This window comes from Variovorax sp. PBL-E5, assembly GCF_901827185.1.
In the GTDB taxonomy this organism is placed as follows: Bacteria; Pseudomonadota; Gammaproteobacteria; order Burkholderiales; family Burkholderiaceae_C; genus Variovorax.
In genome coordinates this window covers 165534-278520 of sequence record NZ_LR594671.1, presented here as the reverse complement: position 1 = coordinate 278520, position 112987 = coordinate 165534, and the positions used below count along the sequence as shown (strand labels likewise).

At 67.5% G+C, this 112987-nt stretch carries 106 protein-coding genes and 1 riboswitch (2 of these 107 only partly in view); of the genes, 52 read left to right on the top strand and 54 right to left on the bottom strand.

What is annotated here, in order from left to right:
* The 7 genes from WDLP6_RS01350 to WDLP6_RS01320 form a co-directional block, all read left to right on the top strand.
* On the top strand, nt 1–233 hold the 3' portion of the coding sequence (locus tag WDLP6_RS01350; RefSeq protein ID WP_162590896.1) for a FitA-like ribbon-helix-helix domain-containing protein. The gene continues 88 nt to the left of window position 1, outside the view; 233 of the gene's 321 nt are visible here — the last part of the coding sequence; its start codon lies beyond the left edge, outside the window; the stop codon is at nt 231–233.
* Nucleotides 234–294: 61 nt separating this feature from the next.
* Nucleotides 295–738, top strand: a complete 444-nt coding sequence (locus tag WDLP6_RS01345) for a type II toxin-antitoxin system VapC family toxin (protein WP_162565389.1) — start codon at nt 295–297, stop codon at nt 736–738.
* A 135-nt stretch (nt 739–873) separates the two neighbouring features.
* Nucleotides 874–2067, top strand: a complete 1194-nt coding sequence (locus WDLP6_RS01340; RefSeq protein ID WP_232076932.1) for a beta-ketoacyl-[acyl-carrier-protein] synthase family protein — start codon at nt 874–876, stop codon at nt 2065–2067.
* Nucleotides 2064–2870 carry a beta-ketoacyl synthase chain length factor gene (locus WDLP6_RS01335; protein WP_162590895.1) on the top strand — a complete coding sequence of 269 codons (807 nt, stop codon included), beginning with the start codon at nt 2064–2066 and terminating at the stop codon, nt 2868–2870. The genes WDLP6_RS01340 and WDLP6_RS01335 overlap by 4 nt, the downstream gene beginning before the upstream one ends.
* 10 nt (nt 2871–2880) lie before the next feature.
* Nucleotides 2881–4512: an NAD(P)/FAD-dependent oxidoreductase gene (locus tag WDLP6_RS01330; RefSeq protein ID WP_162590894.1), complete on the top strand. Its 1632-nt coding sequence runs from the start codon at nt 2881–2883 to the stop codon at nt 4510–4512.
* 79 nt (nt 4513–4591) lie between these two features.
* A complete protein-coding gene (locus WDLP6_RS01325; protein ID WP_162565386.1) occupies nt 4592–5305 on the top strand; it encodes a response regulator in 714 nt (237 codons plus the stop codon).
* Entirely contained in the window at nt 5305–6492 is a 1188-nt protein-coding gene (locus WDLP6_RS01320) for a sensor histidine kinase (RefSeq protein WP_162590893.1), read from the top strand. The genes WDLP6_RS01325 and WDLP6_RS01320 overlap by 1 nt, the downstream gene beginning before the upstream one ends.
* Here WDLP6_RS01320 and WDLP6_RS34960 read toward each other — a convergent pair.
* On the bottom strand, nt 6476–7207 hold the full coding sequence (locus tag WDLP6_RS34960) for a hypothetical protein (RefSeq protein ID WP_232076931.1): 732 nt from the start codon (nt 7205–7207) through the stop codon (nt 6476–6478). The genes WDLP6_RS01320 and WDLP6_RS34960 overlap by 17 nt on opposite strands.
* Nucleotides 7208–7342: 135 nt before the next feature.
* Between WDLP6_RS34960 and WDLP6_RS01310 the strand changes: the two genes are divergently transcribed.
* Nucleotides 7343–8614: an O-antigen ligase family protein gene (locus WDLP6_RS01310; protein WP_162590892.1), complete on the top strand. Its 1272-nt coding sequence runs from the start codon at nt 7343–7345 to the stop codon at nt 8612–8614.
* Here WDLP6_RS01310 and WDLP6_RS01305 read toward each other — a convergent pair.
* Both WDLP6_RS01305 and WDLP6_RS01300 read right to left on the bottom strand, forming a co-directional pair.
* Nucleotides 8577–8789: a zinc-finger domain-containing protein gene (locus WDLP6_RS01305; RefSeq protein ID WP_162565383.1), complete on the bottom strand. Its 213-nt coding sequence runs from the start codon at nt 8787–8789 to the stop codon at nt 8577–8579. The two genes, WDLP6_RS01310 and WDLP6_RS01305, sit on opposite strands and share 38 nt — an antisense overlap.
* 5 nt (nt 8790–8794) lie before the next feature.
* On the bottom strand, nt 8795–9733 hold the full coding sequence (locus WDLP6_RS01300; RefSeq protein WP_162590891.1) for a branched-chain amino acid transaminase: 939 nt from the start codon (nt 9731–9733) through the stop codon (nt 8795–8797).
* A 124-nt stretch (nt 9734–9857) separates the two neighbouring features.
* On the opposite strand from WDLP6_RS01300, the gene WDLP6_RS01295 reads away from it, so the two are divergent.
* Complete coding sequence (locus tag WDLP6_RS01295) at nt 9858–10823, top strand: recombination-associated protein RdgC (RefSeq protein WP_162590890.1); 966 nt, start codon at nt 9858–9860, stop codon at nt 10821–10823.
* Between the two features lie 36 nt (nt 10824–10859).
* Here the strand turns inward: WDLP6_RS01295 and WDLP6_RS01290 are convergent, their stop codons facing one another.
* The 4 genes from WDLP6_RS01290 to WDLP6_RS01275 form a co-directional block, all read right to left on the bottom strand.
* Nucleotides 10860–11234 (bottom strand): hypothetical protein, encoded by a 375-nt coding sequence (locus WDLP6_RS01290; protein WP_162590889.1) that lies wholly within the window; start codon nt 11232–11234, stop codon nt 10860–10862.
* Nucleotides 11235–11776: 542 nt separating this feature from the next.
* Nucleotides 11777–12256, bottom strand: a complete 480-nt coding sequence (locus WDLP6_RS01285) for a glycerate kinase (protein WP_162590888.1) — start codon at nt 12254–12256, stop codon at nt 11777–11779.
* Nucleotides 12257–12302: 46 nt separating this feature from the next.
* On the bottom strand, nt 12303–13691 hold the full coding sequence (gene radA, locus WDLP6_RS01280) for a DNA repair protein RadA (RefSeq protein ID WP_162590887.1): 1389 nt from the start codon (nt 13689–13691) through the stop codon (nt 12303–12305).
* Nucleotides 13692–13716: 25 nt separating this feature from the next.
* The gene (locus tag WDLP6_RS01275; protein ID WP_174259834.1) at nt 13717–14958 is read right to left on the bottom strand and encodes an MFS transporter; all 1242 of its coding nucleotides are present in this window, start codon (nt 14956–14958) and stop codon (nt 13717–13719) included.
* Between the two features lie 184 nt (nt 14959–15142).
* Between WDLP6_RS01275 and hpaR the strand changes: the two genes are divergently transcribed.
* The 13 genes from hpaR to WDLP6_RS01210 all read left to right on the top strand — a co-directional run bounded on the left by hpaR (nt 15143) and on the right by WDLP6_RS01210 (nt 26285).
* The gene (gene hpaR, locus WDLP6_RS01270) at nt 15143–15574 is read left to right on the top strand and encodes a homoprotocatechuate degradation operon regulator HpaR (protein WP_162565374.1); all 432 of its coding nucleotides are present in this window, start codon (nt 15143–15145) and stop codon (nt 15572–15574) included.
* Nucleotides 15571–16194 carry a fumarylacetoacetate hydrolase family protein gene (locus tag WDLP6_RS01265; protein WP_162565373.1) on the top strand — a complete coding sequence of 208 codons (624 nt, stop codon included), beginning with the start codon at nt 15571–15573 and terminating at the stop codon, nt 16192–16194. The genes hpaR and WDLP6_RS01265 overlap by 4 nt, the downstream gene beginning before the upstream one ends.
* Nucleotides 16191–16946, top strand: coding sequence for a fumarylacetoacetate hydrolase family protein (locus tag WDLP6_RS01260; RefSeq protein WP_162590885.1), 756 nt, complete (start codon nt 16191–16193; stop codon nt 16944–16946). The genes WDLP6_RS01265 and WDLP6_RS01260 overlap by 4 nt, the downstream gene beginning before the upstream one ends.
* A 61-nt stretch (nt 16947–17007) precedes the next feature.
* On the top strand, nt 17008–18468 hold the full coding sequence (gene hpaE, locus WDLP6_RS01255; RefSeq protein WP_162590884.1) for a 5-carboxymethyl-2-hydroxymuconate semialdehyde dehydrogenase: 1461 nt from the start codon (nt 17008–17010) through the stop codon (nt 18466–18468).
* A complete protein-coding gene (locus WDLP6_RS01250; protein WP_162590883.1) occupies nt 18465–19439 on the top strand; it encodes a tripartite tricarboxylate transporter substrate binding protein in 975 nt (324 codons plus the stop codon). Before hpaE ends, WDLP6_RS01250 begins: the two co-directional genes overlap by 4 nt.
* 16 nt (nt 19440–19455) lie before the next feature.
* Nucleotides 19456–19791 carry an aromatic ring-opening dioxygenase subunit LigA gene (locus WDLP6_RS01245; RefSeq protein ID WP_162590882.1) on the top strand — a complete coding sequence of 112 codons (336 nt, stop codon included), beginning with the start codon at nt 19456–19458 and terminating at the stop codon, nt 19789–19791.
* A 67-nt stretch (nt 19792–19858) separates the two neighbouring features.
* Entirely contained in the window at nt 19859–20686 is an 828-nt protein-coding gene (locus WDLP6_RS01240; RefSeq protein ID WP_162565368.1) for an extradiol ring-cleavage dioxygenase, read from the top strand.
* Between the two features lie 19 nt (nt 20687–20705).
* Nucleotides 20706–21110: a 5-carboxymethyl-2-hydroxymuconate Delta-isomerase gene (locus WDLP6_RS01235; protein ID WP_162565367.1), complete on the top strand. Its 405-nt coding sequence runs from the start codon at nt 20706–20708 to the stop codon at nt 21108–21110.
* A gap of 1 nt (nt 21111) precedes the next feature.
* Nucleotides 21112–21912: a 2-oxo-hept-4-ene-1,7-dioate hydratase gene (hpaH, locus tag WDLP6_RS01230; RefSeq protein WP_162590881.1), complete on the top strand. Its 801-nt coding sequence runs from the start codon at nt 21112–21114 to the stop codon at nt 21910–21912.
* A gap of 8 nt (nt 21913–21920) precedes the next feature.
* On the top strand, nt 21921–22736 hold the full coding sequence (gene hpaI / locus WDLP6_RS01225; RefSeq protein ID WP_162590880.1) for a 4-hydroxy-2-oxoheptanedioate aldolase: 816 nt from the start codon (nt 21921–21923) through the stop codon (nt 22734–22736).
* Nucleotides 22737–22743: 7 nt separating this feature from the next.
* Nucleotides 22744–24477, top strand: a complete 1734-nt coding sequence (gene ilvD, locus WDLP6_RS01220) for a dihydroxy-acid dehydratase (protein ID WP_162590879.1) — start codon at nt 22744–22746, stop codon at nt 24475–24477.
* A 42-nt stretch (nt 24478–24519) separates the two neighbouring features.
* The gene (locus tag WDLP6_RS01215) at nt 24520–25311 is read left to right on the top strand and encodes a class II aldolase/adducin family protein (RefSeq protein WP_162590878.1); all 792 of its coding nucleotides are present in this window, start codon (nt 24520–24522) and stop codon (nt 25309–25311) included.
* Nucleotides 25308–26285 (top strand): 2-dehydropantoate 2-reductase, encoded by a 978-nt coding sequence (locus WDLP6_RS01210; protein ID WP_162590877.1) that lies wholly within the window; start codon nt 25308–25310, stop codon nt 26283–26285. The genes WDLP6_RS01215 and WDLP6_RS01210 overlap by 4 nt, the downstream gene beginning before the upstream one ends.
* Here the strand turns inward: WDLP6_RS01210 and alr are convergent.
* Entirely contained in the window at nt 26279–27388 is a 1110-nt protein-coding gene (gene alr, locus WDLP6_RS01205; protein WP_162590876.1) for an alanine racemase, read from the bottom strand. The two genes, WDLP6_RS01210 and alr, sit on opposite strands and share 7 nt — an antisense overlap.
* A gap of 170 nt (nt 27389–27558) precedes the next feature.
* Between alr and lplT the strand changes: the two genes are divergently transcribed.
* The 3 genes from lplT to WDLP6_RS01190 are packed head-to-tail and all read left to right on the top strand — an operon-like array spanning nt 27559 to nt 30261.
* Nucleotides 27559–28863 (top strand): lysophospholipid transporter LplT, encoded by a 1305-nt coding sequence (gene lplT / locus WDLP6_RS01200; RefSeq protein WP_162590875.1) that lies wholly within the window; start codon nt 27559–27561, stop codon nt 28861–28863.
* A 13-nt stretch (nt 28864–28876) separates the two neighbouring features.
* Entirely contained in the window at nt 28877–29779 is a 903-nt protein-coding gene (locus WDLP6_RS01195; RefSeq protein ID WP_162590874.1) for a DMT family transporter, read from the top strand.
* The gene (locus tag WDLP6_RS01190) at nt 29776–30261 is read left to right on the top strand and encodes a glutathione peroxidase (RefSeq protein ID WP_162590873.1); all 486 of its coding nucleotides are present in this window, start codon (nt 29776–29778) and stop codon (nt 30259–30261) included. The genes WDLP6_RS01195 and WDLP6_RS01190 overlap by 4 nt, the downstream gene beginning before the upstream one ends.
* A 13-nt stretch (nt 30262–30274) precedes the next feature.
* Here the strand turns inward: WDLP6_RS01190 and WDLP6_RS01185 are convergent, their stop codons facing one another.
* The 7 genes from WDLP6_RS01185 to WDLP6_RS01155 form a co-directional block, all read right to left on the bottom strand.
* Nucleotides 30275–30694 carry a carboxypeptidase-like regulatory domain-containing protein gene (locus WDLP6_RS01185; RefSeq protein WP_162590872.1) on the bottom strand — a complete coding sequence of 140 codons (420 nt, stop codon included), beginning with the start codon at nt 30692–30694 and terminating at the stop codon, nt 30275–30277.
* 86 nt (nt 30695–30780) lie between these two features.
* Nucleotides 30781–32019, bottom strand: a complete 1239-nt coding sequence (gene glcF / locus WDLP6_RS01180; protein ID WP_162590871.1) for a glycolate oxidase subunit GlcF — start codon at nt 32017–32019, stop codon at nt 30781–30783.
* Between the two features lie 17 nt (nt 32020–32036).
* Entirely contained in the window at nt 32037–33155 is a 1119-nt protein-coding gene (glcE, locus tag WDLP6_RS01175; RefSeq protein ID WP_162594929.1) for a glycolate oxidase subunit GlcE, read from the bottom strand.
* A 20-nt stretch (nt 33156–33175) separates the two neighbouring features.
* Entirely contained in the window at nt 33176–34096 is a 921-nt protein-coding gene (locus WDLP6_RS01170) for an SMP-30/gluconolactonase/LRE family protein (protein WP_162590870.1), read from the bottom strand.
* A 162-nt stretch (nt 34097–34258) separates the two neighbouring features.
* Nucleotides 34259–35791: an ammonium transporter gene (locus tag WDLP6_RS01165; RefSeq protein WP_174259833.1), complete on the bottom strand. Its 1533-nt coding sequence runs from the start codon at nt 35789–35791 to the stop codon at nt 34259–34261.
* Between the two features lie 26 nt (nt 35792–35817).
* The gene (gene glnK / locus WDLP6_RS01160; protein ID WP_162565354.1) at nt 35818–36156 is read right to left on the bottom strand and encodes a P-II family nitrogen regulator; all 339 of its coding nucleotides are present in this window, start codon (nt 36154–36156) and stop codon (nt 35818–35820) included.
* A gap of 60 nt (nt 36157–36216) precedes the next feature.
* Nucleotides 36217–37038, bottom strand: a complete 822-nt coding sequence (locus tag WDLP6_RS01155; protein WP_162594928.1) for a TorF family putative porin — start codon at nt 37036–37038, stop codon at nt 36217–36219.
* A gap of 158 nt (nt 37039–37196) precedes the next feature.
* On the opposite strand from WDLP6_RS01155, the gene WDLP6_RS01150 reads away from it, so the two are divergent.
* The 3 genes from WDLP6_RS01150 to WDLP6_RS01140 all read left to right on the top strand — a co-directional run bounded on the left by WDLP6_RS01150 (nt 37197) and on the right by WDLP6_RS01140 (nt 40783).
* A complete protein-coding gene (locus WDLP6_RS01150) occupies nt 37197–38738 on the top strand; it encodes a YifB family Mg chelatase-like AAA ATPase (RefSeq protein ID WP_162590869.1) in 1542 nt (513 codons plus the stop codon).
* 365 nt (nt 38739–39103) lie between these two features.
* Complete coding sequence (locus WDLP6_RS01145) at nt 39104–39853, top strand: TIGR04255 family protein (protein ID WP_162590868.1); 750 nt, start codon at nt 39104–39106, stop codon at nt 39851–39853.
* A gap of 516 nt (nt 39854–40369) precedes the next feature.
* Nucleotides 40370–40783, top strand: a complete 414-nt coding sequence (locus tag WDLP6_RS01140) for a hypothetical protein (RefSeq protein WP_232076930.1) — start codon at nt 40370–40372, stop codon at nt 40781–40783.
* A 127-nt stretch (nt 40784–40910) separates the two neighbouring features.
* Here the strand turns inward: WDLP6_RS01140 and WDLP6_RS01135 are convergent, their stop codons facing one another.
* The 5 genes from WDLP6_RS01135 to WDLP6_RS01115 all read right to left on the bottom strand — a co-directional run bounded on the left by WDLP6_RS01135 (nt 40911) and on the right by WDLP6_RS01115 (nt 45343).
* Complete coding sequence (locus tag WDLP6_RS01135; RefSeq protein WP_162590866.1) at nt 40911–42020, bottom strand: ABC transporter substrate-binding protein; 1110 nt, start codon at nt 42018–42020, stop codon at nt 40911–40913.
* Between the two features lie 192 nt (nt 42021–42212).
* Nucleotides 42213–42875, bottom strand: a complete 663-nt coding sequence (locus WDLP6_RS01130) for an amino acid ABC transporter permease (RefSeq protein WP_162590865.1) — start codon at nt 42873–42875, stop codon at nt 42213–42215.
* Nucleotides 42868–43563: an amino acid ABC transporter permease gene (locus WDLP6_RS01125; protein WP_162565349.1), complete on the bottom strand. Its 696-nt coding sequence runs from the start codon at nt 43561–43563 to the stop codon at nt 42868–42870. Before WDLP6_RS01125 ends, WDLP6_RS01130 begins: the two co-directional genes overlap by 8 nt.
* A 21-nt stretch (nt 43564–43584) precedes the next feature.
* Complete coding sequence (locus tag WDLP6_RS01120; protein ID WP_162590864.1) at nt 43585–44481, bottom strand: ABC transporter substrate-binding protein; 897 nt, start codon at nt 44479–44481, stop codon at nt 43585–43587.
* An 85-nt stretch (nt 44482–44566) separates the two neighbouring features.
* Nucleotides 44567–45343 carry an amino acid ABC transporter ATP-binding protein gene (locus WDLP6_RS01115; protein WP_162570296.1) on the bottom strand — a complete coding sequence of 259 codons (777 nt, stop codon included), beginning with the start codon at nt 45341–45343 and terminating at the stop codon, nt 44567–44569.
* A 305-nt stretch (nt 45344–45648) separates the two neighbouring features.
* Here WDLP6_RS01115 and WDLP6_RS01110 point away from each other — a divergent pair, with 305 nt between their 5' ends.
* The 9 genes from WDLP6_RS01110 to WDLP6_RS01070 are packed head-to-tail and all read left to right on the top strand — an operon-like array spanning nt 45649 to nt 57337.
* A complete protein-coding gene (locus WDLP6_RS01110) occupies nt 45649–47715 on the top strand; it encodes a hydantoinase/oxoprolinase family protein (RefSeq protein WP_162590863.1) in 2067 nt (688 codons plus the stop codon).
* 27 nt (nt 47716–47742) lie between these two features.
* Nucleotides 47743–49179: an aldehyde dehydrogenase family protein gene (locus tag WDLP6_RS01105; RefSeq protein ID WP_162590862.1), complete on the top strand. Its 1437-nt coding sequence runs from the start codon at nt 47743–47745 to the stop codon at nt 49177–49179.
* Between the two features lie 29 nt (nt 49180–49208).
* Nucleotides 49209–49919, top strand: a complete 711-nt coding sequence (locus tag WDLP6_RS01100; RefSeq protein WP_162565345.1) for an FCD domain-containing protein — start codon at nt 49209–49211, stop codon at nt 49917–49919.
* Nucleotides 49920–49961: 42 nt separating this feature from the next.
* Nucleotides 49962–51257, top strand: coding sequence for an aspartate aminotransferase family protein (locus WDLP6_RS01095; protein WP_162590861.1), 1296 nt, complete (start codon nt 49962–49964; stop codon nt 51255–51257).
* On the top strand, nt 51254–52462 hold the full coding sequence (locus tag WDLP6_RS01090; protein WP_162590860.1) for a mandelate racemase/muconate lactonizing enzyme family protein: 1209 nt from the start codon (nt 51254–51256) through the stop codon (nt 52460–52462). Before WDLP6_RS01095 ends, WDLP6_RS01090 begins: the two co-directional genes overlap by 4 nt.
* A 16-nt stretch (nt 52463–52478) precedes the next feature.
* Nucleotides 52479–54488: a hydantoinase B/oxoprolinase family protein gene (locus WDLP6_RS01085; protein ID WP_162590859.1), complete on the top strand. Its 2010-nt coding sequence runs from the start codon at nt 52479–52481 to the stop codon at nt 54486–54488.
* 5 nt (nt 54489–54493) lie between these two features.
* Nucleotides 54494–55927, top strand: coding sequence for an MmgE/PrpD family protein (locus WDLP6_RS01080; RefSeq protein WP_162590858.1), 1434 nt, complete (start codon nt 54494–54496; stop codon nt 55925–55927).
* Nucleotides 55896–56186, top strand: coding sequence for a UxaA family hydrolase (locus tag WDLP6_RS01075; protein ID WP_197910126.1), 291 nt, complete (start codon nt 55896–55898; stop codon nt 56184–56186). Before WDLP6_RS01080 ends, WDLP6_RS01075 begins: the two co-directional genes overlap by 32 nt.
* Nucleotides 56183–57337, top strand: coding sequence for a UxaA family hydrolase (locus tag WDLP6_RS01070; protein ID WP_162565339.1), 1155 nt, complete (start codon nt 56183–56185; stop codon nt 57335–57337). Before WDLP6_RS01075 ends, WDLP6_RS01070 begins: the two co-directional genes overlap by 4 nt.
* Before the next feature lie 28 nt (nt 57338–57365).
* On the opposite strand, the gene WDLP6_RS01065 is transcribed toward WDLP6_RS01070, so the two are convergent.
* The 12 genes from WDLP6_RS01065 to WDLP6_RS01010 form a co-directional block, all read right to left on the bottom strand.
* Nucleotides 57366–58361, bottom strand: coding sequence for a fumarylacetoacetate hydrolase family protein (locus tag WDLP6_RS01065; RefSeq protein ID WP_232076929.1), 996 nt, complete (start codon nt 58359–58361; stop codon nt 57366–57368).
* Nucleotides 58276–62328, bottom strand: coding sequence for a molybdopterin cofactor-binding domain-containing protein (locus WDLP6_RS01060; RefSeq protein WP_232076928.1), 4053 nt, complete (start codon nt 62326–62328; stop codon nt 58276–58278). The genes WDLP6_RS01065 and WDLP6_RS01060 overlap by 86 nt, the downstream gene beginning before the upstream one ends.
* Complete coding sequence (locus WDLP6_RS01055) at nt 62325–62807, bottom strand: (2Fe-2S)-binding protein (RefSeq protein WP_162590855.1); 483 nt, start codon at nt 62805–62807, stop codon at nt 62325–62327. The genes WDLP6_RS01060 and WDLP6_RS01055 overlap by 4 nt, the downstream gene beginning before the upstream one ends.
* A gap of 13 nt (nt 62808–62820) precedes the next feature.
* Nucleotides 62821–63552, bottom strand: a complete 732-nt coding sequence (pncA, locus tag WDLP6_RS01050; protein WP_162590854.1) for a bifunctional nicotinamidase/pyrazinamidase — start codon at nt 63550–63552, stop codon at nt 62821–62823.
* A gap of 33 nt (nt 63553–63585) precedes the next feature.
* The gene (locus WDLP6_RS01045) at nt 63586–64317 is read right to left on the bottom strand and encodes an ABC transporter ATP-binding protein (protein ID WP_162590853.1); all 732 of its coding nucleotides are present in this window, start codon (nt 64315–64317) and stop codon (nt 63586–63588) included.
* Nucleotides 64314–65174 (bottom strand): ABC transporter ATP-binding protein, encoded by an 861-nt coding sequence (locus WDLP6_RS01040; protein ID WP_232076927.1) that lies wholly within the window; start codon nt 65172–65174, stop codon nt 64314–64316. The genes WDLP6_RS01045 and WDLP6_RS01040 overlap by 4 nt, the downstream gene beginning before the upstream one ends.
* Nucleotides 65175–65316: 142 nt before the next feature.
* The gene (locus WDLP6_RS01035; RefSeq protein WP_162590852.1) at nt 65317–67233 is read right to left on the bottom strand and encodes an ABC transporter permease; all 1917 of its coding nucleotides are present in this window, start codon (nt 67231–67233) and stop codon (nt 65317–65319) included.
* A 132-nt stretch (nt 67234–67365) separates the two neighbouring features.
* Nucleotides 67366–68571, bottom strand: a complete 1206-nt coding sequence (locus tag WDLP6_RS01030; RefSeq protein ID WP_162590851.1) for an ABC transporter substrate-binding protein — start codon at nt 68569–68571, stop codon at nt 67366–67368.
* 55 nt (nt 68572–68626) lie between these two features.
* A complete protein-coding gene (locus WDLP6_RS01025; protein WP_162590850.1) occupies nt 68627–69211 on the bottom strand; it encodes an amino acid synthesis family protein in 585 nt (194 codons plus the stop codon).
* Between the two features lie 41 nt (nt 69212–69252).
* A complete protein-coding gene (locus WDLP6_RS01020) occupies nt 69253–69894 on the bottom strand; it encodes an amino acid synthesis family protein (protein WP_162565330.1) in 642 nt (213 codons plus the stop codon).
* 21 nt (nt 69895–69915) lie between these two features.
* A complete protein-coding gene (locus WDLP6_RS01015; protein ID WP_162590849.1) occupies nt 69916–70839 on the bottom strand; it encodes a UPF0280 family protein in 924 nt (307 codons plus the stop codon).
* Nucleotides 70840–71414: 575 nt separating this feature from the next.
* Entirely contained in the window at nt 71415–73022 is a 1608-nt protein-coding gene (locus tag WDLP6_RS01010) for a 6-hydroxynicotinate reductase (RefSeq protein ID WP_162590848.1), read from the bottom strand.
* 219 nt (nt 73023–73241) lie between these two features.
* On the opposite strand from WDLP6_RS01010, the gene WDLP6_RS01005 reads away from it, so the two are divergent.
* The 3 genes from WDLP6_RS01005 (at nt 73242) to WDLP6_RS00995 (ending at nt 76033) form a co-directional block, all read left to right on the top strand.
* Entirely contained in the window at nt 73242–74015 is a 774-nt protein-coding gene (locus WDLP6_RS01005) for a ferredoxin--NADP reductase (RefSeq protein WP_162565327.1), read from the top strand.
* Between the two features lie 114 nt (nt 74016–74129).
* Nucleotides 74130–74888 carry a TetR/AcrR family transcriptional regulator gene (locus WDLP6_RS01000; protein WP_162565326.1) on the top strand — a complete coding sequence of 253 codons (759 nt, stop codon included), beginning with the start codon at nt 74130–74132 and terminating at the stop codon, nt 74886–74888.
* Entirely contained in the window at nt 74834–76033 is a 1200-nt protein-coding gene (locus WDLP6_RS00995; RefSeq protein ID WP_162590847.1) for an amidohydrolase family protein, read from the top strand. The genes WDLP6_RS01000 and WDLP6_RS00995 overlap by 55 nt, the downstream gene beginning before the upstream one ends.
* Nucleotides 76034–76042: 9 nt before the next feature.
* Here WDLP6_RS00995 and WDLP6_RS00990 read toward each other — a convergent pair whose 3' ends face one another.
* The 5 genes from WDLP6_RS00990 to WDLP6_RS00970 all read right to left on the bottom strand — a co-directional run bounded on the left by WDLP6_RS00990 (nt 76043) and on the right by WDLP6_RS00970 (nt 83759).
* Nucleotides 76043–76441: a GtrA family protein gene (locus WDLP6_RS00990; RefSeq protein ID WP_162590846.1), complete on the bottom strand. Its 399-nt coding sequence runs from the start codon at nt 76439–76441 to the stop codon at nt 76043–76045.
* Nucleotides 76438–77403, bottom strand: a complete 966-nt coding sequence (locus tag WDLP6_RS00985; protein WP_162590845.1) for a glycosyltransferase family 2 protein — start codon at nt 77401–77403, stop codon at nt 76438–76440. Before WDLP6_RS00985 ends, WDLP6_RS00990 begins: the two co-directional genes overlap by 4 nt.
* Entirely contained in the window at nt 77400–79157 is a 1758-nt protein-coding gene (locus WDLP6_RS00980; protein ID WP_162590844.1) for an ArnT family glycosyltransferase, read from the bottom strand. The genes WDLP6_RS00985 and WDLP6_RS00980 overlap by 4 nt, the downstream gene beginning before the upstream one ends.
* Before the next feature lie 55 nt (nt 79158–79212).
* Nucleotides 79213–81927 carry a methionine synthase gene (gene metH, locus WDLP6_RS00975; protein ID WP_162590843.1) on the bottom strand — a complete coding sequence of 905 codons (2715 nt, stop codon included), beginning with the start codon at nt 81925–81927 and terminating at the stop codon, nt 79213–79215.
* A 53-nt stretch (nt 81928–81980) separates the two neighbouring features.
* Nucleotides 81981–82076: riboswitch (S-adenosyl-L-homocysteine riboswitch) on the bottom strand.
* A 156-nt stretch (nt 82077–82232) separates the two neighbouring features.
* The gene (locus WDLP6_RS00970; protein WP_162590842.1) at nt 82233–83759 is read right to left on the bottom strand and encodes a CoA-acylating methylmalonate-semialdehyde dehydrogenase; all 1527 of its coding nucleotides are present in this window, start codon (nt 83757–83759) and stop codon (nt 82233–82235) included.
* A gap of 105 nt (nt 83760–83864) precedes the next feature.
* Between WDLP6_RS00970 and WDLP6_RS00965 the strand changes: the two genes are divergently transcribed.
* A complete protein-coding gene (locus WDLP6_RS00965) occupies nt 83865–84806 on the top strand; it encodes a LysR family transcriptional regulator (protein ID WP_162590841.1) in 942 nt (313 codons plus the stop codon).
* 25 nt (nt 84807–84831) lie between these two features.
* Here the strand turns inward: WDLP6_RS00965 and WDLP6_RS00960 are convergent, their stop codons facing one another.
* The gene (locus WDLP6_RS00960; RefSeq protein ID WP_162565318.1) at nt 84832–85269 is read right to left on the bottom strand and encodes a PACE efflux transporter; all 438 of its coding nucleotides are present in this window, start codon (nt 85267–85269) and stop codon (nt 84832–84834) included.
* A 98-nt stretch (nt 85270–85367) separates the two neighbouring features.
* Here WDLP6_RS00960 and WDLP6_RS00955 point away from each other — a divergent pair, with 98 nt between their 5' ends.
* Nucleotides 85368–86267, top strand: coding sequence for a LysR family transcriptional regulator (locus WDLP6_RS00955; protein WP_162590840.1), 900 nt, complete (start codon nt 85368–85370; stop codon nt 86265–86267).
* On the opposite strand, the gene WDLP6_RS00950 is transcribed toward WDLP6_RS00955, so the two are convergent.
* Nucleotides 86264–86731 carry a nuclear transport factor 2 family protein gene (locus WDLP6_RS00950; RefSeq protein WP_162565316.1) on the bottom strand — a complete coding sequence of 156 codons (468 nt, stop codon included), beginning with the start codon at nt 86729–86731 and terminating at the stop codon, nt 86264–86266. The genes WDLP6_RS00955 and WDLP6_RS00950 overlap by 4 nt on opposite strands.
* 97 nt (nt 86732–86828) lie before the next feature.
* Between WDLP6_RS00950 and WDLP6_RS00945 the strand changes: the two genes are divergently transcribed.
* From WDLP6_RS00945 to WDLP6_RS00935, 3 genes are all read left to right on the top strand, one after another.
* Complete coding sequence (locus WDLP6_RS00945) at nt 86829–87416, top strand: TetR/AcrR family transcriptional regulator (protein WP_162590839.1); 588 nt, start codon at nt 86829–86831, stop codon at nt 87414–87416.
* 383 nt (nt 87417–87799) lie between these two features.
* The gene (locus tag WDLP6_RS00940) at nt 87800–88147 is read left to right on the top strand and encodes a winged helix-turn-helix domain-containing protein (RefSeq protein ID WP_162590838.1); all 348 of its coding nucleotides are present in this window, start codon (nt 87800–87802) and stop codon (nt 88145–88147) included.
* Nucleotides 88144–88353 (top strand): hypothetical protein, encoded by a 210-nt coding sequence (locus WDLP6_RS00935; protein ID WP_162590837.1) that lies wholly within the window; start codon nt 88144–88146, stop codon nt 88351–88353. Before WDLP6_RS00940 ends, WDLP6_RS00935 begins: the two co-directional genes overlap by 4 nt.
* Nucleotides 88354–88360: 7 nt before the next feature.
* Here the strand turns inward: WDLP6_RS00935 and WDLP6_RS00930 are convergent, their stop codons facing one another.
* A complete protein-coding gene (locus WDLP6_RS00930) occupies nt 88361–88600 on the bottom strand; it encodes a hypothetical protein (RefSeq protein WP_162590836.1) in 240 nt (79 codons plus the stop codon).
* Between the two features lie 147 nt (nt 88601–88747).
* Here WDLP6_RS00930 and modB point away from each other — a divergent pair, with 147 nt between their 5' ends.
* The 3 genes from modB to WDLP6_RS00915 are packed head-to-tail and all read left to right on the top strand — an operon-like array spanning nt 88748 to nt 90989.
* Nucleotides 88748–89431: a molybdate ABC transporter permease subunit gene (gene modB / locus WDLP6_RS00925; RefSeq protein WP_162565312.1), complete on the top strand. Its 684-nt coding sequence runs from the start codon at nt 88748–88750 to the stop codon at nt 89429–89431.
* 17 nt (nt 89432–89448) lie between these two features.
* Nucleotides 89449–90201, top strand: a complete 753-nt coding sequence (gene modA, locus WDLP6_RS00920; RefSeq protein ID WP_162590835.1) for a molybdate ABC transporter substrate-binding protein — start codon at nt 89449–89451, stop codon at nt 90199–90201.
* Nucleotides 90198–90989, top strand: a complete 792-nt coding sequence (locus tag WDLP6_RS00915; RefSeq protein ID WP_162590834.1) for a sulfate/molybdate ABC transporter ATP-binding protein — start codon at nt 90198–90200, stop codon at nt 90987–90989. Before modA ends, WDLP6_RS00915 begins: the two co-directional genes overlap by 4 nt.
* A gap of 46 nt (nt 90990–91035) precedes the next feature.
* Here the strand turns inward: WDLP6_RS00915 and WDLP6_RS00910 are convergent, their stop codons facing one another.
* The gene (locus tag WDLP6_RS00910; RefSeq protein WP_162590833.1) at nt 91036–91836 is read right to left on the bottom strand and encodes an SH3 domain-containing protein; all 801 of its coding nucleotides are present in this window, start codon (nt 91834–91836) and stop codon (nt 91036–91038) included.
* Between the two features lie 156 nt (nt 91837–91992).
* On the bottom strand, nt 91993–93042 hold the full coding sequence (locus tag WDLP6_RS00905) for a homocysteine S-methyltransferase family protein (protein WP_162590832.1): 1050 nt from the start codon (nt 93040–93042) through the stop codon (nt 91993–91995).
* A gap of 150 nt (nt 93043–93192) precedes the next feature.
* Here WDLP6_RS00905 and WDLP6_RS00900 point away from each other — a divergent pair, with 150 nt between their 5' ends.
* The 3 genes from WDLP6_RS00900 to WDLP6_RS00890 all read left to right on the top strand — a co-directional run bounded on the left by WDLP6_RS00900 (nt 93193) and on the right by WDLP6_RS00890 (nt 97505).
* The gene (locus WDLP6_RS00900) at nt 93193–94902 is read left to right on the top strand and encodes a hypothetical protein (RefSeq protein ID WP_162590831.1); all 1710 of its coding nucleotides are present in this window, start codon (nt 93193–93195) and stop codon (nt 94900–94902) included.
* A 173-nt stretch (nt 94903–95075) separates the two neighbouring features.
* Entirely contained in the window at nt 95076–95537 is a 462-nt protein-coding gene (locus WDLP6_RS00895) for a CesT family type III secretion system chaperone (protein ID WP_162590830.1), read from the top strand.
* 273 nt (nt 95538–95810) lie between these two features.
* Nucleotides 95811–97505 carry a hypothetical protein gene (locus WDLP6_RS00890; protein ID WP_162590829.1) on the top strand — a complete coding sequence of 565 codons (1695 nt, stop codon included), beginning with the start codon at nt 95811–95813 and terminating at the stop codon, nt 97503–97505.
* Between the two features lie 75 nt (nt 97506–97580).
* Here the strand turns inward: WDLP6_RS00890 and hutG are convergent, their stop codons facing one another.
* The 12 genes from hutG to WDLP6_RS00830 form a co-directional block, all read right to left on the bottom strand.
* The gene (gene hutG / locus WDLP6_RS00885) at nt 97581–98393 is read right to left on the bottom strand and encodes an N-formylglutamate deformylase (protein WP_162590828.1); all 813 of its coding nucleotides are present in this window, start codon (nt 98391–98393) and stop codon (nt 97581–97583) included.
* Nucleotides 98390–99805 (bottom strand): formimidoylglutamate deiminase, encoded by a 1416-nt coding sequence (locus tag WDLP6_RS00880; RefSeq protein WP_232076926.1) that lies wholly within the window; start codon nt 99803–99805, stop codon nt 98390–98392. The genes hutG and WDLP6_RS00880 overlap by 4 nt, the downstream gene beginning before the upstream one ends.
* Nucleotides 99798–101066 (bottom strand): imidazolonepropionase, encoded by a 1269-nt coding sequence (gene hutI, locus WDLP6_RS00875; RefSeq protein ID WP_162590827.1) that lies wholly within the window; start codon nt 101064–101066, stop codon nt 99798–99800. Before hutI ends, WDLP6_RS00880 begins: the two co-directional genes overlap by 8 nt.
* Entirely contained in the window at nt 101063–101671 is a 609-nt protein-coding gene (locus WDLP6_RS00870) for a HutD/Ves family protein (protein WP_162590826.1), read from the bottom strand. Before WDLP6_RS00870 ends, hutI begins: the two co-directional genes overlap by 4 nt.
* Nucleotides 101672–101685: 14 nt before the next feature.
* Nucleotides 101686–102645 (bottom strand): Bug family tripartite tricarboxylate transporter substrate binding protein, encoded by a 960-nt coding sequence (locus tag WDLP6_RS00865; protein WP_162590825.1) that lies wholly within the window; start codon nt 102643–102645, stop codon nt 101686–101688.
* Nucleotides 102645–103475: a phosphate/phosphite/phosphonate ABC transporter substrate-binding protein gene (locus WDLP6_RS00860; RefSeq protein ID WP_162590824.1), complete on the bottom strand. Its 831-nt coding sequence runs from the start codon at nt 103473–103475 to the stop codon at nt 102645–102647. The genes WDLP6_RS00865 and WDLP6_RS00860 overlap by 1 nt, the downstream gene beginning before the upstream one ends.
* 20 nt (nt 103476–103495) lie before the next feature.
* Nucleotides 103496–104497: an ornithine cyclodeaminase family protein gene (locus tag WDLP6_RS00855; RefSeq protein ID WP_162590823.1), complete on the bottom strand. Its 1002-nt coding sequence runs from the start codon at nt 104495–104497 to the stop codon at nt 103496–103498.
* A 5-nt stretch (nt 104498–104502) separates the two neighbouring features.
* Nucleotides 104503–106227 carry a urocanate hydratase gene (hutU, locus tag WDLP6_RS00850; RefSeq protein ID WP_162590822.1) on the bottom strand — a complete coding sequence of 575 codons (1725 nt, stop codon included), beginning with the start codon at nt 106225–106227 and terminating at the stop codon, nt 104503–104505.
* 88 nt (nt 106228–106315) lie between these two features.
* Nucleotides 106316–107134 carry a histidine utilization repressor gene (gene hutC, locus WDLP6_RS00845; protein ID WP_162590821.1) on the bottom strand — a complete coding sequence of 273 codons (819 nt, stop codon included), beginning with the start codon at nt 107132–107134 and terminating at the stop codon, nt 106316–106318.
* 213 nt (nt 107135–107347) lie between these two features.
* Complete coding sequence (locus tag WDLP6_RS00840; RefSeq protein ID WP_232076925.1) at nt 107348–111130, bottom strand: hypothetical protein; 3783 nt, start codon at nt 111128–111130, stop codon at nt 107348–107350.
* 11 nt (nt 111131–111141) lie between these two features.
* Nucleotides 111142–111600 (bottom strand): CesT family type III secretion system chaperone, encoded by a 459-nt coding sequence (locus tag WDLP6_RS00835; RefSeq protein WP_162590819.1) that lies wholly within the window; start codon nt 111598–111600, stop codon nt 111142–111144.
* A complete protein-coding gene (locus tag WDLP6_RS00830) occupies nt 111601–111768 on the bottom strand; it encodes a hypothetical protein (RefSeq protein ID WP_162590818.1) in 168 nt (55 codons plus the stop codon).
* 12 nt (nt 111769–111780) lie between these two features.
* Between WDLP6_RS00830 and recQ the strand changes: the two genes are divergently transcribed.
* Nucleotides 111781–112987, top strand: the 5' portion of a protein-coding gene (gene recQ / locus WDLP6_RS00825) for a DNA helicase RecQ (RefSeq protein ID WP_232076924.1). It continues 674 nt past the right edge of the window; 1207 of the gene's 1881 nt are visible here — the first part of the coding sequence; the start codon lies at nt 111781–111783; the stop codon falls past the right edge of the window.

Sequence of the window (112987 nt, the reverse complement as noted above, 5' to 3'; positions counted from 1 at the left end):
GCGAGCTGATGGCCATCATCGAACAGGCGGTTCGCGGCGCAGATAGCACCGTGGCTGGCGCCGTCCCGTCGCCGGCCACTGCAACGACGCGCGGCCATGGCCAGCAAATCATCCGCCGCGGTTCAAAGACGACCGAGCAGATCGCCGCCGAGCACCGCGTGCGCTTTCCGCAGCCGATCACCGCCGGCCCGCTCGCGGTCGATATCCTGCGCGCTGAACGGGACGCTCGTTGAGCGCCGCGCCGGGCCGCCCCAAGCAAGCTCGCACCGCAGTGCGAAGCACGGAGGTTGCCTTATGAGCCCGGCGCCGCGCCCCGTCTTCGTCGCGGAGCCGCCGGCCGCGTACCTGCCGCGCCCGCCGATGGTGGTGGACTGCAGCGCGCTCAGTGCCGTCCTGTTCGACGAGCCAGCGCGCGACGAGGCGCTGGCGCGTCTGGCGGGCCGGAGCCTCATGGCGCCCGGCCTGCTCGACCACGAGATCGTCAGCGTCGCCCTGAAGAAGCGCCGGCAGGGCTGGCCGGAGCACTCGCTCGCCCAGGCACTGGCCGACTACGAGGCCCATGACATCGAACTCCATCCGATCGACCTCGCCGGGCAGTACGCGCTGGCCGCGCGCTACGAGCTCTCGGCTCATGACGCGGCCTACCTTTGGCTGGCCGCGGAACTCAGGGCGCCGCTGGCCACCTTCGACCAGCGGCTTGCGGCCGCCGCGCAGGCACACCTCAGCACGCTGCCTTGAATGCGGGCCCGCGACGCAATGTCCCTGCGCCGCGACCGCAGGGTTTCGACCGACGCCGCGACAGGGCCATCAGCTGGTAGGCTGTGACGTTTTTCACAATTCACCCCCTTCCTCTTCCCCTGCCGCCTTTTCATCGTGCCGCCCTCTCGCATCCAACCCCTCCAGATCAGTGCCTACACCGCGACTTGCGCGGTCGGTGTCGGCAAGGCCCCCTTGGTCGCCGCGCTCGAAGCGTCGCGCAGCGGACTGCGCGCCAATGATTTCGGACCGCAGCCGCTGCCGACCTGGATCGGCCGTGTCGACGGCCTCGAAGACCTTCGCCTGCCCGCGACGCTGGCGAAATGGGACTGCCGCAACAACCGCCTCGCGTGGCTGGGCCTGCAGGCCGATGGCTTCCTCGACGCCGTGGCGGCGGCGCGCAAGCGCTACGGCCCGGCGCGCATCGCGCTGGTGCTCGGCACCTCGACCTCCAGCATCGGTGAGACCGAGCTGTCCTATACCCAGCTGGTGGACGGCCGCTTTCCGCCCGACCAGCAGCGCCCGGCGGTCCACACGCCGCACTCGCTCGCGCTGTTCGTGCAGGAAGCGCTGGGCCTCGAAGGGCCGGCCGAGACGATCTCGACCGCCTGTTCGTCGAGCGCCAAGGCCTTCGCCTCGGCCGAGCGCCTGATCCGCCTCGGGCTGGTCGACGCGGCCGTGGTCGGCGGCGTGGACACGCTGTGCGGCAGCGTGCTGTTCGGCTTCAACTCGCTCGAGCTGGTGTCGCCCGAACGCTGCCGGCCTTTCGATGCCGACCGCAACGGCATCAGCCTCGGCGAGGCCGCGGGCTTCGCGCTGATCGAACGCGGCGCGGGCCGGCTCGAACTGCTGGGCTATGGCGAAGCGAGCGATGCCCACCATATGTCGACGCCGCATCCCGAAGGCCTGGGCGCCGAGCGCGCGCTCGACGACGCGCTGGCGCGCGCCGGGCTGGCCACCGATGCGATCGACTACATCAACATGCACGGCACGGCCAGCGCGAAGAACGACGAGGTCGAAGGCGCACTCGTCGCGCGCCGCTTTCCGGCCGGCACGCATGCCAGCTCGACCAAGGGCTTCACCGGCCACACGCTGGGCGCGGCCGGCATCGTCGAGGCCGTGATCAGCCTGCTCGCGATCGAGACCGGGCTGAAGCCCGGCACCGTCAACACCACCACGGTCGACGCCGACTGCGGGCCGCAGATCCGGCTCAAACCCGCGCGCTGCGAGGTGCGCTACGCCCTCAGCAATTCCTTCGGCTTCGGCGGCAACAACTGCTCGCTGGTGTTCGGCAAGGGAGCCGGGGCATGAGCAGCACGCCCACGCTCTACATCGAAGGCCCCGCGTTCTGGGCGCCGACGCTGCCCGGCTGGGAAAGCGCACGCGCGGTGTTCCGCGGCGAGGCCGCGCCGGCCGATCCGCCGGCCAAGCGGCCTTCGCCGCAGCTATTGGCACCGGCCGAGCGGCGGCGCGCGCCCGACACGGTGGCGCTCGCGCTCGAAGTTGCGGCGGCGGCCGTCGAATCCTCCGGACGCAAGGCGGCCGACCTGCCCTGCGTGTTCGCCTCCGCGCACGGCGACCTCGGCATCAACGACTACATGTGCAGCACGCTGGCCAGCGACCCGAAGCTGCTGTCGCCGATCAAGTTCCACAACTCGGTGCACAACGCCGCGGTCGGCTACTGGACCATCGGCACCGGCTGCATGGCGGCCAGCAACTCGCTCTCGGCCTACGAAAGCAGCTTCGCGGCCGGCCTGCTCGAAGCCGCGGCCCAGTGCGCCGCCGACCGGCAGGCGGTGCTGCTGGCCGGCTACGACATGCCGGCGGTGGGGCCGTTGTCCTCCGTGACGACCAGCCGCGAGCTGCTGGCCGTGGCACTCGTGGTGGCACCGGAGCGCACCGAACGCACGGTCGCGGCCTTCGAGTGGTCGCTGGTTTCCGGCGCACCGCTGCCCGCGGCCGCGCAGTCCGATGCGGCACGCGCGCTCAACGCCAATGCGATGGCCGACGCGCTGCCGCTGTTCGAGGCGCTGGCGCGCGGCGGCGCCGAATCCGTGAGCATGCCGATGTCGGCCGTGCTGTCCCTGCAACTGCGGCTCATGCCGCAACCCTGAGCCCCTATCGATGAACACCCTCCTCCGCCGGCACGATGTCGTGATCATGGGCGGAGGCCTCGCGGGCCTGACGCTCGCATTGCAGCTCAAGCGCCGCTTCGACGACATCGACGTGGTGGTGCTGGAGCGGCGCACGCACCCGGTGCCTCATGCGACGCACAAGGTCGGCGAATCGTCGGTCGAGATCGGCGCTCACTATTTCGATACCGTGCTCGGCCTCAAGCCGCACATGCATGGCGCGCAGCTGCGCAAGTTCGGCTTTCGTTTCTTCTTCAGCGAGGGCCGGCGCGACATCGACCAGGTGACCGAGATCGGCGCCAGCCGCTATCTGTCGGTGCCGAGCTACCAGATCGACCGCGGCATCTTCGAGAACTACCTGGCCGAAGAGGCCGCACGCCATGGCGTGAACTTCATCGACAGCGCACTGGTGGGCCAGATCGAGCTGGCAACCGACGCGCGCGCGCTGCACCGGCTGCGCTGGTCGCAGGACGGCGTGACGCACGTGATCGAGTCGCGCTGGCTGATCGACGCCTGCGGCCGCGCCGGCATGCTCAAGCGCAAGCTCGGACTCGCGCAGCCCAACGCGCACGACTGCAACGCGGTGTGGTTCCGCATCGGCGACCGCATCACCATCGACGACTGGTCCGACGATCCCGCATGGCGCGCGCGCTGCAATCCGCAGGCGCGCTGGCTGTCGACCAACCACCTCGTCGGCGCGGGCTACTGGGTCTGGCTGATCCCGCTGGCCTCGGGCTCGCATTCGGTCGGCATCGTGGCCGATCCGCGGCTGCATCCGCTGGACACCATCGACACCTTCGACAAGGCGATGCAATGGTTCCAGACCTACCAGCCGCGCCTTTACGACGAACTCGACGGCAAGCGCCACCTGCTGCAGGACTTCGCGTTCTTCCGCAATTTCTCGTATGGCTGCAAGCAGGTGTTCTCGGGCCAGCGCTGGGCGCTGACCGGCGAGGCCGGGCTGTTTCTCGACCCGTTCTATTCGCCCGGCAGCGATTTCATCGCGATGAGCAACACCTACATCACCGACCTGGTCGCGCACGACCGGGCCGGCCATGCGCTGGAAGCCCGCGCGCAGCTCTATGACCAGATCTACCACTCGTTCTACGAGAGCACCCTCGCGCTCTACACCGACCAGTACCCGCTGTTCGGCGACCCCGTGGTGCTGCCGGTGAAAGTGCTCTGGGACTACACCTATTACTGGGGCGTGCTCTCGCAGATCTTCTTCCATCGGCGGCTGACCGACCTGGCGCTGCTGGGCAGCGTGCGCGACGAGCTGCAGCACTGCCAGCACCTGAACTTCGCGGTGCAGGATTTCCTGCGCGCATGGTCCGGCGTGAGCGACAAGCGCAACGCGGCCGTGATGCACGACCAGGCCGCGCTGCCCTGGTTCGCCGAACTCAACCGCAGCCTCAACGACGACCTCGACGACGACGCCTTCAAGGCCCGCGTGCGGGCCTCCACCGCACAGCTCGGCGCGCTGGCGCGCGAGATCCTCGAGCGCGCCACCGGCGACCATCCCGACCTCGAAGGCACGGCCTTGCGCGCGCTGCTGGCCGAAGAGCCGGCCGCCCCCCGCGCCGCCGGCGCGGCGGCCGAAGACATGCTCTTCGCGGCCGTCTGACACGCCGCACGACGGCGAGGTTTACCCAACTTTACGCAGCCTTCAACCCCGCTTGGTGCGACAGGACCACGCTAAGACCATGAGCACGCCCCAACTTCTGATGATCGAAGACGACGCCCGCCTGGCCCAGATGGTCGGCGAGTACCTGACCCAGTCGGGTTTTGGCTTCGCCCACGCGCTGGACGGCGCGACCGGCCTCGAGCAGCTGCATCAGCGCTCGCCCGACCTCGTGATCCTCGACCTGATGTTGCCCGACACCGACGGCCTGGAGATCTGCCGGCGCATCCGCGCGCTGCCCAACGGCCTGTCGAAGGTCTCGGTGCTCATGCTGACGGCCAAGGGCGATCCGATGGACCGCATCGTCGGTCTCGAGATCGGCGCCGACGATTACCTGCCCAAGCCCTTCGAGCCGCGCGAGCTGCTGGCGCGCATCCGCGCGGTGCTGCGCCGGCGCGGCGAGACCGCGACCCAGGCCACCGCCGCCACGGTGATGCGCTTCGGCACGCTCGAGATCGACCGCAATGCGCGCACCGTCACCGTCGGCGGCGAACCGGCGGACCTCACGTCCTACCAGTTCGACCTGCTGGTCGCGATGGCCGAACGCGCCGGCCGCGTGCTCACGCGCGACCAGATCATGGAAGCCGTGCGCGGCCGCGAGCTCGAAGCCTTCGACCGCTCGATCGATGTCCACATGGGCCGCATCCGTGCAGCCATCGAGGTCGATGCCAAGACGCCCAAGCGCATCCTGACCGTGCGCGGCGTCGGCTACGTCTTCGCCAAGCAGCAAGACTGATGCTGCTGAACCTCTACCGGCGCCACCTCTATGTCCGCATCTGGCTGGCGGTGGTGGCCGGTGTGTTCATCCTCACGCTGATGGCCAACTGGATCGTGCGCGAAGCGGCGCAAAGCGAACGAGAGCGGCTCGCCCCGGTGCCGCGCGACGTCGTGGTGCTCGACGACAAGGACCGGCCCATCGGCAGCGGCAAGGCGCTGCGGGTGCCGGGGCAGGGCCTCGAATTCGACGTCACGCTGGGCGATGGCCGCTCCATCACGCTGCAGGTGGCGCCGCGCGACCGGCCGCCCGGCGGCTCGCCGGGCATGGCGCCGTGGCGCACGCCCTTCGGTCTCGGCTGGATGGTGGCGCTGGTCGGCGTCGCCGTGGCGTTGGGTGTCTATCCGATCGTGCGCCGGATCACCAAACGCCTCGAAGCGCTGCAGCGCGGCGTGCAGCGCTGGGGCGAAGGCGACCTGTCGGTGCGCGTCGCGGAAGAAGGCCAGGACGAGGTGGCCGACCTGTCCAGCCGCTTCAACGCCGCGGCCGCGCGCATCGAGCAACTGGTGCGCTCGCACAAGTCGCTGCTGGCCAATGCCTCGCACGAACTGCGCTCGCCGCTCACGCGCATCCGCATGGGGCTGGAGTTGATGGGCGAGCGGCCCAGCGCCGGCGCGCGCGACGAGATCTCGCGCAACATCGGCGAGCTCGACCAGCTGATCGACGAGATCCTGCTGGCCAGCCGGCTCGACGCCAAGGAGGCCGACATGGGCACCGTCGAGACGGTCGACCTCACCGGCCTCGCCGCCGAGGAATGCGCGCGCGCCGATGCCGAACTCGAAGTCGCCGAGAACACCGACAGCGATGCGCTCACCGTGCGCGGCGTGCCACGCCTGCTGCGCCGCGCGATCCGCAACCTGCTGGAGAACGCCCGCCGCTATGGTGCCGGCCAGACCAGCGTCGAGCTCGGCAGCCGCGCCGGCCTGGCGGAGATCCGCGTCAACGACCGCGGGCCCGGCGTGCCGGCGGCGCTGCGCGAGCGCATCTTCGAACCGTTCTACCGGCTGCCGGGCGCGAGCGAGCGCAATGGCGGTGTCGGGCTGGGGCTGGCGCTGGTGAAGTCGATTGCCGAGCGGCATGGGGGCAGTGTGCGATGCCAGGATCGGCCCGGTGGCGGCGCAAGCTTCGTGATCACCTTGCCGCGCTAGACCACGGCCCTTCGGCGAACAAGGTCACATCCGAATCGAAATCGAAGCTCAATTGAACAGATTGCCGTTCGAGGCGGAAGTGCCGCCAGGCACCCGGGACGAAGGCAGGATCGGAGACCATGGCGGCTGAAGGCAGCACCTGTTGATACACGGCCAGGGTCCGCGCATGCGCGCATCGCTGATAACAGTACGACAGCGAGATCAGCAGATGCTCCGCAAGTGCGGTCATCCGATTGCCGAGACGGTCGAGCAAGTACAGGTATGCACCGGCCAGCGATTGGTGGGGGCCGAGATCCGCTTGTGCATCGAGCCTGCGTCGCTCCTCCAGATCCAACAAGGTCACCAAAGGGTCCGAACCTTCGTCAGCGGCGAGCAGACGCGCCAGCGGGTGGACCTCGCCCTCCGCGCCGCCCGGCGAGTGATCCAGGCGAATCCCATGGCGCACCTTCACCTCGGTGTAGCGCACCAGATGCTGGAACAGGTGAGAGATGAGCAACTGCTGGTGCTCTCGCTGCCGCAAGTCGATCGCGACGCCCTTGCGCGCGAAGTCTGCGACCATCAGCCAGGCTTCGGCCTGCACGTCTTCCAGCGATGCTTCACCCTGGGTCGCGCGACTGATGCGCCGCAGATCGGGGCTGCGCGCATCGAGGAACTGGGTGAACGGGTCTTCGCTCAATGTCTTCTCCCTGTCGGCGAGCTCGCGTGCGAGCGCCATCAACCGCCATGCGGCGGCTGAATATAGAGGGACGGCAGAAACTGCGATAGCAAATATCGGCGCAAGATCAACAAAGATCCTGCCGCTCACGCGGCCGGCACAAAGCCCGATGCGGTGCCACCTAAAATCGCCGCCATGCAGAGATCGAACATCGCCCGCCCCGCGGCCGCGTTCTGGGGGTTCACGGTGTTCATGCCGGTCGGCGTGGTCTATCTCGCGGCCTTCGCGATGCTCGCGGCGCTGATCGCGGCCGGCGGCTGGCGCGAACGGGCGCTGCGGCTGCGCGGCAATTTCCTCTGGTGGCCCGTGATGGCCTACATGGTGTGGACGCTGGTCGTGCTGGCGCTCGAACCGCACTATCCGGAGACGGCCTCGAACCTGACGCACGGGCTGCGCATCGCGGCCACCGTGTTCATGGCGCTGGCGCTCACGCGCGATGAAGCGATCTGGGCGCTGCGCGGCTTCATCGCGATCGCGCTCGTGAACATCGTGATGATCGGACTCTTCTACTCGGTCGGCTTTCCGCTCTGGGAAGCGTGGCGCGGCGTGCTGGTGCTGGTGGGCAACAAGTCGATCAGCAACGCGCTGCTCTTCACGATCCTGGCGGCGACGGCGGCGGTCTTCGGTCTGAAGGCGCTGACCGAACATCGCCCCTGGCGGGTCGTGCCTTGCGTTGCGCTGATCGGGGCGGTGCTTGCGATCATCACGCTCAACCTGCCCTCGCGCACCTCGTTGCTGGCGCTGCTGGTGGCGCTGCCGGCCGCTTGCGTGCACCAGTGGCGGCGCCAGCTGAAGGTGCTCGCGGTGGTGATGGTGCTGGGCGCTGTGGTCGTGGCCGCAGGCCTCTGGAAAACACCGACGGTGCAGCAGAAGTTCGAGCTCGGCGTGCACGAGCTCGAACAGGCACAGGCCGGTGCCGTGTCCGAAGGCAGCTGGGTGGTGCGCTTCTACATGTACCGCGACACCGCGCGCATGATCATCGACCGGCCTTTCGCAGGCTGGGGCATCGGCGGCTGGACCCAGCAATGGCACCTGCGCGGGCCGAAGCTGCTGGCGGACTACAACATGCCGCACAACGACTTCCTGTGGATGGGCTCGCAGGCCGGCGTTCCCGGTGCGCTGAGCCTGCTGGCGATCCTGCTCGCGGGCCTCTGGCAGGCCTGGCGCCGCGACGACCTGCCGGGCCGCTATGCCTTCGTCGCGCTGCTGGTCGTGCTGATCGCGACCAGCCTCAATTCGGCGCTGCGCGATGCGCAGATCGGCCTGAGCATCCTGTGGGTCGCGATGGTCTACCTGCGGCTCGCGCAGGAGCCCGGCGATGCGTGGCGCGGGCTGCTGCCGCGCCGCAGCGGGCCGCCGCCCGCCGCCCTCAGTGGTGGTGGTGTCCCGCCGCCTCGCCCGCCTTGAGGCGGTAGACGTTGCCGCAGTACGGGCACTTGGCCTCGCCGGTGCGTGCGACGTCGAGGTACACCTTGGGGTGTGCGCTCCACAGCTGCATGTCGGCCTTGGGGTTCGGGCAGAACACGCCGCCCTGGTCGTTGAGATCCTTGGCCAGCAGTTCGATCACGGAGTTGGTGGGCATGGCGATCAGACCTTCGTCAGCCAGTGCGCATATTTCGGATTGCGCCCGTTCACGATGTCGAAGAACGCGTTCTGGATCTTCTCGGTGACCGGGCCGCGCGAGCCGATGCCGATCTCGACGCGGTCGAGTTCGCGGATCGGCGTGATCTCGGCCGCCGTGCCGCTGAAGAAGGCTTCGTCGGCGATGTAGATCTCGTCGCGCGTGATGCGCTTTTGCACCAGCTCGATGCCGAGATCCTTGCAGATGTGCAGAACGGTGTTGCGCGTGATGCCGTTGAGCGCGCCGGCCGAGAGGTCGGGCGTGTAGACCACGCCGCCCTTGACCACGAACACGTTCTCGCCCGCGCCCTCGGACACGAAGCCGCTGGCGTCGAGCAGCAGGGCCTCGTCGTAGCCGTCGTCCAGCGCTTCCATGTTGGCGAGGATCGAGTTGCTGTAGTTGCTGACCGCCTTGGCCTGCGTCATCGTGATGTTGACGTGATGGCGCGTGTAGCTCGAGGTCTTGACGCGGATGCCGCGCTTCATGCCTTCTTCGCCGAGGTAGGCGCCCCAGGCCCAGGCCGCGACCATCGCGTGGATGCGGTTGCCCTTGGGGCTGACGCCGAGCTTCTCGGAACCGATCCACACCAGCGGGCGCAGGTAGCAGCTGTCGAGCTGGTTCTCGCGCACCACCTGCTTTTGCGCCTCGTTGAGCTGCTCGGGCGAGAACGGGATCTTCATGCGCAGGATCTTGGCGCTGTTGAACAGGCGTTCGGTATGGTCGGCCAGGCGGAAGATCGCGGTGCCGTTGACGGTCTTGTAGGCGCGCACGCCCTCGAAGGCGCCGCAGCCATAGTGCAGCGTATGGCTCAGCACGTGGATCTTGGCATCGCGCCACTCGACGAGATCGCCGTCCATCCAGATCTTTCCGTCACGATCGTCCAATGCGGGGGGCAGCGCGCTCATGTTGTGTGTCCTTTGGGGCCGGGGAAGGGATGTCGCAAAAGCTTTCGATTTTAGCGGCGCCGCCCGAAGCCGTCGCACCGACAATGCACGGCTTTGCCAACCAGCCAGAAAAGGGTTCGTCTCAGTGTCCGTCTTCAAGAACGTCATCGTCTATCGCATCGAAGCTTCATGGTCGCAGCCGCTGGACCAGGTCGAGCAGGCCCTCGGCACGCAGCGCTTCGTCCCCTGCAGCCCGTCGCAGGAGAAGTCCGCCGGCTGGACCGAGCCGCGCGGCGAGGACCACGGCCCGCTGGTCGAATCGGTCGGCGGCCAGTGGCTGCTCGAATTCATGGTCGAGAGCAAGACGCTGCCGGCCTCGGTGGTGCGCCGCAAGGTCGACGAGCGCGCCGCGCAGATCGAGGCCACGACCGGCCGCAAGCCCGGCAAGCGGGAAAAGAAGGAGCTGAAGGAAGACGTCACGCACGAGCTGCTGCCGCTGGCCTTCACGCGCCATGCGCGCATCGCGGCCTGGATCGATCCGGCGGCGCGCCGGCTGGTCGTGAACGCCAGCAACCCGGCACGCGCCGACGAGGTCGTGACCAGCCTCGTGAAGGCGCTCGACGGCTTCGCCGTCACGCTGGTCAACACGCAGGTCGAACCGGCCGCCGCCATGTCGGGCTGGCTGTCGACGCAGGAGCCGCCGGCCGGCTTCACCATCGACCGCGAATGCGAGCTCAAGGCCAGCGACGAATCGAAGGCCGTGGTGCGCTACGCCAAGCACCCGCTGGACATCGACGAGGTGCGCCAGCACATCGCCGACGGCAAGCGCCCCACGCGCCTCGCGATGACCTGGGACGACCGCGTGTCCTTCGAGCTCACCGAAGGCCTGCAGCTGCGCAAGATCGTGTTCCTCGAAGGCACGCTCGACGATGCGCCGGCCTCGGGCAAGGAAGACAACTTCGATGCCGACGCGGCGATCGCGACTGGGGAGCTGGGGCAGCTGGTGCCGGCGTTGCTGGAGGCGCTGGGGGGCGAGATGTCGCTTGGCACCGCGTCCAAGGCGAGTACGCACGCAGTCGAAGCCTCCGTTGACGAGACGGCGCCTTTCTAAACTCGCCCCATCAAGGTCTTCATTTCCACCTGACGTTCAGCGCATAGAAAAACACGACGCCACGGCAAGCACGAGCAACACGAACCCAAACGGTCGCCATTCGATCTTCTCAATTTGATCGGAAGGGTTCGGAGGCGAGCGTTCGGTTTGAATCGCGCTCAGAGCGATCCGCCACGAGAAGAACGCGGCATAGATCAGGAATGTGCTCAACGTGCCCAGCCCGATGGCCACGAAGAATGAGGCGAAGCCGGCTTCTTGCGGCTGCGAAGAAGCAGCCACAAGCGCCATGGACATGCTGAGCATGAGCAACATCACGATCCATGGCGCAAGACGCAAGGCACGCTTCCATTTGGAATCCACCCTGAGGTAGCACGAACCGAAATTGGTTGCGATCAAGAAATGCTTGATCAATCTCAGTTGCCTGTTGCACCCACGACGGCCGCCCCAATGCCGAACATTGCCGCGGTCGCGGCGAACAGCGCCGCGGCAGCCGCCAACTCGGGCGCTGCGACTGCGGCCAGAGCTGCGGCACCGAAAGCTGTAATGCCCGATCCGGCCCATAGCACATTGGAGGCTGGTGAAGTGGCGGCGGGGCCAGCGAACCCCACCGGATCGGCGGTCGCCGTCACCGTCACTTCCGACAGCGAACCAGCTGACACTGCGTCGCCTACGCTTGCGTCGCAGCCCCCGACGCCACAGCTGCCGTCGCCATCGTCTCCCCCACTGACAAACTGTATTTCGTAGGGGCTCAACTCACGAAAACTCGAGCAACTCGACTGACAATTACTTCTTGGCTTTTAAACATGAAGTACCTCCCTGATTGATCACTACAGCGACAGATTCATCGCTGCCAGAAGAGTCTATTCGATCGTCTGTGGCTCAATCAAGGCACCGATCGGGAGGTTCGGCAGCGGCAAGAAATGGATCTGCCGTGCCTCCCGCTGAGCAGGCAGCTACACCGGCGGCCGCAGCGCATCCGCCGCACCGGGCCTGACCGCATCGGCGCTCGGCGCGTCGGCCGGCAACGGCATCCCGTCGCTCGCCACCTCCGGCCGCACCAGCTTCCATTCTGTGAGCTTGCCGTTGACGAAGGTCGCGTCGACCCAGGAGCCGCCGGTGTCGGTCCAGCGGAACAGCTCGGGCTGCGTGTCCTTGGGCGAGCGCAGTTCGCCGATCGCGCGCGTGAGCGCCATCACGTGCATCAGGCTGACCTTCGGCTTGAGCTTGGCGTTGAGCATCACCGCGCTCGCCACGTAGCCGATGGGCGCATCGCCCGCGCGCCGCAGCACCTGCATCGCGCGGTTGAAGGTCAGCAGCATGAACATGAGGAGCGCGCCGCCGACCAGCGCGACGCCGGCCCAGCCATAGGTGCGGTAGGCCACGCCGAGCAGCACGAGGCCGATCAGGGGGGTCAGGATTTTTCCGTATTTCATGGTTGTATTGTCAAGGCCGCCTGCAGGACGCCGATGGTAAACGCCGTCACTGCAGCTGCCGCACGATGTCCATCGCTTCCTCGATGCGCTCGACGGCATGGATGGTCAACCCCTCGATGTCCTTCGCGCCGCGGCGAGGCGCATTGGCCTTGGGCACCACGGCGACGCTGAAGCCGAGCTTGGCCGCCTCGCGCAAGCGCTCCTGGCCGCGTGGCGCGGGCCGCACTTCACCCGCGAGGCCGACTTCGCCGAAGGCGATGAAGCCCTTGGGCAGCGGCTTGCCGCGCAGGCTCGAGGTGATCGCAAGCATCACCGCGAGGTCGGCCGCCGGCTCGCTGATGCGCACGCCGCCGACCGCGTTGACGAACACGTCCTGGTCCATGCAGGCCACGCCCGCATGCCGGTGCAGCACCGCGAGCAACATGGCCAGCCGGTCGCGGTCGAGCCCGACCGACAGGCGCCGCGGGCTCGGCCCGCCGTTGTCGACCAGCGCCTGGATCTCGACCAGCATCGGCCGCGTGCCCTCGAGCGTGACCAGCACCACGCTGCCGGGCACCGGCTCGGCATGCTGGCTCAGGAAGATCGCGCTCGGGTTGGCGACGCCCTTCAGGCCGCGCTCGGTCATCGCGAAGACGCCGATCTCGTTGACCGCGCCGAAGCGGTTCTTGATGGCGCGCACGAGGCGGAAGCTCGAATGCGTATCGCCCTCGAAGTAGAGCACCGTGTCGACCATGTGCTCCAGCACGCGCGGGCCGGCGAGCGCCCCCTCCTTCGTCACATGGCCGACCAGCACGACCGCCGTGCCGCTGGCCTTGGCGAAGCGCGTGAGGTGCGCCGCGCATTCGCGCACCTGGGCCACCGAGCCGGGCGCCGAGGTGAGCTGATCGGAGTAGACGGTCTGGATCGAATCGATCACCGCAATCGCCGGCCGCGTGGCGTCGAGCGTGGCCAGGATCTTCTCCAGCTGGATCTCGGCCAGCACCTGCACCTGCGAATGATCGAGCCCGAGCCGGCGCGAGCGCAGCGCCACCTGGGCGCCGCTTTCCTCGCCGGTGACGTAGATCGCATTGCGCCCGGCGCGCTGCAGCGCATCGACGGCCTGCAGCAGCAGCGTCGACTTGCCGATGCCCGGATCGCCGCCGATCAAGGTGACGCCGCCATCGACGATGCCGCCGCCCAGCACGCGGTCGAGTTCATCGAGCCCGGTCGGCGTGCGTGCGATGTCGGTGGCCTCGATCTCGGACAGCGTGGCCAGCTCGGCCGATCCGGCCAGCGCGGCGAACTGCGTGCCGAAGCGGTTGTTGGCGCCGCCCGCAGGCTGCGCGACCTGCTCGATCAGCGTGTTCCAGGCGCCGCAGCTCGGGCATTTGCCGAGCCACTTGGGGCTGGTGCCGCCGCATTCGGTGCAGACGTAAAGCGTTTTGTCCTTGGCCATGGGCTGAGTGTAGAGAGCGCGCTGCTCAGCGCCCGCGCCCTCGCCCGCCGTGGTCGCCGTGCCGCGGAATCCAGTACGCCAGGGTCCACGCCGCGCCGAAGGCGATCAGCCCGGTCATCGCGATACCCGTCGCCAGGGACAAGGCCGCCGCCAGGAACGACAGCAGCGCCGGCCCGCAGGAGCCGCCGATGTCGGACATCAGGCGCCACACGCCGAGGAAGTGCGCGCGTCCGTGGCGCGGCGAGTGGTCGGCGCCGAGGGTCATGATCATCCCCGAGCCGATGCCGTTGCCGAAGCCGATGGCCAGCGATGCCAGCAACAGCGTGAATGCACCGGCGGTCAGCGGCATCAGCAGCATCGCCAGCCCCATGATCACCATCGACGGCACCGCGACCCAGCGCCGGCCCTTGCGGTCCATCACCTGGCCGGCCGGATAGAACACCAGCATGTCGATGCCGCCGGCCAGCCCGTAGATCAGCGAAGCCGTCGAGGGCGCCAGCGCGAGGTGGTCGGCCCACAACGGGATCACAGCCTGGCGGGAGGCCCGCACAGCGCTGACCAGCATCACGCCCAGGCCCAGCGTCAGAAGCACGCGCCGGTGATCCCGCAGCGTCGAGACGATGGTCGTCGGCGCGGGCGGCTCATGCCCGGCGGGGAGCGGCGGCGCCTCCAGGTCGGGAATGCGCGCACCCAGCGCCGCCGCACCCATGACCGCGACGATGCCGACCGCATAGGCCGCCGACAGGCCGAACGCCTGCACCGCGCCCGCCGCCAGAAAGGGGCCGATGAACATGCCGATGCGCATCACGCCGCCCAGGGTCGACAGCGCCCGCGCACGGTATTCGATGGGCACCGCGTCGCTCATGTAGCTCTGGCGCGCCAGGTTGTAGACGGCCTGCGACATGCCGACCATGAAGCATCCCGCAGCGAACAGGCCGAGGTGCGAGGTCCACACACAGAGGGCCATGCCGAGACCGCTCCACACGCCCGCCGCGACGATGGCCCAGCGTTCGCCCCAGCGCGTCGTGATCACCGAGGCCGGCACGTTGTTGAGCAGCGAGCCGATGCTGATCATCGCCACCATCAGCGCCGCCATCGAGACGGAGGCGCCCAGGCCGCGCGCCGTCAGCGGCACGATGGGCAGGATGGCGCCCTCGCCCAGCCCGAACAGCAGCGACGGGCCGAAGGCCGCCACCGCGATGCGTCGCAGGGAGAACGAGGAAGAGGGCGAAGAGGAGGAGGTCGAAGCGGCGGGCGGAGATGACATGCGCAAGGAGCTGGGTTGGACTGCCCCGGGCCGCCCGGCGGACAAAGGCGCAGCCATTGTCTCGCCGATGGCGGATGTCTGCACGAGCGCGCGGCCGGTGACCGATACCCGAGAACGCAGAGGGTTATCCCGTAGCCCTCTTTGGGGCGAAACATTTAATATATTAAGTAAATTCCGGAACACCATGAGCACCACCTTCGCGCACCGCAACCTGCCCCGCCTGCTGCTGCAGGCGCGCGAAGCCGTCATGGCGCACACGCGTCCCAGCCTGCGCGAGCATTCGCTGTCCGATCAGCAGTGGCGGGTGCTGCGCGTGCTCGGCGAGCACGGCGCAGTCGAGACCGGCCGCGTGGCGCGCGAGGCCTTCATCCTCGGCCCCAGCCTCACCGGCGTGCTCTCGCGCATGGAGCGCGACGGACTGATCCAGCGCAGCCGCCATCCCGACGACCAGCGCAGCACCATGATCGAGGCCACGGCCCAGGGGCGCAAGCTGGTCAAGCGCCTGTCCACCACCATCGAAGCGCACTACGACTGGATGGAGCAGAAGCTCGGCAAGGCCAAGCTGATGCAGGTCTATGCGCTGCTCGACGAATTGATTGCATTGGAACAACCATGAGCTTCCTGCCTGCCGGCACGGTCTACGGTGTGCTGCTGAACTTCCGCGCGGAAGTGGAGGCGATGGCACCGCAGATGGACCAACCCCCTTACAAGGCGCCGCCGAAGGCGCCGGTGCTCTACGTCAAGACGGCCAACACCTGGAGTCCGCACGAAGCGGCCATCACGGTGCCCCAGCATGTGCCCGAGGTCGAGGTCGGCGCCACCATCGCGATGGTGATCGGCGCCGACGGCGATGTCGAAGGCTTCGTGCTGATGAACGACCTCTCGATCCCGCATGCGAGCTTCTACCGCCCGCCGGTCAAGTTCAAGTGCCTCGACGGTTTCCTCGGCGTCGGCCCCGCGCTGCGCGATGCGCAGGAGGTGGCGGATCCGGCGCAGTTCAGGCTCGAGGTGCGCATCAACGGCGAGTTGCGCCAGTCGGTGGATTTCTCGCAGACCGTGCGCAGCGCCTCGCAATTGCTGGCGGACGTCGGTGCCTTCATGACGCTCGCGCACGGCGAGGTGCTGATGCTCGGCTGCGATGCCGGCCGGCCGCTCGCGCGCGCCGGTGATCGCATCGAGATCAGTGCGCCGGGCTTCGAGAGCCTGGTCAACACCTTGGTGGGAGAAGCATCTTGAAGCACGCACGCATCCTGTTCGAAGGCGCGGTGCACGACGCCACCGAGCGCGATGGCCAGTTGCTGCTGGCCGACGGCCGCACGGCGGCTTTCGATGCGGTGACCTGGCTGCCGCCGCTGGCGCCTGCGCCGCGGCCGCGCACCATCCTCGCGCTCGGCCTCAACTACGCCGACCATGCCAAGGAACTCGCGTTCAAGGCGCCCGAGGAGCCGCTGGTCTTCATCAAGGGCGAGAGCGCGCTGATCGGCCACCGCCAGCTCACCAACCGCCCGTCGGGCGTGCAGTTCATGCACTACGAATGCGAACTCGCGATCGTGGTCGGCAAGACCGCGAAGAAGGTGCGGCGCGACGATGCCTACGACTTCATCGGCGGCTACACGGTGGCCAACGACTACGCGATCCGCGACTACCTCGAGAACTGGTACCGCCCCAACCTGCGCGTGAAGAACCGCGACACCTGCACGCCGATCGGCCCCTGGCGGGTCGACGCGAAGGACGTGCCCGATCCCATGGCGCTGGCGCTGCAGACCACCGTCAACGGCAAGCTCACGCAGTCGGGCAACACGAAGGACATGATCTTCGACGCGCCCTTCCTGATCGAGTACTTCAGCAGCTTCATGACGCTCTCGCCCGGCGACCTGATCCTCACCGGCACGCCCGACGGCGTGGTCGACTGCCGGCCGGGCGACGTCATCGTGACCGAGATCGAGCGCATCGGTGCGCTCGTCAACACCATCCAAGGACAAGCATGAACGCAGCGCCGGGCCGCCCCAAGCAAGTTCGCACCGTAGCCCGAAAGGCGGAGGTTATCTAATGAGAATCGAGCATCTGATCAACGGCAAGCCGGTCGCGGGCCGCGACTACTTCGAGACGGTGAATCCCGCCACGCAGGAGGTGCTGGCCGAGGTCGCATCGGGCGGCGAGGCCGAAGTCAACGCCGCCGTCGCCGCCGCCAAGGACGCCTTCCCCAAGTGGGCCGGCATGCCGGCGCCCGAGCGCGCGAAGCTGGTCCGCAAGCTCGGCGACCTGATCGCCAGGCACGTGCCCGAGATCGCAGAGACCGAGACCAACGACTGCGGCCAGGTGATCGCGCAGACCGGCAAGCAGCTGGTGCCGCGTGCGGCCGACAACTTCTACTACTTCGCCGAGATGTGCACGCGCGTCGACGGCCACACCTACCCCACGCCCACGCACCTGAACTACACGCTGTTCCACCCGGTCGGCGTGTGCGCGCTGATCAGCCCGTGGAACGTGCCCTTCATGACCGCCACCTGGAAGGTCGCGCCCTGCCTGGCCTTCGGCAACACTGCGGTGCTGAAGATGAGCGAGCTGTCGCCGCTCTCGGCCGCGCGCCTGGGCGAACTCGCGCTCGAGGCCGGCATTCCGGCCGGCGTGCTGAACCTGGTGCACGGCTACGGCCAGGAAGCCGGCGAGCCGCTGGTCGCGCATCCCGACGTGCGCGCCATCTCCTTCACCGGATCGACGGCCACCGGCAACCGCATCGTCAAGAGCGCGGGGCTGAAGAAGTTCAGCATGGAGCTCGGCGGCAAGAGCCCGTTCGTGATCTTCGACGACGCCAATCTCGAGCGCGCGCTCGACGCCGCCGTGTTCATGATCTTCAGCAACAACGGCGAGCGCTGCACGGCCGGCTCGCGCATCCTGGTGCAGCAATCGATCTATGCCGACTTCGTCGCCAAATTCGTCGAGCGCGCCAGGCGCATCACCGTCGGCGATCCGCTCGACGAGAAGACCATCGTCGGCCCGATGATTTCGCAAGCCCACCTGGCCAAGGTGCGCAGCTACATCGAGCTCGGTCCGAAGGAAGGCGCGACGCTGTTGTGCGGCGGCCTCGGCGCGCCCATGCTGCCCGATCGCGTGAAGAAGGGCAACTACGTGCTGCCGACCGTGTTCGCCGATGTCGACAACCGCATGAAGATCGCGCAGGACGAGATCTTCGGCCCGGTCGCCTGCCTGATTCCGTTCAAGGACGAGGCCGATGCGATCCGCATCGCCAACGACATCGACTACGGCCTGTCGAGCTACGTGTGGACCGAGAACGTCGGCCGCGCGCACCGCGTCGCCGCGGCCGTCGAGGCCGGCATGTGCTTCGTCAACAGCCAGAACGTGCGCGACCTGCGCCAGCCCTTCGGCGGCACCAAGGCCTCGGGCACCGGACGCGAAGGTGGCACCTGGAGCTACGAGGTGTTCTGCGAACCGAAGAACGTGGCGGTGTCGCTCGGCTCGCACCACATCCCGCATTGGGGCGTGGCATGAGCGCCTCGCGCCGCAGTTTGATTCAAGGCGCCGCCGCGCTCGCAGCGCTGCCGCTGTTCGCACGCGCGCAGCCGGCGTGGCCAGCAAGGCCGATCCGCATCGTCGTGCCCTTCCCGCCCGGCGGCACCACCGACTATGTCGCGCGGCTGGTCGGCACCGAGGTCGGCAAGGCGCTGGGCCAGGCGGTCGTGGTCGAGAACAAGCCGGGCGCCGGCACCGTGATCGGCGTCGACGCGGTCGCCAGGTCGGCACCCGATGGCTACTCCTTCGTCTGCGTGGCCAACAGCTTCGCGGCCAACCGGACGCTGCAGAAGAAGCTGCCCTACGACACGCTGAAGGACCTGCGCCCGGTCGCACTGATGGGCATGTCGGAGCATGTGCTCGCAACCCATCCGGCGAGCGGCCTGAAGACACTGGCCGACCTGCGCACGCAGGCGCGCGCCAAGCCCGGCACGCTGAGCTACGCCTCCTTCGGCAACGGCACCTCGGCCCACCTCGCGGGCGAAATGCTGCGGCTGCAGATGGGCATCGACCTCGTGCATGTGCCGTACAAGGGGCAGGGCCCGGCGCTGGCCGATCTGCTCGGCGGCCAGGTCACGATGATGTTCGGCAACTGGCCCGAGTTCCGCAGTCAGATCCAGGCCGGCAAGCTGGTCGCACTCGGCATGGCCACCGCGAAGCGGTCGGTGTATGCGCCCGACATACCCACACTGGCCGAACAGGGCGTGCCGGTCGAGTCCAATTCGTGGAACGGCCTGTTGGCGCCCGCGGCCACGCCGGACGCGGTGGTGCAGCGCATGAATGCCGAGGTGAACCGCGCGCTGGCCGGGCCTGTGGTGACCGAAGCCTTCCGCAAGGGCGGCATCGCATCGCTGTCGGGCACGCCGCAGAGCTTCGCGACTTTCATCCAGAGCGAGATCGCCAAGTACGGCGATGTGATCCGCAAGGCGCACATCGAGGTCGAAGTCTGAACCGGGGAGGGTCGCGATGAGCCTCTATGCCATGCAGAAATTCCTGTTCGCGCTCAACCGCGAGCCCGAGGTGCAGCGCCGCTATGCCGAGGGCGGCGACGCGCGCGCCGCGCTCCTGGCCGGCTACGACTTCAGCGACGAGGAGCGCGAGGCCATCGACGGCGGCGACATCGGCAAGCTCTACGTGCTGGGCTGCAACGGCCAGCTGCTGATGCACTTCGCGCCGCTGCTCGGCATCGCGTGGGCCGACTACATCGCGGCGATGCGCGAGGGCGTGCGCAAGTACGGGCCGGTGCGTGCGGGCATTTACGCGATGACGACCGATCACGACGAGAAGGTGGCTGGGGTATGAGCGCCCGATGGCTTCGACGCTTTGGCTCCCTCCCCCGGAGGGGGAGGGAGTTTTCAGGACGCAGCTCATGAGTCTCGTATTCGCAGGCGTGTGCAGCCACGCCCCCGGCATCACCGGCCGCGCGCATCTCGCCGACCCGGCGGTGAAGGACGAATTCCACGCGCAGTTCCATCGCCTCGGCGCGGCGCTGCATGCGGCCAAGCCCGACGCGGTGATCGTGATCGCGGCCGAGCACTTCGCCAACTTCTTCATGAACAACATGCCGGCCTATGCGATCGGCATGGCCGACAGCTACGAAGGTCCGATCGAGGATCCGAAGTGGCTCGGCATCGAGAAGACGAAGGTCCCCGGCGATGCCGCGCTCTCGCAGCGCCTGATCCGCGAGGTCATGCAGACCGTCGACGTGGCCTATGCCGAGGAGTGGAAGTTCGACCACGGCATCATCGTGCCGCTGCACTTCCTGACGCCGAAGTTCGACACCAGGATCATCCCGGTCAACATCAACTGCCAGGGCCCGCCGCTCACGCCGCTGCACCGCGCCTGGGCTTTCGGCGAAGCGCTGCGCCGGGCCTGCGACAAGGCGCCCGAGCGCATCGCGATCATCGGCACCGGCGGCATCTCGCACTGGCCGGCAACGCCCGATTCGGGCAAGGTCAACGAGGCCTGGGACCGCGACTTCATGGACCGCTGGTGCGCCAACGACCGCGAAGCGCTGCTGTCGATGGACCGCTACAACGACGAAGCCACCTACCGCGAAGCCGGCCAGGGCGGCTTCGAGATCCGCACCTTCATCGCCGTGGCCGCGGCCGCGCGCGGCAAGGGCGAAGTCTTCCACATGAAAGCCATCCCGATCTTCGCGGTGACCTGCACGGCCGCTACGATGACGATCGCATGAACAACGAAGGAGAGCGGCCATGCCTCATCTGGTGATCCTCTACACGCCGAACATCGAACGCGAGACCGACATGCCGGCGCTGTGCCGCAGTCTGGCCGACACCATGCTCGCGCAGCGCGACGACGAAGGCCGGCAGGTCTATCCGACCGGCGGCACGCGCGTGCTGGCCTATCCGGCCGCGCACTACGCGGTGGCCGACGGCAAGGCCGACTACGCCTTCGTCTACCTCAATCTGCGGATGGCGGCGGGCCGTACCGACGCTGTAAAGAAACGCGCCGGCGACGCGCTGCTGGCCAGCGTCAAGCAGCACTTCGAACCGCTGCTTGCGAAGCGCCACATCGGCATCACGCTGCAGGTCGACGAAAGCCCCGGCCTGATCTACGACGGCAAGTACGGCAACCTGCATCCACTCTTCAACAAATAGCATGCTCGACAAGACCCTCATCCAGCAGCTCGCCGCCGAACTGCACGAGAGCGAGAAGTCGCGCGTGCAGGTCGAGCATTTCTCCAAGCGCTTTCCCGCGATGACGATCGAGGACGGCTACGCGATCTCGCGCGAATGGGTCAAGGCCAAGATCGCCGAGGGCCGCGTGATCAAGGGCCACAAGATCGGCCTGACCTCGCGCGCGATGCAGCAGGCCAGCCAGATCACCGAGCCCGACTACGGCACGCTCTTGGACGACATGTTCTTCGAGCAGGGCGACATCCCCTTCCAGCGCTTCATCGCGCCCCGGGTGGAGGTCGAGCTCGCCTTCGTGCTCGGCAAGCGGCTGCAGGGGCCGAACGTGACGATCTTCGACGTGCTGGCCGCCACCGAATACGTCGTGCCGGCGATCGAGATCATCGACGCGCGCATCGAGCAGTTCGACCGCCACACCAAGGCCATGCGCCGCGTGTTCGACACCATCGCCGACAACGCGGCCAATGCCGGCATCGTGACCGGCGGCCGGCCGGTGAAGCCGGACGCGGTCGACCTGCGCTGGGTCGGCGCGCTGCTGTACAAGAACGGCATCATCGAGGAATCCGGCGTCGCGGCCGCAGTGCTGAACCATCCCGCGACCGGCGTGGCCTGGCTGGCCAACAAGCTCGCGCCCTGGGACGAATGCCTGGAGGCCGGCGAGGTGGTGCTCGGCGGTTCGTTCACGCGACCGACCACGGCATTGGCCGGCGACACTTTTCACGCGGATTACGGTCCGCTCGGTTCGATCTCCTTCCGTTTCGTCTGAGGCCTTCCATGCAAACCCCCCTCAACACCTTCAAGCAAGCCCTGCAGGCAGGCCAGCCGCAGATCGGCCTCTGGGTCGGGCTGGCCGACGGCTACGCGGCCGAGATGCTCGCGGGCGCCGGCTACGACTGGCTGCTGATCGACGGCGAGCATGCGCCCAACGACGTGCGTTCGGTGCTTGCGCAGCTGCAAGGCATTTCGAGCGCATGGTCGGGCCTCGCGCACCGCTCGCAGCCGGTGGTGCGCGTGCCCGTCGGCGAGACCGCGCTGATCAAGCAGTACCTCGACATCGGCGCCCAGACGCTGCTGGTGCCGATGGTCGACACGCCCGAGCAGGCCGCGCGCCTGGTGCAGGCGATGCGCTATCCGCCCGAGGGCGTGCGCGGCATCGGCAGCTCGCTGGCGCGCGCCTCGCGCTGGCAGAGCTATCCGAAGTACCTGAACGAGGCCAACGCGCAGACCTGCCTGCTGGTGCAGGCCGAGACGGTCGAGGCGCTGAAGAATCTCGACGCCATCGCGGCGACGCCGGGCATCGACGGCGTCTTCATCGGCCCCGCCGATCTTTCGGCCTCGATGGGCCTCATCGGACAGCCGGGCCATCCGGAGGTGCAGGCCGCGATCACCGACGCCATCGCGCGCATCCGCAAGGCCGGCAAGGTGCCGGGCATCCTGTCGACCACCGAGGAACAGGCGCGCAAATGGCTCGCGGCCGGCGCGCTCTTCGTCGCGGTGGGCGTCGACACGGCACTGCTGGTGGCCGCGGCCAAGCAGCTGCTGGCGCGCTACAAGAAGGACGCGCCGGGACCGGACGCACCCGGCTACTGAGCCCGCCATGACCGACATCGGCGACAAGGCCCGCGGCTTCCGCTCGGCGATCATCCGCGACGGCATCATCCGCGCCACCACGCGCAGCTTCCTGCAGGCGCTGGGCCAGGACGACGAGGACATCGCGCGGCCGCACATCGGCGTGTTCCACACCGGCGGCGAGATGAGCCCGTGCAACCTGAACCTGCGCGAGCAGGCGCAGCACGCCAAGACCGGCATCTACGCGGGCGGCGGCACGCCGCACGAATGCCCGGTGATGTCGGTCAGCGACGGCCTGTCGATGGCGCATTCGGGCATGCGCTTCTCGCTGGTCTCGCGCGAGCTGATCGCCGACAGCGTCGAGACCTCGACGCGCGGGCATCAGTGGGACGGCATCTTCGCGATCGGCGCCTGCGACAAGAACCTGCCGGGCCTGATGATGGGCATGGTGCGCTGCAACGTGCCGAGCGTGTTCGTGCATGGCGGCTCCGCGCTGCCGGGCCAGATGCCGGGGCCGGACGGCCGCGACCTCAACGTGGTCGACACCTACGAGACCATCGGCAAGGTGCTCGCCGGCACCGCCACGGCCGACGAGCTCGATGCGATGAGCCGCGCCTGCCTGCCGACCGCGGGCGCCTGCGCGGGCCAGTTCACCGCCAACACGATGGGCATGGTCTCGGAGGCGCTGGGCCTGGCGCCGATCGGCTCCAGCATGGTGCCGGCGGTGTTCAGCGAACGCGCGCCGCTGATGCGCCGCGCCGCGAAGACGCTGATGAAGGCGGTGCTGGGCGACGGCCCGCTGCCGCGCGACATCGTGACGCGCCAGTCGCTCGAGAACGCCTGCGCGCTGGTCTCGGCCACCGGCGGCTCGACCAACGCCGCGCTGCACCTGCCGGCGATCGCGCACGAGGCCGGCATCCGCTTCCATCTGGACGACGTGGCCGAGGTGTTCGCGCGCACGCCGCTGATCGCCGACCTGCGCCCGGGCGGCCAGTACCTGGCGCGCGACGTCTACTACATCGGCGGCGCCGGCGTGATCCTGCGCACGCTGCTGGCGCAGGGCTTCCTGCACGGCGGCGCCCTCACCTTCACCGGCCGCACGCTGGCCGAGGAAGTGGCCGACGCGGGCGAGCCCGACGGCCGCGTGGTGCGCAAGGCCGGCGATGCGATCAGTCGCGACGGCGGGCTCGCGGTGCTCAAGGGCAACCTCTGCCCCGACGGCGCGCTGCTCAAGACCGCGGGCCTGAAGACGCTGGTGCATCGCGGCCCGGCACGCGTCTTCGACTCCGAGGAAGAAGCACAGGCCGCGGTGCAGAACCGGCGCTACGAGGCTGGCGACGTGATCGTGATCCGCAACGAAGGCCCGCGCGGCAGCCCCGGCATGCGCGAGATGCTCGGCATCACCGCGCTGCTCTACGGCCAGGGCATGGGCGACCGCGTGGCGCTGCTCACCGATGGCCGCTTCTCGGGCGCGACACGCGGCCTGTGCATCGGCTACGCCGGCCCCGAAGCGGCCGACGGCGGACCGATCGCGGCACTGGCCGATGGCGACATGATTGCGATCGACGCGCGGGCCGAGGCCCACAGCATCACGGTCGAACTCGCCGCCGACGAGATCGGTGCGCGGCTCGCGCGGCGCAAGCCGCCTGCGAACCTGCACCGCGGCGGCGTGCTCGAGAAATACGCGCTCACGGTGCGGCCCGGCCACCAGGGCGCGGTGACGCACTCCGGCGCGGTCACCTGGCTGCGCGACGAATCCTGACCACGCGTCCGCGACGCAAGCACGAATGAAAGGGAACTGCCGATGACCACCGTTCTTTCTGCGCCGCCCACGGCGCGCGTCCCCTCCACGATGCATCCCGACGAGCGCGCGGCGCGGCTGCAGCTCGCGGCGTGCTACCGCGTGTTCGCGATGCTGGGCTGGACCGAGATGATCTACAACCACATCACCGTGCGGCTGCCCGACAGCGTGAGCGGCGGTGAGAAGCAGTTTCTGATCAATCCCTTCGGTCTGCACTACAGCGAGGTGACCGCGAGCAACCTGGTCAAGATCGACCTGCAGGGCCGGGTGCTCGACGGCTCGACCTGGCCCGTCAATCCGGCCGGCTTCACCGTGCACGCCGCGATCCACGACGGCCTGTCCGATGCGCATTGCGTGATGCACACGCACACCACGGCCGGCGTCGCGGTGGCCTGCCTGCAGGGCGGGTTGCAGCAGACCAACTTCTACACCGCGCAGCTGCACGACATGGTCGCGTACCACGACTTCGAGGGCATCACCATCCATGCCGACGAAGGCCCGCGCCTGATCCAGAGCATCGGCGACCGGCGCGCGGTGATCCTGCGCAACCATGGCCTGCTGGCCTGGGGCCACACGCTGCCGCAGACCTTCGCGATCCTCTGGACGCTGCAGCGCGCCTGCGAGATCCAGATGGCGACCTTCTCGATGGGCGCCGCGATCCCGGTGTCCGAGGAGATCGCGCGCAAGTGCACGCGCGATTCCTTCCAGCTCAGTGCGAACCACGGCGCGGGGCAGGACCTGTTCGACGCGCTGGTCCGGCAGATCGACCGCATCGACGACGCGTACCAAGCATGAAAGTCTGCATCTACGGCGCCGGCGCGATCGGCGGATGGCTGGGCGCGAAGCTGGCGCAGGCCGGCTGCGAGATCGACGTGGTGGCGCGCGGTGCGACGCTGGCGGCGTTGCAGCGCGACGGCCTCGCGCTGGTGAGCGGCGGTGCGCGCACGGCGGTGCCGGTGCGGACCAGTGCCGATCCGAAGGCGCTGGGCGTGCAGCAGGTGGTGATCGTCGCGGTCAAGGCGCCGGCGCTGCCGGTGGTGGCCGAGCAGATCGCACCGCTGCTCGGCCCCGCGACGATCGTTCTCACCGCGATGAACGGCGTGCCCTGGTGGTTCCTGCAGGGCGGCTTCGGCGGCCCGCTGGCGGGCGCGCAGCTGGAGGCGATCGATCCGGGCGGCCGCATCGATGCGGCGATCCCGGCGCGGCACGTGATCGGCGGCGTGGTGCATGCGAGCTGCTCGCTCGATGCGCCGGGCGTGGTGCGGCATCACTTCGGCAACGGGCTGATCGTCGGCGAGCCTTCGGGCGAAGCGACGCCGCGCGCGCAGGCGCTGTGCGAGTTGCTCGTGCGCGCGGGCCTCGACGCCCGCCTGTCGCCGCAGATCCAGAAGGACATCTGGTACAAGCTCTGGGGCAACATGACGGTCAACCCGATCAGCGCGCTGACCGGCGCCACCACCGACCTGATCCTCAACGACGACCTGGTGCGCGGCTTCATCTCGGCGATCATGCTGGAGGCCAGGGACATCGGCGCGCGCATCGGCGTCCCGATCGCCGAGACGCCGGAAGACCGCCACGCGGTCACGCGCAAGCTCGGTGCGTTCAAGACCTCGATGCTGCAGGACGTGGAGGCCGGCCGCGCGGTCGAGCTCGATGCGCTGGTGTCCTCGGTGCGGGAACTCGGCCAGCGCGCGGGCGTGCCGACGCCCTTCACCGATGCGCTGCTGGGCCTGGCACGGCTGCAGGCACGCCAGCGCGGTCTCTATTGAGCCGCGCTTCGGGGCTCGTCCACCCGTTTCGGGACACGCGGCGCCACGGCGCACATCAGCTCGTAGCCGACGGTGCCGCCGGCTTGCGCCACTTCATCGATCGGCAGCACGGCGCCGTTCGATGCGCGCCCCCACAGCGTGACCTCGCTGCCGAAGCCGGCATCGGGCACGGGCGTGAGATCGACCGTGATCATGTCCATGCTGACGCGCCCCACCATGCGCGTGCGCACGCCGTCGACCAGCACCGGCGTGCCGGTGTCGCAATGGCGCGGATAGCCGTCGGCATAGCCGACCGCGGCGATGCCGATGCGCAGCGCGCCCTCGGCCGTGAAGCGCGAGCCGTAGCCCACGGTGTCGCCAGCCTTCAGCTGCTGCACCGAGATCAGCTTCGTCGCCAGCGTCATCGCTGGTTGCAGCTGCCAGTGCGCCGGGTCGTGTTCCGGGAAGTCGGGCGCGCTGCCGTACAGCACGATGCCGGGACGCACCCAGTCAGCGCGCGTGTCGGCCGCATGGCGCAACGTGGCTGCGCTGTTGGCGATCGAGCGCTCGCCGGGCAGGTCCTGGGTGACGCGCTCGAACAGCGCGAGCTGGTGCGCGACACCGCGCTCGCCGTCGGCATCGCTGAAATGGGTCATCAGCGAGATCTCGTCGACCTGCGGCAGCGCATTCAGGCGCGTCCAGGCGGCACGGAAGCGCTCGGGCGCAAAGCCGAGCCGGTTCATGCCCGAGTTCATCTTGAGGAAGACGCGCTGCGGCGCCTGCGTCTTGTGCGCGGCCAGCATGTCGATCTGGGCCTCGCAGTGCACCGTGTGCCAGAGGTCCAGGCGCGAACACAGCTCGAGGTCGCGCGGCTCGAACACGCCTTCGAGCAGCAGCACCGGCCCGCGCCAGCCGAGCGCGCGCACGCGTTCGGCCTCGGCCAGGTCGAGCAGCGCGAAGCCGTCGGCGGCACGGAAGGCGTCGAACACACGCTCGATGCCGTGCCCGTAGGCATCGGCCTTGACGACGGCCCAGGTGCGAGCGTCGAGCGCGGCGCGCCGGACCCGGTCGAGGTTGTGGCGCAGTGCAGCGGGATGGATGGTGGCGAGGATGGGACGAGGCACGGAGAAACCCGCAGGAAAGCTGAAAACGCTCACGCAAAAACACCCGGAACACCGGGTACGCCCTGCCATTTTGGCACCACACCCCCATGCTATAACCGCGCAGCCGCCCCCGAAACGGTTACTTTCCCACTAATGCCAGCAGTCCCCCTTCCTGGCCAGCCAGCCCATCGATGAAGCGCGGTTTCTACACGATCATGTCGGCGCAGTTCTTTTCGTCGCTGGCCGACAACGCGCTCTTCGTCGCTGCCGTGGAACTGTTGCGGGCCCATGGTGCGCCCGAGTGGCAGCGCGCGGCGCTGGTGCCGATCTTCACCGTCTTCTATGTGTTGCTGGCACCGCTGGTCGGCGCCTTCGCCGATGCGCTGCCCAAGGGCCAGGTGATGTTCGTCGCCAATGCGATCAAGGTGGTCGGCTGCGTGATGATGCTGTTCGGCTCGCATCCGCTGGTCGCCTACGCGATCGTCGGGCTCGGTGCCGCGGCCTACTCCCCGGCCAAGTACGGCATCCTCACCGAGCTGCTGCCGGCGTCGCAGCTGGTCAAGGCCAACGGCTGGATCGAAGGCCTGACGATCGCCTCGATCATCCTGGGCATCGTGCTGGGCGGGCAGCTGGTCGGCCATGCGTTGTCGAGCCATCTGCTCGCGTTCGACTTTCCGCTGATCGACACCGGCGTGGACACGCCGCCCGAAGCCGCGATCGCGACGCTGATCTTCATCTACGTGCTGGCGGCGTGGTTCAACACCCGCATTCCCCATACCGGGGTCGAGATGCGGCCCTTGCGGGCGAACGTGCGGCACGGCCTCGCGCGCAACTTGTTCGCGTTGCTGCCCGACTTCTGGCATTGCAATGCGCGGCTGTGGCGCGACAAGCTGGGACAGATCACGCTCGCCACCACGACGCTGTTCTGGGGCGCCAGCTCGAACCTCAAGTACATCGTGCTGGCCTGGGCATCGCTCGCGCTCGGTTACAACACGGCGCAGGCCTCTTCGCTCACCGGCGTGGTCGCCATCGGCACCGCCGTCGGCGCGATCGTGGCCTCGATGCGCATGCGCCTGGACGTGGCGACGCGCGTGATCCCGCTGGGCATCGGCATGGGCCTGCTGGTGATCGGCATGAACTTCATCAGCAACCTGTGGGTCGCGATCCCGTTCCTGATCCTGCTGGGCGGCCTGGGCGGCTTTCTGGTGGTGCCGATGAATGCGCTGCTGCAGCACCGCGGCCACAACCTGATGGGTGCCGGCCGGTCGATCGCGGTGCAGAACTTCAACGAGAACGCGAGCATCCTGTGCCTCGGCGTGTTCTACAGCGTGTGCACCGGGCTCGGCTTCTCCGCGTACTGGGCGATCACCGCCTTCGGGCTCATCGTGGCGACCTTCATGTGGATGATCAAGCGGCTGCACCAGAGAAACCTGCGCAAGTATCCGGAAGAGGTCGAACACTTGCTGGCCATCGCACGCAGCGACAAACACCATTGAGCACCCCCCAGGCTTGCCCGCACTCGCACTGATCTTCAACGCCTTCGTGTGGGGCGTTTCGTGGTTTCCCTTTCGGCAGCTCGAGGCGCACGGCCTGCATCCGGTGTGGGCCACCAGCCTGATCTATGCCGCGATCTTCGTCGCAATATCGCTGGTGCGGCGGCAGGCGTTGCGGGGCTTCGTCGCGCATCGCGGACTGGTGCTGCTGGCCGTGGCGGCGGGCCTGACCAATGTCGGCTTCAACTGGGCGGTGACGCAGGGCGACGTGGTGCGCGTGGTGCTGCTGTTCTACCTGATGCCGCTGTGGAGCGTGCTGCTGGCCTGGGTCTTCCTCGGCGAGCGTCCGAGCGCCGCGGCGCTGGCGCGCATGGTGCTGGCGCTGGCCGGCGTGGCGGTGGTGCTCAAGTCGCCGGGGATCGACTGGCCGGTGCCCGCGAGCCTGGCGGACTGGCTCGGCGTCGCGGCCGGCTTCTGCTTCGCGGTGACCAACATCCTGCTGCGCCGGCTGCGCGCGGCGCCGGGCGAATCGCGCGCACTGGCGATGTTCGGCGGCTGCGCGGGGGTGGCGACGCTGACGGCGCTCGCAGGCTCGGCTTTCGGCGCCATCGCGCCGCCGGCGCTGGCGACGCCGGGCTGGCTGGGCTGGGCGCTGCTGCTGGGCACGGGCTTCGTGGTCGCCAACGTCTGCCTGCAGTACGGCGCGAGGCGCCTGGTGGCCAGCACGACCTCGGTGATCATGCTGTCCGAAGTGCTGTTTGCGAGCACGTCCTCGGTCGCGCTCGGCGCCGCGGTGCTCGGCATGCGCATCTGGGTCGGCGGCGCGCTGATCGTGGCGGCGGCCGCCTGGTCGGCGTTTGCAGGAACGCCGGACGGCGACGATGATCGGCGCATTCCCATCCTGAAGGACATGCCATGACCAGCGTCTACGACTTCGAGGCGAAGCAGATCGACGGCACACCTGTGCCGCTCGCCGCCTACCGCGGCAAGGTGCTGCTGATCGTCAACACGGCCAGCAAGTGCGGCTTCACGCCGCAGTTCGAGGGCCTGGAAGCGCTGTACGAGAAATACGCGGACCGGGGTTTCGCGGTGCTCGGCTTCCCGTCCAACCAGTTCGCCAACCAGGACCCGGGCAGCAACGAGGAGATCGGCGCGTTCTGTACCAAGAACTATGGCGTGAGCTTTCCGATGATGGAGAAGATCGAGGTCAACGGCCCCGGCGCCTCGCCGCTCTACAAGTGGATCACGCACGAGGCGCCCGGGCTGCTCGGCAGCACGGCGATCAAATGGAACTTCACCAAGTTCCTGGTCGGCAAGGACGGGCAGGTGCGCAAGCGCTACGCGCCGCTCGACAAGCCGGAGTCGCTCGGGCCCGACATCGAGGCGGCGCTGGCGGCCTGAGCGCGGCCGACGCTCAGAAGCGGAAGTCCGCGGTCTTCGGCCCGCTGCCGACGGTCACGGCCTCGCTCTTGGTCGTGCCCTCGCTGGTGGCCTGGACGGTGTAGCGGCCGGCGGGCAGGTCGATCAGGCACACCGGGCCCGAAGCGCGCATGGACAGCGCCGTGCCGCCCTTGGCGTCCTGCACCGTCACGTCGACGTTCGCGAGGTACTCGCCACCGGCGCGCGCGAACAGCAGTGCGAGCGGATGGTCCTTCATCGCGGCGCGCATGGCGGTGGATTCGTCGGAGCCGATGCCGCCGCACACGTACTGCACGGCGCCCTGCGACCTCATCGCGGGCATGCCTGCGGGCTGGGCTTGCGCCGACCACGGCACGGCGATGCAGGCGCCGGCGACGGCGCCGCGAAAAAGAAGGGTCTGGAAAGAGGCTCGCATGGAGGGGCTCCCGAAGTGAACAGTCCTGCAGGATCGGGCCGCGCGGGCCGGCCGCGAGTCGGACCGCAGCCCCTTTGCGTGTGCGATCAGGCCACCGCCATGGCCTCGTCCAGCAACTCCACCCAATGCCGCACGGGCGTCTGGCCTGCGCTTTGCAGGTGCGTGATGCAGCCGATGTTGGCCGACACGATGGTGGTGGGCTGCAGCTGCGCCAGGTGCCCCAGCTTGCGGTCGCGCAAGGCATAGGCCAGCGCCGGCTGCAGCACCGAGTACGTGCCCGCCGAGCCGCAGCACAGGTGCGACTCGTTCCTGGCCAGCTGCACGTCGAAGCCCAGCGCGCGCAGGCTCGCCTCCACCCCGCCGCGCAGCTGCTGGCCGTGCTGCAGCGTGCACGGCGGGTGGTAGGCGATCACGCCCGGGGGCGCCTTCACCCGGTCCTTCAGCGCCGCGGCCAGCTCGGGCAGCAGCTCGCTCAGGTCCTTGGTGAGCGCACTGACACGCTGTGCCTTGGCCGCATAGGCCGCATCGTCCTTGAGCAGGTGGCCGTACTCGCGCACGGTCACGCCGCAGCCCGAGGCGTTCATCACGATCGCCTCCACCGCGTGGCCGCCGTCCCCCTCGATGTGCGGCCACCAGGCGTCGATGTTGGCGCGCATCTGCACGCGGGCGCCTTCGTGGTCGTCGAGGTGGAACTTCACCGCGCCGCAGCAGGCGGCCTTGGGCGCGATCACGCTCTGGATGCCGGCCGCGTCGAGCACGCGCGCGGTGGCCTTGTTGATGTTGGGGGCCATCGAGGGCTGCACGCAGCCGGCCAAGAGCAGCATCCTGCGCGCATGGATGCGCGCGGGCCAGTGGCCCGAGGGCTGCGGCGCGGGCACCTTGGCCTTCAGGGCGTCGGGCAGCAGGCCGCGCACGGACTGGCCCAGCTTCATCGCGGGGCCGAAGAGCGGCGAAGGCAGGCCTTCCTTGAGCAGCCAGCGGGTGGCCGATTCGAGGGCCGGGCGCGGGACCTTGTCGTCGACGATCTTGCGCCCGATGTCGACCAGGTGGCCGTATTGCACGCCACTCGGGCAGGTGCTCTCGCAGTTGCGGCAGGTCAGGCACCGGTCCAGGTGCAGCTGGGTGCTGCGCGTGGGCGCATGGCCTTCGAGCACCTGCTTGATCAGGTAGATGCGCCCGCGCGGGCCGTCGAGCTCGTCGCCCAGCAGCTGGTAGGTGGGACAGGTGGCGGTGCAGAAGCCGCAGTGCACGCATTTGCGCAGGATGGCTTCGGCTGCCAGGCCTTCGGGCGTGTTCTTGTATTCGGGCGCGAGTTCGGTTTGCATGAAGGAGGACGGGTGGATCAGTCGGCGCCGAGCAGCCGCGCGTGGTCGAAGACGGCGTGCGGGTCGAACTCGCGCAGGAGCGCGCGGTGGATGCGCGCGAGGGGGGCGCTGAGCGCGTCGAAGCGCGGCACGGAGCGCGCGGCCTGGCTGGCGCCGTCGGCGATGCGAAACAGGGTGGCATGGCCGCCGGCGGTGCGCGCGGCGGCGCGCAGGCGCGCGCCCTGGTTGGCCGAGGCGAGGTACCAGCGCTGGGCGCCGTGCCATTCGAGGAGGGGCGCGGTCTCGAAGTCGATGGCGGGCGCGGTCTGGGGCACCGAGAGGCGCCAGAGGCTGTGCGCGCCGGGGATGCCGAACCAGGGCAGGCGCTGGTCGCGTGCGGCCTGCCAGTCGGGCTGGGCCTGTGCATCGGGCTGACGCTCGCCGCCCAGGTGCCTGCAGGCGGCATCGACCGCGGCCACGGCGCCGCGCAGGCGCAGCCAGAGGGCGCCGGTGGCGTCCTGTTCGCTCCAGCGGCTGGCGTTCAGGGGCAGCGGCTGGGCGCCCCAGCCGTTGAGCAGGCGCAGGGCATCGGACTGGGTGCATTCGAAGCGCAGGGTGGCCTCGGCGGGGGCGATGGGCAGGACTTTGAGGCTGACTTCGGCGATGAGGCCGAGCGTGCCCAGGGAGCCGGCGAGCAGGCGCGAGATGTCGTAGCCGGCGACGTTCTTCATGACCTGGCCGCCGAAGGCGAGCACTTCGCCGCGGCCGTTGACGAGGGTGGCGCCCAGCACGTAGTCGCGCACGGCGCCCACGCTGGCGCGCGCGGGGCCGCAGAGGCCGGCGGCGATCATGCCGCCGACGGTGCCGGTGCCCGAGGGGCCGAAGCGCGGGGGCTCGAAGGGCAGGCACTGGCCGCAGGCAGCGAGGGCGGCTTCGAGTTCGGCCAGGGGCGTGCCGGCGCGCGCGGTGACGACGAGTTCGCTGGGTTCGTAGCTGGTGATGCCGGTGAGGGCACCGGTGGCAAGGAGCTCGCCTTGCGGGGATTCGCCGTAGAAGTCCTTGGTGCCGGCGCCGCGGATGCGAAGCCGATGTCCATCGGCGGCGGCGGCGCGGATGCGGTCGGTGAGCTGGGCAAGGGCAGGATCCATGGCCGCCATCGTAGCGCCCACGACGGTCCTCAATCCTCGAAGAAGTGGACCGGCAGCCCCGGCGTTTCGACGCGCATCGACACCACGTAGCCCGACGCGGGACGCTGCGCCAGTTCCGATGCGGGCCGGCCCTGCCGTGCGGAGGTGACGAACAGCGTGCGCAGGTCGCCGCCGCCGAGGCAGGGCATGGTCGGACACTGTACCGGCGTCGCCAGCGCCGTCAGCTGTTCGCCCGAGGCCGCGAAGCGCAGCAGCTGACCGCCTTCGAACATCGAGGCCCAGTAGCAGCCCGCGGCGTCGACCGTGGCGCCGTCCGGCCGGCCCTCGTAGCGCACCGGCGATTCCGGCGTCCAGCCCGCGGGCTTGCCCTCGAACTGGCGGAACACGCGGGGACGCGACAGCACGTTGGACGCGGCCGCCCATTCCCACGCGCGCACACGGTGCGCCGTGGTGTCGGACCAGTAGAGGGTCGAGGCATCGGGCGAGAACGCGAGCCCGTTCGCGGTGGTGGCTTCGTTGGCCATCTGCGTGAGCACCGGCGCGCGGCCGCCGCGCGCGTCGAGGCAGTAGAGCGCGGCGTTCGGCCGGTCCTTGGCCTCGTTGAGCGTGCCGGCCCAGAAGCGGCCCAGCGGATCGCACTTGCCGTCGTTGAAGCGCATGGTGCGCGTGTCGTAGTCGGCGCGTGCGAGCAATCGCAGCGGACTGCCCCATTGCGGCGCGCGGTAGATGCCGTCGCGCAGCGCGATCACCAGGCCGCCGCTGCGCGCCGGCGCCATGCAGCCCGGCTCGGTGGGCAGGCTCCATCGTTCGACGGTGGCAGCACCGATCCCGCCGCGCGTTCGCAACACGGCGCGCCCGGGAATGTCGAGCCAGTAGAGCGCACCTTCGTGCGGATGCCAGAACGGCGATTCACCGAGCTGGCACAGGCTGTCGTCGAGCGTCGTCCACATGGCGATGAATCTACCCGCAAAACCGGAACCAGGTCCCACGCGCCACCGACGCGCACACAAAAAGAAGCCCGCCGGCACCGAAGCGCTGGCGGGCTGAACATCCAAAGGAGAACCCGTTGATTCCGTTGCAAGAAGCGGGCCGCGCGCGGCGGCCCGTTCGCTTCAGCGGTTGTAGGCGGTTTCGCCGTGCGAGGAGATATCGAGGCCTTCGCGCTCTTCTTCCTCGGTCACGCGCAGGCCGATGGTGAGGTCGGCGATCTTGAAGGCGATGAAGGCCACCACGCCCGACCACACGATGGTCAGCACCACGGCCTTCAGTTGGATCCAGACCTGGGCACCGATGCCGTTGGAGGTCACGGCTGCCGTGACCCAGTCGCCCACCAGGCCAGGACCGCCGAGCGCCTGGGTGTTGAAGACGCCGGTCAGGAGCGCACCGACGATGCCACCGACGCCGTGCACGCCGAAGACGTCGAGCGAGTCGTCCGCCTTGAGCAGGTGCTTGAGACCGTTGACGCCCCAGAGGCAGGCGAAGCCGGCGACGAAGCCGACCACGATCGCGCCCATCAGGCCGACATTGCCGGCGGCCGGCGTGATCGCCACCAGGCCGGCGACGGCACCCGACGCAGCGCCGAGCATCGAGGCCTTGCCGCGCATCAGCGCTTCGCCGATGCACCATGCCAGCACCGCCGCAGCCGTGGCCGAGAAGGTGTTCATGAAGGCCAGCACCGCGCTGGTGCCGGCTTCGAGCGCGGAGCCCGCGTTGAAGCCGAACCAGCCGACCCACAGCAGCGAGGCGCCGACCATGGTGAGCGTGAGCGAGTGCGGCGTGAAGGCTTCCTTGCCGTAGCCGATGCGCTTGCCGACCAGCACCGCGCCCACGAGGCCGGCGACGGCGGCGTTGATGTGCACCACGGTGCCGCCCGCGAAGTCGAGCGCGCCCCATTGCCAGATCAGGCCGGCCTTGGCGTTCATCGCATCGACCACGTCCTTGTTGGCGTAGGCGTCGGGGCCCATCCAGAACCAGACCATGTGTGCGATCGGTGCATAGCTGAAGGTGAACCAGATCGCCATGAACAACAGCACGGCCGAGAACTTGATGCGCTCGGCGAAGGCACCGACGATCAGGCAGCAGGTGATGCCGGCGAAGGTGGCCTGGAAGGCGGCGAACAGCAGTTCGGGGATGTAGACGCCCTTGCTGAAGGTCGCACCCGGCGCGAACACGCCGGTGGCCGCATCGAAGATGCCCTTCATGAAGAGCCGATCGAAGCCGCCGACGAAGGAATTCCCCTCGGTGAACGCGAGGCTGTAGCCATAGATGAGCCACAGCACCACGATCATCGAGAAGGTGACCATCACCTGCATCAGCACCGACAGCATGTTCTTGCTGCGCACCAGGCCGCCGTAGAACAGCGCGAGGCCGGGCACGGTCATCATGATCACGAGCAGCGTCGACACCATCATCCAGGCGGTGTCGCCCTTGTTGAAGCTGGGTGCCGCGGCGGCCGAGGCATCGGCGGCCGGCGCGGATGCGGCGGCGGCTGTGGCCGGTGCAGCGGCGGCGGCCGGAGCGGGCGCAGCAGCCGCAGGTGCCGCGGCCGACGCGTCGGCTGCAGGCGCCGGCGTTTGAGCGAAGCCGGCCGTGCCGGCCAGGAGCACGCTCAGGCCGAGCGCGAGTGAGACAAGCAGTTTTTTCATTTGGTTTTTTCTTTCGTGCCTTGCGGTCAGAGCGCCTCGCGCCCTGTTTCGCCGGTGCGGATCCGGACGACCTGCTCCAGGTCGTAGACGAAGACCTTGCCATCGCCGATCTTCCCGGTGCGCGCGGCGCTTTCGACGGCCTCGATCACGCGCTCCACGAGCTCGTCGGCCACGGCGGCCTCGATCTTGACCTTGGGCAGGAAGTCGACGACGTACTCCGCGCCGCGGTACAGCTCGGTGTGGCCCTTCTGGCGGCCGAAGCCCTTGACCTCGGTGACGGTGATGCCCTGCACGCCGATGGCCGAGAGCGCTTCGCGCACTTCGTCGAGCTTGAACGGTTTGATGATGGCTGTGACCAGCTTCATGGTGGATCTCCTAACGATGGAACGGGACGGCGCGGCCGCGCGGGCCGCGCTTCTTCATGACTAGAGCGTCTTGGTCAGCGTGACGATGAAGCGCGCCTTGTTGGGCGAGTAGGTGGTGGCGCCGATGGGCCCGAAGCCGAAGTCCACGCCCGGGCTGGCGGTCAGCAGGTAGGCGTTCTTCTGATTGGCGCCCTGCACCGAGCCGGCCAGCGACAGGCCGTTGCCGAAGTCATAGGAGGCGCCCACGTTGTAGTCGACGTAGCTCTTGTAGCCCAGGCTTCGGATGTCCGCGCTCATGTGCGTGTAGCCCAGGGCGGCCTTGAGCGTGAGCTTGGGCATGATCTCCTTCGAATAGGCCAGGTTCAGGTAGCCCGTGTTGCGCCCGCTCAGGCCCGAGCCGTCCTTGTTGCCCGCGTAGTTGAAGTAGTCCTTGGAGACGGTGTGCGAGTACTTCAGCGTGAAGGAGCCGATCACCTCGTCGGTGTAGCCGGCCGAGCCGTAGAGCTCGGTGGTGTTGCCGCGCGTGTTGCCGGGGTACAGGTACGTGAGCACGCCGAAGTCGAGGTCGAAGACGCCTGCCTTCATCTTGTAGCCGCCGTACAGGTCGGTCTCGATGCTGTTGCCGTTGAGCCAGTTGACGCTGGAGTTCCAGTTGCCGACATAGAAGCCGCTCTCGCCGAAGGTGTAGTCGAAGCCGCCCTGCACGGCGGGCTTGACCGAGCGGGTCTTGGCGTAGCCGTTGCTGCCGATCACGTCCTGGTCCTGGCCACGGAACTTGTAGTCGCTGGTGAGCGAAACGTTGCCGGTGAGCTGCGCGCTCGCGAGCATCGGCAGGGCGGCGAAGGCGACCGCGGCCAGTAGCCGGACGGTTTTACGGTGCATCATCGAGAGACTCCTCGGAGTGTTTTGAAATGGAATGGAGTCCAGGTCAAAGCAGGGAGCGTGCCAAACTGTCAAAAGGCTGTAACAACGCCGCCGGGCCGGGCATGCAGCAGATCGAACAAGAGATGGAAAGCACCATCTTGGGGAAAGGGAGAGGAATGAGTCTGTCTTTGGTGCAGAGCCGTGCCTTGCTGGGCCTGGAAGCCGCGAGCGTCACGGTCGAGGTGCATCTGGCCAACGGCCTGCCGAGCTTCACGCTGGTAGGCCTGGCCGATGTCGAAGTGAAGGAAGCGCGCGAACGCGTGCGCTCGGCGATCCAGAACGCCGGGCTCGAATTCCCCAACAACAAGCGCATCACGGTGAACCTCGCGCCGGCCGACCTGCCGAAGGATTCGGGCCGCTTCGATCTGCCGATCGCGCTCGGGATCCTCGCGGCGAGCGGCCAGATCGAGGCGTCGCGGCTCGCGGGTAACGAGTTCGCAGGCGAGCTCTCGCTATCGGGTCAGCTCAGGCCCGTGCGCGGCGCGCTCGCGATGGCGCTGGCGCTGCACATGGGCGGGATCGCCACGCGGCTGGTGCTGCCCGCCGACAGCGCCCGGGAGGCCGCGCTGGTGCCAGGCGCCGAGGTGTATGGCGCCGCGCACCTGCTCGACGTCGTACGGCAGTTTCTGGCGGCCGATGCAGCCCAGCCGCTGCCCGAAGCCGGCGCAGACGGATGGGCGCGGGTTGTGCCGCAGGCCGCGCGACCGGCGGCGCGCCCCGCCGATCTCGCCGATGTGAAAGGGCATGCAGGCGCCAAGCGCGCCCTCGAAATCGCGGCCGCCGGCAACCACAGCCTGCTGATGGTCGGACCGCCGGGCTCCGGCAAGTCCATGCTGGCCCAGCGCTTCGCCGGTGTGCTGCCGGCGATGAGCGTCGACGAAGCGCTCGAAAGCGCTGCCATCGCCAGCCTGGGCGGCCGCTTCGCGGTCGAGCGCTGGATGTGCCGGCCGACGGTGAGCCCGCATCACACCGCCAGCGCCGTGGCCCTCGTCGGCGGTGGCTCGCCGCCGCGGCCGGGCGAGATCTCGCTGGCGCACCACGGCGTGCTCTTTCTCGACGAGTTTCCCGAGTTCACGCGCTCCGCGCTCGAGGCGCTGCGCGAGCCGCTGGAAACCGGCAGCATCACGATCGCGCGCGCCGCGCGCCGGGCCGAATTTCCCGCGCGCTTCCAGTTGATCGCGGCCATGAACCCGTGTCCGTGCGGCTACCTCGGCTCGACGCTCAAGGCCTGCCGCTGCACGCCGGACCAGGTGCTGCGCTACCAGGGCAAGCTCAGCGGTCCCCTGCTCGACCGCATCGATCTGCACATCGAAGTGCCCGCGGTCTCGGCGCAGCAGTTGCTCGACGCGCCGGCCGGCGAAGCGACCGAAGGCATCCGTGCGCGCGTGGCGGCGGCGCGCGCGTTCGCGCTGGCGCGACAGGGCAAGCCCAACCAGGCGCTGCAAGGCACCGAGATCGACCGCCATGCCGCGCTCGAGCCGGCAGCGTTGAAGTTCATGCACGCGGCCGCGGCAAGGCTCGGCTGGTCGGCGCGCAGCACGCACCGCGCGCTGAAGGTCGCGCGCACGATCGCCGACCTGGCCGGCGCCGGCGAGATGCAGGCCGCGCATGTGGCGGAGGCGGTTCAGTATCGGCGGGCGTTGGGCGCGGCGGGATGAGGCATGCCTGCGTGCAAGGAGCCGTCGATGGGTATGTCCTAAACACCCAAAAGGGCCCAAGCCTACTACCGAAAAACAAGCAAGTCATCTAAACTCAATCTAATTAGATTCTATCTAGGGTATTTGTGGCACGAGGAAGCGCTGTAGAGACGTCCAAACTTCAAATCACTGTTGATGCGGTGACCGATCGTCTGATCGGGGAGATTGCAGGCATCGGAATCCACGGCACCTCTAAGGCAGAGGTTGCTTGCACGATCCTGCGGATGTGGCTTTGGGAAAATCAAGAAAAGCTACGGCAGAACGGCGTTTTCGTTTCGAAGGTCACAAGAAAGAAGTCGATCCGTGCCCCACATCGTTAGACGACCATGGCTGTGCCACGACACCTGAACAACGCTCCAATCAGGGAGGGCCTGATCGATGTGCATTTCGAACCCGCAGTCTCGTTAGACTCGTTGGACAGATTCGCGGCGTCCTTGGCAGACACCTTTCCTCGGAAAAGCCAGCTTTGGCAAATCGCCATGGGCGTTGACCTTAAAACTGGGCGAGAGGCGCCAACCTCGTCCTCCCAACGATCGGCCACAGGTGTGCGTCTCGAATCCGAACCGCAAGGTTATGTCATGCTTGCGCGGACGACTGGCTTTACATTCAGCCGCCTCGCTCCATATCGAGACTGGGATGAGCTACGCGGAGTGGCCAAACCGTTGTGGGACAAGTTTGTGGAAATGGTACAGCCGCGCACAGTTACGCGCTCGGCAGTGAGATACATCAATCTGCTGCCACTTCCCTACCCGTTTGCAGATTTCTCGGAGTATCTAAATGCCGCTCCGATGGTTCCTCTCAACTTACCACAGTCCCTTTCTGCTTTTGTACAAAGAGTCGTGATGGTTGAACAGGCAACCAACAGATGCGCAATCGTCACACAAGCGCTAGAAGAATCTCAGGCCAGCATTCAACCAGGAACTGTCGGGATCTTTTTGGACATAGATACTTTTAAGGTCATGCGTGCTGATGCCGACGACGCCCAAGTATGGGGAACCTTGGACAGCCTGCGTGAATTTAAGAACACGATCTTCTTTGAGCACATCACGGAGAAGGCGGCAGCCTTATTTGAATGAGCACCCTAACTTCAGATTACCTTCCCCTGACCGCGGGCCTCTATGGCTTCGGCTTTGGCCCTGAGTCCCAAGCCTTGGAAAGGCTGACCGCGCGTGCACTTGCACCGCTTACAGATCAGAGCCATACCTCATCTGCAATTCACGATCTATATACATTGCGCGAAGAAGCGTGGCAACAGGGCCAAGAGGCTATGCTCGACCCCTCAACGTTTGAGGTGGGCGAGCGATTCCTCTTAGCGTGGCCGAAGACTCTCCCGTCGCCAGAACTGGCAGTGGACCGCGACGGCGAATTGACGCTCGATTGGTCCAGTAGCCATCGCCGAGTTTTCTCCGTCAGTCTACGAGGAGACGGTCGTATCTCGTTTGCGGGTCGTTTGGGCGAAAGGAGAACTCTGCATGGGACTGAGGCTTTTGATGATGCGGTTCCTGAGCGCATTGTGGAGGCAGTCAAGGGACTCTACTCAAGATAGTCCGCGAGACCAGGGTACGGCCCATGAGGCCTCGGCAAATGAGGTGATGACGCTGCCGAGTACGCTGAGTGCTCATGAGATCGTTGCACGATTCATCTTCGAGCCTCGCTATGTCGACAAACGATCGGGCCGCGTCAAATGGCAGGGCTTCAGTCCGGAGCAGTACAACGGCACTTTCGAAACATCCGTTTGCCGAAATACCGGCCTAGAGGAAACCAGAATTTGGGAGCTATCTCAAACTTGTCGCCACCCAAAGCAAGCATGCGCACGGGCGGATGTTGCGGTCCACAACGTTCATAAAGCCGAGTTGATGGCGCACGCAGCACCGATTACAGACTTCGATGAACACGCAGTCATTTTGGGATGGGATACCGGCGACGACAAGAGCCAGCGCATGATGGCGGCAACCATCCTCGCGAATGAAGCTATCACTCTCTCACAAACATCGCCACCCGACTGAAACCCCTATGCTCGGGTTCCTCAATCATGCGAGATCGCACTCTTGCTGCTAGCGTTGCTGGGTACGCATCGTCGGTAGGTCGACGCACCCGAAGCGCGCTCAGAAGTTAGGCGACCCGACAGTTGCCTCAGCGCTTGAACCGCCCGCCGCTGATGATCGACAGATCGACGTAGCTGATGCCCGAGTGATCCTGCGGCGTGTAGCTCACATCGAGGCCGCCGCCCACGTCGAACTGGAAGTTGTTGAGCGCCGCGAGCACCCTGGCGCGGGTCGGCTTGGGCCCGGCGCGGCGAAGCACCTCGACCAGCACCTTGGTGGCGACGAAACCTTCGAGCAGCGCCGGCGACAGCTCGTTCTGGCCCTTGGCCTTCGCCAGCGCCATCGCCTCCTTGATCATCGGATGGCCGAAGGAGCGCTCGTAGGGCAGCACCTGGGTCACGATCACGCCCGCGCTGGCGGTTCCGAGTTCCTTGATGAAGCCCGAGGCGGCGTTGTTCGAGAGCGTGATGATCTGCGCGGCCGAACCCGCCGCCCGCAGCGCCTTGACGCCGTCGGTCACCGCGGTGCCCGAGCCGATCCACACGACCGCCTGGGCTTTCGAGTCGACCAGCTGCGGCACCATGGTCGCGTAGTTGGGCTTGTTGCGGTCGGCCATCACCACCACGACCGGCTTCATCTTCGCCTGCGTAAAACCTTTCACCGCGCCTTCCATCGCGTCCTTGCCGAAGGAGTCGTCGGCCTGGACGACCGCGATGCGCTGGATGCCGACGGTGGACAGGTACTGGATCGCCTTCTCGGCCTCGCGCTGGTAGGTCGAGCGCACGTTGAACACGCTCTTCTGCAAGGGCTTGTGCAGCGCCATCGCGCCGGTGGAAGGGCCGATCAACGCCACGCCGTACTTGTCCAGCAGCGGAATCACCGCCAGCGTGTTGGGCGTGCCGCGATTGAGCAGCAAGGCGACGACCTTCTTGTCCTCGATCAGGATGCGCGTGTTCTCGACCGAGCGCTTGACATCGAGGCCGTCGTCGAGACGGATCACCTCGATCTGCTCGCCATTGACGCCGCCATGGGCGTTGACGTCGTCGATGACAAGCTGAGAGCCGGCGATCGTCTCCTTCACGCTGGCGGCGACCGGGCCCGACATGTCGGCCGACTGCCCGACCAGGATCTGGGCACTCGCGCCGGCGCCGGCGAGGGCCAGCGCAGCGGCGCAACAGAGAACACGCACGGTCTTCATGACGCTCCTTCAAGCGATGGCCGGCATGGAAAAGGTGGCCAGAATTGTGTTCAATTGTTACGGATGACCTGTCGCAGCCAGCCCGGATAAACCCTTTCAGGAATTCGTCTTACTCTGCCGCTTCGGCCGTTGTGCGTGATGACACGCTCGTCGTCCTCGCCCCGGGCGATCAGCTTGGCGCATGAACCGTTGTCAGCGCCGCCCGCGCGTCAGATGCTGCTCGAGAAGATGGGCACCGACCACGACGATGGTGTTGAAGAACAGATAGATCCCGGCGACGACCAGCCAGGTTTCGATGGGCGCGAGCGTGTTGGTCATGATCACGTGGCCGCGCACGGTCAGCTCGGTGACACCGATCACGGACAGCAGCGATGAGGCCTTGAACAGGCGCGCGAACTGACCCGACAGCGGCGAGACGACGACGGCGATCGTCTGCGGCAACTGGATGCGCCAGAAGATGCGCGAGCCCGGCATGCCCATCGCGCGCGCGGCATCGACATGGCCGGCGGGGATGCTCTCGAACGCGCCGCGCATGATTTCCATGATGTAGGCGCCGTAGTAGAGCCCGAGTGCGATGATCCCCGAGGTGTAGGGAGGGATCGGCACGCCCAGCGCCGAAGGTCCGTAGAACAGGACCAGGATCTGCACCAGCAGCGGTGTGCCGCGGAACAGGTCCACATAGACGAGCACGGCGCGTCTGGCGGCCCTGGATCGCATCTGCGAAAGCGCCATGCCCAGCGTACCGACCAGCATGGCCAGCACCATCGCCGCCACGCCGATGGCGAGGCTGTACATGGCCGCGGCCATGAGCTGGTCGAAGGCCTTGAAGACCGGCGCGAAATTCAGCTCAAGCATGTGCCACCCTGACCCGATAGCGCGTGATGCGCTTTTCCAGACGGCGGCTCAGCGTCGACAGCGAGAACGTCAGTGCCAGGTAGAACAGCGCCAGCGTCAGGAACATGATGCCGAAGCCGCGGTAGCTCTGCGCCACGATCTGCGAAACGACCTGGGTCGCTTCCGGCACCACGACGATGGAGGCGATCGAACTCCACTTCACGATGTCGATCACCTCGCCAATCAGGCCGGGCAAGGCGATCGGGATGGCCTGCGGGTACACCACGCGGATCTGCGTGATCGCATGGCCCATGCCCAGCGCCCTTGCGCTTTCGCTTTGCGCACGCACGACCGCCGTCAATGCGGAACGCAGGATCTCGCACACATAGGCGCCCGAATTCAGCCCCAGCGCCAGCGCCGCCGCGACCAGTGGCGACAAGGTGATGCCCAGCGACGGCAGGCCGTAATAAAGCAGGTACATCTGCACCAGCAGCGGCGTGCCGCGCACCAGCTCGATCCACGTTCGCGTGACCCCGGACACCATGCGCCAACGCGAGGAACGCGTGGTGGACAGGATCACGCCGACGACGCCGGCCATTACCGCCGACACCACCGAGAGCTCGATCGTGGTCCAGGCGCCGGCGAGAAGGACATCGGTGTTGTCCAGCACCTGGCGCGGATCGAAGAACGCTTGCAGATCGATGTTCACGAGGGTCTCCGTCGCTCGGTCTTACTCGACGCTCTTCCAGGCCGCATAGTCCGGCAGCTGCATTTCATGGTCGAACCACTTCATCTGGATCGCCTTGGTGGTCCCCTTCTCGCGCAAGACCTTGAGCGCGCGATTCACTTCGTCGCCGATGCAGCCGGGTGCGCCGAAGTCCTCCTTGCGGAACACCCAGGACGCATACAAGGGCTTGTCCGCCAGGCCGGCATTGACGAACTTGCCGGGATGCTTCTTCATGTAGGCCGCGACCGGCGCGCCATTGATCAGCACCGCATCGATGCGCTTGTTGCCCAGGTCCAGGAATTCATCCACGTTGTGCTGGTAGGCCTTGATGCTGATGTCCTTGCCGTCGGCTTTGGCCTTTTCCCTGAGCGCCATGGCAGTGGACTCGCCGGCCGAACCGATCTCGACGCCGACCGTCTTGCCGACCAGATCGGCCGGCCCCTTGATGCCGGCGTCGGGGCGCGTGAAGATCACGATCGAGTTGTCGCCCTCGGGATAGGAGAACGCGAAAGTCTTTCGCCGCGCGTCTGTCACGGCGATGGCCAGTGGCACGAAGTCGCTCTTGCCGGCCTGCAGCGCCGGCAGCACACCGGCCCAGGCCACGGTGGTGTAGCGCGTGGCGGGAATGTTCAGCACCTTGTTGACCTCGGTCAGCATGTCGTGGTCCATGCCCTGCAGCGTGCCCTTGTCGTCGGCATACCAATACGGCTCGAACTGCGGCACCTGCGTGACGATGTTCCATCCGCCCGCGGCGCGGACCTTGTCCACGGTCATGCACTGGCTGGCGCCCTGGGCCCAGGCCGCGGGTACCGCGAGGGCGAGCAATGCGATGCGCGCGCTGCGCTTGAGCATGGTGCCTGCGACCGATGCACCGGCCTGAATCACTGTCGAATTCGTCATGACCACTCCTTCGTAATAAAGACTTTCTGGCAGGCGCAGCCCAGTGCCCCGGCCAACGGGTTCCGATCGCGTCGCAGCGCCATCCTCATCGCTCGCCGTCACCGAGCCGGTGAAGCACGCGCGAGAGAAACTGCTGGGTGCGGGGATCGCTCGGATGGCGGAAGACGACATCGGGCGCGCCGGCTTCGACGATCTGGCCCTTGTCCATGAAGACCACCCGATCGCACACCTGCCGCGCGAAATCCATCTCGTGGGTAACGACGATCATGGTCATGCCGCCGCGTGCGAGCGCCTGCATGAGCTGAAGGACTTCGCCGACGAGTTCGGGATCGAGCGCGGAGGTGACCTCGTCGAACAGCATGATCTTCGGGCTCATCGCGAGCGCCCGGGCGATCGCCACACGTTGCTGCTGTCCGCCGGACAGACGAAGCGGATATTCCTTTTCCTTCTCGGACAGGCCGACCCGGGCGAGCAGTTCGCGCGCCGTCTCCACCGCCTGGGCACGGCTGCGGTGGCGTACGCGCATCGGTGCTTCGACCAGGTTGTCCAGCACGGTCATGTGCGGCCACAGGTTGAAATGCTGGAACACCATGCCGGTTTCCGCGCGAAGCGCGTTCAGACGCGCTGCCTTCATCGCGACGCGCCGGCCGTTGCGCTCCTCCTGGCCCAGCAGATGGCCGTCGAGATAGATCGATCCGCCGTCCGGCTCTTCCAGGTAGTTGATGCAGCGAAGCATCGTGCTCTTGCCGGACCCGCTCGGGCCGATGACGGAGATGGCTTCGCCCTTGCGCACCGTGAGATCGATGCCCCGGAGCACCTCCTGGGTGCCGAAGGACTTGCGCAGTCCTTCGATGCGCACCATCACCGCCGCCGGCTCGCCCGGCGCGGCGCCGGCACCGGCGAGGCGTTCGCCGGTTTGCGGATGTATTTCCACCATATTGTCGGCAAAGATCAAGCAATATCTCCTTAGACCTGGAAAAGGCTCCGCAGCCTTTTTCTCTAACAACCAAGCATCATGGAATATCGTCTTCTATGTCGGCAACTTGGTCAACGACTGTTTCGATCGAATTTCATAGGGAAATCACCAACATCTCCACGCAACCCTTAATGCAGAAATTTCGATAATATTGTCGACGATCAGAGATTATTTATGAGCAAGGACGCTTCATGTACCTGATGGTGGGCATCGATGTCGGAGGCACCTTCACCGACATCGTGTGTTTCGATCGGCGCAGCCGCCGCTTTCGTGTGGCCAAGGTGCCGTCATTTCCCGGCGAACAGTGGAAAGGCATCGTGTCCGCACTGGACAGCCTGCAAGTGCATGGCGCCGACGTGATGCGCGTCGCGCACGGAACCACCATCTCGACCAACGCGCTGCTGGAGCTCAAGGGCGCGCGCACGGCGCTGGTGACCACGGCCGGTTTTCGTGACGTGCTCGAGGTCGGCCGCACGCGCCGCCTGCTGGGCGGACTGTTCGACATGTTCTTCCGGCGCACGCCGCCGCTCGTGCCGCGCGACCGGCGCTTCGAGATCGACGAGCGCATCACCGGCAGCGGCGAGGTCCTGCGTCCGGTGAATCCGGCACAGGTATCGTCACTCGCCGAGCGCATCCTTGAGAAGGACGTGCAGGCGGTCGCCGTCTGCCTGATCAACGCGCATCGCAATCCGGCCAACGAGCGGGCCTTGTGCGAGATGCTGTCGCGCCATCTGCCGGGCGTGCCGGTGGTGATGTCCACCGAGATCGTTCGGGAACGCGGCGAGTACGAGCGCACCTCCACCTGCGTGCTGAACGCCTACCTGATGCCGACGATGCAGCGCTATCTCGGCGCACTCGAGGACGCGCTGGTGGCGCGCGGCGTGCACGTGCCTCTGAGCATCATGAGCTCCAACGGCGGCGCCATGAGCTTCGACCAGGCCGCCAGGTTCGTGGTCGGCACCTTCCTGTCCGGCCCCGTGGGCGGCGTCATCGCCTCGATGGCGCTGGGCCGTCAGATGGGCGTGGAGGACTTCATCACTTTCGACATGGGCGGGACCAGCACCGACGTGGCGCTGGTGCATCGCGGGCAACCGCGGCTGTCGTTCGACAACCAGGTCTATGCCTATCCGCTGCGCGCGCCGCAGCTCGACATCCACACCATCGGCGCCGGCGGCGGCAGCATCGTGCGCGCGCGCGAGGACGGCACGCTGGACGTCGGCCCCGAAAGCGCGGGCGCCTTTCCCGGCCCGGCCTGCTACGCGCGGGGCGGCACGCTGCCCACCATTTCGGATGCCAACCTGGTGCTCGGCCGTCTGCCGGCCGATCATGCGATCGCCAGCGAGCTGCGCCTGTCGATGCCGGCGGCACAGAGTGCGTTCGAAGGATTGCGCGACAAGCTCGGGGGCGCAGCCGTCCTGCCCGACACGGTGAAGCTGGCCTCGGTCGCCGTGGAGATCGCGATCTCGAAAATGGCCGCCGCCGTGCGCGAGATCTCGGTGCATCGCGGCTTCGATCCGCGCGAATTCGCATTGATCCCCTACGGCGGTGCCGGGCCGCTGCATGCCTTTCTCGTGGCGACGGAGCTCGGCATGCGCCGCGTGATCGTGCCACCTTTTCCCGGCCATATCTCGGCGCTCGGCCAGATGTGCGCCGACTACCGTCGCGACTTCAGCGTCCCATGGATCGGCACCCTCGAAGCCACGGCCGTGGCGCAGATGCGCGAGCTGTCCGTCGAACTGCTGGCGCAGGGCCACGCCTATCTGGAAGCGGAAAGCGTGGCCGCGGCGCAGCGCTCGTTCAGCCACTCGGTGGACATCCGCTACGCCGGCCAGTCGTTCACGCTGTCCATTCCGTGGCACGAAGCCGAGGATCAGGCATCGGACCTGGCGGCACGCTTCCACCAGCGCCACCGCGAAACCTTCGGCTATGCCAGCGACGAAAGCGCGCTGGAAGTGACCACCCTGCGGCTGGCCGCGACCGGCGACATCGAGAAGCCCTCGCTCGTGTTCGAAGAGACCTATGCACATTTCGCGCAGGGCGCGCGCATGCCCGGCTCGATCTCGCGCGAGGTCTTCGACGGCACCGAATGGCGCAGCGCCAGCGTCATCGATCGCGCGGCCTGCCGCACCGGCGACCAGTTCGACGGACCCGCCGTCATCGAGGACTTCGGCGCCACCACCTATCTGCCGCCCGGATGGCGCGCCACCGTGCACGAATCCAAGGCGCTGGTCTGCGAATGGCAGGACAGCGCCGAATAGGCACGTTTCCACCTGGGATGCTTCCACATGACTTCTGACCCTTCCAAAGCTCTTGCGCGCAATTTCATCGACGGCCGCTGGTCGGATGCGGGCACGCCCTTCGACGTCGTCGCACCCTACAACGGCCAGGTCGTCAGCCGCGCGCTCGAAGCGTCGAGCGCCATGGTCGACGAGGCCGTCGAGGCCGCCGCGCGCGCCAAGGCAGCCATGGCGGCGATGCCGGGCTACGAGCGCGCCGCGGTGCTGCGCCGCGTGCAGGCCGCGATCCTCGAACGGCTGGAGGAGATCGCGGTGGCCATCACGCGCGAAACCGGCAAGGTGCTGCGCGACACCCGCGAGGAAGTCCGCCGCGCCAGCGAAACGATCGGCCTGTGCGCCGAGGAGGCCATCCGCATCCGGGGCGATCACCTGCCACTGGATGGCAGCGCGGCGGGCGCCGGCAAGCTTGCGATGATGCTGCGCTTTCCGGTCGGCGTGGTGGGCGCGATCGTGCCCTTCAACGCGCCGTTCAACCTCAGCTGCCACAAGCTGGGGCCGGCCTTCGCCGCCGGCAATGCGGTCGTGATGAAGTCGGCCCCCGAGGCACCGACCTGCGCCAGGCTGGCCATCGAGCTGTTCGCCGAGGCCGGCGCACCCGCGGGCGCGATGAATCTGCTGCACGGGCGCACGGCGGTGGGCGAGGCGCTGGTGCGCAACCCCAAGGTGAACTTCATCACCTTCACCGGCAGTTCGCGCGGCGGCGCGGCCGTGCGGCAGGCCGCCGGCATGCGCCGCGTGCTGCTCGAACTCGGCGGCCTCGGGCCCAACATCGTGCATGCCGACGCCGACCTCGAGCGCGCCGCGAAGATGACGGCGCTGCACGGCACCCGGCTGGCAGGACAGAGCTGCATCTCGGTGCAGAACCTGTTCGTCCATCGCAGCGTGCTGGGCCGCTTCCTCGACCTGCACGTGCCGGTGGTGCGCGAGATGGTGCTGGGCGATCCGCTGGATGCGAAGACGGATGTCGGCCCCGTCATCAACGAAGCCGCCGCCGAGCGGATCGAGGCATGGCTGCGCGAAGCCGAGGCCGCCGGCGCGAAGATCCTGTGCGGCGGCAAGCGCCGCGGCGCCTTCGTCGAACCCACGGTGATCACGGACGTGACGGACAGCATGAAGGTGGTCTGCCAGGAGATCTTCGGCCCGGTCATCGTGGTGCGTGCGTATGACGATTTCGACGAGCCGATCCGCTGGATCAACAGCACCGAGTTCGGCCTGAACTGCGGCGTCTTCACGGCCTCCATCGCCACCGCCTTCGAGGCGATCCGGAGAATCGAATGCGGCGGCGTCATCATCAATGGCACCTCCACCTTCCGTCCGGACCAGGTTCCCTATGGCGGCATCAAGAACAGCGGGTTGGGCCGCGAAGGCCCGCACCACGCGATCCTGGAAATGACGGAGCAGAAGCTGGTCGTCTTTTCGAACTGAGGATGCCGCCGAAGAAAAGCATACACACCATGTCAGACAAAGAAAGCATCGAAAGCCTCGAAGAGCATTCCCTCACCGACCTCATCCAGCGCGAGATCGAAGGCATGCTGGTGAGAGGCGAGCTCGTGGCCGGCTCGCGCATCAACGAGAAGCGGCTGGCCGAGAACCTCAAGGTCAGCCGCGCGCCGGTGCGCGAGGTCACGCGCGCGCTCGAGCAGATCGGGCTGGTCGAGATCATCCGCAACCGGGGCGTCTTCGTTCGCAACGTCAACCTCAAGGACGTGGTGGCGATCTTCGACATCCGCATGGCCCTGGCGCGGCTGGCTGCGACCGAGGCCGCGCGCCGCATGACGGCAGTCTCCGCGAAGGCGCTCGGCGGCCTGCTCGAGCGCATGGACGCCGCGAGCAGCGCGGAAGAATACCTGCCGCTCAACCTGGAATTCCATCGCCAGATCTTCCTGCTCAGCGACAACCCGCGCCTGGCCCAGCTCGAGATTTCGCTCAGCAAGGAATTGCGCCTCTATCGCCTGCGCGGCCTGCGTTCCGGCAACAGCATGAACACCTCCAAGGAAGAGCATCGCGAAATCCTCGCCGCGCTGATCGACCACAACCCCGAACTCGCCGGGCGCCTGTTCGAGCAGCACATCCTCGCCGGCCGCGACCGCTTTCTTTCCACCGTCGACCGGCAGGAGCCGCCACCGCCGAAGCGCCGCGGGCGGCCCCGCAAGAACCCCGCCTGATCTTCGCGAAACCGCATCGCACCCATGACCCAAGGAGATTCCATGAAGAGCGCAACATCGCTGAACGACTACCTCGTCGTCAACCAGAACATCGAGCCGGTGCTGACCAGGGGCGTCGGCGCGGAAATCTTCGACGAGGAAGGCCGCTCGTACATCGACCTCGAAGGTGGCCCGGGCGTGGCCTCGGTGGGCCACTGCCACCCGAAGGTGGTCGAGGCCATCAAGAAGCAGGCCGATCTGCTGCTGCAGGTGCCCGGGCGCTACCACAGCCGCATGACCCTCACGCTGGCCGAGCGGCTGGCCGGGCTCACGGACAACCGCCTGAAGCGCACCTTCTTCGCCAACAGCGGCGCCGAATCCAACGAGGGGGCGATCAAGGCCAGCCTCAAGCATGCCGTCAACACGCGCAAGCAGGGCTACGGCATCATCGCCTTCGACCACGGCTTTCACGGCCGGCTGTCGCTCAGCTCCGCGCTCACCGGCCTGTCCAAGCAGAAGCGCGGCATGGCCACCTTCGGCATCTTCCCCGGGGTCGTGCACGTGCATGCGCCCTACTGCTATCGCTGCCCGTTCGGACTCCAGAACGACAGCTGCGCAATGAAATGCGCGGACGCCATCGAGGACGCCATCAAGACCCGCATGCCGGGCGATGCGGCGGTGATGATCGCCGAGCCGATCCTGGGCGTGGGCGGCGTCATCACGCCGCCCGAAGGCTATTGGAAAAAGGTGCAGGAGATCCTGGCGAGGTACAAGGTCACGCTGATCCACGACGAGGTGTTCGTCGGCTTCGGCCGCACCGGCAAGTGGTTCGCGCACGAGTGGTATGGCGCCAAGCCCGACATCGTGACCTTCGCCAAGACGATCGGCGGCGGCGTGCCGCTGGGCGGCTTCATCGCGACCGAGGAACTCGGCACCGCCTTCGACCCGCCGGACCACTTCACCACCTATGGCGCGAAGAACCAGCTCGGCATGGCGGCCGCGCACGCGGTGCTCGATGTGCTGCAGTCCGAGAACCTGATCGAGCGTGCGCAGAAGGCGGGCGAGCGCTTCATGAAGAACCTGCAGGACATCCAGCGCCGCAGACCGATGCTCGGCGACGTGCGCGGCAAGGGACTGATGATCGGCCTGGAGATCGTGGAGCGCGGCGGCAAGGAGCCTGCCGCCGCCGCGGCGAAGAAGATCGAGCACGCCATGGTCGCGCGCGGCGGGCTGATCTCCACCACCGGCGTCAATGGCAACGTGCTGCGGATCACGCCGCCGCTGGTCATCTCCGATGCGCAGATCGACCGCGCCTGCGAGGCGCTCGATGCCAGCATCGCGGAAGCCGGCGAATCATGAGCTCGACAGCGACGGCCGCCGCGACGGCGATCGCAGAAACGCCATGTCCGCCAGGGACGTCCATCGAGCGCATCGAGACCTTCGTCATCAATCCGGACTGGCGCAAGAACCTCGTGTTCGTGCGCGTGGAGACCGCCGACGGCGTGGTCGGATGGGGCGAGGCCTACACGCAATACGACCGCGATCGGGCGATCGTCGAGCAGATCGCCGAACTGAGCCGCTGCCTGAAGGGCCGCAGCGTCTTCGGCATCAAGAACTTCTGCCAGATCGCCTTCGACGACTTTGCGCAGCGCCGCGGCTCGCTCGAGTTGTTCGCCGCGCTGAGCGCGCTGGAACAGGCGATGTGGGACGCCGCGGGCCACACACTCGGGCAACCGGTCTACAACCTGCTGGGCGGTCCCGTTCGCGAGCGTTTCCGCGTCTACGCCAACGGATGGGGTTACGGACTCGAGACGCCACGCGAGCACGCCCAGGCTGCCGCCAGGATGGTGGCGCAGGGCTTCGACGCCATCAAGATGGATCCGCTGCCCAAGCCCTGGCGCACCTTCGCCACCCGGGAGCAGATGGACGTCGCCGTCAAGATCCTGGCCGAGGTGCGCAGCGCGGTCGGCGACGGCGTGGAGATCCTGATCGACAACCATCGGCGGCTCGCGCCGATGCATGCGATCGCGCTCGCGCAGCGCTACGAGGAATACGGCATCTACTGGTTCGAGGAACCCTGCCAGGCGCACAACCTCCAGGCCATGGCCCAGATCCGCCGGCGCCTGCGCACGCCGATCGTGACCGGCGAGGAGCTTTACACCAAGTCGGCCTTCCGACCCGTGTTCGAGGCCGAGGCGGCGGACATCATCAACCCGGACGTGTCCAACGTCGGCGGCATCCTCGAGCTCAAGGAAATCGCCGCGATGGCCGAGCCTTTCATGGTGGCCGTCTCGCCGCACAACTACAACTCGACCTCGGTGGCGCTGGCCGCGACAGTCCAGGCCGCGGCCACGATGCCGAACTTCCTCATCACCGAGTATTTCGTTCCGCTGGAATCGATCTCGCACCAGGTCGCCCCGGATGCGCTGGTGCCGGTCCAGGGCCATATCGAATTGCCCCGCAAGCCGGGACTGGGCATCACGGTGGACGAATCGTTCATCCGCGCGCAGACCTACCGCCCGCCCGCAGCGCGCAGCTTCCGCGCGTTCCATTCCGTGTTGTAGACAAGGAGATCCGACGATGTCCAGGTTCGGCGAGCTCGAACTCATCCGCGAGTCCATGGTGTCCGTGGTCAACGAGATGCGTGCCAACGTGATTCACGCATCCTTTTCGTCGATCATCTACGAGGGCCACGACTTCTCGTGCGCGCTGCTGACGGCGGACGGCAAGCTGCTGGCGCAATCGCTCGACGACAATCCCATCCACATCTTCGCGGTGCCGCATTCGGCCGGCGAGATCATTCGCAGCTACGGCAGCGACATGCATCCCGGCGACGCCTTCCTGCACAACGACCCGTACACCGGCGGCACCCATCTCAACGACATCCTGCTGATCCAGCCCATCTTCGTGGACACGACGCTGGTCGCGTTCTCCGCGGTGCGCAGCCACTGGGGCGACGTGGGCGGCATGACGGCGGGCAGCATCACCGGCCGCTCGACCGAGATCTACCAGGAAGGCGTGCGCATACCGCCCACGCGGATCGCCACCGGCCACCGGATCCACCGCGAGATCATGGAGCTGCTGTTCGCCAACATGCGCGCACCGGCGGAGCGGCGCGGCGACTTCGAGACCATGATGGGCGCGGCCACCAAGGCGGGCGAGCACGTGCGCCGGCTGTGCACGCGCTTCGGCACCGCGACGATGCTGAACGCGATCGCCACCCTGATCGCCAATGCCGAGCTGGTGATGCGCGAACGCATCCGCGCCTGCCCCAACGGCGTCTATTGCGCCGAAGGCTATGTGGAGAGCAACGGCCACACGGCCGAACCGCTGGTCGCGCGGCTTCGCATGACGGTGCACGACGACACCATCGACGTCGACTTCTTCGACGCCTCGCCCCAGACCGCGGGACCGACGAACGTGGGGCCGGCGATGGCGATCAACTCGGCCGGGACGATCCTGAAGGCCTTCCTCGACCCGGACACGCCCATCAACCACGGCTCCTTCCAGCCGATCCGCGTGCACGCGCCCGAGGGCAGCTTCATCAACGCCCGCGCACCGGTGGCCTGTGCCGGCTCGGTCGAGGTCAAGACATTGCTGGACTCGCTCATCGCGGGCGCGCTGGGGCAGGCGGTGCCGGCCAAGATGGTGGGCGACCTCAAGGGCAGCGGCAATCACACCTCCATCGCCGGCGGCGGCGGCCGCCAGGGCGCGCGTCCCTTCTACCTGTTCTACGAATACCCGGCCGGCGGCACCGCAGCGACCGGGCGCGGCGACGGCAGCCACGTGACGCGCACCTACACCGAGGGCGACTTCAATTCGATCGGCTCGGCGGAAGTCATCGAAAGCGAGATGCCGCTGCAGGTCGAGCAGATCGCGATCCGCGCCGACAGCCACGGCCACGGCCGCTTCCGAGGCGGCTGCGGCATGCGGCGCGAAGTCCGCGTGCTGGACGCGAAGGCCGTGCTTTCGGTTCTGTCCGACCGCAACACGATTCCGCCCTACGGCGTGGCGGGCGCCAGCGCCGGCCAGGGCAACCGCTACACGGTGCTGCGCGAGGGCAAGGCGATCGAGACCTCGCCCATTCCCGGCAAGATCGCGGCCTTCGAATTGCACCAGGACGACATCCTGCGCATCGAAACCGCCGGCGGCGGCGGCTGGGGCGACCCGGCGCTGCGCGAACCGGCCCGCGTGGCGGCCGACGTCGCCGTGGGGGTGACCAGCGCCGAGATGGCACGCGCGCGCTACGGCGTGGCGCTGACCGATATCGGCGAGGTGGACGAACGCGCCACCGACAGGCTTCGCCGCGCGATGATGGATGCGCGCGTCCGGCTCCAGGTGCAGTCCACCGAGAGCGACCAGTACGACGGCGCGCGTCGCATCTTCAGCCTTTCGACTGCGTCGGCCCAACGACTGGGCGCGACGGACGGCGTGCTGTGCGAGATCGCCAACCCCGACGGTCCGAGCCTGCGCGGCTGGGTGCGGATCGATGCGCAGCGCTCGAACGACGCGTTGCCGCTCGGCCCCTTCGCCTGCGCGATCCTGCGCTGCCAGCAAGGCAGCCGCTTCGAACTGCGGCGCATCGATTGACGCCCATGGCAACGATCGCCAGCAAACTGGTGAATCAGCTGCACGGCTTGCCCGCGTCGGACATTCCGCCGCGCGTGCATGCGCGCGCGGCCCTGTGCATGGAAGACACGCTCGGCGTCGCGCTGGCGGCGCTGGCCAGCGGCGCCGGCACCGCGGGTGTCGCGCTGGCACGGCAGGCCGGCCCGGGCCGGGTGAGCGTCTGGGGCGCGGGCTTCGGCGCGCCGCTGTCCGACGCGGTCCTCGCCAACGGCATGCTGGCGCACGCGCTCGATTTCGACGACCTGCATGCGGCGGCGGTGATGCATTCCAGCGCCGCGGTCGTTCCGGCCGCGCTCGGGCTCGCACAGCATCTCGGTGCGAGTCCGCGCGAGATGCTGGCCGCCGCCATCGTGGGCTACGAAGTCGCCGCGCGCCTCGGACGGCTGGCACCCGGCCGCTTCCAGTTGCATGGCTTCCAGTCCACGTCGGTGCTCGGCACCTTCGCGACGACCAGCGTCGCCGCGCGCCTGCTCGGGCTCGATGCGGCGCAGGCGCTTCATGCCTTCGGCATCGCGGGCAGCATGGCGGCGGGCTCGATGGAGTTCCTCGCGGACGGCAGTTCGGTCAAGCAGATGCATCCCGGCTGGGCTGCATCGGCCGGCATCAAGGCGGCGCAGCTGGCGAAGGCCGGATTCACCGGGCCGGCGACGGTGTTCGAGGGCCGCTTCGGCATCTTCCGTTCCTATGCGCGCGCCGAGGTCGATGCCTCGCGAATCGACGCGCGCATCGGCGATCCCTGGGAAGTCGAGCTCATGGGCCCCAAGCCCTATCCCGCCTGTCTGTGCGTCCATCCGCAGGTGCAGGCGATGCTTCAGCTGCGCGAGGCCGGCTCGATCGCAGCCGAGCGATGGGACGACATCGAGGAGATCGCCTGCGAGGTGCCGGACCTGTACGTGCCGCTCGTGTACGAACCGCGCGAGCGCAAGCTGAACGTGCAGACCGCGTACGAGGCGCGCTTCTCGGCGCCGTACTGCATGGCGCGGGCCTTGCTCGACGGTCATCTGGACAACGGCAGCTTCGATGCGGCCCAGCGCGCGGATCCCATTGCGCGGGCGATCGCGAGCCGCGTGACCTGGAAGGTCGCGGCGCTGCCCGAATACCCCGCCTCGTTTCCCGCACGCGTTCGCGTGACCCTGCGCGGCGGGCGGGTGCACGAGGCCTACGTCCGGCACAACCTCGGCAGCCCGGCCAACCCGATGGACGAAGCGCAGCTCGGCGCCAAGTTTCTCGCCTGCGCCGAACCGGCGGTGGGCCATTCCGCGGCGCGGCGGCTGCATCTGGCATTGCGCGCATTGCCGGATGCGCAGGACATGGATCGGTTCAACGCGGCACTTGCAGCCGCCCTACTCTCGGAGACCCACGATGGACATGAAAACCAGCGTCCTGCATCCGCAGGATAACGTCGCGACCCTGTTGGCCGACGTCGAATCGGGCGAGGTCGTGCGCACGCGCGACGCCCAGGTGACGGCCGTCGAGGCGGTGCCCTTCGGCCACAAGATCGCGCTGTGCCGCATCCCGCAGGACGGCGAGATCATCAAGTACGGCGAATCGATCGGCCGAGCGATGTGCGAGATCCGCGAAGGCGCGCTGGTCCATGTCCACAACCTCGAGAGCCAGCGCGGACGCGGCGACCTCCAGGGCGCGGAGGGCCGGCCATGACGCACACCTTCTGGGGTTACCGGCGCCCGGACGGCCGGGTCGGCATCCGCAACCACGTCGCCATTCTCGCGGTGATGGACAACGCCAACGGCGTGGTCCGTCATCTGGCGCAGCTCGTGCGCGGCACGCTGCCGCTGCCGGTGTGGTACGGCCGGGGGCAGTTCGGCGCTGACGACGAACTGTTCCGCGGCACGCAGGTCGGACTCGCATCCAATCCCAACATCGCCGCCGTGCTGGTGGTGAGCCTGGAGCAGGTGTCCGCGCGCAAGGTCGCGGAGGCGATCGCCGCCAGCGGCAAGCCGGTCGAGTCCATCTCGATCCAGGACGTGGGCGGCACCGTGGAGGCCATCGCCAAGGGCATGCGCATCCTCGCGTCGATGGTGCAGAACGCCACGGCCCAGCGCCCCGAACGATGTCCGCTCTCGGCGCTGACGCTCGGCGTGGAATGCGGCGGCACCGACACCACCTCGGGCCTGGCCTCGAATCCCGCGCTCGGCTGGGTGGCCGACCAGGTGGTCGATGCGGGCGGCGTGGTCTATCTGTCGGAAACCTCGGAATGGATGGGCGCCGAAACCGTGCTGGCGCGCCGCGCGCGCGACGAGAGCGTGGCGAAATCCATCTTCGCCGCGGTGAAGCGGATCGAGGACGACGCGCATGCGCGCGGCGTGGACATCCGCGGCGCCAACCCGGTGCCGGACAACATCCGCGGCGGCATCAGCAGCATCGAGGAGAAGTCCCTGGGCGCCATCATCAAGGGCGGCACCGGCACCATCCAGGACGTGCTGCCCTACGGCCAGCGCGCATCCGGCAAGGGCCTGTACCTGATGGACACGCCCGCGCCCGCGGCCGAGTCGATGACCGGCCTGGCCGCGGGCGGCGCCCAGCTGATCGTCTTCACCACCGGCCAGATGAACATCATGGGCTGCCCCATCGCGCCGACGATCAAGATCACGGGCAACCCGCGGACCGCGCAGCGGCTGGCCGACAACGTCGATGTCGATGTCTCGTCCCTCCTCGCGGGCGAAGCGCTCGAGACGGTGGGCGCGCAGCTGCTCGAATGCCTTCTGCAGACCGCCAGCGGACGCCTCACGCGGGCCGAGATCTTCGGCGACGAGGAGATCGCGATCAGCCGGATTCAACCCACGGTCTAGGGCCTGTTCACACAGGCCCTCGCGGCGATCAGAGCAATCCGCGCCCCGCGAGGTTGCGCATCAGCGCGCCGATGCCGAAGGACCAGCGCGCCGCCTGGTCCGAATGGACGACGCGGTTCTCCAGCGAGCCGAGTTCGGGCGCCGAGATGGTCACGCGGTCGCCCACCACGTGCGTGAAGCCCTGGCCCGGTCCGTGCCGGTCCTGCGTCGGCGCGAACATGGTGCCGAGGAACAGCATCAGGCCATCCGGGTACGCATGGTGCGGGCCGATGGCCTGCGCCACGAGGTCGAGCGGATCGCGGCTGATCTTCGCCAGCGAGCTCGCGCCTTCGAGCACGAAGCCCTCCGGCCCCGCGACGCGCAGTCCCACGGTGATGCGGCGCACGTCGCCGATGCCGAAGCGATCGTCGAAGAGGCGGATGAAGGGGCCGATCGCGCAGGACGCGTTGTTGTCCTTGGCCTTGCCGAGCAGCAGCGCGCTGCGGCCTTCGAAGTCGCGCAGGTTGACGTCGTTGCCGAGCGCAGCGCCGAGCGTGCGGCCGCGGCTGTCGACCGCGAGCACGACCTCGGGCTCGGGGTTGTTCCAGACCGACCCCGGATGAATGCCGACATCGGCACCGGTGCCGACCGCGGACAGCACCGGCGCCTTGGTGAAGATCTCGGCATCGGGGCCGATGCCGACCTCGAGGTACTGCGACCACGCGCCCTGCGCGATCAACAGCTGCTTGACCTTCTGCGCCTGCGGCGAGCCCGGCACGATGCCCGCGAGGTTGTCGCCCAGCACGCTGCCGAGTGCGGCACGGATCGACTCGGCCTTCGACGCATCGCCGCGCGACTGCTCCTCGATCACGCGTTCGAGCAGGCTGGCGACGAAGGTCACGCCGCTGGCCTTGATGGCCTGCAGGTCGCAGGGCGCGAGCAGCCAGGGCTGCGCGGCATCACGCTTCACCTCGTCGCTGTTGGCCAGCGCCGCGTCGAGTGCGGCGACATGCGGCGCGGACTTGTCGCGCAGCGCCTGGCGCACGACAGCCGCCGGATCGTCGCGTTCGAGCAGATCGCTGCAGGTGGGCGCGATGCGCGACAGGTCGTGCAGCCCTCCTTCGTGCACCGCGACCAGCACGGGGCCGACATTGGGCTGCCAGAGGCGTCCGATCAGCGTGGCGCGTTCGGCATCGCGAGGCAGGGTCGGAGTGGGCGAAAGGGTCGAAGGCATGCGGCGTCTCCATCAGGGCGAGCCGGCGGATCGGCCCGTGTGGTGCCGATCGTAAGGGACGCTCAGCGCGCAGCCGCGCGACCTCGCGCGCGAGGTCGTTCCACGGCGGCGCCTGCGGCGCGAAGCGCGCGCGCATGTAGCCGGCCAGCTCGACGATCTGCGCATCGTCGAGCGCATCGCCGAACGCCGGCATGAAGCCGATGTCGCGCGCGGCCGGTTCGCGCACGCCGTCGAGGATGGTGCGCAACAGGTTGTCGGGCCGTGCGCTCGTGAGATTGCTGTTGAGCGCGAGCGGCGTGTTGACGCCCAGCAGCGTCGGCCCGTCGCCGTCGTGATGGCAGGCCGCGCAGGCGCTGTCGAACATGCGCTGCGCGTTGCCGAGCAGTTGCCCCCGGCCGGCCGCGGCGTCGGCGACGGCGCGTTGCGCGCGCGCTGCGTGGTCGCCGGCGACGCTCGATGGGTTGAAGCTCGCGAGATAGCTCGCCATGGCGCGGATGTCGGCATCCGGCACCGCCGCGAGTTCACGCACCACCTCGGCCATCGGGCCGCCCGCGATGCCGTGATGCGGCGCATGGCCGCGGCGCAGGTAGCGGTAGAGCGCATCCGCATTCCATGGCACGGCGGACGACGAGAGCGAAGTCAATGCCGGCGCCTCCCAGCCATCGACGAGCGCGCCCGACAGGAAGGCCGCGCCGCCCTGCTCCGCGCCCATCGCATTGCGCGGCGTGTGGCAGGCGCCGCAATGGCCGAGGCCGTTGACGAGGTAGGCGCCGCGGTTCCATTCGGCGCTTTGCGTGGCCACGGGTTGGTAGGGCGAGGGATCGTGGAAGAGCGCGTTCCAGCCGGCCATCAACGGCCGCAGGCCGAAGGGGAATTTCAGTTCGGCCTTCGGCGTCTCGGCGCGCACCGCCGGCAGGGACATGAAGTAGGCGTAGAGCGCCTGCAGATCGTCGTCGCTGGTCTTGGCGAACGCGGTGTACGGGAAGGCCGGATAGAGATGATGGCCGTCGCGCGAGACGCCTTCGCGCATCGCGCGCTGGAAGGCGCTGAAGGACCAGCGGCCGAGGCCCGTATCGGCATCGGGCGTGAGGTTGGTGGTGTGGAGGGTGCCGAAGGGCGTTTCCATCGCGCGCCCGCCCGCGTTGGGCACGCCGCCCGGCGCGGTGTGGCACACGGCGCAGTCGCCGAGCGCGGCGAGCACGCGGCCGCGTTCGATCGTCGCCTGGCTGTAGACCGGTGCGCTGAGCGACACCGGTGCGATCACGGAGCGCCAGCCGAGCAGGCCGGCGATGACGCCGAGCCCACCCAACACGATCCCCACCGCCCAAGCCGTCTTGCTCCTTCCCCCTCTGGGGGAAGGCTGGGATGGGGGTACGCGGCCGTAGCCATCGCCGTCATCGTTCACACGCTGCGTGCCCCCACCCGAGCCCTCCCCCGGAGGGGGAGGGAGTGAGGACGGGTTCAAGGCCGCGCGAACAACCTCCGGCGTGAACGGCGGCTCGCGAAAGCGCTGGCCCGTGGCATCGAAGATCGCATTCGCGATCGCCGCCGTCCCCGGCACCGACGACGACTCCCCCGCGCCCAGCGGCGGCTCGCCGGGCCGCTGCATGTGCATCACCTCGATCACCGGCACTTCGCGGAAATCGAGGATCGGGTAGCTGCCCCACTCGCGGCTCGCGACCACGCCCGAAGCCGGCACGCCAGGCAGCTGCTGCACGCCCGGCGCGCCGCCCTGCGGCGCGAAGCGCACGCGCTCCTTGAGCGCGCGGCTCGTGCTCTGGATCACGTTGCCGTGGATCTGGTGATCGATGCCGGCCGGATTGACCACCAGCCCCGCGTCGTGCCCGACCACCACGCGCCGCACATGCACCTCGCCGGTCCTGCGGTTGACCTCGACATCGGCCACCCAGGCCGACCACGCGGCGCCGAAGCCGGGCCACTTGCTGTGCACGTAACGCGCATAGGCGAAGCCCTGGCCGAACAGCACATCGCCGCCCGGCCCGAGGCCGCCGTCGGCGTTCTCCTGCGGCCCGGTGCGCATGCGCCAGCCGGCCTTCTGCGCGGTCTCGCGCACCAGCTCGGCCGCACGCGGATCGCGCAGATGGCGCAGCCGGAAGGCGACCGGGTCGACGCCGGCCGCGGTCGCGAGCTCATCGACATAGGACTCGTGCGCGAACGAACTCGGCAGCGCCGACACGCCGCGCAGCCACGAGGCGCGCACGATCGGCGCCATGTCGTTGACCTTCACGCGCAGGTTGCCGTACGCATAGGGAGGGCGCGCGGTGCGGTCGCCCATCTCGAAGGCCTGCGCCACCGGTTCGATGGTGCGCGTGAGCAGCAGCGCGAGCGTCGGCGCGCCGTTCGACGGGTACGAGGTCTCGAAGTCGTAGGCCGCGACGCCGCCCTCGGCATCGAGCCCGCCGCGGATCTGCATCAGCTGCGCGGCGCCCTTGGGCTCCCACAGATGTTCCTGCTCGCGCGTGAGCTGCACGCGCACCGGCGCGCCGGCCGCGCGCGCGAGCAGCGCAGCATCGGCCGCGACATCGTCGGCGCCGTTGCGGCCGTAGCAGCCGGCGGCCTCCATGCGCACCACGTCGACCGCGGTGTCGTCGAGGCCCATCAGCTGCGCGAGATCGGCGCGCAGCACGTGGGGATTCTGCGAACCGGCCCACACGCGCAATGCAAATCCGTCGTCGCCGCCGGGCGCCCAATGCGCCAGCGCGCACGAGGGCCCGATCGACGCATGCATCTGGTAGGGCCACACATAGGTGCGCGGCATCGGCTGCGCGGCCGCGGCGAGCGCGCCATCGACATCGCCTTCGTCGACCAGCAACCGCTGGGTCGCGGGATTGGCACGGATCGCACCCGCGAGATCGTCGAGCGAGGGCAGGCCCGGCCATGGCTTCCACTTCACGCGCAGTTCGCGCATCGCCTGCTCGGCATGTTCCTCGCGCTCGGCGACGATGCCGACGAAGTCGCGGATCACGACCACCGCGCGAATGCCGGGGATGTGCGCGATCGACGATTCATCGACCGACTCGAGCGTGTTGCCGATGAAATCGCCGTGGTCCGCGCCCGCATAGGGCGGACGCAGCACGCGGCCGTGCAGCATGCCGGGCACGCGCATGTCGTGCACGAAGGCGAGCTCGCCCGCGAGCTTGGCCGGGATGTCGACGCGCGGCACCGAGCGGCCGACGACGCGGTAGTCGCCCGGGTTCTTCAGCGGCGCATCGGCATCGAGATGCAACACCGTGCGCGCGCCCGCGACCAGCTCGCCGAAGCCGACACCGAAGGCGGCATCGTCACCGGCCTGCACGCGGCCGTCGCGCACTTTCATCAGCGAAGGCTGCACGCCGAAACGCTCCGATGCCTGCGCCACCAGCCACGCACGCGCCTGCGCCGCGGCAAGGCGCAGCGGCTGCGAATGGATCTGGATCGATGCGCTGGCGATGGTCGCGCCCTGGTTCGGCACGCGCGCCGTGTCGCCGAGCATCATGCAGACCTGCTCGAAAGGCACATCCAGTTCCTCGGCGACGATCTGCGCGAGCGAGGTCCGGATGCCGGTGCCGAGATCGACGTGGCCATTGAGCGCGCTGACGCTGCCGTCGTCCCAGACCGCGAGCAGCACCTCGTCGCCTTCGGCCGGGTTGCCCCACACCGTGGGCGGCTGGCCGGGCGCGGGCGGCGGTGGCGGCGGCGTCTTGCGCACGACGACCAGCACGCCGTCGGCATTCATGAACTCGCTGCGCGTGCGCGGCAGGTCGGCGCGCCGTGTCACGTGGTGGCGTCCTCGTTCGCGATCAGCCACGCGGCGCGCTGCACCGCGGCGACGATCTCCACGTGCGTGCCGCAACGGCACAGGTTGCCGGAGAGTTCGCTGCGGATGCGGGCCTCGCTCGGATGCGGGTCCCGCGCCAGCAGCGCGGCGGCCTGCATCACCATGCCGTTGAGGCAGTAGCCGCATTGCGCGGCCTGCGCATCCTCGAAGCCTTGCTGCACGGGATGCCACTTCTCGCGCGAGCCGAGACCTTCGAGCGTGGTGATCTCACGACCCGCCACGCCGTGCGCCGGAATCACGCACGCGCGCGCCGCGACGCCGTCGACCCACACCGTGCACGCGCCGCACTGGCCCAGGCCGCAGCCGTACTTGGGTCCGTTGAGTCTCAGGTCGTTGCGCAGCACATGCAGCAGCGACGCTTCGTGCGGCACCGCGAGTTCGACGTGGCGTCCATTGACCTTCAGTGCGAACTCGGGCATTCGGCGTGCCGGCTCAGGCGCTTTCGATGTCGGCGGACTGGATTCGCTTCACCCCTTTTGCCGCCATCTGTTTCCACGCAGCGGCCAGCGAACCATTGAGATCGATCGCGCGCGTCGCGTCTTCGATCACATAGACCTCGAAGCCGGCCTTGCGCGCATCCATCGCGGTCCAGGCCACGCAGAAGTCGGTCGCCAGGCCGGTCACGAACACCTTCTTGATGCCGCGCTGCTTCAGGTAGCCGCCAAGCCCGGTCGCCGTCTTGTGATCGGCTTCCTCGAAGGCCGAGTAGCTGTCCATGTCCTTGTGGAAGCCCTTGCGGATGATGAGCTGCGCGGTGGGCAGCTTGAGGTCCTTGTCGAGCGCCGCGTCGTCGGTGCCCTGCACGCAGTGGTCGGGCCACAGCACCTGCGTGCCGTAGCTCAGCCTGGTGGTCTCGAAAGGCTTCTTGCCCGGATAGCTGCTCGCGAACGAGGCATGTCCCGGCGTGTGCCAGTCCTGCGTGACGACGATGTTGCCGAAGGCGCCGGCCAGCTTGTTGATGACCGGCACCACCTCGGCACCGCCCTTGACCGGCAGCGTGCCGCCGTCGATGAAGCAGTTCTGCACGTCGACCACGATCAGCGCGGACTTGCCGTCGGGCTTGATCTTCGTGGCCGCCAAGATCGGCATCGCGAGGCCGAGGCCGCTGACGAGGCCGAATGCGGCGGTCGCCTTCAGGAGGGTTCTGCGTGGGATGTCGTGCATGGGGTCGCTCCTCGGGTTGAAAACTCTTGCTGCCTAGACACTCAGATATGCGCGTCGCACTTCATCGTTGGCCGCGAGATCGGCCATCGACGCGTGATAGCGGATCTGCCCTTTCTCGAGCACGTACGCGCGGTCGGACACCAGTTCGGCGAAGTGCATGTTCTGCTCCGACAGCAGGATGCTCACGCCTTGCGCCTTGAGCTCGAGAATCATGTGAGCCATCTGCTCGACGATCACCGGCGCGACGCCTTCCGAAGGCTCATCGAGCAGCACCAGGTAGGGATTGCCCATCAGCGTGCGCGCCACCGTCAGCATCTGCTGCTCGCCGCCGCTCATGCGGCCGCCGGGGCGGTTCGGCATCTCGCCGAGATTGGGGAACAGCTTGAACAGGCGCTCGGGCGTCCACAGCGGCGCGTCGCTGCCATCGCTCCAGCGGCGCGCGGCCTGGCGGCCGACCTCGAGGTTCTCCATCACGCTGAGGTCGGTGAACACGCGCCGGTCTTCCGGCACGAAGCCCAGGCCCAGCCGCGCTGCATGGTGCGGCTCGCTCTTCGAGATGTCGTGGCCGAGAAAGCGCACCGCGCCGCGGCGCTTGGCGAGCATGCCGATCAGCGCCTTGAGCGTGGTCGACTTGCCGGCGCCGTTGCGGCCCATCAGCGCGACGACCTCGCCGCGCCGCACTTCGAGGTCGACGTCGTAGAGGATCTGCGCGGCGCCGTACCAGGCGCACAGGGCCTTGGCTTCGAGCAGGATGTCTTTCGTCATACGGGCTCTTTCAAGGAGCGACGCAGAACCGGCTTTGCCGGGCTGCTGGCGCTGCCCCCTGCAAGGGGGGTGGCGGAGCGCAACGAAGTGCGCGCAGCCTGGGGGTGTGCGAAAGTCTTGCCGGAGCCGAAGTACACCTCCTGCACCTTCGGATGGTCGCGGATCTCGAGCGGCTTGCCCTGCGCGATCAGGCGCCCGCGCGCGAGCACGATCATGCGGTCGGCATACGCGAACACCACGTCCATGCTGTGTTCGGTGAAGAGCACGGCCATGCCGCGGTCGATCACCAGTTGCTTGGTCAGCGCCATCAGCGAATTGCGTTCCTGGGGCGCCATGCCGGCGGTCGGCTCGTCCATCAGCAGCAGCTTCGGACTGTTGGCCATCGCGATGGCGAGCTCGACGCGCTTGACGTCGCCGTACGCGAGCACGCTGCAAGGCCGGTCGGCCTGCGCCTTCATGCCGACCTGGTCGAGCAATGCCAGCGCTTCGCCGCGTTTGTGGTCCGAGGCGCGGCGCCAGGTCGAGAACAGCTTGTGGTCATGCGAGAGCAAGGCCATCTGCACGTTCTCGACCACCGTGAGCGAGGCGAAGGTCTCGGCGATCTGGAAGGTGCGGCCCACGCCGAGGCGCCAGATCTCGCGTGGCCTGCGGCCGACCAGCTCTTCGCCGTCGAGCCGGATCGAGCCGCGGTCGGCCCGGAGCTGGCCGTTCACCATGTTGAAGGTGGTGGACTTGCCGGCGCCGTTGGGGCCGATCAGCGCCAGCAGCTCGCCGGCTGCGAGGTCGAAGCTGATGCCGTCGACGGCCTTGACGCCGCCGAAGGATTTGCCGAGGTCGGTGACTTGGAGGAGGCTCATGAGGTCTTACTCCCTCCCTTCTTGCTCCCTCTGGGAGAGGGTTGGGGTGAGGGCGCTGGGCCTTTGAACAGGTTGTGTGTGTTGTGAAGGCCGGAGCCCTCACCCCAGCCCTCTCCCAGAGGGAGAGGGAGCAAGACGCCGCTCACGCCTTCACCTCGTCAAGAGCGGCGGCCTCGCGCCCATGCCGCCGCCGCTCGAACAATTGCTTCGCAAACCCCGCAATCCCCTGCGGAAACAACAGCACGAGCAACAGAATGATCCCACCGAGCATCGCCCGCCAATAGTCCGTATTTCGCGCCACCGCGTCATGCAGCCAGGTGAAGGTGACCGCCCCGACCACCGGCCCGGCGAGTGTCTGGATGCCGCCCAGCAACACCATCACCAGCCCATCGACCGACTTGCCGATGGCGAGCGATTCCGGCGAGATGCTGCCCTTCGAGAACGCATAGAGCGAACCCGCGAGCCCGGCCGCGGCGCCTGCGATCACGAAGGCCGCCCACTGCATGCGCTTGACGTCGATGCCGATCGCATCGGCGCGCAGCGCCGAGTCGCGGCCCGCGCGCAGCGCATAGCCGAAGGGCGAGAACAGCACGCGACGCAGCCACAACACGCCGAGCGCCACCAGCGCCAGCGTCAGCCAGTAGTAGGCGTTCTTGTCCGACAGCCAGGCCGAAGGCCAGACGCCGGTGAGCCCGTTGCTGCCGCCCGTGAAGTCGTCCCACTGGTAGGTGATGGCCCAGGTGATCTGCGCGAAGGCCAGCGTCAGCATCGCGAGGTACACGCCCGACAGGCGCACCGCGAACCAGCCATAGACGAAGGCGCCGACCGCAGCCACCAGCGGCGCGACGATCAGCGCGAGCTCCATCGGCAGGCCGAGCTGGCGCACCAGCAGCGCCGCACCGTACGCGCCGAGGCCGAAATACGCCGCGTGGCCGAACGAATGCATGCCGGCCGGCCCCATGATGAAGTGCAGGCTGGTCGCGAACAGCGCGGCAATCAGCAGATCGATCATCAGCACCGTGGTGTAGGGCGAGTCGGCCGCGATGAAGGGCACGGCCGCGAGCACCAGGCCCAGCACCGCGGCCGCGATCAGGTAGACCTTGCCCGGCCGGCGCAGCGGCTCTTCCTGCATGCCCACGTAGCGGCTCGGCGCCTGCGGCTTGCCCATCAGGCCCCACGGCCGCCACACCAGCACCACCGCCATCACGAGGAAATCGACCACCAGCGTGAGCTTGGAGAAGGAGATGCTGATGCCGAGGATGTCGACCACGCCGAGCCAGATGCAGACCGCCTTGATCTCGGCGATCAGGAGCGCCGCCGCGTAGGCGCCGGGGATCGAGCCCATGCCGCCGACCACCACCACCACGAAGGCCGCGCCGATGGTGTTGAGGTCCATCTCGAGCGTCGCCGGTTCGCGCGGCAGTTGCAGCGCGCCGCCGAGGCCCGCGAGCAGTGCGCCGAGCGCGAACACCGCGGTGAACAGCCAGGCCTGGTTGACGCCGAGCGCGCTGACCATCTCGCGGTCCTGCGTGGCGGCGCGCACCAGCGTGCCGAAGCGCGTGCGCGTGAGCAGCAGCCAGACCGCGCCGAGCACCAGCGGGCCGACGACGATCAGGAACAGGTCGTAGGAAGGAAACTGGCGCCCGAGGATCATGACCGAGCCCGCGAGGCCCGGTGCGCGCGGCCCGAGCAGCTCGTCCGGCCCCCACAGCCACAGCACCGCGTCCTTGATCACCAGCACCAGCGCGAAGGTCGCGAGCAGCTGGAACAGTTCGGGCGACTTGTAGATGCGCCGCAACAGCGCCATCTCGATCAGCGCGCCGATCACGCCGACCGCGAGCGCGGCCAGCACGAGCGCGGGCCAGAAGCCATAGCCCGTGCCCAGCCGATCGACCAGCGTGTAGGCGATGTAGATGCCCACCATGAAGAACGAGCCATGCGCGAAGTTGACGATGCGCGTGACGCCGAAGATCAGCGACAGCCCCGCCGCGACCAGGAACAGCGAGGACGCGCCGGCCAGGCCATTGAGCAACTGGACGATGAAACCGGAGAAGCTCATTCGATGTTCCTAGACGCTCAAGCCAGATTCAAGGGGCCGCCGCGCACGGCCGCCCGAAGCGGCTGGCCCGCCCCCCGGCAGGGGGTTGGCGAAGCGACACGAAGTGCGCGCAGCCTGGGGGCGAGCAACATATCAATCTGCGCGGGCTTTCTTGATGTCGGCGGCGGACGGCTGGAACTTGGCGCCGTCGAAGTACTGGTAGTCGACCATCACACCCTTGCCGTTCTCGTTCCTCGTCCTGCCGACGAAGGCGCCCATGGTCGACTGGTGGTCCTCGGCGCGGTAGCTGATCTTGCCGAAGGGTGTGTCCACCTGCAGGCCGCTGAAGGCCGCGACGAGCTTCTCGGAATCGGTGCTCTTCGCCTTGGCGATGCCGGCCGCGGCCGACTTGATCATGGTGTAGCCGACCACCGAGCCGAGGCGCGGATAGTCCTGGTACTTGTTGTGATAGGCGAGGAAGAAGGCCTTGTGCTCGGGCGTCTGGATGCCGTACCAGGGGTAGCCGGTGACGATCCAGCCGTTGGGCGTCTCGTCCTTCAGCGGATCGAGGTACTCGGGCTCGCCGGTCAGCACGCTCACCACCTCGCGGTCCTTGAACAGGCCGCGCGTATTGCCTTCGCGCACGAACTTCGACAGGTCAGCGCCGAAGAGCACGTTGAAGATCGCATCGGGCTTGGCATCGGCCAGCGCCTGCACCACGCTGCCGGCATCCACCTTGCCCAGCGGCGGCGCCTGCTCGGCGACGAACTCCACGTCGGGCTGTGCGGCCTTGAGCAATTGCTTGAACGCGGCCACGGCCGACTGGCCGTATTCGTAGTTCGGGTAGACGATGGCCCAGCGCTTCTTCTTGAGCTTGACCGCTTCCGGCACCAGCATCGCGGCCTGCATGTAGGTGCCTGGGCGCAGGCGGAAGGTGTAGCGGTTGCCGCCCTGCCAGGTCATCTTGTCGGTGAGCGGCTCGCCGGCCAGGAAGAAGAACTTCTTCTGCTTGGCGAAGTCGGCCACGGCGAGGCCGGTGTTGGACAGGAAGGTGCCGGTGAGCACGTCGATCTTGTCGCGCGAGACCAGTTCCTCGGCCACGCGCACCGCGTCGCCCGGGTTGGCGTTGTCGTCGCGCGTGATGAGTTCGATCTTCTTGCCGTTGACGCCGCCCTTGGCATTGATCTCCTCGACGGCCAGCTCCATGCCCTTCTTGTAGGGCTCGAGGAACGCAGGCTGCGCCTTGTAGCTGTTGATCTCGCCGATCTTGATCACGCCCTGCGCCTGCGCGGCGGGCACGAGCGCGAGGGTGAGTGCGGCGAGCGAAACCGCGCTGAACGCAAAACGCATGGGGGTCATGGAAACTCCTCGGTGTGAAAGTCGATGAACAAAACTTGGCAAGACGGATGGGGTGTCACCTGAGGCCGTCTTCGCCCTTGATTTCCGAGGTCTTCAGTCCGCCGATGCGCGGCAGGGGCCGGCCGCTGTCGGTGACCGCGACCGCGACCACGATCTCGCCGGCGCGCGGCGCATCCGACACGCGCGCCTCGACGGCGTCGAAATGGCTGCGCACGAAGGCCGCGTCCTTGTGGCCGAGCGGCACGTCGATCGCGGTGCCGAGTGTGCCGCGCTTCTTGCTCGACGGTATCAGCGCCGCGCCCTTCTCGACCGCCAGCCGCAGCGGCGCGCCGAGCTTGGGATGCAGGATCGCGGCCGCATGTTCGAGCTCGCCGCCTTCGCCCACGATCGCCGCCTTGCCGTAGCTCTGCGCCTGGCCGGGCTCGATGCCGAGCGCCTGCACCGCCTTCTGGCCGAGCAGCGCGCCGAGCTCTTCGCCGATCGCGATCAGCTCGTCGAGCGACTCGCTGTAGCGGCCGGCGTAGGGGTTCTCGATCACCGCGATGGCGACCGCGCGGCGGGTGGGCGGATCGATGGTCTGGCCCATCTCCTTGCGGGTCTCATCGACCTGCACGACGAGCTTGCGGATATTGGCACTCATGGTTTCTTCCTTGTCTCGGATTGAAGGGTGAATCCGGCCGCTCAGCGCAGGCCGTCCCATTTGCTGATGTCTTCGGCCCGCAGGCCTCCGACGCGATCATGCACGCGGTAGCCGGTGCTCATCGCGAGGATGTAGACGATCTCGTCGGACGCAGGCGCGCCCGGCACGCGCACCTCGAAGGCGTCGAACTGGCCGCGCACGTAGCTGGCGTTGATGTTGGTGAGCGGCACGTCGAGCGTGGTGCCCGGCGCGCCCACCTTCTTGGTCGAGGGCACGATCGACAGGCCGTTGCCGGGCTGCCCCGTCTTGTCTTCCGCCTTGCCCTGGCGATAGGCATCGCGGTCGCCCTTCCAGCCGAGCAGTTCGCGCATCGCATAGCCGCCGGGCACGTGCCACAGCGCGCCGTGTTCGAGCTCGCCGGCGGCGCCGACGATCGCGCCCTTGCCGTAGGTGGCGATGCGCTCGACCGGCACGTCCATGGCGGCGCGCAGCCGATGCGCCATGTCGACACCGACCGGATCGAGCAGCTTCATCATCGGCAGGATGTCGGGCTCGTAGCGGCCCGCGAAGGGATTGGTCAGCACTGCGGCGATGGCGCCGCGCACCAGCGGCGTGGCCGCACGCGGTCCGAACTCGTGGTGGATGTGCTCGACCTGGGTGAAGACACGGCGGATATCGATCATGAAAGCGTCCTGCTTTTTTGTTTAAGCAAATACTGAACCCGCTGCGGCGGACGGCGTGCCGTCCGTGAGCTGCGGCGGCGGGCCCATGGTCTGCGAGCTTAAGGGCTGGAGCACATGCCATTGCCCCTGGCAAACGAGTACGGCCGCATGCACAAGGCCGAGACGCTGCAGCGCTTCGGCACGCGCCGCGCCCGCGTCCAGGGCGCGGCGCACCTGCGCGGGCGCCAGCGCGTCGACGCCGGTCGTCACCGGGATGTCGCAGAGATCGCTGTCGTCCTTGCAGGCGCTGGCGGGCCGGCGGTGGATGCCCGGGTCGTCGACATCGACGGCATTGGCGATCACGGTCGCCGCGGCATCGGCTTCGGCCGCGCTGGCCGCGAGCACCGTCACGCTGTCGGCGATGCCGAGCGAGAAGCTGCGCCCGCGCCAGCCGCTGGTCGCGACGCCGCGCGCCGGTATCGCGGCGTCGATGGCGAACTGGCCGTCGGTGAGAAGCGGCCCGCGATCGCTCGGATCGAAGCGCGCGAGATCGGCGAACAGGCCGACGCGCGCCGACTGGCCCGGCGCCAGGTGCAACGCGATGTCGCCGCCGTTGTTGATCCACGCACGCTCGATGCCGGGCCGCTCGTAGAACGCGACCAGCTCCTGCGCCACGGCGCCCGCGACCGCCGCCATCGGCGTGATGAAGCCGGCGCGCAAAGGTGCGCAGGCGTTCCACATGCGCCGCGCGATGCGGCCCTGCAGCGCGCAGCCCGCGCCGACGGGCTGCCGCAGCAGGGGCAGCTCGGCGACCAGTTCGTCGAGCACGCCGCGAAAGCGCAGCCACGCCGCCTCGTGCGCCGCGGCGACCGCCTCGGCATCGCCCCGCGCCTCGGCCACGATGTCGATCGGACCGTGGTTGAAATGCCAGCGGCCGCCGTCGAGTGCGCTACGTTGGGCGCTCATGATCTGGCGCCTGTTCCGGTGAGGTCTTTGGATGCGCTGCAAAGTCCGATGACACAGCGGGCGCGGCGGCGGGCGGTGTGCCCTGGGCCGGCCGACGTCACCGGCCCTTCGGGCTTCCCTGCGCTGCTCGCGGTACGCGGGGTCTCGCTCAAACTCGCCTTCGGCTCAAACAGTCGCGAGCCCTGATCCGCGTACCGCTGCGCTGCTCGGCGGTGCCTCAACGGCCGGCCCAGGACACACCGCCCGCCGCCGTGGACACGCCGTGGTCTTGCCCCCTCTCCCTCTGGGAGAGGGCTGGGGTGAGGGCACCGGGCCTCAACGAAGTGCGCATCCTTCGCACCACCCCAAGCCCGGTCAGCGCTGCGGGCTGCTCGGCCCCTCTGCGCCGCCGAGGAGCGCAGCCTTTCGCGGATCAGGGCTCGCGACTGTCTGAGCGAAGCGAGTTTGAGCGAGACCCCGCGAAAGGCGAGCACCGCAGGGCAGCCCCGAAGGGGCCGGCGCAGTGGGGCCGAGCAGCCCGCAGCGCTGACCGGGCACCCACCCAAGGAAAAAGAAACAACAGGCACCAGAATCCCCTAACCGAGCATCGGCGGCTGACCCAGCGGCCACGGATTGGCCGCATCCATGCGCAGCCACTGGCGCGCCAGCGGCGCACCGTCGGCCTGCCAGGCCCCGCGCGCCAGCGCCTGTTCGAGCGAGAACACGTGCGCCATGTGACCGCCGAGCGCCGCGTAGTCGTCGCGCCGCATGCTGAACTCGATCGGCGCGACGATGGCCGGCGTCGGCACCGTGCCGAAGCTGTTGTCGGGCATCCGCAGCACGTCGACCATCACCGTGATGCCGCCGCCGGGCCACACATAGGCCGGCGCGCCGCCGCAGGTGACGTTGACCAGCGCGCGCTTGATCGCCCGCGTGAGAAGCACCGGGTTCTCGGTGACGCCCGCGCGCAGGCTGCCGCCGGCGCCGCCGAGGAACAGCACCGAGCACAGAGAGGGCTCGCAGTTCTCGCCGATGCGCTCGACGATGCGCCGCACCTCGGCCGGCATCGGCTGCTCGACCGGCCGCAGCTGTTCGTCGAGCACGTACCACTGCGCATGCTCGCCGGTGGTCGAGGTCATCAGGAGGCGCAGGCCGGGCCGCGCGACGCCCTCTTCCCAGCCCTCGATGATCGACAGCGGATCGTCGATGTCGGTGCCGCCCCAGCCGTTGCCCGGGTTCGCGACCTGGAAGTAGCGCCCCGGCGTCGACTTGCGCCCGCGCATCTGGATGCCCGAGGCCGCCATGTCGAGGCAGCGGCCGGCCTGGTGCTCGGTCAGCACGCCGGTGATGTGGTCGTCGACCACCACCACCTCGTCCGCCTGGCCGAACAGCTGGCGCGCGAAGATGCCGATCGCCGCGGAGCCGCAGCCGACGCGCATGCGCTGCTCCTCGACGCCGTTCACGATCGGCGCGCGGCCGGCCTGGATCACCATGCTCGCGCCGCCGTCGATCACGCACTCGGCGGCCTTCTTGTTGCCCAGGAGCTGCATCAGCTCGACCGTCATGCGGCCTTCCTTCTTGCTGCCGCCGGTGAGATGGTGCACGCCGCCGAGCGACAGCATCTGCGAGCCGTATTCGGCGGTGGTGACGTGGCCCACGACCTCGCCGCGGTAGCGCACGTTGGCCTGCTCGGCGCCGAGGAAGCGGTCGGTGTCGATCTTTACCTTGAAGCTGCAGTAGCTGAAGATGCCTTCGGTGACCACCGTCACCATGTCGACGCCCTGCGCCCTGGAGGCCACGATGAAGGGCGCGGGCTTGTAGTCGGGATAGGTGGTGGAGGAACCCACGCCGGTCACGAAAACCTCGTCGGCATGAAGGAGATCGCCGTTCCAGTCGGGCTCGGCGCCCCCGGCCGCGGGCTCGGCGGCCGGCCGCGCGAAGGGCACCAGCGCGGGCGATTCGCTGGCCAGCTCGCGGCGCAGCAGCAGCACCGGATCGACCCGCACCAGCACGCCGTCGCGGTTGGCATAGCGGTCGCAGGCGCCGGTGCGGCCCTCGGAGATCTGGCACAGGACGGGGCAGGCGTTGCACTCGACCTTGCTCGCGTTCATGCGCTCGTTGCGCAGGGGCGCCCTGCCCGTGGCCTCGGGCAGGACCGGCATGTCCATGCCGGGCAATCCGTCTGTCTTGGTGTGTTCGGTCATCGCGGGCTTCTCGCAGAATCGGGTTCATCGGGTTTGCACCCGCCGTGCCGGAACCCGCTTGTGCCGGGTCCGATGTTTGTGTAGCATTCACTACACTTTCATGTGGCATTCACTACATCAAAGCTCAATGTAGCAAACGAACCCGGTACTGGCAATGGTGTTTTCGGTAGTCGCCGACAATTGGCGGATCCTTTCGTTCACAAACCACCCCTGATTCCTATGAGTGCTTTCAGCGAAGAACGTGTGTTGAGCGTCCACCACTGGACCGACCGGCTGTTCACCTTCACCACCACGCGCGACCCGGCGCTGCGCTTCTCCAACGGCCATTTCACGATGATCGGCCTCAAGGTCAACAACAAGCCCCTGTTGCGCGCCTACAGCATCGTGAGCCCCAACTACGAAGAGCACCTGGAGTTCCTCAGCATCAAGGTCGAGGAAGGCCCGCTCACTTCGCGGCTGCAGCACATCCAGGTCGGCGACACGGTCATCGTGGGCCGCAAGCCCACCGGCACGCTGCTGATCGACTACACGCTGCCGGGCAAGCGCCTGTACCTGTTCGGCACCGGCACCGGCCTGGCACCCTTCATGAGCATCATCCGCGACCCCGACACCTACGAGAAGTTCGAGCAGGTCGTCCTGGTGCACGGCGTGCGCCAGATCGACGAGCTGGCCTACCACGACCTGGTGACGGACCACCTGCCCCGGCATGAATTCCTGGGCGAGATGATCGAGAAGCAGTTGCTCTACTACCCGACCGTGACGCGCGAGGAGTTCCGCAACATGGGCCGCATCACCGAGCTGATCGAGACCAACAAGCTCACCGACGACCTCGGCCTGCCGCCGCTCAACGCCGCCGAAGACCGCGTGATGCTGTGCGGCAGCCCGGGCCTCCTGGTCGACCTCAAGCACATCCTGGAGGCGCGCGGCTTCAAGGAAGGGAACACGTCAACGCCCGGCGATTTCGTGATCGAACGCGCCTTCGCCGAGAAATGACAGCCCCCGGCTTGCCACTTCGTGTGCTTCGCCACCCCCCGAGGGGGAGGCGCGGCTCGCCTTGGGGCGGCCCGGCGGCGGCCGCCTTCTTCGTGATCTTTCGAGACAGCTCTGATGGAACGTAAAGCGACCGCCAAGCCCACGCGCCGCACGGGCGTGCGCGAGGCGGCCGCGCAGGCCACGCGCGACAGCATCCTGCGCGCGGCCACCAAGGTGTTCGCCAGGTACGGCTACGACGGCGGCAGCGTCGAGAAGATCTCGAAGGCGGCCAAGTCGTACGACCGCATGATCTACTACTACTTCGGCAGCAAGGAAGGCCTGTTCATCGCGGTGCTCGAGGGCATCTACCGGCGCATGGACGATGCCGAGGCCGCGATCGACATCGATGCGACACGCCCGGTCGAGTCGCTCACGGCGCTGATCCGCTTCGTGCTCGGCTACTACCGTCGCAACCCGGAGTTCGTGACGCTGCTCAACACCGAGAACCTGCACAAGGGGCGCCACATCGCGAAGTCGCTGCGGGCGCGCGAGTATTCGTCGCGGGCCATCGCGATCATCGACGAGATCATGGCCAGCGGCGTCGCACAAGGCCTGTTCCGCGACGATGTGGCCGGGCGCGACCTGTACCTGCTGATCGCGTCGACGGGCTACTTCTACACCTCGAACCGCCACACGCTGACCGCCTTCCTCGGCGAGCCGCTGGAGACGCCGCAGGCGGTCGCGCACTGGGAGGATTTCGTGATCGAAACCGTGCTGCGCACGGTCGGCGCGGGCGCCTCCGAAGAACAACCCACCCCATCCCACGAAGAGGTTCAGAAATGGCAGAAATCGCAAGCACCGCAAAGTCGGGCAAGGTCGTCATCCGGAACATAGGCCTGCTGCTGTCGGGCGACATCGACCGGCCGATCCTCGACGCCGACACGATCGTCGTGAACGACGGGCTGATCGTCGCGGTCGGCCGCGAAAAGAACTGCGACCTCGAAGGTGCGCAGACCGTGATCGACGTGAAGAAGACCTGCGTCGCGCCGGGCCTGATCGACAGCCACGTGCATCCGGTGTTCGGCGACTGGACGCCGCGCCAGAGCCAGCTCGGCTGGATCGAATCGACGATGAACGGCGGCGTCACCACCATGATCTCGGCCGGCGAGGTGCACCTGCCGGGCCGGCCCAAGGACATCGTCGGCCTGAAGGCGCTGGCCATCACCGCGCAGCGCGCCTTCGACAACTTCCGCCCCGGCGGCGTCAAGGTGCTGGCCGGCGCGCCGGTGCTCGAGAAGGGCATGGTCGAGAGCGATTTCAAGGAGCTCGCCGAGGCCGGCGTCGGCCTGCTCGGCGAGGTCGGCCTGGGCTCGGTCAAGGCCGGCTACGAGGCCAAGGAGATGGTGGCCTGGGCGCGCAAGTACGGCATCCAGAGCACCATCCACACCGGCGGGCCCTCGATCCCCGGCTCGGGCCTGATCGACAAGGATGTGGTGCTCGAGGCCGATGCCGACGTCATCGGCCACATCAACGGCGGCCATACCTCGCTGCCCGAGGCGCATGTGTGCGAGCTGTGCGAGAAGTCGTCGCGCGCGATCGAGATCGTGCACAACGGCAACGAGCGCGTCGCCATCGCGGCGGCCAGGGCGGCGCTCGACCTCAAGTGCCCGCACCGCGTGATCCTGGGCACCGACGGGCCGGCCGGCTCGGGCGTGCAGCCGCTGGGCATCCTGCGCATGGTGGCGATGCTGTCGTCGATCGCGAACATCCCGGCCGAGCTGGTGTTCTGCTTCGCGACCGGCAACACGGCGCGCATCCGCAAGCTCAACTGCGGGCTGATCGAGGTGGGCCGCGATGCCGACTTCGTGTTCATGGACCGCGCGCAGCATTCGCCTGCCGCGGGCCTGCTCGAAAGCGTGCGGTTGGGCGACATCCCGGGCGTCGGCATGGTGATGATCGACGGCATCGTGCGCTGCGGGCGCAGCCGCAACACGCCGCCGGCGACCGAAATCCCCGTGGTGGTTTCAGGCGCGCACTGAAGCGCGCCTTCAGGGATTGCGCCGCGCGCCGAACACGAGGTTGCGGGCCGACAGGAAATTGACTGCGAGCCCCGCGCAGCTGCCGAGCGCAACGCCCAGTGCGGGCGCCCATGGGCCGGCGATCCAGTGCAGCGTCAGCACGTACGCCGTGTAGTTCACCAGCGCGCCGCCCAGCATGGTCAGCAGGTAGCCGAGGTACTCGCGTCCGATCGATACGCCCGAGGGCCGATGGGCGAAGGTGAAGCGCCGGTTGAGCGCCCAGGTCGCGCTGGCCGCCGCGAGGAAGGAGATGACGCGCGCGCCATACCAGCCGAACAGCGGCGCGAGCAGATACAGCACGCCGAGATCGACGCCCAGCCCGATCACGCCGACCGCGGCGAAGGACAGGAACTCGCGGCCGACCTTCATGGCTCGGCCGTGTGCCGTACGCCGTGAATGGCGAGGTAGCGCAGGCGCTTGGCTTCCTGGCGGCCGATCGTCACCGTGTGCAGCACCACGCCGCAGACGAAGGCCAGCATCGCGGCCAGCATGGTGCCGGTCAGCAGCACGGCTGTGGGCAGCCGCGGCACCAGGCCGGTGTGCAGGTAGGTGATCGCCAGCGGTACGGCGCCGGCGATGGAGCCCAGCGCCAGCACGTAGGCGATGCTGGAGAAGAACATCAGCGGCCGCTCGCTGATGAAGAGGCGGCAGATGGTCTTCAGGATCTTCCAGCCGTCGGCGTAGGTCGAGAGCTTGCTGTGCGAGCCCTCGGGCCGCGAGCGGTAGCGCACCGGCAGCTCGGCGAAGGGCATGCGCAGCTCCAGCGCATGGACGGTGAGTTCGGTCTCGATCTCGAAGCCTTCCGACACGGCGGGAAAGGACTTGGCATAGCGGCGCGAGAACACGCGATAGCCCGAGAGCATGTCGGTGAGCCGGCCGCCGAACAGGCGCGCGACCGCGCCGGTCAGCATGCGGTTGCCCAGGCGGTGGCCGGCACGGTAGGTCTGCGCATCGGCGCCATCGTCGACGCGATAGCCGACCACCATGTCGAGATTGCCTTCGACCAGCGTGTCGATCATGCGGCGCACGCCGCCGAGGTCGTAGGTGGCGTCGCCGTCGACCATCACGTAGACGTCGGCCTCGACGTCGGCGAACATGCGCCGCGCCACATTGCCCTTGCCGCGCAGTTCGACGCGGGTCACCGAGGCGCCGCTGGCCCGCGCCACGGCGGCCGTGCCGTCGGTCGAGTTGTTGTCGAACACGTGGATCTGCGCCTCGGGCAGCGCGGCGCGGAACTCGGCCACCACCTGCGCGATGGCCAGCGCCTCGTTGAAGCACGGGATCACGGCGGCGATGCGCAGGGGCGGGCGGGAGGTCGGGTTGTCGTTCATGGCGCAGTCGGCAGGATACGGTACGCGCGGGCGCCATCCTCTTGGTAGAGCAGCGCGAAATGGTGATCGAAGCCTGGCTTGCCCGTGAGCGCCGGCGCGACCGGCCCGGACACGACGACGGTGTCGAAGCCCTGCGCTGCGAGCTTGCGGGCCATCTGGTCGGCCGGCAGCAGGATGAAGTCCGCGTAGCGCCACGGGCCGAGCGCATCGCCCCAGATCGGATTGGGCCCGTAGTAGATCGCCTCGCTGAGCGCGACCTGGTAGACGCGGCCGGGCGAGGGATGGGCGCGCAGGTAGCTCATCACGCCATAGCCCGGCACGTTGGCGCGCAGGAAGGCCTCGCGCGCCTGCGGCGTGGGCGAGATCATCCGCGCCCTGGCGAGCGCCTGGTGCGCCGAGAACACGACGAGCACGGCCATGAGCAGGCCGAGCGCGGCCCGGCCGCCTCGCGCGAACGCGGCTTCGTGCTGCGGCCATGCGCGGTGCAAGTGCGTCGCGATCCCCGAAAGCAGGCGCTGCCATCCGAGCGCCGCGCAGATCGCGATCAGCGGATAGGCCGCGCTCAGGTAGCGCGGGTAGCGCGAGGTCAGCAGCCACACGACCACCGCGTAGGCGCCGAACCAGAAGGCGGCGCGCACCGCGACCGAGCGCTTCCACGCCGCGCCGAAAGGCACCCACAGAAAGGCCCACAGCAGCGGGTTCGGCGGGTTGGCATGCGCATGCACGTCGGCCACCTGCTGGACGTAGTCGGCGGGAATCCAGTTGGTGAAGCCGAACAGCCGCGCACCGATCGGGTTGAAGGGATCGCCGGTCATGAGCGCGTTGCGCGCGTACCAGTAGACGCAGGGGATCAGGAAGCACAGCAGCGCGACGCCCCACACGCGCGGGCGGCGTTCATGCCGGGCCACGAACAGCGCCACCAGCGGCAGGAAGGTCAGCGCCTGGTACTTCGAACCCGCGGCCACGCCGAGGCAGAAAGCCGCCAATGCCAGCCAGCGCGCGCCCTGCTGCGGCGGCGATTCGCGCCACCACCAGAGCGCCACACAGGCGGCGAGCACGAAGAGTGCGGTGCCTGCGTCGATCAGCGCGCCCGCGTAGTCGCCGAGCCCGAGCCAGATGGCAGCCCCGACGCAGGCAATCATGCGGTTCGTGTGCTGCATGCCCAGGCGATAGACGATCCCCACCGACAACCAGCCCGCCAGCGCACTGAGGAAATGCGGCAGCACATCGTCGCCGACGGTCAGCGCCGCAGCGAAGAGCAGGTTGTAGTCGTACGGAAACCAGGGATAGCGCAGCCACGCGTGGATGCCCAGCGAGCCGCTCTCGGCCACCTGGCGCGCATAGGGCAGGTGGTACATCAGCTCGTCGAAGACGGCGGGCGGCGCCAGCGGTGCCACCAACGTCGGCAGCGCGACCAGCGCCAGCGCGGCGAGCGCGATCCTGTCGAGCGCCGAGAACGGCGCGTCCGCCGGCCCGGCGCGCAGCTCGCGCAGCCATGCGGGGCATTGCAGCGCCGCGGCCACGAGGCCCGCGGCGACCAGCGCGACCACGCCCGCACGGCCGAACACGCCCGCGATCGCGAGCGCCTGGAAGGCGCAGACGAACAGGCCGACCCCGAGCGTCGTGGCCATGGCCGCGGCGAGCCAGACGTCCGGGCGCGGCGGCGCGCCGAAGCGCGACAGCAGCGCTCGTCCGCAGCCCCAGCAGCTGACGACGAAGACCGCCAGCGCCGCGTAGTGCGCGGCCGCAAACATCAGCTTCTGAATAGGAACTCCCGGCCGCCGGCCATGAGGATGCCGGCCTGCTGCGTCAAAGATTCGGCGCCAGCAAGCGCTCCAGCTCGGCTTCGCTCTGCTGGCGCCGCGCCGCCATGTCCTCCAGCTGGTCGTGCCCGATTTTGCCGACGTTGAAGTAGGTCGAATCGGGGTGGCTCAGGTAGAAGCCGCTCACGCTGGCAGCGGGCATCATGGCGAGGCTGTCGGTCAGGGTCATGCCGATGTCCGTGCAGTTCAGAACATCGAACATCGGCCGCTTCACGCTGTGGTCGGGACAGGCCGGGTAGCCCGGAGCGGGCCGGATGCCGCGGTACTTCTCGCGGATCATGTCCTCGTTGCTCAGGCTCTCGTCGGGCTGGTAGCCCCAGAGGTCGGTGCGCACGCGATGGTGCAGCGCCTCGGCGAAGGCCTCGGCCAGGCGATCGGCCAGGGCCTTCAACATGATGGCCGAGTAGTCGTCGAGGTCGTCGACGAAGTACTTCTCCTTTTTCTCGACGCCCAGGCCCGCGGTGACCGCGAACATGCCGACGTAGTCCTTCAACCCGCTCGCGCGCGGCGCGACGAAATCGGCGAGGCAACGGCTCGGGCGCATCACGCCTTCGATCACCTGCTTCTCGGTCTGCTGGCGCATGCCGTACCAGGTGAGCGCGGCTTCGCTGCGCGACTCGTCGGTGTAGAGCACGATGTCGTCGTCGCGCTCGGTGTTGGCGGGCCAGAAGCCGATCACGCCGCTGGCGCTGAGCCAGCGGCCTTCGATCAGGCGCTGCAGCATGCGCTTGGCATCGGCATACACGCGCACGGCCTCGGTGCCGACCACCTCGTCCTTGAGGATCGCGGGGAACGGGCCGGCGAGGTCCCAGGTCTGGAAGAACGGGCCCCAGTCGATGTACTTCGCGAGCTCGGTGAGGTCGAAGTTCTTGAACATGCGCCGGCCGATGAACTTTGGCACCGGCGGCTGGTAGGCCGACCAGTCGATGGGCGTCTTGTTGGCGCGCGCCTTGGCGATCGGCCACAGCGGCACCTGCTTCTTGTTGGCATGCTGCAGCCGCACCTTGTCGTAGTCGGCATTGATCTCGTCGATGTAGTTCGTGGCTTGCTCGGAGAGCAGCGACTGCGCGACGCTCACGCTGCGCGAGGCATCGGGCACGTAGACCACCGGGCCCTCGTAGTGCGGCGCGATCTTGACGGCGGTGTGCACGCGGCTGGTGGTGGCGCCGCCGATCAGGAGCGGGATCTTCTTGATGCGGAAATGATCGTCCTTCTGCATCTCGCCGGCGACGTACTGCATCTCCTCGAGGCTGGGCGTGATCAGGCCCGACAGGCCGACGATGTCCGCGCCCTCGACCTTGGCACGCGCGAGGATCTCGTGGCACGGGACCATGACGCCCATGTTCACCACTTCGAAGTTGTTGCACTGCAGGACCACGGTCACGATGTTCTTGCCGATGTCGTGCACGTCACCCTTGACGGTGGCGATGACGATCTTGCCCTTGGTGCGCACGTCGCGGCCCGCGGCCTCGTCCTGGCGCTTCTCTTCCTCGATGTAGGGCAGCAGGTGCGCCACCGCCTGCTTCATCACGCGCGCCGACTTCACCACCTGCGGCAGGAACATCTTGCCGGCGCCGAACAGGTCGCCGACGACGTTCATGCCGTCCATCAGCGGGCCTTCGATCACGTGCAGCGGCCGGCCGCCCTTGGCGAGGATGCCGCGGTAGGCCTCCTCGGTGTCGTCGACGATGAAGTCGGTGATGCCGTGCACCAGCGCATGCGACAGGCGCTGCTCGACCGACACCGGCTGCTCGGGCGTGCCGCGCCATTCGAGCTTCTTGCTCTCGTCCTTGGCGCCGCTCTTGGCGGTCTCGGCCACCTCGACCAGGCGCTCGCCGGCATCGGGGCGGCGGTTGAGCACCACGTCCTCGACGCGCTCGCGCAGCGTGGGCTCGAGGTCGTCGTAGACGCCGACCATGCCGGCGTTGACGATGCCCATGTCCATGCCGGCCTGGATCGCGTGAAACAGGAACACCGTGTGGATCGCCTCGCGCACCGGATCGTTGCCGCGGAAGCTGAAGCTCACGTTGCTCACGCCGCCCGACACCTTGGCGCCCGGCAGGTTCTCCTTGATCCAGCGCGTGGCGTTGATGAAGTCGACCGCGTAGTTGTTGTGCTCCTCGATGCCGGTGGCGATCGCGAAGATGTTGGGGTCGAAGACGATGTCCTCGGGCGGGAAGCCGATCTCGTCGACCAGGATGCGGTAGGCGCGCTCGCAGATCTGGATCTTGCGTTCGTAGGTGTCGGCCTGGCCTTGTTCGTCGAAGGCCATCACGACCGCCGCGGCGCCGTAGCGGCGCACCAGGCGGGCCTGGCGCTTGAATTCGTCCACGCCTTCCTTCATCGAGATCGAGTTGACGATGCCCTTGCCCTGGATGCAGCGCAGGCCGGCCTCGATCACCTCCCACTTGGAGCTGTCGACCATGATCGGCACGCGCGCCACGTCGGGCTCGCTCGCGATCAGGTTCAGGAAGCGCACCATCGCAGCCTTGCTGTCGAGCATGGCCTCGTCCATGTTGATGTCGATCACCTGCGCGCCGTTCTCGACCTGCTGGCGCGCCACCGCCAGCGCTTCCTCGAACTGGCCGTTGAGGATCATGCGCGCGAAGGCCTTCGAGCCGGTGACGTTGGTGCGCTCGCCGATGTTGACGAACAGCGTGCCTTCGCCGATCTGCACCGGCTCCAGGCCGGACAGTTTCATGGGAGGGACATCGGGAAAGGACGACATGGACGGCTCACCTGGAAAAGACATGGGTCAGGTGAGCGTCGTTGCATGGCGCGCCGTGGATACGGCCCGGGGCCCGAGCCTGACGCTCGGCAAGGCCGAGCGTTGCAACGCTCCTCGGGCAGGAGCCGCGATTTTAAAGCGATCGTCGAGCGAGGGGTATTGCCCCCTCTCCCTCTGGGAGAGGGTTGGGGTGAGGGCGCCGGACGGTGGACCCGGTCACACCAATGCAAAGGCCCATGCCCTCACCCTGCCCTCTCCCAGAGGGAGAGGAAAAGACCCTATTTCGCGGTCGGCATCACGAACTCGGCCCCCTTGCCGATGCTCTCCGGCCAGCGCTGCATGATCGACTTCTGCTTGGTATAGAAGCGCACGCCCTCCTCGCCATACGCATGCATGTCGCCGAACAGCGAGCGCTTCCAGCCGCCGAAGCCGTGCCAGGCCATCGGCACCGGGATCGGCACGTTGATGCCCACCATGCCGACCTGGATGCGGCGCGCGAACTCGCGCGCCACGTTGCCGTCGCGCGTGAAGCACGAAACGCCGTTGCCGAACTCGTGGGCATTGATCAGGTCCACCGCTTCCTTCAGGTCGTGCACCCGCATGCAGGACAGCACCGGCCCGAAGATCTCTTCCTTGTAGATGCGCATGTCGGGCGTGACCTGGTCGAACAGCGTGCCGCCCATCCAGAAGCCGGCCTCGCAGCCCTGGCCGGCGCTCTTGCCGTCGAAGCCGCGGCCGTCGACCAGCAGGCGTGCGCCTTCCTTCTCGCCCAGCGCGATGTAGCCGCTGATGCGCTCATGGGCCGCGCGCGTGACGATCGGGCCCATCTCGGCGTCGAGGTTCGTGCCATTGAGGATCTTCAATTGCTTCGCGCGCTCGACCAGGCGCGGCATGATCTGGTCGGCCGCATCGCCCACCAGCACCGCGACGCTGATCGCCATGCAGCGCTCGCCGGCCGAGCCGTAGCCCGCGCCGATCAGCGCATCGACGGTCTGGTCGATGTCGGCATCGGGCATCACCACCATGTGGTTCTTGGCGCCGCCGAGCGCCTGCACGCGCTTGCCGTGGCGCGCGCCGGTCTCGTAGATGTAGTTGGCGATCGGCGTCGAGCCGACGAAACTGATGGCGCGCACGTCGGGATGTTCCAGCAGCGCATCGACCGCCTCCTTGTCGCCCTGCACGACGTTGAAGACGCCGTCGGGCAGGCCTGCTTCCTTGAGCAGTTCGGCCATGCGCAGCGAGGCGCTCGGGTCCGTCGGGCTGGGCTTGAGGATGAAGGTGTTGCCGGCTGCGATCGCAACCGGGAACATCCACATCGGCACCATCACCGGGAAGTTGAAGGGCGTGATGCCCGCCACCACGCCGAGCGGCTGGCGCAGCGTCCAGTTGTCCATGCCGGTGGAGACCTGGTCGGTGAAGTCGCCCTTGAGCAGTTGCGGAATGCCGCAGGCGAACTCGACGATGTCGATGCCGCGCGAGACCTCGCCTTGCGCATCGGTGAACACCTTGCCGTGCTCGGCGGTGATCAGGTGGGCAAGTTCGTCGCGGTGCCGGTTGAGCAGCTCGAGGAACTTGAACATCACGCGCGCGCGCCGGATCGGCGGCGTGTCGGCCCAGGCCGGGAAGGCGGCTTGTGCGGCCACGACGGCTTCGTCGACATCGGCGCGGCTGGCGAGCGCGACGCGGCCGGTCACCGCGCCGGTGGCGGGGTTGAACACGTCCTGGGTGCGCTGCGAGGCGCCGCCGGTGCGGCGGCCCGCGACGTAGTGCGCGATCGGGGTGGGAACGGCAATCTGGGTGGTCATGTCTCTGTCCGGTGAGTGTGCGGGAGGCCCAGTCTATGAACCCGCGCTGCTGCTGCCTAGGCGCTGGCGCTGAATTGATTGTTCACGTTGGTAAACAATGGCGGCATGGATGACAAAAAAATCGAGTTGCTCTGGACCCATCTGCATTGGCTGGTCGTGCTCGCACAGCAAGGCAGCTACACGGCCGCCGCGGCCAGGCTGGGCGTGAGCAAGGCCGCGATGAGCCAGCGCATCGCCGAGCTCGAACGCTCGGCTGGCGTGCCGCTGGTGCGCCGCACCACGCGCAGCATGCGCCTGACCGAGGCCGGCCAGCGGCTGGTGGACGAAACGCGAGCGCCCTTCGAGCGCATCGCCCACAGCTTCGCGGGCGTGCGCGACCTCGCGGGCCGGCCGCGTGGGTTGCTGCGCGTGACCGCACCGGTCGCGCTGGCGCGCCAGCAGCTGGTGCCGCGCGTGGCGGGCTTCCTGCGCGCCAATCCCGAGGTCCGGCTGGAGCTGGAGCTGTCCGACCGGCTCAGCTCGCTCGCGATGGAGGGCTTCGATCTCGCGATCCGTCACGCGGCTTCGGTGCCCGACACGCACGTCGCGTGGCTGCTGTGCCCGACACACTCGCTGCTGGTGGCCAGCCGCGCCTATCTGCGCCGCCGGCCGGCGCCGAAGACGCCCGAGGATCTGAAGACGCACGACTGCCTGCACTATCCGCGCGCGCAGGAGACGCCGACCTGGACTTTCGAATCGCGGGCCGCGCGGCGCGGGGGCGAACGGATCACGGTGCCGGTGGCCGGCCCTTTCGCAGCCAACAACAGCGAGGCGCTGCGGGATGCGGCGCTGGCCGGGCTCGGCATCGCACTGGTGCCCGATTTCAGCGCCCAGTCGGGGCTGCAGGCCGGCAAGCTGGTCGAAGTACTGCCGCAGTGGAAGCCGGTTGGCGCCTTTGCCGAGCAGTTGCATGCGATTCGCCCCTACGCGAGTCACGTGCCGCAGGCCGTCACGGCCTTCGTGGCCTATCTGCGCAGCGCCTTCGCCTCAGGCTTCACGGACGCCTGAGCGGGCGGTCGCCGGCGCGTCCGGATCAGGCCGGCTGCGCCGCACCGCTGGCCGATGCCGGCAGGCCGAACAGCAGGTCGAAGGCCCAGTTAAAGACAAAGGTGTAGACCAGGAAGAACACGACCAGCCCCAGGTCCATCATCAGGGCTTGCCAGAGCGTCACGTCCAGCCACCATGCGAACACCGGCACCAGGAAGGCGACCAGCCCGCCCTCGAAGCCGATCGCATGGGCGATGCGGCGCTTCAGGCTGCGGCCACGCACCGTGCGGCGCGATTCCCAGCGCTCGAACAAGGCGTTGAAGACGAGGTTCCAGACCACCGCGATGGCCGAGGCGATGACGGCCAGCGGGCCGGAATGGCCCAGGCCCTCGCCCGACATCAGCGACAGCCCGGCACTCGCGGCGACGATGGCGAGTCCTTCGTAGAGCGTGATGTAGATGACGCGGCGCTTGAGCCCTTGCATGAATTCGTTCCGTGGGGGTGATGGGGATGTCGCGACTTTATGTCCGATCTTCTGATATAAAAAGTCATCTTCCTTCAGTTTTATTGACAGATCGCGGCATGAGCTTTTCGAGCGACAGCGTGCAGGTCTTCCTCGCGGTGCTGGACCACCGGTCGTTCTCGGCCGCTGCCCGGGCGCTGGGCCGGGTGCCTTCGGCGGTCAGCATGGCCGTCGCCAATCTCGAGGCCGAACTCGACCTGAAGCTCTTCGACCGCAGTGGTCGCGAGCCGCAGCCCACGCCCGCGGCGCGCTCGCTGGAGCCGCAGGCGCGGCTGCTGGCCGCCCAGCTCAAGCAGCTGCAGGTGCAGGCGCTCGCGCTGCACCAGGGGCTGGAGAACCGCCTCACGCTGGCCATCGCGCCCGAGTTGCTGGCCGCGCCCTGGAGCGGACCCTTGGCCGCGCTGGCACAGGAATACCCGCTGCTCGAGGTCGAGGTGCTGGCCGCACCGCAGGCCGACGCGCTGGCCTTGCTGCACAGCGGCCGCGCGCAGCTCGCGCTGGTGTTCGAGCGGCCGAGCCTCGACGGCCGCGAAGGCTTCCAGGAGGTGGCCAGCGACACCATGGTCGCCGTGATGGCGCCCGGCCATCCGGTGCTGGCCGCGGCGGGCGGGCGCTTGCGCGAGGAGCATCTGACCACCACGCGGCAGATCGTCGTCGCCGGCCGCGACCTCGCCACCAGCGATCCGCGCTTCGTGTTCGCGCGCCATGTCTGGCGCACCGACAACGCGCTGGCGGCGCTGAGCCTGATCACGGCCGGCCTCGGCTGGGGCTGGCTGCCGCGCAACTTCGCACGGCCGCATGTCGCTGCCGGCTCGCTGGTGGAGATCCCGTTCGAGAACCTGTCGAACGGACTCGACCTGTGGGTCGACGTGGTGTGGTCGCGCGAACGGCCCCTGGGCCTGGGCGCGCAGCGCTTCGTGGCGCTGATCGCGCGCGAGAAGACCGGTGCGCCGTCCTAGAGGCCGAGCTCGCTGAGCCCCGGATGGTCGTCGGGCCGGCGCCCGAGCGGCCAGAAGAACTTGCGCGCACTCTCGTCGATCGGCAGGTCGTTGATGCTGGCGTGGCGGTGCGTCATCAGCCCCGCTTCGCTGAAGGCCCAGTTCTCGTTGCCGTAGCTGCGGAACCAGTGGCCCGAATCGTCATGCCATTCGTAGGCGAAGCGCACCGCGATGCGCGCACCGCCGAAGGCCCACACCTCCTTGATCAGCCGATAGTCGAGCTCGCGCGCCCACTTGCGTTCGAGGAAGATCTGCGCCGCCGCGCGCCCGACCGGGAACTCCGCGCGGTTGCGCCAGCGCGTGTCCTCGCTGTAGCCCAGCACCACGCGGGCCGGGTCGCGGCTGTTCCAGGCGTCCTCGGCCAGGCGCACCTTCTGGGTGGCGGTTTCGAGGGTGAACGGCGGAAGCGGCGGTCTGGTTTCCATGAGCAGGTTCCTTGGAGATGGATGCAGAGCATGTAGACAGAGCTGTCTACCTGAGACCAATCTAACCCATGTAGACAGCCCTGTCTACAATGACCTCATGTCTTGCGCTCCCGCCATGCCGAACTCGAAGGAACGCCCACCGGCCGAACGCATTCTGCTGACGGCGCACGCGCTGTTCTATCGCGAAGGCATCCGCGCGACCGGCATCGATCGCGTGATCGCCGAATCCGGCGTGACCAAGGTGACCTTCTACCGGTGCTTCCCCAGCAAGAACGACCTCATCCGCGCCTTCCTGGACCATCGCCACCAGCGCTGGATGGCGTGGTTCACCGATGCGTTGCAGCGGCACGGCACCAGACGCAGGCGCCGCATCGACGCACTGGTTCCCGCGCTGGCCGAATGGTTCGGCGATGCCGGCTATCGGGGCTGCGCCTTCATCAACAGCGTCGGCGAACTGGGTGGCGCGTTGCCTGAGGTGACCGGGATCGCACGCGCCCACAAGCGGGCGATGGCGGCAGAGATCGCAGCGCTGCTGCCGCCGTCGCGGCATCGCGCCAGGGACGCGCAGGCCATTGCACTGGCGGTGGACGGCGCGATCGTGGCGGCGCAGTTCGAAGCGCCGGCCAAGGCGTTGAAGACGCTCGAGCGGATCCTCGAATCCTTGCAGCGGGAAGCAGGCTGCTGAGCGCCCGCCGCTATGGACCGTTTGCGTCGTGGCCGGCTGCCCGGCGACCTGAGCGGCGCCATAGGCCGCCGGCCGCTCGACCGCACCGGCCACGCGCACCGAGGCCGAAGGATCGAGCTGCGTGACGGCCGGTGCACCGCCGAACCCGGCACCGAAGCTGCCACCACCGCCGCCCCCACCTCCGCACCCGGGCAACAAGCCATGCCGCCGCGGCAGCAGCGGCCATGGCCGACAGAGCCCAGCGAGACGACTCTTTCATCCCCTCATCCTCCGATGCGTATCGATGTATTCATTCTGACATAACGAAACCAAGGCACAGGTACGCCGAGACCGGCAGCCGAGCATCGTTTACCCTTCGCTCCACGCATCAACATTCGCCTGGCATGAAATCCAAAGTGCAGTTCCGCCTTCGCATCTACCGAGACGAGAGCATTGCCATCGGTCCGGGAAAGATCGCGCTGCTCGAGGCCATCGCCGAAACGGGCTCGATCTCCGGCGCGGGCCGGCAGCTCGGCATGTCCTATCGGCGCGCGTGGATGCTGATCGACGAGATGAACCGCGCGCTCGCCAGTCCCGCGGTGAACACCGCCACCGGCGGGTCGCACGGCGGCGGCACCGCGCTCACGCCGGTGGGCGAGCAGCTGATCAAGCACTACCGCGCGATCGAGAGCGCGGCGCGCGTCGCCGCGGCCGCGGACATCAGCGCGCTCACGCGGCTGCTTGCTTCATGAGCGCACACGACACGGTGACCTGCCGACCGATCGGCATCGTGCACAGCCGCTTCACCGAGGTCAGCGGCATGCCGATCCAGACGCCGGTGCTCGACATCAAGCCACACGTGCCGCGCTTCGACGTGCGCAGCACCGAGCGCGTCGGCTGGTTCGGGCCGCGCGTGGCCCGGCTGCCGGACGTGCGCGCCGACGACCGCATGGAATGAGGGCCACTCAGCCCCCGGAAGTGGCGAGCCCCGCGGCCTTGCGCTGCAGCACGTCGCCGATGTCCTGGGCATCGGTCAGCGCCACCAGGAACGACTGCGCTTCGCCCCCCGCGCTCACGACCGAGATGACGAAGCGGCTGGAATCCAGCTCCTGCTCGATGCGCCATTCCTGAACCTCGGTGACGCGGCGAAGCTCCGGCTTGCCGGTGATCGAGCGAACGACGGTGTCGTATTCGGGGCGGCGCATGGTGTCGGCCTTCTGGCTTGGGGGATGCGGCGATCTTGCCGCATCGCTGTATTCGCGAGTATATGAAGATTGCGCGCCGATGTGGCACCAAGCGCCCTTCTGCGGCTGATCTCGCAAGGCCATGTGTGACAATAACGTCGTATTGCAATGAACATGACGATGACGCTTCTCGCTTCCATGGACTGGTTTCCGCTGGGCCTGTCGCTGAAGGTTGCGGCCTTCGCCACGCTGCTGGCGCTCATTGTGGGCCTGGCGCTCGGCTGGGTCTTCGCCCGCAAGCGCTTCCCGGGGCGCACGGTGCTCGAAGCGGTCTTCATGCTGCCGCTGGTGCTGCCGCCCACCGTCATCGGCTACGGCATCCTCGTGGTCGCCGGGCGTCGCGGACCGATCGGGGCCTGGCTGCGGGAGCATCTGGACTACACCATCATCTTCAATTGGCACGGTGCCGTGGTGGCGTCGGCGGTGGTCGCGCTGCCGCTGGTGCTCAAGTCGGCGAGCGCCGCCTTCGAAGGCGTCGACCGCTCGCTCGAAGCCGCGGCCAGCACCTTGCGGCAGTCGCCCTGGTCGGTGTTCCTGCGCGTGACGCTGCCGCTGGCCTGGCCCGGCATCCTGGCCGGCACGCTGCTGGCCTTCGCCCGGGCGATGGGCGAGTTCGGCGCCTCGCTGATGGTGGCGGGCTCGATCCCGAAACAGACCCAGACCCTTTCGATGGCGATCTACGACGCCGTGCAGGCCGGCCAGGACGACATGGCGCTGGTGCTGGTCGTCGTGACCTCTCTGCTTTCGATCACCGTGCTGGTTCTGTCGAACCGGTTCTTCTCACTGCGCTGATACCAAGGAGCCGCATCATGCGAGCCACGTCCCACCTGCTGTCCCTCGTCCTCGCACTGGCCTTGCCACTGGCCGCCGCGGCGCAGCAGATCACCGTCTCGGCCGCGGCCAGTCTGACGGATGCGTTCAAGGAACTGGGGACCCAGTTCGAAGCCACCAAGCCGGGCGCCACGGTCCGTTTCAACTTCGCGGCATCGGGCGTGCTGCTGCAGCAGATCCAGCAGGGTGCGCCGGTCGATGTGTTCGCCAGCGCCGACGAAGCCACGATGGACCGCGCCGTCGAGCAGAAACTGATCGACACCGCGACACGCAAGGACTTCGTGACCAACAGCCTCGTCGTCATCGAACCGACCCAGGGCGGCCCGGACGTGAAGACGCTGCAGGATCTCACGGGTGCGGCGGTCAGGAAGATCGCCATCGGCAAAACGGCCACCGTGCCGGTCGGCCGCTACACCAGGCAGGTGCTCGACAATGCCAATCTCTGGCGCCCGCTCGAGCCGAAGTTCGTGCAGGCCGACAGCGTGCGCCAGGTGCTCGACTACGTGAGCCGCGGCGAGGTCGAAGCGGGCTTCGTCTACCGCACCGATGCCGCGATCATGGGCGACAAGGTGAAGGTGGTGCTCACGCCCTCGGCGCATGTGCCCGTGACCTACCCGATCGCGGTCGTGGGTGAAAGCAAGGAGAAGGCATTGGCCAGGGATTTCATCGCGTTCATGTCCACCGACGCCGCGCAGAAGGTGCTGACGCGCTTCGGTTTCGGGAAGCCGTGATCGATGTCGATCTCAGGCTGACGGTTTCAGACCGCAGCCGGCGCTTCGACCTCGCGGTGCGCTTCGCGACGGATGTGCCGTTCGCCGCGCTTTACGGGCCCTCGGGTGCCGGCAAATCCTTGACGCTGCAGGCCATCGCCGGCCTGCTTCATCCGAGCAGCGGCCATGTGCGACTCGACGGACGCACGCTCTACGATTCCGCCAAGGGCATCGACGTGGCCGCGCCGGCGCGCCGCATCGGCTACCTGTTCCAGCATTACGCGCTGTTCCCGCATCTGTCGGTGCGCGAGAACATCGCCTTCGGACTGACCTCCTGGCATCGGTGGCGCCTGTCCGCGGAACAGGCCGAGCGCGTGCAGGCGCTGCTCGACAGTTTCGAACTGGGCGCGCTGGCCGAGAGCCGGCCGGGGACGCTGTCGGGCGGCCAGCAGCAGCGCGTCGCGCTGGCGCGCGCGCTCGCCTGCCAGCCCCAGGTGCTGCTGCTCGACGAGCCCTTTGCCGCGCTCAACCCGATGCTGCGCAGCACGCTGCGCGCCGAACTGGCGCAAGTCCGCCGCCAATGGGGCATCCCGGTGCTGATGATCACGCACGACATCGACGACGTGCTCGAACTGGCGGACATGGCCTTCGTCTACGGCAAGGGCCAGATCGTGCAGGAGATCGACCTGCGCAACGGCGCGAGCCGCGAACTCGCCGCGCAGCAGTTCGGCACCGGTGCCTCCCCGAAGGACGAGACCCCGCTGCGCAGCAAACTGCGCCGCATGCTCGCCGGCGCCACTCACCGGTAGATCGCGCGTCCCGGGCCACCTGCCTCGGGCCCGAACGCACTGCGCGTCAGGACGGCGTATTGGGTGACGGCGGCAGAACGCGGGGTTGCGGCCGGATACCGCCCATCGGCGGCGCGGGTTCGAAGCCGGGCCGGGGTTCTCCACCGGGCCGTCCCATGCCAGGGCCTGGATGCGGACCGCCTTGCGGTGGAACGAACCCCTGACCGGGTGGACGCATACCGCCGTTGCCAGGATTGAAGCCCGGGCCGGGCGGACGCCCGCCCGGATGAAAGCCGGGATCGACCGGAGGCCGGATCCCCGGCGGAGGCCGGAATCCGGGTTCAGGGCGGAACCCAGGACCAGGACCGGGGCGCGGGCCGAAACCGGGGCCTTGCCACGGATTGGGCCGCCAGCCTGCGTGCGGCGGCGGTGGCGGACGCCAGCCGGTCACCGGTGGCGGCGGCCCGCCGCGCCACCAGCGCCGGTCGCCGTACCAGGGGCGGTCGCGGTAGTGATCGGCCCAATAGTTGCCGATCGCAAAGCCGATCAGCGGAATGCCGATCGCGGCGCCATAGGTGGCCAGCGGCACGCGCTGATCCTCGTAGGCGAAATCGAGCCGCGACGCATTGGCCCAGCCGCGCATCGAGTCGGGCAGCACCACGTCGCACCAGGCGTAGCCATCGGTACAGCCGAGCACCTCGAGCGGCTGCCCCGGCCCGAGGCGCGCCACCAGCGGATAGTCGCCCGATGGACCGGCGCGAAGATTGAGCGGGCCGCGCGTAAAGGCCTGCTGCGCAGCCGCGACGACCGGCAGCACCATGGCGAGGGCTCCGATGCCGATCCAGCGCTGGGCAATTCTGTGGTTCATGGGGTGTTCCTTTGGGATCAGGGTAGGCCGCCGCTCGACCCGTTGTCAATCGGCCATGGCGCTGTCCCCCCAACGCTGCAACTGGCCGGCACGTGCACCGCGCCAACCTTTGGAGAGCTTCTTTATCTCGGCTTCACAAGCGGCCGCGAGCAGCGCTCAGGCTGCTTCGCGGTAGAAGGCCGCGCGATGCGGCGTGCGTGCCGCCAGCGGCGCGACGGCCTGCCCGATGGCCGCGATGTGTTCCGGCGTGGTGCCGCAGCAGCCACCCACGATATTCACGAGACCATCGGTCGCGAACTCGTGCAGCAGGCGCGAGGTGACGTCGGGCGTTTCGTCGAAGCCGGTCTCGCTCATCGGATTGGGCAGGCCGGCATTGGGATAGCAGCTGATGAAGGTGTCGTCGGCGACGCGCGCCAGCTCCTGCAGATAGGGGCGCATCAGCGCGGCGCCCAGCGCGCAGTTGAGGCCGACCGCCAGCGGCCGCGCGTGGCGCACGCTGTGCCAGAACGCGGTGACGGTCTGGCCGCTCAGGATCCGGCCCGAGGCATCGGTCACGGTGCCGCTGATGATCAGCGGCAGGCGCTCGCCGCTGGCTTCGAAATACTCGTCGACCGCGAACAGCGCGGCCTTCGAATTGAGCGTATCGAAGATGGTCTCGACCAGCAGCAGGTCGGCGCCGCCCTCGACCAGCGCCTCGACCTGCTCGTAATAGGACGCACGCAGTTCCTCGAAGCTCACGTTGCGCGCGCCCGGGTCGTTCACGTCGGGACTGATGCTCGCCGTCTTGGGCGTCGGACCGAGGGCGCCGGCGACAAAGCGCGGCTTGTCCGGCGTGCTGAACTTGTCGCAGGCGGCACGCGCGAGCCGGGCCGAGGCGAGGTTCATCTCGCGCGCCAGATCGGCCATCTTGTAGTCCTCCTGCGCGATGCGCGTCGCGCCGAAGGTGTTGGTCTCGATCAGGTCGGCGCCGGCCGCGAGGTAGCCTTCGTGGATGTCGCTGATGACGTCCGGCAGCGTCAGCGAGAGCAGTTCGTTGTTGCCCTTGACGTCGCGCTCGAAATCCTTGAAGCGCTCGCCGCGGTACTGCGCTTCGTTGAGTTTGAAGCGCTGGATCATCGTGCCCATGGCGCCGTCGAGGATCGCGATGCGTTGCGCAAGGATGTCCGGAAGTTTGCTTGCGCGGGTATAGGCAACGGGCTTGTTCATGGACGTCATTCTATGAAGTGGCCACAGGCTCTGCGCGCCCATGGTCTTGTTCACCGAAGGAACCAACCCGGGTCCTGAGTTACGTAGTCCGGGGTCTTCGCGCTGACCTCCTTCCTTTTCCTCAATCAACTCCCTTGAGAGACCCTTCGCATGGAATCCATTCGCCAGTCGCCCTCCACCACGCCGCCTGCCTCGCCGCCGGATTCGCCGCGCCAGCATCGGGTCACGCCGCCACCGCTGACCGATCGCCCGATATCGAAAGTCGGCACGCAAACGCATTCAACCCTCGACGCAGCTTCCGACGCGCCCGAAGGAAGGCGCTTGAACAGCGTCATCGGGCAGCAGCGCGGAACCCGCGAGTGGAAGGTCTCAACGCATCGGACAGGTGCACCGGTGCCGGTCTTTTTTCAGAGCAGGGCCTTGACCTTGCAAGGCACGTCACGGAGATCTTTGTCCGGCGACTTCGCGGAAACGTCGCACTCACCCAAGCGGGAAGGCAACTTGCCCGAGGCCGATCCTTCCACATCGTCTGCGCCTGTTGTCGCAGAGACACCGACAGGGCTTATTCCTCAAGCGCCCAAACGAAGATTGGAGTACACGTCGAGAGCGAGAGATCTGAAGATTCATTCTTCTCCGGACTCCAAAGCGACCCCTCTGAGCCATTCGATTGCGAAAGCGAGAAAAAATCCGAAGAAGACGGTGCTTTCAACTCGCAGAACCGTGCAGGCGCCAACGAGAGAGCAAGAAATTGCGAAGACCAACAAACGTCTTCGAGAAGAAATCTGCATTCAATACTATCAAGCCTTTCCAGGATGCTTTACCGACCCGGCCATCAAGCAGTTGTACGAACGCATCGCAAAATGGGGACGACCTATCGAGGGCCGCGGAGATGCCCGGTTGGTCAGGCGTGCCGTCATCACCCGGGAGTTTCAGAGTTTTTGCATTCCGGATCTGATTCAGCATTTCTTGCATTTCACTCCACCTGCGGCCCTGAGTGAACCGGATCGCATGACGGAACTGCTGGGGCCGTCGCTGGACTACTGCGTCAAGGAATGGCATCTGGTCATGAAGAGGCAGAAGCTGATAGGCCGATCCGCTGCCGCGCATCTCGCCAGAGCGTACAAGCGCCTGGAGACAAGCATCATCTCGGTGATTGCAAAGTGCTATCCCGACGCGTTCCTTCAGCACCATCGCCTGTTCGACGAGATATGGACTCGGCTTTCGGCCGAACTCCGCAGGATGCTGTCCTCTCCACAGACCAGGCTGACGCTCAGAACCATCGAAATCGGGATGCAGATAAATCCTCTATTGGATGCCTTGCTCCCCTATGGGGCCGCCCTGGCGATGCCGCTGATCGAAACATACCAAAAGCGCAGCTCGGAACTCAAGCAGGTCAAAGGGGCCAGCGATGCGATCGCGCTATTGAACAGCAGGGCCGACTTGAGGAACCTCCTGATGTCGGATGCCATTCGCTTTCTGGGGAATTTCAGTTTCTCTTTCCCGATCGCCGACACGATCCGCCACCTGTTTGCCCAGATCAACGACAGCGTGCCCCTGGAATCGTCGCAAGCATCCGATGCCGCCAGGCTTCGCCGGCGCGAAGCAAAGCTTGCTCTCGTTCAATTCCTGTTCTTGCGCCTGGTTGTCTCGCACTTGGCAGCGCCCTCGACGGATCCCTTCAAAACCCCCATCGAACGAGAGATCCATGCGCTGATGCTGAGCCGACTCCAACGCTTGATCAGCTACACCATGAAGCCGGACACGCAGCCGCGTCCCGAAAGAATGGGAATCACAGTGGAAATGCTGCCGCTCGTTGTCGAATTTTTCGGACAACTTGCGGACAAGCTCGAGCCGCAGTAGTCCGAACCACGCTTGCGGCACCCCGAGACCAAGGGTCATTCGCGTCCGGCTTTCGCCGCATCTCCGCGAGAAATGGAACTGGGCGAAAACGCACGTTACCCAGTGCTTGCGCAAGCGCGTCCATCGTTCGTGCACCACAACCCTCAGCCATCGAATCAGGAACTCTTCTTTTCATGAATCAGGAACATTTCAAAGAAATTTGCGAAGCCACGGCATTTGCCTTGGGCCATGAGCCATTGCTGGACGACGGGCGCTACAGCTTTTCGATCGACAACGTTGAAGTCGTGCTCGCGTTCGATGCCACGCACGATCCGGATTCGATCGCCTGCTACATCGATCTCGGCGTCGTGAGCCCCGACGACAAGGCGCGCGTGTGCGAGCAACTCCTGGAACTCAATCTGAAGGAGCACAGCGCCTACGGTGGCGGCTATGCGTTCGACATCGGCATGTCCCGTGCCATCTTCTGTACTCATCTTCTGGATGCGGACGTTCTCGATGGCGAATACATCGCCGATGCCTTGCGCACGCACGTCGAAAACACGGAGGCGGCCCGGCGAATGGTCGCAGATCCTCTGGACTGCGAAGCCTCGCCTCTCGAAGAAGGTGGTGACTTGTTCATGGCCGCCATGGCCTGAGAGCGGCAGACAGTCATCGGCGTTCCCGCCCGGACATTTCGGCCCACCTACCAGATGACGGAGCATGCAATGCGCTCAATCTCTTCTCCTCCCACTCCTCCTTCTTCTCCTGGCTCGCCGGCCCCGAGCCCACGAGATGTCTCACCCGAGAAGAAGGAATCCAGGGATCTCCATCAGCCAGCGCCAACGGGCACAAACCCGGTTTCGCCGCGACCCAAGCTCGGAGACGTTCTTGGTTCCGCATCGCACCGGGGCGGCGCGCCGGTGCCGGTCATGCCGGGGATCGAATCGGATTTGACGCTCGCCGACCGCGAGCTCTTTGCGAAATGCGTCGGCGCCCCGGGCGAGCCGGAGCTTCCCGGCGAAAGCGCGACGACAACCACGACGATCACGACCACAACGACGACGACAGCGCAGACGGCAGGCACTGGCGCGGCTCTTCCCTCCGCTCCCGCATCTCGTCCGCCCGGATCCACAGGACAGCATCCTGACGGCGACACGGCGTCCACCGAGCGAAAGCCTCTGTTGCGCACGCCGGGACGTTCCGGAGAGGAAAAGCCGCCGGTGCACAGAAATGCCGAATACGACTTGCCCCCTCCGCCGCACCGGACGAAGCTGAAGTCAATGTCGCGTGCTCTTTCGCTCCAGCAGAAGGAGCCGAGGCCCAAACTGGAGCGCGTGCCGCGCCAGAGGGATTTTTCGACGGCGACTCGCAGTCCCCATTCTCCCCGGCTTCAATCGCCCCGCGCTCAAGCGCAGTCGCCGCGCTCCCCCGAGTTGGCAGCCTTGTCGAAATCACGTTGGGATGCGATGACGACGACGAAGAAGCGTTCGGAGCAGCAAACCATTCAGCGCTACAAGAATGCGTTTCCGGACTACTTCACCAACGCCGAAGACACGCAAGCGCTGAGCCTTCGCCTTCAGCTTCTCTCCGCAGGCATGCACGCGGAGATCGGCACAGGCTCCGGGGCTCGAAAGATGGTGTGCCAGCAGTTCTGCATTTTCAAATTGGTGCGCAGCACCGCACACTACCTTCCAACGCCCACTCAGGACCAATTGAACCTGTTGGTGAAGTCGCTGGCTGCACCGCTGGAGCATTGCATGAAGGGCTTGAAGGCAGCGGCGTTTGAATCCGAAAAGACCCAGGCGCGCAACCATCTGAGCCAGGTCGCGACTGTTGTCATCGCACAGCAATTCCAGAGCGAGTTCATCGAGCAACACCGTTTGACGAAGGACGAATGGACGGAAGTGACTGTTCAACTCACCAGCACACTGAAATCCGCAGCCTTCCAAGGACTGGGCATCTTTCGCCATAACAGCCCTGCGCTGAAGCCGCTTGCCGCCCTGCTGGGCCCTTTCGGAGCCGCGTCCGCACAGCCACTGCTGCAGCTGATTGCGCATCGCACGGTGGAGTACTCCCAGATAATCGCCCACGTGCGGACCTCTCATGCCCAGCAAGGGATATCTCCATTGAATCAATCGGGTATGCCCAATGAGATCAACCACAAGTGGAACAACTTCATGGGCTCTCTGTTGTCGCCATTGCTGAACTACTTCAGCACACTCGAGCTTCCGAGACCTTTCGTGTCGATACTCAAAAAACTGTTTCGGGAAGTCGACGCAAGCGAGTTCTCGCCGAACAGCGACAAGCCCATCGAAGTGCTCAAGGAAGAAGCAAAGCTGCTGGTCTTCAAGGCGGTCTATTTGCGGACACTGCCGCAACACGTGTCGCTCCTTTCATTGCATCCGGCGTTGCCGCTCGACGAACGCAAGATCTATTCTCTGACCGCCCAGATCCTCACCACCATGGTCAATGGGCCTTCAGGCATGAAACAGAAATTTGTCGAAGAGGTACAAGCTCGCGTCGAGGAGGCGAGCAAGGAGGTTCAGGTGCGCCTCCTGCAATGGGTGGCCGAGATCGAGACCTTCCAGGACGACGACAGCCTGACGCTGATCTCGGACCCATGAAACCACGGGCCCGCCATTGCACATGGAAGCGAGGCACCGAGCGCGCCTGCCGGTTCGGCGCCGGCGCTCTTGCGCTCAACCGCGCTCGACGAACGCGAGCACCGCCTCCAGCATGCGCCGCACCACCGGCTGCACGCGAGCGGCGGTTGCAGGCAGGTAGTCGAAGGGCAGGCGTTCCTGCATGTAGCTGGCCTGCGTCATCTCCAACTGCACCGCGTGCACGCCGGCGGATGGATCGCCGTATTCGCGCGTGATGTGGCCGCCCTTGAAGCGGCCGTTCAGCACCGACGTGTGGCCCTCGGCCGATGAGGCGATGCCGAGCAGCGCGGCCGCGAGCGCCGGATCGCAGCTGGCGCCATTGGCGGTGCCCAGGTTGAGGTCCGGCAGCCGACCCTCGAAGAAGCGCGGCAGCGCCGAGCGGATCGAATGCGCATCCCATAGCGCAATGGTGCCGTGGACGGCCTTCATGCGATCGAGCTCGGCACGCAGTTGCCGATGGTACGGCCGCCAGATGGCATCGCGGCGCGCCGCGATCTCGGCTTCGTCCGGCACGTCGCCGGCTGCATAGAGCGGCGTCTTGTCGAAGGTGTCGACGGGACACAGCCCGGTCGTGTCCTGCCCCGGATAGAGGTTCTGGTCGTCCGGCGGGCGATTGAGATCGATCACGTAGCGCGAGTGCGTCGCCACCAGCACCGAAGCGCCGAGCGCATCGGCGAAGTCGTAGAGCCGCTCGAGGTGCCAGTCGGTGTCGGGCACCCGGCGCGCTTCGGCCGTGAGGCGCGCGGCCAGCGCGCGCGGCAGGTGCGTGCCGACATGCGGCATCGAGATCAGCAAGGGGCGCGTGCCCTGGCGAAAGCGGAACGCGGGTTCGGTGGTGTCGAAGGTCATGGCGTGTCGAGCAGTTGGGTGCGCGCGGCGACGAAGGCCGCCGTCGCGCTGTCGTGAAGAAGATGGCGGCCCGCGACGACGCGCGGCCGGCCTGCGACCCACACGGCATCGATCGCATTGCTGCGATGGCTCGCAAAGACGTGCGACGAGAGCATGTCGGCCGCCGGCAGTCCGGCGAGTGCGGGATGCGCGGCGTCGAGCACCACGAAGTCGGCCTGCTGCCCGGCCTGGAGGCCGGCGACCGCGCGCCCCGAAGCCTGCGCGCCGCCGCGCACGGCGGCCAGCGTCATCGCTGTCGCGATCTGCGCCTGCGCGCCGTCGGCCGCCACGTTGCGCTGGCGCGTAGCGAGGCGCTGGCTGTATTCGAGCATCAGCAATTCTTCCGCCGCGTTGACGCAGACGTGGCTGTCGGAGCCGATGCCCCAGACGCCCTGCGCTGCGCGCCAGGCCGGCAGATCGAAGATGCCATCGCCGAGGTTGGCCTCGGTGGTCGGGCACAGGCCGGCGACCGCACCGCTCGCCGCGGCGCGCCGGTATTCGTCGGCATCCATGTGTGTGGCATGCACGAGGCACCAGCGCGCATCGACCTCGGCGTGGTCGAGCAGCCATGCGACCGGCCGCTGGCCGCTCCATGCGAGGCAGGCCTCGACCTCCGCGGTCTGCTCCGCGATGTGGATGTGGACCGGCGCCGCGGCATCGATCGCGCGCAGGCCTGCCAACGCCTCGCGCAAGCCGTCGGCCGGCACCGCGCGCAGCGAGTGCGGCGCGAGGCCGAGTCGCGCACCCTGCGCCGCGCACAGCGGCCGCAGGCGTTCGAGCAGGCGCAGCATCGACTCGGTGCTGCGCACGAAGCGGCGCTGACCCTCGTTCGGCGCCAGACCGCCGAAGCCGCTGGCCTGGTAGAGCACAGGCAGCAGCGTGAAGCCGATGCCCGTGCGCCGGGCCGCGCGCAGCAGTGCCAGCGCGAGCTCGGCATCGTCGGCATAGGGCAGGCCGTCGCTGTCGTGATGCAAGTAGTGGAACTCGCACACCGCGGTGTAGCCGGCTTCGAGCATCTCGGCGTAGAGCCCGGTCGCGATCGCCTCGACCTGCGCCGGCGAGACGCGCGCTGCGAAGCGGTACATCAACGTGCGCCAACTCCAGAAGCTGTCCTCGGTCGCGCCGCGGAATTCGGTGAGCCCGGCGAACGCGCGCTGGAAGGCATGCGAATGCAGGTTCGGCATGCCGGGGATCACGGGCCCCGCGGCGCGGGGTGCGCCGTCGGGGCGGCGGCCGGCGGTCACCGCCGACAGTTCACCGCTGGCATTCCACTCGATCAGCACGTCGCGCGCCCAGCCCGCGCGCAACAGCGCATCGGCGGCGAACAGACGACCGGGCGCCGACGCCGCAGAAGAAGAGATTGCTTCAGCCAACGGATTTCTCCAAGGCGTGCGCCATCGATGCGATGCGCCCCTGGCGGACGATGGTGCGCGGTGCCTGCTGGCCGAGCCAGTACGCGAGCTCGGCGCTGTCCGCGAGCTGCCACAGCACGAAGTTGGCCGGCCGGCCCGCGGCCAGCGTGCCGTGCGTGTCCGCGAGCCCCAGCGCGCGCGCCGCGTGGCGCGTCACGCCGGCCAGCGCCTCCGGCACGGTGAGCCGGAACAGCGTGCAGGCCATGTTGACCATCAGCAGCAGACTCAGCGTTGGCGAGGTGCCGGGGTTGTGGTCGGTGGACACGGCCATCGGCACGCCCGCGGTGCGCAATGCTTCGATCGGCGGCAGTTGCGTGTCGCGCAGCGTGTAGTAGGCGCCGGGCAGCAGCACCGCGACCGTGCCGGCCTCGTGCATCGCGGCGATGCCCTCGGCCGACAGATGTTCGAGGTGGTCGCACGAGAGCGCGCCGTAGCGCGCGGCCAGCGCCGCGCCACCCATGTCGGACAGCTGCTCGGCGTGCAGCTTGACCGGCAGGCCGAGCCGCGTCGCAGCCTGGAACACGCGCTCGGTCTCGGCCAGCGAGAAGGCGATGCGTTCGCAGAACGCGTCGACCGCATCGACCAGCCCCTCGTCCGCAAGCGCGGGCAGCATGCGGTCGCAGACCTCGGCGATGTAGTCGCCGCTGCGGCCCGCGTATTCGGGCGGCAGCGCGTGCGCGCCGAGGAAGGTGGTGCGCACGGTGACGCCGTGGTCTTCGCCGAGCCGGCGCGCGACGCGCAACTGCTTGCGCTCGTGTTCGAACGCCAGGCCATAGCCCGACTTGATCTCGATCGCGCACACCCCGTCGGCCAGCAATTGCACGAGCCGCGGCGCGGCCTGCGCGTAGAGCGTGTCTTCATCGGCGGCGCGCGTGGCATTCACCGACGAGACGATGCCGCCGCCCGCCGCGGCCACTTCTTCGTAGCTCGCGCCTGCAAGCCGCATCGCGAACTCGTTGGCGCGCTGGCCGCCGTAGACCAGGTGCGTGTGGCAATCGACCAGGCCGGCCGTGACAAGCGCGCCGCGCCCATCGTGGCTTGGCAATGCGGCGAACGCGGGCGGCAGCGCGGCGCGTGCGCCGATCCATGCGATCGCGCCTTGGTCGACGACGATCGCAGCATCCTCGCCATCGGCTGCCGGCACGTCCGACGCGGCATCGGGCGCAAGCCGCAAGCCGGTCCACAGGCCGTCGGCGGAAGGCAGTTCGTGAAAGCATTTCATGGGCTTCCTTCTTCATTCTCTGCAGACGAGACCGGGACGATGCGCACCACGGCCAGTCGCGCGTGCGCACCGACGGGCACGGCCCGCCATGCCATCGGCGCGCCGCTCCAGCAGAGGCCCTCTCCTTCGCGGCATGCAGGCGCATCCGTGTTCAGCGTCCATCTTCCGCGCAATGCCAGCAACACGCCATGCGGTGCGGCAGCGATCGATGCGGCGCGATCGACGACCTGTACCTCGGCGCGCCATTGGCCGCGCCGCGTCATCACGTTGAAGTCGCTCGATGCGCCACCGAGCAGCGCGCAGTCGATCGCCGTGTCGCCGGGGAAGGCGAAGGGCCGGTGCAGCGCGTCGAGTCGATGGTCGATGCGTCCATCGCTCGAACGCAGCCGCACGCCATCACCCTCGAGCAGCATGATGCTGCGGTCGATGCCGGCAAAGACCGAGAACGGCCCCGCGGCCGCGATGGTCGCGATGCTCACGCGCCAGCCGAAGTCGCCGAGCGTCGCGCCCGGCGGCCCGCATGCGATCTCCTGCGTCGTGCCGCCGCCGTTCTTCCACGGCATCGCCGGCAAGGCATCGCGCGAAAAGTGCCGCAGCGTCTTCATCGCTCTCACTGCTTTCACTCGGGCTGGATGTTCTTCTTCCTGATCACGTCGGACCAGCGCGCGGTCTCCGACCGGATCCGTGCCGCCAGCTGCTCGGGCGTGCCGCCACCGGGCTCCATGCCCAGCCCTGCGAACTTCTCCTTCACGTCCGGCCTGGCGAGCATGCTCGCCGCCTCGGCGTTGAGGCGATCGACGACGGCCTTGGGCGCGCCCGCGGGCGCCATCAGCGCGTACCACGAGACGGCCTCGAAGCCGGGCATGCCCTGCTCGGCGATGGTCGGCACGTCGGGCAGCGCGGCGGAGCGCTGCAGGCTGGCGACGCCGATCGCGCGCAGCTTGCCGGTCTTGAGGTGCGGCAGTGCGACCGAGATCGGCGCGAACATCATCGACACCTGCCCGCCGAGCAAGTCGTTGACTGCCGGACCGATGCCCTTGTAGGGCACATGCAGCATGCGCACGTTGCCGCTCAGGCCCATCAGCTCGCCGGCCAGGTGCGCCTGGCTGCCGGCACCGGGCGATGCGAAGCTCAGCGTGTCCGGCTTCGCCGCCGCCAATGCAAGCAGTTCCTTGAGCGACTTCGCGGGCACCGACGCATTCACCACCAGCACGTTCTCGACGGTACCGAGCATCGCGACCGGCTGCAGATCGGCCGCCTTGTACGGCAGGCTCGGGAACAGCGTCGGATTCACCGCGACGTTGCCGACCGGCACGATGCCCAGCGTGTAGCCATCGGGCACCGCCTTGGCCACCGCATCGACGCCGATGTTGCCGGCCGCGCCGGCCTTGTTGTCGACCACGAAGGATTGGCCCAGTTTGTCGGTGAAGTCCTGGCCGACCAGGCGCCCGAGCACATCCGCCGGACCGCCGGCCGCGAAGGGAACGATCAGGTGGACCGGCTTGCTCGGATAGGTCTGCGCAGCAGCGGCGAAAGGCAGAAGCGACAGGCACAGCAATGCAGAGAGAAAGCGTTTCATCAGAGTTCCTCGAAAGAAGGGAGAGGACGATCGGCGATGCCGGCCAGGACCGCGTAGTCCGCCGCATCGGGCAAGGCAAAGCCTTCGAGCAGCAGGCATCGCCGGGTCGCCTGCAGTTCATCGGCGGTCGCGACGGCGCGCAGCGCATCGCGCAGGCGCTTGAGTTCTTCGGCGCCGAGCGCGGCGGTCGCGACGAAAGGCGGGATCGGCATCGCGCCGGTGCTGGCGACGACACGCACCTGCGCGGCCAGCGCGGGCTCGTTGTGCCGCAGCAGGTCGTGGTAGTAGCTGTCGAGCGGACCGACGTCGATGCGTCCCTCAGCGAGCGCCTCGATCACGCCGCGCGCATTGACGAGGCCGCCGACCGCGGCGCGAAAAAGCCGCGCACCGTGCCGCTGCCGGAAGAGCGCGAGATGCGCCGCCAGCGCGACGCCGCCCGACATCGAATCGGCCAGCGTGTAGCCGACCACGCCACCGAAGCTGTCTTCCAGACGCTGGTGGGGCGACGCGGCACGCACCACGATGTCGGTGAAGTAGATGGGCCGACCACCGTAGCGCGGCGGCGAGGGCACGGGCGCCGCGATCAGCGTCGGCCGCACGGCGCGCTGCGAGAACGGCAGCCCGCACATCGTGGCCAGGCCGAGGTCTTCACGCGCCCACAGCACCGAGAGCGGCGCGGGCGCGTCGTAGTCGACGACCGGCCAGTCGAGCCCGGCGCGCGCGAGCACCCATTGCAACAGCCGACGCCACTCGGCGCGCACCGCCGGCGTGGCCGAGTACATGCGCGCATTCGCGATCGGCGTGATCGATCCGGACGAAGAGAAGGCCATCGATCGACCGCCCGTCGTCATCAGCGAAAGCGCAGCTGCTGACCCAGCCCCATGCCGCGCGCCTTCTGCAGCATCGCGGCGCCGAGCGCGATGTCCGACAGCGACAGGCCGCGGTGCCAGAACAGGTTGGTCTCGTCCTCGCTTTCGCGGCCCGGCTTGAGGCCGGCGACGATCTGGCCGAGCTCGGCATGCAGCGTCTCTTCCGAGAGCCGGCCGCTGTCGACGTGCGCGCGCAGTGCACCCAGCGGACCGGCCTTGGCTTGCCCCCAGTCGTCCATCACCATCTTGTCCACGATGTCGGTCAGCGACAGCTCGACCGCGCTCATGGTGCCGTAGGGAATCACGCAGGCGCCCTTCTTGATCCATTCGGTCTTGAGGATCGGCGTGGGCTTTTCCAGGCGCGAGGCCTCGACCACGATGTCGGCGCCGCGCACGCAGGACTCCCAGTCCTCGGTGACGGTGATCTTCATGCCCAGGTCTTTTTCGAGCCGCGCGGCGAACGCATCGCGGCTTTCCTTGCGACGCGAGTGCACGCGGATCTCGTCGAAGTGGAAGATCGAATGCAGCAGGCGCACGTTCCAGTACGAGGTGCCGCGCGCACCGATGTGGCCCAGCACCTTCGAGCCCTTGCGCGCGAGATGCTTGGCACCGATCGCGGTGATCGCGCCGGTGCGCATGTCGGTGATGTCGGAGGCATCGATGATGGCCACCGGTGCGCCGGTCTTCGGGTCGAACAAATTCAGGATCGCGAGCTCCGAGGGCAGGCCGCGTTCGTAGTTGCGATAGAAGTCGCCCACCACCTTGACGCCGGCGACGCCGAGCGGCCGCACGTAGCCGCGCAGCACGTTGAAGTGGCCGGGATAGTCCTTCTCCGGCACCAGGTGCATGCGGGGCTCGATGGTGGTCTGGCCACGGCCCTGTGCGAGCAGGCCGTCCTCGACGGCGGCGATGATCTCAGCGTCGGTCATGGCGAGCGCCTGGACGTCGAGGTGGTTGAGGTAGTGAAGATGAATTTCGGACATCGTCGTCAGGCCTTGTGGATCATGGGAAGGTGGAGTGCGTGCTGCTTCGCCGCGGCGACGGCGCTGTCGTAGCCCGCATCGGCATGGCGCATCACGCCGCTGGCGGGGTCGTTCCAGAGCACGCGCGCGATGCGCCTGGCGGCGGCGTCGGTGCCGTCGCACACGATCACCACGCCCGCATGCTGCGAGTAGCCCATGCCCACGCCGCCGCCGTGGTGCAGGCTCACCCAGGTGGCGCCGCCGGCGGTGTTGAGCAGCGCGTTGAGCAGCGGCCAGTCGGAGACGGCATCGCTGCCGTCCTTCATCGATTCGGTCTCGCGGTTCGGGCTTGCGACCGAGCCGGTGTCGAGGTGGTCGCGCCCGATCACGATCGGACCCTTGAGCTCGCCCGACTTCACCATCTCGTTGAAGGCCAGGCCCGCCTTGTCGCGCTCGCCGAGGCCGAGCCAGCAGATGCGTGCCGGCAAGCCCTGGAAGGCGATCCGCTCGCGCGCCATGTCGAGCCAGCGGTGGGTGTGCGTGTTGTCGGGGAACAGTTCCTTGATCTTGGCGTCGGTCTTGTAGATGTCCTCGGGATCGCCCGAAAGCGCGACCCAGCGGAACGGACCCTTGCCCTCGCAGAACAGCGGCCGGATGTAGGCCGGCACGAAGCCGGGGAAATCGAACGCGTTCTTCACGCCTTCGTCGAATGCGACCTGGCGGATGTTGTTGCCATAGTCGACCGTCGGAATGCCCATGGCCTGGAAGTCGAGCATGGCCTGCACATGGATCGCGCACGACTTCGCGGCGGCCGTGCGCAGCGTTGGATGCTGCGTCGCGTCGGCCTTCGCGGCTTCCCATTGCGCGAGCGTCCACCCGATCGGCAGGTAGCCGCTGGCGAGGTCGTGGGCCGAGGTCTGGTCGGTCACCAGATCGGGCATGAGGCCGCCGGCCTTCGCGCGCTTGACGAGTTCGGGCAGGATCTCGGCCGCATTGCCGAGCAGGCCGATCGACACCGCTTCCTTGGCCTTCGTGTGCTGCGCGATCAGCGCGATCGCATCGTCGATGTCCCTGGCCTGCTTGTCGAGGTAGCGCGTGCGCAGGCGGAAGTCGATGCTGGCCTGCTGGCATTCGACGGTGAGCGATACCGCGCCCGCGAGCGTGGCGGCCAGCGGCTGCGCGCCGCCCATGCCGCCGAGGCCGGCGGTGAGGATCCACTTGCCCGAGAGGTCGTTGCCGTAGTGCTGGCGACCCGCTTCGACGAAGGTCTCGAAGGTGCCCTGCACGATGCCCTGGCTGCCGATGTAGATCCAGCTGCCGGCGGTCATCTGGCCGTACATCATCAGGCCCTTGCGGTCGAGCTCGCCGAAGTGCTCCCAGGTGGCCCACTTGGGCACGAGATTGGAGTTGGCGATGAGCACGCGCGGCGCGTCCGCATGGGTCTTGAAGACGCCCACGGGCTTGCCCGATTGCACCAGCAGCGTCTCGTCGTCGTTCAGTTCCTTCAGCGTGGCGAGGATCTGGTCGAAGCAGGCCCAGTCGCGCGCGGCACGGCCGATGCCGCCGTAGACCACGAGGTCCTGCGGGCGCTCGGCGACTTCGGGGTCGAGGTTGTTCTGCAGCATGCGGAACGGCGCCTCGGTGAGCCAGCTCTTGCAGCTGAGCGTGCTGCCGCGCGGCGCGCGGATCGTGCGGCTCGCGTCATGGCGCGGGTCGGTCCCGGCGGCGAGAAATTTGTCGGGGGCGTTCATGGCGAGGGTCCTTTCGATGAAGCGTTGTCCATGACAATCCTGTCTATACAAGTAGTGGCGGCGACAAGGCCGGATGTCGATCCGCGCCTCAGCCGAAGGAAGGGTTGCCGTCGGCGCGGAACCGGCTGCCGAGCCGGTAGCGCGACGCGGGATGCAGGCAGCGCACCATCGTCACCGGCACGGTGCGCGTCCAGGTGCGGCGCGTGAGGAGCAGGCACGGGTCGGCCATCGCCATGGCGAGGCGCTCGGCCTGGTCGGCGGTCGGCAGCACGGCATCGACCACATGCTCGATCTGGTCGAAGGGCACGTTGCGCACCAGGTATTCGCTGGGCGAGACGAGCGAGAAGTCCTGGTCGAGAAAGGCCGGCACCACGCGCGGATTGACGTGGCGGTCCTCGAGCTGCATCGGGATCTCATTTTCAAGATGCAGGCACACGGTGTGGAACACCGACTCGCCGGGCCGCAGGTCGAGCCACACCGCCACGTCGGGCGAGGCCGCGATGCGCTCGGCCGCCAGAAACTCGCAGCGGTAGTCGTGGCCGCGGGCGCGGATCTCGCTGGCGATGTTGGCGATCTGCAGCAGCGTCGACTGCGGCTTGTCCTCGGCCACGAAGCTGCCCACGCCGGCGACGCGCACGATGCGGCCCTGCTCCACCAGCTCGCGCAGTGCGCGGTTGACCGTCATGCGCGCGATGCCGAACCTGGCGACCAGCTCACTCTCCGAAGGCAGCCGGTGGCCGGCCGGCCAGGAGCCGTCCTGGATCTTGTGCGTGATGAAGGCCTTGACCTGCTCGTACAGCGCCATCGCGGGCTGGGTGGCACCCGCCGTGCCGTGCGGGACCGCAGCCGCGGGCTTGCGTGCGGGCTTGCGCGCATCGATGGCTTTGCGGTGGCTGGCGGCGGTCATGCGGTGTCTTTGTCTGGCGGTGCGGGCAATGCGTGGCGGTGGTGGACTCCTCGGCCGGTGACATGCGCCACGGCTGCCGAGCGGCGAGTTTCGTTCGCGATGATACACTTGTATATACAGGTTAACCCTCGGCCAGGAATTCGCCGGTTCTGCGCATGAAGGCGACCTCCCGCCATGCCGACGAACCGCCCGGCTCCGAATCCAGCCCCTCGATCATGGCGAATCGAGGGACACGAGTTCCTGCTGGTACATGATGGCACCGCGCAGCAACTCCTCCAGCTGCCCGAGCTGCAGCTTCGAAATTCCCAATGGGGCCAACTCGCGATCGGAAGAATTCTTCAGCCGCGAAACATAGGCTCGGGCAAAACACAGGTACGGCCCGATGTCCGTCGCCGGGTCGGAAGGCAGCCCTTGCGCGTTCATGATTTCATTCGCCTGCTGCTGGATCAGCTTGTACAGCGCGAGTGGAGAACTGTTGGAGGCCGCCAGCGGTTGAAGCAACTTCACCATGCGCGCGCCCGAAATCCCGGAGACCGACGGATGCGGCGGATCCCCGGCCTGAGCGATCAGTTCTTCCGCAGCCACGAACATGCGCACGTTGTCCCACAGCGCGGACGATGGCGCTCCTGCCGTCAGGATCCCCTCGGCGAAGGCCAGGAAGTCCCCCTTGGCCTGCGCCTTGCCGGGAAGGATTTCAGCCATCTGGATGCCCACTTGATGATAGAAGCCCACCGTGTCGGCCTTGTCCTTGTTCGGGCTGTCCTTCTTTCCACTGGGGCCGTAGGTTCGCAGCCAAGCCTCGGAGAACTTGTCGAGATATTGCTGATTGGCCGCGATCGCGCGGTTGCGACGCGGCGACTGCAAGGAGGCGCCGCGCGTGCTGCGGACGGTCCTTTGCAATTCCTTTCTCCGGGTGCTCTCGATGCGTGGCGGCATCAAGGGGCCCTGCGCTGAAGGCAGCCGGGGCGATTCCTGCTCGTCGGAAGAATTTTCCGGACGGATTGAAACCAATCGTCGCGGCGGCGCGCCGTCGTTCGACAGCATCGACGGTCTGTTCAATGGTGCGGTGTCACGCGTGACGCCACGCGGTGGCTGCAATGAAGGACTGCGCGCAGTCCTTGCCAACATCTTTTGCCGAGGACTCCTTGTTTGGGACGGCTTTGTCGGCGCCTCGATGAGGAACGGCGAGGTGCGTCCGCGCGACAGCAGCGGCGGCATTGCATCGGACGAAGAGGTGTCGGAGTCGATTCCGCGCGTTGACGGGGACACCGAGATGTTGCGAGCAACTTTCTGCGCGTTCGAACGAGCACCGGCGTTTTCATCTTCGCCATCGCTCAGTATCAGATGGATACTGAACTCTTGCAGCAAGTTGCAGAAAAGCGCGTGATCGCTCTCAATTCCAATGTGCTCCGCGTCCTCGAGATCGTTCGTCCTGTCCAGGAAATCCCCAATGGATCGACGAAGCTCTTCCTTCCAATTGATCGAGCCTTGAAACGTCAAGGACATGTACTGCTCGATCCTTGCGTACCGGCTCGCCGAACTTCCGGTGATCTGGTCAAGCGCAGCACTGACCTCTTTCCCCATGCCCTTTCGAAGATCTTCCCAGACTGCCTGCTCGGTACCTGATTCCTGCGACGACGATTCAACGCTTGCATTCTCCCCATTCAATTTTTCTACCAGCGCGTCGGCTTCTGCTTTCTCTCTGTGCAGAACGGCAGGAAGGTCGTCCCCCTCTCTCCAGCACAACTTCAGTGCGCTCTTGAAGGCATTCAAGAAAATCGATGGATGTATCACACTGGCGCGGCCTGCAGGCGCAACGAACTTGATGCCAAAGGCCGGGGCAAGGCGTGCTTGAATGAAGTCAATCTGCGCGTCCTTCTTCTTGGTTCGGGCGACGCGGCAGATCGCCTCTTGTTCCAGCTCGCTGATCCCCAAGCAGAGCAACAGGTTGATCAATTCATCCTGAACCGGAGAACGGCCTTGCGGATACACCAGACAGTCGCGCACGCGCGTGGCCATGACATGGAGGCCGATATATTCGTTCTGCTGAACGTCAATCACAGTGGCGTGTTCGCCCTTGAAACGCAACTCGGCTGGAAGGTATTCGCCCTCCTCGAACGACACCTCGAACGGGACTGGATTCTTCATGCCCATCCAGCTCTCGAGGACATGAGGAGGGATTTGGCATATGAACGCCTGCGCTGCGCGCTGACGCCACTTTCGATTGTGTTCAGCCCAGACGCGCTTTTGATTTCGGTACAGGCCGACGCCCATGAATGTCATGCCCAGGAGACCGAGGCCGAAGTAGATGCCACCTACCGTGACGAGACTTCCGCCCGCAAGCAGGGCCAACATCGCCGCTGTGCCGCCGGCCACTGCCAGCGGCGAATGGGCGATCCCTTTCCCGATGCGCGCAATCGCAATTCCGCCTTCTCGCTTGGCTTGCCTGATCAATCTATCCTGGTGTGCGTGCAAGCTCTTGGCAGCGCCGCCCAACATCGAAGACATTCTCATGATGGCGGCCAGGTTGTCTTGGCGCACCCTGGCGACGGCATTCTTGTCGCGTTGCTGAACAAGTTCCTTATGGCCTTGGAAAGCATCGAAGGCCCCGACCGCTACCCCCAGCGGAATCGAGAACACGTCCCCAACGGGCAACGAATTGATCGACGTGGCCAACGTTGCAATCACGGTCGCTGTCGACCCAACGGAAATCGGCGCCCCGGCGTAAGCCTTGACCGCGGTGTATCGAGACACGGCCTCGGCAGTCCAATTTCCGATACGGACAGCTCGCATTCCGAGCCCGTCGAGTTCGAGCGGCACGAGCCTTTGACAGGCGTCAACGAACTTCAGAAAGGATTCGGCTTCCTCGTCCGTCGCCCTGTCCAGATGCCAGTAGAAACGCAGTGCATTCCTGTAGTGACGCAGAAGGTCGTTGATGGCTGCGTCACGCGTGTTCTTGAGCTTGACGAGACCCGAAGATGCGAGGGCACCCTCCATCGGGTTGGTCAAGTTGCCGACAAACTGCATCCCCAAGCCCGCGAGGCTGTCGCCGCCGACGCCGGGCACGGACGGTATCGTTCGCTCCGTCGCCCCCAACTGCCCGCCTGCGTAGTCGTTGGCGACGGTCTTTTCCGGCACCAGCAGATCGTCCACCGGCTCGGCGCGACCATACCTGGCCCCTGCGGTGCGAGGGAAAAACTTGTGCATAGGCGCGGTGACTGCCACCTGTGCCCTCTGGAGACGATGAGCCATCCTGGTCTCGGACTTCGCCAAACTCTGGGAGCGAGTCACCTCGCTTCTGGTCAGATATTTCTCCTGGGACAGTTTGCCGCTTTCGGTGGTGTAGGCTTGGTCCTGTTCCTCGAAGTGCCCGGTTTGTTCCTTGTCTCCCTCTCGGCGAGCCGCATACAGATAGGAGTGGCCGAAAGGTACATAGTGATGTTCCTTGCTGGCCTCCAGTCTCGGCTGCCCAATGCCTGTAGGGCCGTCACTGCCGCTCCTCGCCGGCCTTTGACTCGGTTGCCTGGCCTTCATCAGATCTTGCCTGAGCTGCTGGAACGTCGCCTCGTCGAACAAGGTCTGGGGCCGCGATAACTCGCTTTGTTTCTCGATGAGTTCACGTGCTTTCGACGGAGAAGGCAGGTCTGATGGGCACGGCAGCTCAATGAGATCGGGCAACTCAATGGAATCTTCCGAACGCTGCGTCAACAATGGGTCCCTCGGCGGCTGGGATTCACTGCCATCGACACCCATTCTTGACAGAAGCGGTGAGCGTTCCGTTACCTTGAAAGGATTTTGACCGTCGACCGGACGGCGCACGCTGGATCTGACCAGCCGCGGCCGTGGACTCGATTGCGCGCGGCGTATCGTCGGCGGCTGTCCGGACTTGTTCGTTGACAAGTCCCGCGTGGGCTTCTGATTTGAATCCGTGGAAGGCGAGCCGGCGAGATCAAGAGGCAATTCGGCACGCAAGCCCAGGGAACGAGGACTGTCCATGACGTTTCACCTCAAGCCAGATGATCGAAATGAGGTGAGAGGTCCGCGTCCTGCTCGTGGTTGTGAAGGACCTGGGCAACCATGCTTTTCCATTCCGAATACATCGGAACCATCTGCTCTTCCAGCAAAGAGGCAAGGTCCGCTTCTTCATCGATCAGGGCCTGCAATGGCACATGGCAAGCGATGATGGGGTGGTGGGTCTCGGCATCCATGCTGAAAGTCGGCAGATACAAGCTCGTGTTGCCCAGGTTGGCTTCGAGCAGCACGGTGGTCAGCTGGCTTTGCTCATGCGGTTCGATCTCGCCGAGATCCATCAAGAGTCGGACCTCGTTCCTGCCGTCGAGGTATTCGATGCCGACGACCGTGTCGTCCACCGCAAGGATGCCGCGGTGCAAGACGTCCTCGACGTCATCGAGGCCGAGGTCCTCGCAAAAATCTTCCACGAACGCTCTGTAGTTTTCCCTGCTCATTCATGTCTCCTGGATCGTGCGGTGGCGGACAAGGTCCCATGCTTGGTAACGTCCTTTTTCTTGCTGTTCCATCAAAAATGTGATTTCTGTCGTTTTTTTCCCCTTCTGCTGAGCGGCGACAATCGGGCCGCGCACGCCGGAGGGAGCAACCGGCAGCGCCAGACCCAACCCCTTCGACCTGTGTCCCTCTTGCTGTCACACCCATCCAACCCCGATCCCTCGGCGATCCTTCACGAGGTCTTCGGCTACGCACAGTTCCGCGGGCCGCAGCAGGCCATCGTCGACCACGTGGTGCACGGCGGCGATGCGCTGGTGCTGATGCCCACGGGCGGCGGCAAGTCGCTGTGCTATCAGATCCCGGCGATCGCGCGCCAGCGCGCGGGCCATGGCGTGACGGTGGTCGTGTCGCCGCTGATCGCGCTGATGCACGACCAGGTCGGTGCGCTGCACGAGGCCGGCGTGGATGCAGCCTTTCTCAATTCGACGCTCGACTGGGAAGAGACGCAGGACGTCGAGCGCCGCATGCTGCGCGGCGAGATCACGCTGCTCTACGCAGCGCCGGAGCGGGTCACGACGCCGCGCTTCCTGTCGCAGCTCGATGCGCTGAAGGAACGCGGCAAGCTCTCGCTGTTCGCCATCGACGAAGCGCATTGCGTGAGCCAGTGGGGCCATGACTTCCGGCCCGAATACCGCGCGCTGACGGTGCTGCACGAGCGCTATGCCGGCGTGCCGCGCATCGCGCTCACCGCAACGGCCGATGCGCTGACGCGCGCCGACATCGTCGAACGATTGCAGCTCGAAGAGGCACGCCAGTTCGTCTCGAGCTTCGACCGGCCCAACATCCGCTACACCATCGTCGAGAAGAAGGAGGCCACGACCCAGCTCCTGCGCTTCATCCAGCGCGAGCACGAGGGCGATGCGGGCGTGGTCTATTGCCAGTCGAGAAAGCGCGTCGAAGACGTGGCGCAGACGCTGTGCGACGCGGGCATCAACGCCCTGCCCTACCACGCCGGGCTCGATGCCGCGGTGCGCCAGAAGAATCAGAACCGCTTCCTGCGCGAGGAAGGCATCGTGATGGTCGCGACCATCGCCTTCGGCATGGGCATCGACAAGCCCGACGTGCGCTTCGTCGGCCATCTCGACATGCCGAAGAATATCGAAGGCTACTACCAGGAAACCGGCCGCGCGGGCCGCGACGGTGCGCCCGCCGATGCGTGGATGGCCTACGGTTTGCAGGACGTGGTGAACCAGCGCCGCATGATCGACGAAAGCCCCGCCGGCGAGGAGTTCAAGCAGGCGATGCGCGGCAAGCTCGATGCGCTGTTGTCGCTGGCCGAGGCCAGCGACTGCCGGCGCGTTCGGCTGCTCGGTTACTTCGGCGAGCCGA

Coding starts and splice junctions, on each gene's coding strand:
- WDLP6_RS01345 (WP_162565389.1), top strand. CDS start 295: ATGAGCCCGGCGCCGCGCCCCGTCTTCGTCGCGGAGCCGCCGGCCGCG.
- WDLP6_RS01335 (WP_162590895.1), top strand. CDS start 2,064: ATGAGCAGCACGCCCACGCTCTACATCGAAGGCCCCGCGTTCTGGGCG.
- WDLP6_RS01330 (WP_162590894.1), top strand. CDS start 2,881: ATGAACACCCTCCTCCGCCGGCACGATGTCGTGATCATGGGCGGAGGC.
- WDLP6_RS01325 (WP_162565386.1), top strand. CDS start 4,592: ATGAGCACGCCCCAACTTCTGATGATCGAAGACGACGCCCGCCTGGCC.
- WDLP6_RS01320 (WP_162590893.1), top strand. CDS start 5,305: ATGCTGCTGAACCTCTACCGGCGCCACCTCTATGTCCGCATCTGGCTG.
- WDLP6_RS34960 (WP_232076931.1), bottom strand. CDS start 7,207: ATGGCGCTCGCACGCGAGCTCGCCGACAGGGAGAAGACATTGAGCGAA.
- WDLP6_RS01310 (WP_162590892.1), top strand. CDS start 7,343: ATGCAGAGATCGAACATCGCCCGCCCCGCGGCCGCGTTCTGGGGGTTC.
- WDLP6_RS01305 (WP_162565383.1), bottom strand. CDS start 8,789: ATGCCCACCAACTCCGTGATCGAACTGCTGGCCAAGGATCTCAACGAC.
- WDLP6_RS01300 (WP_162590891.1), bottom strand. CDS start 9,733: ATGAGCGCGCTGCCCCCCGCATTGGACGATCGTGACGGAAAGATCTGG.
- WDLP6_RS01285 (WP_162590888.1), bottom strand. CDS start 12,256: ATGAAATACGGAAAAATCCTGACCCCCCTGATCGGCCTCGTGCTGCTC.
- radA (WP_162590887.1), bottom strand. CDS start 13,691: ATGGCCAAGGACAAAACGCTTTACGTCTGCACCGAATGCGGCGGCACC.
- WDLP6_RS01275 (WP_174259834.1), bottom strand. CDS start 14,958: ATGTCATCTCCGCCCGCCGCTTCGACCTCCTCCTCTTCGCCCTCTTCC.
- hpaR (WP_162565374.1), top strand. CDS start 15,143: ATGAGCACCACCTTCGCGCACCGCAACCTGCCCCGCCTGCTGCTGCAG.
- WDLP6_RS01265 (WP_162565373.1), top strand. CDS start 15,571: ATGAGCTTCCTGCCTGCCGGCACGGTCTACGGTGTGCTGCTGAACTTC.
- hpaE (WP_162590884.1), top strand. CDS start 17,008: ATGAGAATCGAGCATCTGATCAACGGCAAGCCGGTCGCGGGCCGCGAC.
- WDLP6_RS01250 (WP_162590883.1), top strand. CDS start 18,465: ATGAGCGCCTCGCGCCGCAGTTTGATTCAAGGCGCCGCCGCGCTCGCA.
- WDLP6_RS01245 (WP_162590882.1), top strand. CDS start 19,456: ATGAGCCTCTATGCCATGCAGAAATTCCTGTTCGCGCTCAACCGCGAG.
- WDLP6_RS01240 (WP_162565368.1), top strand. CDS start 19,859: ATGAGTCTCGTATTCGCAGGCGTGTGCAGCCACGCCCCCGGCATCACC.
- WDLP6_RS01235 (WP_162565367.1), top strand. CDS start 20,706: ATGCCTCATCTGGTGATCCTCTACACGCCGAACATCGAACGCGAGACC.
- hpaH (WP_162590881.1), top strand. CDS start 21,112: ATGCTCGACAAGACCCTCATCCAGCAGCTCGCCGCCGAACTGCACGAG.
- hpaI (WP_162590880.1), top strand. CDS start 21,921: ATGCAAACCCCCCTCAACACCTTCAAGCAAGCCCTGCAGGCAGGCCAG.
- ilvD (WP_162590879.1), top strand. CDS start 22,744: ATGACCGACATCGGCGACAAGGCCCGCGGCTTCCGCTCGGCGATCATC.
- WDLP6_RS01215 (WP_162590878.1), top strand. CDS start 24,520: ATGACCACCGTTCTTTCTGCGCCGCCCACGGCGCGCGTCCCCTCCACG.
- WDLP6_RS01210 (WP_162590877.1), top strand. CDS start 25,308: ATGAAAGTCTGCATCTACGGCGCCGGCGCGATCGGCGGATGGCTGGGC.
- lplT (WP_162590875.1), top strand. CDS start 27,559: ATGAAGCGCGGTTTCTACACGATCATGTCGGCGCAGTTCTTTTCGTCG.
- WDLP6_RS01190 (WP_162590873.1), top strand. CDS start 29,776: ATGACCAGCGTCTACGACTTCGAGGCGAAGCAGATCGACGGCACACCT.
- WDLP6_RS01185 (WP_162590872.1), bottom strand. CDS start 30,694: ATGCGAGCCTCTTTCCAGACCCTTCTTTTTCGCGGCGCCGTCGCCGGC.
- glcF (WP_162590871.1), bottom strand. CDS start 32,019: ATGCAAACCGAACTCGCGCCCGAATACAAGAACACGCCCGAAGGCCTG.
- glcE (WP_162594929.1), bottom strand. CDS start 33,155: ATGGCGGCCATGGATCCTGCCCTTGCCCAGCTCACCGACCGCATCCGC.
- WDLP6_RS01170 (WP_162590870.1), bottom strand. CDS start 34,096: ATGTGGACGACGCTCGACGACAGCCTGTGCCAGCTCGGTGAATCGCCG.
- WDLP6_RS01165 (WP_174259833.1), bottom strand. CDS start 35,791: ATGAAAAAACTGCTTGTCTCACTCGCGCTCGGCCTGAGCGTGCTCCTG.
- glnK (WP_162565354.1), bottom strand. CDS start 36,156: ATGAAGCTGGTCACAGCCATCATCAAACCGTTCAAGCTCGACGAAGTG.
- WDLP6_RS01155 (WP_162594928.1), bottom strand. CDS start 37,038: ATGCACCGTAAAACCGTCCGGCTACTGGCCGCGGTCGCCTTCGCCGCC.
- WDLP6_RS01150 (WP_162590869.1), top strand. CDS start 37,197: ATGAGTCTGTCTTTGGTGCAGAGCCGTGCCTTGCTGGGCCTGGAAGCC.
- WDLP6_RS01145 (WP_162590868.1), top strand. CDS start 39,104: ATGGCTGTGCCACGACACCTGAACAACGCTCCAATCAGGGAGGGCCTG.
- WDLP6_RS01140 (WP_232076930.1), top strand. CDS start 40,370: ATGACGCTGCCGAGTACGCTGAGTGCTCATGAGATCGTTGCACGATTC.
- WDLP6_RS01135 (WP_162590866.1), bottom strand. CDS start 42,020: ATGAAGACCGTGCGTGTTCTCTGTTGCGCCGCTGCGCTGGCCCTCGCC.
- WDLP6_RS01130 (WP_162590865.1), bottom strand. CDS start 42,875: ATGCTTGAGCTGAATTTCGCGCCGGTCTTCAAGGCCTTCGACCAGCTC.
- WDLP6_RS01120 (WP_162590864.1), bottom strand. CDS start 44,481: ATGACGAATTCGACAGTGATTCAGGCCGGTGCATCGGTCGCAGGCACC.
- WDLP6_RS01115 (WP_162570296.1), bottom strand. CDS start 45,343: ATGGTGCGCATCGAAGGACTGCGCAAGTCCTTCGGCACCCAGGAGGTG.
- WDLP6_RS01110 (WP_162590863.1), top strand. CDS start 45,649: ATGTACCTGATGGTGGGCATCGATGTCGGAGGCACCTTCACCGACATC.
- WDLP6_RS01105 (WP_162590862.1), top strand. CDS start 47,743: ATGACTTCTGACCCTTCCAAAGCTCTTGCGCGCAATTTCATCGACGGC.
- WDLP6_RS01100 (WP_162565345.1), top strand. CDS start 49,209: ATGTCAGACAAAGAAAGCATCGAAAGCCTCGAAGAGCATTCCCTCACC.
- WDLP6_RS01095 (WP_162590861.1), top strand. CDS start 49,962: ATGAAGAGCGCAACATCGCTGAACGACTACCTCGTCGTCAACCAGAAC.
- WDLP6_RS01090 (WP_162590860.1), top strand. CDS start 51,254: ATGAGCTCGACAGCGACGGCCGCCGCGACGGCGATCGCAGAAACGCCA.
- WDLP6_RS01085 (WP_162590859.1), top strand. CDS start 52,479: ATGTCCAGGTTCGGCGAGCTCGAACTCATCCGCGAGTCCATGGTGTCC.
- WDLP6_RS01080 (WP_162590858.1), top strand. CDS start 54,494: ATGGCAACGATCGCCAGCAAACTGGTGAATCAGCTGCACGGCTTGCCC.
- WDLP6_RS01075 (WP_197910126.1), top strand. CDS start 55,896: ATGAAAACCAGCGTCCTGCATCCGCAGGATAACGTCGCGACCCTGTTG.
- WDLP6_RS01070 (WP_162565339.1), top strand. CDS start 56,183: ATGACGCACACCTTCTGGGGTTACCGGCGCCCGGACGGCCGGGTCGGC.
- WDLP6_RS01055 (WP_162590855.1), bottom strand. CDS start 62,807: ATGCCCGAGTTCGCACTGAAGGTCAATGGACGCCACGTCGAACTCGCG.
- pncA (WP_162590854.1), bottom strand. CDS start 63,552: ATGCACGACATCCCACGCAGAACCCTCCTGAAGGCGACCGCCGCATTC.
- WDLP6_RS01045 (WP_162590853.1), bottom strand. CDS start 64,317: ATGACGAAAGACATCCTGCTCGAAGCCAAGGCCCTGTGCGCCTGGTAC.
- WDLP6_RS01040 (WP_232076927.1), bottom strand. CDS start 65,174: ATGAGCCTCCTCCAAGTCACCGACCTCGGCAAATCCTTCGGCGGCGTC.
- WDLP6_RS01035 (WP_162590852.1), bottom strand. CDS start 67,233: ATGAGCTTCTCCGGTTTCATCGTCCAGTTGCTCAATGGCCTGGCCGGC.
- WDLP6_RS01030 (WP_162590851.1), bottom strand. CDS start 68,571: ATGACCCCCATGCGTTTTGCGTTCAGCGCGGTTTCGCTCGCCGCACTC.
- WDLP6_RS01025 (WP_162590850.1), bottom strand. CDS start 69,211: ATGAGTGCCAATATCCGCAAGCTCGTCGTGCAGGTCGATGAGACCCGC.
- WDLP6_RS01020 (WP_162565330.1), bottom strand. CDS start 69,894: ATGATCGATATCCGCCGTGTCTTCACCCAGGTCGAGCACATCCACCAC.
- WDLP6_RS01015 (WP_162590849.1), bottom strand. CDS start 70,839: ATGAGCGCCCAACGTAGCGCACTCGACGGCGGCCGCTGGCATTTCAAC.
- WDLP6_RS01010 (WP_162590848.1), bottom strand. CDS start 73,022: ATGACCGAACACACCAAGACAGACGGATTGCCCGGCATGGACATGCCG.
- WDLP6_RS01005 (WP_162565327.1), top strand. CDS start 73,242: ATGAGTGCTTTCAGCGAAGAACGTGTGTTGAGCGTCCACCACTGGACC.
- WDLP6_RS01000 (WP_162565326.1), top strand. CDS start 74,130: ATGGAACGTAAAGCGACCGCCAAGCCCACGCGCCGCACGGGCGTGCGC.
- WDLP6_RS00995 (WP_162590847.1), top strand. CDS start 74,834: ATGGCAGAAATCGCAAGCACCGCAAAGTCGGGCAAGGTCGTCATCCGG.
- WDLP6_RS00990 (WP_162590846.1), bottom strand. CDS start 76,441: ATGAAGGTCGGCCGCGAGTTCCTGTCCTTCGCCGCGGTCGGCGTGATC.
- WDLP6_RS00985 (WP_162590845.1), bottom strand. CDS start 77,403: ATGAACGACAACCCGACCTCCCGCCCGCCCCTGCGCATCGCCGCCGTG.
- WDLP6_RS00980 (WP_162590844.1), bottom strand. CDS start 79,157: ATGTTTGCGGCCGCGCACTACGCGGCGCTGGCGGTCTTCGTCGTCAGC.
- metH (WP_162590843.1), bottom strand. CDS start 81,927: ATGAAACTGTCCGGCCTGGAGCCGGTGCAGATCGGCGAAGGCACGCTG.
- WDLP6_RS00970 (WP_162590842.1), bottom strand. CDS start 83,759: ATGACCACCCAGATTGCCGTTCCCACCCCGATCGCGCACTACGTCGCG.
- WDLP6_RS00965 (WP_162590841.1), top strand. CDS start 83,865: ATGGATGACAAAAAAATCGAGTTGCTCTGGACCCATCTGCATTGGCTG.
- WDLP6_RS00960 (WP_162565318.1), bottom strand. CDS start 85,269: ATGCAAGGGCTCAAGCGCCGCGTCATCTACATCACGCTCTACGAAGGA.
- WDLP6_RS00955 (WP_162590840.1), top strand. CDS start 85,368: ATGAGCTTTTCGAGCGACAGCGTGCAGGTCTTCCTCGCGGTGCTGGAC.
- WDLP6_RS00950 (WP_162565316.1), bottom strand. CDS start 86,731: ATGGAAACCAGACCGCCGCTTCCGCCGTTCACCCTCGAAACCGCCACC.
- WDLP6_RS00945 (WP_162590839.1), top strand. CDS start 86,829: ATGTCTTGCGCTCCCGCCATGCCGAACTCGAAGGAACGCCCACCGGCC.
- WDLP6_RS00940 (WP_162590838.1), top strand. CDS start 87,800: ATGAAATCCAAAGTGCAGTTCCGCCTTCGCATCTACCGAGACGAGAGC.
- WDLP6_RS00935 (WP_162590837.1), top strand. CDS start 88,144: ATGAGCGCACACGACACGGTGACCTGCCGACCGATCGGCATCGTGCAC.
- WDLP6_RS00930 (WP_162590836.1), bottom strand. CDS start 88,600: ATGCGCCGCCCCGAATACGACACCGTCGTTCGCTCGATCACCGGCAAG.
- modB (WP_162565312.1), top strand. CDS start 88,748: ATGAACATGACGATGACGCTTCTCGCTTCCATGGACTGGTTTCCGCTG.
- modA (WP_162590835.1), top strand. CDS start 89,449: ATGCGAGCCACGTCCCACCTGCTGTCCCTCGTCCTCGCACTGGCCTTG.
- WDLP6_RS00910 (WP_162590833.1), bottom strand. CDS start 91,836: ATGAACCACAGAATTGCCCAGCGCTGGATCGGCATCGGAGCCCTCGCC.
- WDLP6_RS00905 (WP_162590832.1), bottom strand. CDS start 93,042: ATGAACAAGCCCGTTGCCTATACCCGCGCAAGCAAACTTCCGGACATC.
- WDLP6_RS00900 (WP_162590831.1), top strand. CDS start 93,193: ATGGAATCCATTCGCCAGTCGCCCTCCACCACGCCGCCTGCCTCGCCG.
- WDLP6_RS00895 (WP_162590830.1), top strand. CDS start 95,076: ATGAATCAGGAACATTTCAAAGAAATTTGCGAAGCCACGGCATTTGCC.
- WDLP6_RS00890 (WP_162590829.1), top strand. CDS start 95,811: ATGCCGGGGATCGAATCGGATTTGACGCTCGCCGACCGCGAGCTCTTT.
- hutG (WP_162590828.1), bottom strand. CDS start 98,393: ATGACCTTCGACACCACCGAACCCGCGTTCCGCTTTCGCCAGGGCACG.
- hutI (WP_162590827.1), bottom strand. CDS start 101,066: ATGAAATGCTTTCACGAACTGCCTTCCGCCGACGGCCTGTGGACCGGC.
- WDLP6_RS00870 (WP_162590826.1), bottom strand. CDS start 101,671: ATGAAGACGCTGCGGCACTTTTCGCGCGATGCCTTGCCGGCGATGCCG.
- WDLP6_RS00865 (WP_162590825.1), bottom strand. CDS start 102,645: ATGAAACGCTTTCTCTCTGCATTGCTGTGCCTGTCGCTTCTGCCTTTC.
- WDLP6_RS00860 (WP_162590824.1), bottom strand. CDS start 103,475: ATGGCCTTCTCTTCGTCCGGATCGATCACGCCGATCGCGAATGCGCGC.
- WDLP6_RS00855 (WP_162590823.1), bottom strand. CDS start 104,497: ATGTCCGAAATTCATCTTCACTACCTCAACCACCTCGACGTCCAGGCG.
- hutU (WP_162590822.1), bottom strand. CDS start 106,227: ATGAACGCCCCCGACAAATTTCTCGCCGCCGGGACCGACCCGCGCCAT.
- hutC (WP_162590821.1), bottom strand. CDS start 107,134: ATGACCGCCGCCAGCCACCGCAAAGCCATCGATGCGCGCAAGCCCGCA.
- WDLP6_RS00840 (WP_232076925.1), bottom strand. CDS start 111,130: ATGGACAGTCCTCGTTCCCTGGGCTTGCGTGCCGAATTGCCTCTTGAT.
- WDLP6_RS00835 (WP_162590819.1), bottom strand. CDS start 111,600: ATGAGCAGGGAAAACTACAGAGCGTTCGTGGAAGATTTTTGCGAGGAC.